Below are 109,064 nucleotides of genomic sequence, written 5' to 3' on the forward strand. Positions count from 1 at the left end.
TCTTGCGGAGATTGGTCTCGCGGCGATCGCCCTGCACCCAGAAGAGGACAGGGGTGACGATGCGGGTGGCCTCGGTGAGTTCGGCGTAGCCCTCAAGCTTGTGGGCGACACGATCCAGGGGTTCGGTACCGGTGTCGTACTCCAGGAAGAACTCGATGCGGTGACCGTCCTCGCTCCAGCGAGCGTAGGCGTCCGGGCGCGCAGTCGGAGCCCATTCCTTCGTGCAGCGGTGTTCGGGCCACCAGATGATCACTTCGGCTCCGGGGTGGCGGCGAGCATAGCCGTACAGGCTGGCGGCAATGTCGTTGGTGCCTACGGTGTGCGCCAGTTGCGAGCTGAAGGCGATGCCGGTGACGCGGTCGCGGCGGTAGCCGAAGTTGGCCATGTCGACGCCGTCCTCGGAGGCGAGCACAGCGGCGGCGGTCTCGCCGATGACGTAGTGGTACGGAGCTGTTCCCATGGCGGGCGGGAGGTTGGGCCGGAAGCGCTCCAGGATGCCCATGCGGGTCAGCGTGAGCAGTCGTCGGCGCGCTGCGTCGTCGGTGTCGAAGAACATCTCGCTGACCTGTGGGGAGGTCAGGACGCGGAATTCGTGGATCAGGCGGATGAGTTGGCGGTCGCGATCGGTGAGGCGGACGGCCAGCTCGATAAGCATTTTCGGGGTGTAGCGCGTTGCGGACACGATGATCTCCTTCACGGGGTGTGCCGGTAGTCAGGCCTGCGGGTGGAAGTGACGACCGTGCGGCCGTGTGCTTGTGCGGCAGCTGCTCGGATACGGCGGGCGAGGCCTCGATCGGGTTCGGGCAGAGGGCGTGTGCGCAGCGTGAAGGGCGGCGTCTCTACGGCTCTGACCACGAGGCGAGCGGCGGCTTGGAAGGCATCGAGGTTGGTCAAGTCGTGCGTGGTCAAGTGCGGCGTGAAGTGGTGTTCGACCTCGCGGGCGTCTTCGGGGGACAGCGAGAAATAGATCTTGTTGCGGGCGTCCGAGCTGATTGCCTGGCGTAGGTCGCGAGGCAGCTGGGCCAGATGCTGGTGGGCAAGGGTGAGGGAGATCCGGTAGGCGCGGGCCTCGGCGAGCATGTCAGTGAGGGCGTGCGGCAGGGTGAGGAAGTTGTGGCACTCGTCCACGTAGATCGCAGCGGGGTTGCGGTGGTGGCCGAGTTTGGCGCGGTGGGCGGCGGCCTGCCACACCTGGGCGAGGATCATGGAGCCGAGCAGGCGTGCGGTCTCGTCGCCCAGCACGCCCTTGGGGTGGCGTACGAGCAGGATGCCGCCGTCGAGCACGGTGTCCAGGTCGAACGTGGAGGTGGCCGAGCCGATGACGTCGCGGACGAACGGGCGGAGCAGGAAAGCACGCAGTTTGTTCATGATCGGCGCGGTGACGTGAGCCTGTGCCTGCTCTGATAGGGCGCCATACCATGACCAGAAGCCGCGCAACAGCGGATCGCGGATTGTGGCGATCATTCGGTGGCGAGAGGTCTCGTTGGATAGCAACTCGGGGATGTCGGCGAGAGTGCCACCGCTGCGGGCCAGGGTGAGGGTGCAGCCACGCAGGATGTCGTCGGTGCGTGGCCCCCAGTAGTCGGCATAGATCTGACGGAAGACGCCAACGAGGTTGTCCACGCCCATGACCAGGTCCGAACCGGCGAGAACGTTGAGAGAGGGGCGAGGGTGGCGGTCGTCGGGATCGATCAATACGACCTTGCCGGCCGCTTCCTCGGGAATGAGTCCGAGAAGGTCCCGGACCAGGTCACCCTTAGCTTCGATGACTACGGTGCCGCGGCCGGCTTCGACATCGGCGAGGATCATTTGGGCCAGCAGGGTGGATTTTCCGGTGCCGTTGGGGCCGAGCACGTGGACGTGGTGGAAGGAGTCAGGGACACGCAGAGCGACCGGTCGCTCTTGTCCGGTATCGGAGAAGCCCAGCACTTTCCCGGTTCTGGAGATGGCCGGTGACGGCGGCACGGCGTTGGCGCCGGCGCGTTGGAGACCCGGCACGACTGAGTCCAGGGGCAAGTGGGCGAGAGCCGCGAGCTCGGGTACCGAGAGCAGGTAACCGCGCCCCAGCCGACGGCTGGCCAGATGCCGCGTGGGTCGGTACATACGCCGTCTCCCCAGCCGGTTATGGCCGCTGAACAGGGCGAACGCGGCAGCGATGGCGTGCGCGCGGCCGACCACTCCGTTGTGTCGGACGGTCTGCAGTTGCTTGGTGTCGGCGGGATCGGCCTGTACCGCGTAGCGGACGGCGACCTCGTAGCGGGAATGGTGTGACTTGTCGCGGATGGCGCGCGCTTCAGCGGACTCTTCCAGCCGGGTGACTTGGTCGTGAGCGTAGTTGCGCAGGTGGTGGGGATGAAGGCGGGTGTGCAGCGGGCCGGGCGTAAGGAAGTCGAGCAGGCCACTGAGCAGCTTGTGTGGACCGCTGCGCGCGAGACGGCCGAGGCGGCGTCCGGTCGCTGGACGGGCGAGGATTTGGACGGTTGCGTGCTGCCAAGGCGGCATGCCGACCGCGGCGCCGATTATGGCTCGCAGCGGGTCCGTGGTGTGGTGGTGCCGGATCGGCAAGCGTTCGGTACGGGCGAGCGCGAGCTGTCCACCGCTGGCTTGGCCGGTGAGCGGGACGGGCGCGCTTGCGCTGTGGATTGCTGTACGGGCGGAGGGCCAGGCCGCTTCTATGGCGCGCTCGACCAGGTATTGCGGTACGGCACCGGGCACCCACAACTGGATCTGGACTCCGGCGTTGCTGAAGAGGTACTCGAAGGTGAGGTGCGGCTGGCCGAACAGGACCCTCTTCCACGCGGGTCGCAAGAGCCCGATGAGGTTGTCCCACAGGGCCTCTGCGCCTGGCATAGCAGCGACGGGTGGAGCGAGAATCTCCACGCATCGCGCGCCTTTGGCCAAGGGCCGGTGACGTAGCCGCACAAGCGTAAACCGCACGGAAGCGAGCACGATCACGCTGCCGAGAGCCACGGCGGCGAGCTGCCAGACGTGGCCGGCGAACCAGGACAGGATGGCTTCGAGGAAGGCTGCGGGGTCTGTGAAGAGGTCGTGAATCACAGTTCGGCCTCCTCGTCGTCGAGATTGGCCAACTCCTGTGGGCTGGACGTGGCAAGATCATGTTCACGCTGGCTGGAGATCACGCGCAGCGGGCAGCGTTGTCCGCCGGGCCCAGCGGTAAGGAGCCCGGTCCCCTTCTCGGCAGACAGCAGCAGCTGGCGCTCGCCGTCGGAGAGGTGGAAGGCTTCGGCGACCTTGTCGATGGCCTGGGGCGCTTGGCGGAGGAGGATCTGCGTGGTGGAGTTGGCAATGATCGCTTGGCCGTTCTCCGAGGCGAGCAGGTCGGCGGAATCTTGAGTGACCACACTTAGCCCGGCCCAGTGCTTCCTGGCAGCTTTCGCCATCCTCAGCAGGAAGGCGGCGCCCTCGGGATCCTTCATCAGGAGCCAGGCTTCGTCGACGACCACGAGACGGGGGCGTCGTTGCCGCGGGTTGGAGACGCGCCACCAAATGGCATCCAGCGTGAGCAGGGTGCCGACCGATTTGAGCTCTTCGGGCAGGTCTCGAAGTGAGAAGACAATCAGGTGGGAGTCGGGCCGGGTGGTGGTCGGACCGGCGAAGAGCTGACGGTGACTGCCGGTCACGTACGGGGCGAGCCCGGCGGCCAACTCTTTGGCCTTGGGGTCTCTGTCCTTGCTCAGCGCTGTGGACAGGTCTTTGAGCAGGGGCGGGCGGCTGCTCCATGTGCGTGGCTCCGCAGTGATCCCGGCTTGCCGGTAGGCGGCCAAGATGCCGCGGTCGAGGGCGGCCTTGCTGGCCTTGTCGAGTGGCTCACCCAGCATGACCGCGACGAGTGTGTGCAGGAACAGCGCCCTGCGCGTCAGCGGATCGCTGTCGCGCTGGTTGAGGGGTGGCAAGTCGAAGGGATTGAGCCTGACCTTCGCCGCGCCGAGATGGATATATGCGCCGCCGACCGCTTTGGCCAGGCGGGCGTACTCGTCCTCGGGATCGATGACGGCGACCTCGACGCCTACATAGAGGGAGCGGAGAGCTTCCAGCTTGGCCAGGTAGCTCTTGCCCGCGCCGGATCGGGCCAAGATGACGGAGTTGTGGTTGTCCTGGGCGAAGCGGTCCCAAGCGACGAGGGACGCAGAAGAGAGGTTGGCCCCGTACAGCACGGCGGTGGAGCCGAGTTCTGTGGTCAGGTCGGGGCTGGTGAAGGGGAAGGCGGTGGCCAGGGCGGGGGTATCGAAGGTACGGCGCATGGTCAGGTTGTCGTAGGCCAGAGGCAGACTCGACACCCAGCCCTGGAGTTGGCGGAAGGCCACTTGGCGAGCATCGAGCAGCAGTGAGGCTGCCAGTGCGCGGACCTGGGCGCAGGCGTCGTCGAGTTCCTCCTGCGTGGAGGCGTGGACGGTGAGGTAGATAGAGGCGCGAAACAGCTTGGCCTGACCGCGTGCGATTCTGGAGGCCAGGTCCTGAGCGTCTTCGGCCGCGGCTTCCATGCCCGGATCCAGCAATCGTCCGTGCTGGTCGTCGGCGCGCAGCCCGGATTCGAACCTGGCGAGTTGCTTGCGCAGCCGGTCGCTTGCGACGAGGGAGGGGACGGGTTCGATGTGGAGGGAGACATCCAGCCGTCCGGGGTAGGTGAGCAGAGGTTCCAGCCAGCCGGGCGCCACGTCGCGCGGGTAGCCCGTGATGGCCAGGGTGGCGCACATACCGTTAGCGATTTCGAGGTTGCGGGGTCGGGCGTGGACCATGTCGGGTCCGAGGCCGGAGGTGGCGGAGGCCGTCCGGCGACGCGATGGGAATTTCACCGTGCTTCCCTCCTCGTGATGGTCTCGTCGGGCAAGGCAAGCCCCTCGCGCCGCAGCGGCGGCGCCGAGGGGTCGAAGCAGACGCTCAGCAGCGTGTTCACGTCACCGGCGTCGAGCTGGCGAACGGTCAGTCCGCACGCACTCAACAGCCGGGCCGCCTCGACCATCCGACGGAGTGTTCGCGCAGCGGCGGCGTTCCTGCCGTTGGGCCTCATCAAGGGTTCGCGGATGATGAGGAGGATCTGGCGGCGAAGTAGGTCGTGACGGACGGAAAGATCCGTGAGAAACGCTGCATGCTCGCGAGCGGCCAGGCCCAGGGCGGGGTGGGGCAGGAGACGGGCGTGCTCCTCCAATGCGATGATCGCTTCGGACAAGTGGACTCGTTCGGCGCGGACGAGAATCTGCGCCGGACCAGACAGGGCGTTCAGCCATCGACCGAACACCGCGACCAGGGCCTCCTGCTCTTCGGGGGTCCGCAGGGCGAAACTGACAGTGGAGACTTCCGCGACTGCCGCCACGCCGTCCGGGCCCAGGTCGATCATGCCGTCCTGGAGAACTCCCTTGGCGGGCAGCTTGAGGAGGGTCGGGACCGGTCCTGGCCGTGCGGAGATCCAGGCTGGAGTGGCGGGGATCCCCTCGGCGGTGCTGATGAGGCTCTTGGGGGAACGCTGGTAGCGCATGGCTGCCAGCAGGTAACGGTCCAGGGAGATGCCGTCGTGCTGTCCGACGGCCAGCAGGAAGCCCCCGACAGCAATTGGAAGAGCTAGCGCGGCGAATGCGACCAGCGGGAGGTGCTCGCCGAAGGTCAAATAGCCCGCGTAGAGCAGCGCGCCCGCGCCGCCGAGGATGGCCACCTGCCGGGCGGTGAAGCTCCCAATGATCTTGTCTGCTTGCTCCACGTTGGCGGGGATGCGTACCGGTTCGATCCAGCTCACGAACGTCCACCTCGCCCGTCTTGTCCGCCGCGCCTGCGAGCGGCACGGCTCGGCCGGCTGGACGCGGTTGGCAGCGGTGCCGACCGATGATCGGGCGGGACCCATGCGGTGTGCGACGCTGACGGAGGTGTTCTTGGTGGCGTGGCTACGGGTGAGGTCGGGCCATCGGGGGGCGTCCAGCGTTGGCTGGGATTCGACCAGCGCTGATGCGCCTGCGCGGAGCTAGGCGCTCCCCATGCGACAGGCGCGCGTGTGTCAGGCGGGGTCCACCGCCGCCGCGGTGCCTGCCACCGTGGTTGCGGCTGTGCCGCCTGGGTGCCGGCAGCTGGGGCGGCAGCCTGAACGCCACGCCGGGCAGCGGCGGCGGCCGTGCCGGCAGCAACGCTCGCCGCGGCACCCACCGGTCCCCCGGCTGAACCGGCGATGGCCTTGCCGACGATCGCACGTCCTGCCGCTTTACCGACCGAGCTCTTGCCGCCCTTGCCCAAGCGCAGGGCGCTCAAGATAGGGGAGGTGAGTTTGTAGGTCAGGGCGTACTTGACGATCCTGGTCACCAGGAAGCCTCGGCCGCCCAGGTCGGCGAAAACGCGCCGGGTCACCCATGACGGGATACGCACCAAGATGACCAGCAGGCACAGGGCGAGCAGCAGGTTGACGAGTTGGCCGGTGGGCGCGATGCCGAGCAGCAGGCGGCCGTCCTGGTTGAAGAAGATCCGCACGGCCATGACCAGCGTGAGCGACTGGCCGACCTGGATGATCAACAGGCCGCCGAAACAGCGCCACCAGAAGCGAGCGATCCCGTCGGTATGGGGAAGCGCGTGGCAAGCGAGCGCGAGGGGAGCGGCGACCACGAGCAGCAGCACCAGCGTGGCGCGCATGATGAAGGTGAGCAGCAGCAGGATGAGCAGGATGACGGCGACCAGCGCGAGCAGGTTGTAGAAGATCTGGCCCTGGGTCGGTGGGATGATCAAGTAGCGGATGGAGGCCTGCGCGCGGGACGCGTCGAAGTCCTGACCAAGCAGCGCACGCGACAAGGCGTTGGCAACCTCGATGACCTTGCCACAGAGCAGGAAGCTGGCATTGGTTAAGAGGACTGCCAGGGCCAGGCGCGGCAGGACTTCCCTGACCGCGTAGCGCGTCTGGAGCGTCTGGTGGCTCATGGCCACGATGGCGCCGATCGTGGCAAGGATGAGGAAGCTGGAGTTGGCCATGGCCACACAGACTTTCCACAGGTCGGCGACCCTGCCGCTGGACGTGACGTCCGGGGTGGCCAGCAGCGTGGCGCCCAAGAGGTTCAGCAGTGGCTTGATCGCGGAAGCCACCAGGCCAGCGAACCAGGAGTTGATCTGGTCGGCGATCCAGCCGCCAATGCCCGCGCTGCCCCCAGTTCCGCCCAAGGGGGAATCGCCCCACGGCAGCGGATTGGTCGGAATACTCGGCGTCGGGCTCGGGGAGGGGGTCGGCGTGAACATGGCTCTCACCCGCCGCCCACGACGCGCTGGAGCACGTTGACGAACAGCGGCGCGAGGACCGCCAGCCCGTACCCCAAGGCGGCGGCCTTGAGCGCGGTCTTGGCCTTGGCCACCTCGCCCGGATCGCCGCCCGCAATCAGATACCGCAACCCGCCGATGGTCAGCATCAGCGTCGCCAACGCAGCGAGCAGACCGATCAGCCAGTTCCGCAGGTTGGTGAAGACCGCGTTCAAGTCCGAGGGCGGCGCGGGGGTTGCCGCAAGTGCCGCACCGGCCGCCACCGCGAGAACGACCCCTGCCACGACTACGACTGCCACGACCAGGAGTGCCATCCTGCAGAATCGGCGCCTGCGGAAATTGCCACGCGGCTGCTTCCAGTGCGCGGTGGCAGGTTGCCGCGGGGTGATGGAGAGGGTCCGCGCGGAGCCAGTGGGGCAGCCCCAACCTCCCTTCTGCTCGCTGCTGACAGGCTGCGAATCTGAGGCGATCCGACTCCGCGCGGACGTTTCCGGAATCACCTCCTCACTCCTTCTAGGGAGCCTGGAAGTGATCGTTAGGGACAGCGCCGACTCGACTTCCCCCGCCAGCACCGCGTCGATCAACAAGGGCTCGGCGCGCTGGCGGCGCTTCTTGGCCCCTTCGGTACTCAGCCCGAGCAGTGCGGCGGCTTCCGCCAGGGTGCGCTTCTCCAGCCGGGTCAGTGCGATCAGCTCGGCGTCCAGGTCGCTGACGACGCCCTTGGCGACCGCGTCGGCGAGAACGAGGTCCGGGTGCCCGTAGGGCGTTGGCGGCTCGGCCGACTCATGGAGCGGGAAGCTACGCGAGGCGTCTGACTCGGCGAGCTCTCGTGCTCGCTGGCCGGCACGCTTCGCGGCGTCCCTCATCCGAGGAAGGATGTTCGGCAGATCAACGTCGATGGTGCGGAGGGCCTCGATGAACCGGGCGAGCACCTCGGTGTCGATGTCGGTCGAGTCGCCCGCGACGTAGCCACGGCAGATCCGCCCCGAAACTGCCCGGAGCGCCGGTACGGCAACGCCGACCGCTCCCACCAGCCACTGGGCCCCCTCGTGCCGCGCCCGCGTGACCAAATGGCGCCAGACCACATCACGCGTGGCATTGGACACCTCGCGGGAGCTGAGCAGGTTCCGCAACTCGGTGAGCAATATCGAGCGCTGCGGCAGCTCGTGCCCGAGCACAGTGCCGTCCACGGCCAGGCCACCAGGCTCGCAGGCAACCAAGCGGAAGACGCGGTCAGCAACATCGAGCGGTGAGGGATCTGTACCAATCATGTCGTGCAGCGCGGTAGACATCGGCTTGCTCCGTTGCGAGAGGAAATGCGTTCTCGCATCCCGATGTACGCGCCACCTCTGGCACCCCTCTGGCTCCCCGAATCGGCGACCTTGGGCGCCAGAGACAACCTGTTGACGACCTTGACCTCGGCTTGTCCGCCAATGGTCCGCCCAAGGTCACTGCCGTGGGTGGAAAGGGTTCGCCAAAGCTGCGCCCATGCCCTGCCAGAGGCGCGTGCTCAACTGATAGGCGCGGATCTGAGGACCGCCCTACCTGGCGATGGACACGTCCATAGTCATCACCCGTGGGGGTGAATCACCCCCGACGGCCATCCAGCCCACCACAGCGCCGTGCACCGGGAGCCCATCCCGCCCGTGGACATCGGGACGGTCGGCGTTGCCTAGCAAAAGGTCCAGCACCCAGCCGCCGCTCTCCCGGGCTTCAGCGTGCGCACGGGTCACAAATCCCCTGTTCAGGGCCTATGTCACAGGTCGTGCAATGCGTGGCTGCATGACTGGCTCCCGCAAGCACGCATCACGAGAGCAGCCCGTCGACGTGAGTCACAGCTCGTCTCCGCTTCCTCCACAGAACGCTTACTCCTCTTCAGAAGGGAATGCTGATCATGACGTCGCATCGCCGTACACGCCGCTTCGCGATCGTGGCAGGAGCCGCTGCTGCATGTCTGCTGGCGATCTCTCCAGCCGCTCACGCGGGCGCCCGAGCCTGGTCTGACGGCTACGGAAACGTCGGCCACGGAGAGATCGTCTTCGACCGGAAAGAGATCGTGGTCTGTGACTCCCGCAACGACACCGATCGCGTCGGCGTCGAATACGAGGTCGCCTACGGCCCCTTCCGTAGAACCGCGCTCCTCCAGGCCGGCCCCAGACGAGGCTGCAAGATTGACAACGTCCTGCTGGGCACCATCACCTCGGCGAAATTCTGCTACGGCGGCGACGTGAGCTCCGGCCCGGGCAGCTATCGCCACTGCAACAACACCGCACGGTTCTGACAGCCCACTCCCCAGAGACACGTCCCACAGTGGGTCGAAAAGATCTTCGATCCAGACCACGTCTTCCACGGCCTCGCCCCTCAGCGTCGGGCGAGGCCGTCCCATATCGTCACCATCATCGATGACGCCATCATGGACGCCACGCTGGGCAGCACCGAGGTCAGCACGGCTGTGATGCCGTCCCCTTTTCCGGGTGCCCTGCCCTGCCGGGGATGCGAACCCGCCGTTGCGCGGAAGAGCGGAAGATCCTCATGCAGCAACCCAACAACCTCGGCCACGCCGCCCTGAACCTCGACGCGATCATCAAGTGGTCCACGATCGTCGTCGTTCTTCTCCTGGCGGCCATTGCCGCGATCGTCTCCTACCGCCACGCACACGAGCTTGTCTCCGCGTACGGCGAGACAGGGATCACGGCGGCGCTCGTCCCGCTCACTGTCGATGGGCTCGTCTACGCCTCCTCCATGGTTTTGCTGCAGGCGGCCCGGCTGGCCCGGCCCGCGCCACTCCTGGCGCGCCTCCTCCTGGCTGTCGGCATCCTGGCCACCCTCGGCGCGAACGTGGCGCACGGCTGGGGAACCGGCCTCATCGGTGCGATTGTCAGCGCCTGGCCCGCAGTGGCTCTGGTCGGCTCATACGAACTACTGATGTGGCTCCTGCGAGCCGACGCCCGGCCCGCCACGGACCGGGCGGAGCCGGATGTGGACCAAGAAGCGCTCGCCGTCTACCGCGCGAGCATAGAGTCCGGAGAGCCCCTCTCACAGCGCGAACTCGCCCGGCGGTTCGGCCGCTCCCGACGGTGGGCCGCCGGAATCGCCGAGCAGGCAAACGAAACCGGCAGCGAAAACAGCGAAGATCGTACCGCAACCAGCGCCTAACACGACACAACCTTGCAACGAGGGGCCCAGCATCGCGTGGCGACGCAGGCGAGCTGGATCACGCACTGACGGCGTAGTGCGAGGTGATCTCGATGCCGATGAAGGAGCGGCCCTCGGCGAGGGCGGCCACACCGGTGGAGCCGGAGCCAGCGCACGGGTCCAGAACGGTTCCGCCAGCCGGGCAGATGCGTACGAGCTGCCGCAGGACCTCGACCGGTTTCTGCATGATGTGGTGGCGTTGGTGGCCACGGGGCTGGGAACCCTCGACCAGGCCGGGCAGATAGATCGGGGTGTCGTGGCGGAACGGGGCGCCGTGACTGCCCCACAGGATGTACTCGCACTCGCGACGGAAGCCATCACGTACGGGCCGGGCGATCGGCTTATGCCACGGGATGACGCCGCGCCAGGTCCAGCCGGCGGCCTGCAGCGCATCGCTCGTGGCGGGAGTCTGGCGCCAGTCGCAGAACACCAGGCAGGAGGCGCCAGATCGGGCGGTGCGCAGGCCCTAGGCGAGGACCAGGGTGAGCCAGTAGGTGTAGCCGCGTTGGTCGCGGTTATCTCCGACGAAGTCAGCCAAGTCGTGCGCCGCGTCACTGCGTATGTACTTGTCACGGGCGCTCTGCAAGGCTCGTTCGTTGCCGGTTCGTCCGCCGCTGTTGTACGGCGGGTCGGCCAGCAGCAGATCCACGAAGCGCTCGGGGATGGCGAGTACGTCGCCGTGGTAGATGGTCCAGGACAAACGAGGTCTCCCCTTCGGGTCGCATACACCGCGAGCGGGTGAGCGAGTCGAGACGAGGGTGGAAACCCAGGGGTCCTGGCCCCAGCTACCCCCCGGTTGAGCCGGGACCAGGAGTCTTTGCGTTCTCGCATCCCGATATACGCCCCACCTCTGGCAACCCTCCGGCTATCCGGATCGGCGACCTTGGGCGCCAGAGCCGCTCCGTAAATGACCTTGACCTCGGCCCATCCGCCAGAAGAACGCCCAAGGTCACCGCTGTAGGCGCGCATACCCCGCCAGAGGTGAGTGCTCCACTGATAGGCGCGGATCTGAGGCCCGCCCCTCACTCGGCGATGAACACGCCCACCACCATCACCGGCGAAGGTGAATCGCCTCCGACCACCATCCAACCGACCACCACGCCAAGGACCGTTCCCGCGTGTTCCGGCTACGGCTGGCTGGACCTTGGGATCATGGCCACCACCGTTCACCGTTGGGAAGCCGTATCTGGACGTCATGCCCCCAACCGTTTCATTGAATGGACAATGAGGCTGCCCAACGGATGGGTCAGCGCCGTCTCCGGCCTGCCCCACACCGCCCAATCGCGCGCCGTCGGCAACGGAGTCGTCCCCCGGCAGACCGCGCCTGCCCTCACTATCCTCGACGAGACGCTCGGCGGAGGAGGCCCGCGATGGAGACCTTGACGGTCGCGGACCTGGAACACCTACCACCGACCGTCGACCTCATGACAGCTGCCAAGGCCCTCGGTATCGGCCGTACAAAGGCTTACGCACTCGCGAAGGCAGACAACTTTCCTGTCCACCTCATACGCGTCGGAGACCAGTACCGTGTCTCCACGATGGACCTCATCAGAATTCTTCAAGGTCCCAGGGCCGCTGCGGAGGCACCGAACCCCCCTTGAAGCGATCACCTACGATAGCGCCCGGGACGCACGTGCTCCCGGGCGTCGTCATGTGCACGATCAGCAGATGTTCAAGGGACGAAAACCGGTGAGCGAAAAGCCGGTAAAGGTCAGCGGCGGGCTCCGGTACGGGCGGCGAGCACGTCGGTGACCCCGAGGATCGCGGCAGTGACGGCGGCCCGCCCTGGCGGCCCCCTTCTCCACCGCCCGCATGCTCGCCCATGACCAGCGAGGCGAGCTACCCTACATCGTCCAGCGCGTACGGCGACGGGCCGAGCCTGAGCCAGGCCAGGCCGTCCAGCAGGCCGGGCCGTACGCCGACGATGAAGCCTGCATCGCCTCGGCACGGGAGTCGCGACGGCGATGGCAGCCATCCATGGCGTCGTCCACCGGGACCTGAAGATGGACAACGTGCTGCTGCGCCCGGACGGGCCACGAGTGATCGACTTCGGCATAGCCCACTACTGGACGGCACCGCGGCTACCGCATCGGGCTGGTCGGCACTCCGGCCTCCATGTCGCCTGAGCGTTTCACCGGCAACCGGGCCGGTCCGCAGGTCGATGCCTACGCCTGGGGCGCGATCATGGTCTTCGCCGCCACCGATAACCCGCCCTTCCGCGTCACCGAGCCGGAAGGCGTCTTCGCCCACCTCAACCGCGAGCCCCGGCTGGACGTAGTACCCGAACCGCTCAGTGCGCTCGCCGCCAGACCCCGAGCAAAGGACCCGGCCCAGCGCTCCTCGCCCCGGGCAACTGCTCATGGCGCTCATAGAGGCCGACGCCCCCCGCGCGGGGCAGCCTGGCGGCCCACGGGGCTGTCTTGTTCCGCAGTAGTGGATCGCCCGCCGCTCACCGGCCGGGCATCGGCACCACCCCCGAGCTGATACAACTCCTCCAGCGGGTGACGGGGTACTGACGAGCTGACGGAGTTGCCGGCCCGGCATGACGGAAGGACCCGCAAGTGATCCCCGAACCACACCGGATGAAGGGCGGCGCACCACTGCTCGGCGCGCTGCCCGGGGAGAGCGGCCATCGGCCCGTACGGCGCCGAACTGCGCGATGCTGGAGATGTGGAGATTGAGGTCCTGGTGATGCCGGACTGCCCCCACCAGCAGCTCGCCGCCGAGCAGCTGCTGCAGGCGCTGGGCGAGACTGGGCTGAGCACCACCGGCTTCACCACCCGGGTGATCGCCGACCAGGCCGAGGCCGAGCGGACGGCCTTCACCGGCTCCCCGACGATCCTGATCGACGGCCGCGACCCGTTCGCCGAACCCGGCGCCGCCCCGTCGCTGTCCTGCCGGATCTACCGCACCCCCGACGGCCCGGCCGGAGCACCCGGCCTCGACCAGCTCCGGCAGGCCCTCCGAGCAGCCGCTGACACGGGCACCAGGGCATAACCCGGATCACCGTCGGGAAGCTCCGGCGGAGTGCTCACACCCACGAACAGTTCGCCGCCCCCCGTAACCGCATGACTTGAAGGTCAAGTTGTCTTGGCCTTCTTAACCGGGAGGATGAACGGTAGAAAGGCGATCTGGCGAGCGCGGGGGACGGGCACGCGGAACACTTTCGGTGATCTTTCGGGGGCCCTGCTACTTTGCTCCGATCCCCACCGTCCAGGACGTGATCGACACGCCGGACGGCAAGATAGAACTCATGCCCGCCATTCCGGAGTCGACCAAGACCTCCCTGGCCCAGCGACTGCGCCAGCGCGCCCGCGACCGCTGGCCCCAACTGGCAGGACTACACGTCCGCTACCACGGCCAGTTCGCCTACGTCGAAGGTGAACTGACCGACGGAGACCAGCTGCCCCTCATCCGGCTCCGCTACGGCGGATCGGCCTCCATCTGGGGATTCGGGCTCTACCTCGCCAGCAGCGGCAAGTACGAAAACCAGATCCTGCCCACCGGCATGTCCGCCGGCACACCCCAAGAAGCCCTCGACTGCGCCTGCGATCTCTATGGTGCCCTGCTGTCAATCCAGCTGGGGTGTCGGTCGTGGTTGCCGCATCCGCAGCGTCCCCGCGTGCAAGGGCCGCCGAAGATGGGCTCGCCTCCATGGCGAGGCGGGCCGGCCGTTGGCGCCGGCACGTACTCGTCGGCGAGCCGGCCACGTCAGGCCACGGGGTTTACAACGCATGATTGGCCAGAGGCAACTGCAGCCACGACGGCGTGATGAAAGCCAGACGACAGGGCTCACCGCCAGGATGGTGGTGTGTCAGACCAAGGGCGGCGCTGGGTGGGCACGCCATGTCCCGGCTGAGCCGTCGCACCATTGTCAGAGCAGCGGTGCGCCGTACCACGTTGCAGCGGGGAAGGGGGACCAGATGACGCAGGTGATTCCTGGTTGGAAGGATTGGATCGACCGGCCGGAGGTAGACCGGGTGGTCGAGGCTCTGACTTCGGGGGAGAGCGGGGTTGTGGTGGTGGCCCCGGATCTGGAAGGGGTCGGAGGGCTGGGCGTTACCGCCGTGGCGGCGGCTGCCCTGCACCGTACAGAGGTGATCGAGCACTTCCACGAGGGTGTCTGCTGGGCCCGCGTGGGCGACGCGCGTACGGAGCACTGGGCCGACGACGTGTTGAAGGCCGCAGATGGCATGTGGGGTAAGGACGACGAACCCTTCCTCCAGTCTGACTTGATCGAAATCCACGCGGCCCTTCACGACGAGGAAGCGGCACGCGAATTGATGGACGATATGTTCGCCCCGGGACCTCGATTGATGGCGGTCGACGGGCTGCCTGATGGTGGCCTGCTGTTGCCCTTGGCATACATTGTGCGGGGCTGCGTGTGGCTGGCCATGGTGGACAGCGCAGGTGAGGCGCCGCCGGTAGCGGACGTGGTGCGCGTCGGCCCGATGTCATTGGCCGAGGGCGTGGCGCTGTTGCGCCGTGACCTGCCCTCGCTGGATGAGGGAACGGCAGTGCGGCTGGCGGAGTTGACCGGCGGCTGGTCGTTGGCGCTGACGCTGGCCCACTCGATGATCCTGAGCCAGGTGGTGACAGGGGAATCGGCCAACGTCGCAGCCACGCAAGTCGCCGAACGGCTGCCGCGCAGCCTCGACCTCGCCGACCGCGCCTCAAGAGAGGCCTTGATCGGTGCGCTAGTGGATCACTCGCTCAATTGGCTACCCCTGGTGGATCCGGGAGCCTCCGAGCGGTTTCTGGAGCTGGGCCTGTTCGCCGAGGAGAAGCCGATTCCGGTCGGCGTGGCGGCGATGATGTGGGGAGTCGTGGGCATGACGGGCGACGAGATCGGCGCGCTCATCGCGCGGTTGGAAGCGCTGTCGCTGCTGGAGCGGCGCACCGATGAGGCGGTTCTGGAACTCGCTCCTGCCGTCATGGCATACGTACGCGATCGCCTCGGCCCCGAAGGGCTCGACCATGCCCGGCGGAGATTGATCGATGCTGACCCGGACGACATCCTGGAGGGGTGGGCTGTCTTGCCCGGCACCAGGGAGTGGGTGGTGCGTAACCTGCCCGACCACTACCTGGCCGCTGGCGAGATGGAGCTGCTGGCGGGGCTGGTGTGCGACGTGTCATGGATCGCCGATCGGACGATCCTTTCCGGCGTCGAAGGGGTCGTGGAGGATCTGTCCAAGGTGGGCACCGGGCAGGCCGAGTTGCTCATCCGTACCATTGCCGCCTCTGCACACCTGCTTGAATCCGCGCGAGAGACGGGTCTGAGCCTGCTGCCCACCCTGGCCTGCCGTCTGCATGCAGTGCCAGGGAAAGCAGAGGAGGCTCACACAAGGTTGCGGGAGATGGGCAGGCCATGGTTGGAATCGCGCTGGACACCGCCGGACCTACCCCACCCCGCGCTCCTTCGCACCCTGCACAGCCGCACCGATGAGATGACCGACGTCACGATCGCGCCCGACGGCACCTGGCTGGCCGGCGCGAATGCGGACGGGCGGGTACTGTGCTGGCGCGTGGACGGTGCGCGGCTGGGGAGTCTGCTCGGCCACGAGTCCATCGTCACCTCAGTCGACATCGCGGCTGACGGAGCCTGGCTGGCGAGCGCGGCCTGGGATGGGACCGTACGTCTGTGGGATGTCGACGGGACACCGCGTGCCGTACTGTCAGATCACCCCGGCGTCGTGCAGGCCGTCGCCATCGCACCCGACGGCAGTTGGCTCGCCTCGGCGGGTGAGGGGTTCCTCCGGTTCTGGAACTCCGACGGGACGCTGCGTGCCGCGGTCTCGGGGCGGGACGCTTCTTACGAGCGCGTCGCGATCGCCCCCGACAGCTCGTGGCTGGCGGCCGTCGGGTTCGACGTCGCCGAGTTCTGGAACGCCAACGGGACACTCAAGGCCATCCTCGGCAAGCGCCACGTCGGCGCGGGTGCACTTGCCTTCGCTCCCGGGGGGCAGTGGCTGGCGCTGATTGCCAGGGACGGCAAGATCCAGCTGCTCAACCCGGACGGCACCATGCGCGCCTCGCTCGACGACGTGATCTACAGCTGCAATTCTGGTTTAGCCGTCGCGCCCGATGGCCGGTGGCTGGCCGTATCGGACTTCGACGACGTGATCCTCGCGGACGTGGACGGCTCGACCCGCGCCCGCCTCCCCGGACGCAGCGCTGACGTCGTTGCCGCCATCGCAATCGCGCCCGGCGGTAGTTGGCTGGCCTCGGCTGGCAACGATCGTACGATCCGGATCTGGGACACGAACCCAGCTGCGACAGGAGGTAGCAAAGAGCGGAGCGGCACGCGCGAGCTGGAAGCCGTCGCCATCGCACCGGACGGCTCGTGGCTGGCCACGGCCGGGCTAGACGGCCTCATCTTCTGGGACGCCGACGGCAGCCTGCGCTCCAAGGGCCAGCAGGCGTGGATGTGCAGTGTGGACATCGCCGCCGACGGCGGGACCCTGCTCACCGGCGGCGGGAGCGACGGTACGGTGCGGCTGCACGAGACCGATGGCACGGTACGCCGCAGCGACGTCGTGCCAGGCGCATCCGATATTCGTGCGGCGGCGATCGCGCCGGATGGCACGTGGATGGCGATCGGCTACCAGGACCGAGTGAGGATCATGGCAGCGGAGGGCAGGAGGTCCAAGACCCTCAAGCGTCTGGGCGACGAGGTCAATGCCGTCGCCATCGCACCTGACTCATGCTGGCTCGCCGTGGCGGCGGGTCAGCACCTGCAGCGGTGGAGCACCAAAGGCCGCAAGCTCGGTCCCGTCGCGGAAACCTGCGGCCCTATCTCGGGGGTGGCGATCGCCCCCGACGGGCAGTCCCTGGCCGCAGTCACGACCTTGGGCTCAGTTGAGCTGTTCGACCTGGACGGTGGCGTGCTGATAGGGCAGTTCAGGGCGGACGAGTGGGTGAGGGGCGTCGCATTCTCCCCCGACGGTGCCTGGTTGGCTACGACGGCGGAGAACGGATGTCTTCGGGTGTGGGACGTCGGCACGCTCAGCTGTGTCGCTGTCATCGTCGTAGACGGCGCCTTGCGCGACTGCGCATGGTTTCCCGACGGCTCGGGGTTGTGTGCGGTAGGCAATCCCGGCTTGTTCGGTTTCACCTTCCACCGGTAAGGCCGATCGCTTACTACCCGAGCGGCTCCGGTCGCTCCAGGCGTTGTATGTCGGAGGATGCACATTTCCATCCCTGGGAGTGAAGCAGGCCGCCGACGAGGTGCCGTGGATCGGGTCCTATTCCGACGACCCCGCCCCGAGTGAAGTTGACCGCCGGCGAGGTGCCCTTGGCCGGGTGCTTTTTCGTTGGTCTCTTCCCGAACGGTGCGTGCGAGCTTTCCCGGACGAACGGGGCTCGGCCTGTTCTGGTGGCGCTCTTCGAAATTGGCTCTGGCGATCTTTGTGTGATGGCGTCACAGGCGGTGGTGGAGACTCCTGCCCGTGACTGATCGCAATCGTGTAACTGGCCGCGTATAGGCGCGGTCGGCCGGTGAGGATCTTGTTCAACCAAGAACGTGATCATCATTTGAGCGGTCGCGAGGTTCATTGTGCCCTGTGCGCAGCATGCGGTGGTGGGCGATGCCTGCTGCCTGAGGATGTTCTTACCCCATCTGGCGGAACGACGGGCCCATGGCGCGATCGCTGAGGTGCACCACTTCGGCACCAAGGGCTATCACTGGGTGTTGGATGCGGACATCGAAGCGTGCTTCGACAACATCGCGCACTCCGCCCTCATGGAGCGGATGCGTCGACGAGTCGGTGATAAGCGGGTTCTCTCCCTGGTCAAGGCTTTTCTGAAGGCGGGCATCATGTCCGTCGATGGCCAGACCAGGGACACGAACACCGGCCCGGGCTGGGCGGGTAGCACCCGGCGGGCGTGCTCGGTGAACGCCGCCGACACGATCGGCCAGGACACCCTGTGATCCCGCGCCGATTGGATCAAGCGGAGAATGACACGTTCATCGCTTCGATAGCGCCCGAACGGGTAGCCGAGGTGCTCGTGGGTGAGCGGGTCCTGCTGGTGGAGGCTCCAGATGCGAAGCCCGCCGAGCGTGAGGCTATCCAGGAGGCACTCATACAGGCTGGCGCCGACTACGCAGGGCAGGTCACGCTTACGAACGCGTACCTTGACCAACAGCGCCTCGACAAGCTCGACATGCTGGTCAACGGGCTCATGCCGGACGACATGACCATCGATCCCGCAGCGACCACTTATGAGAAGGGCGCCATGCTGCTCAGCGCCACGCTATTGACCAGCGACCCCGACCAAGCGGGGACCCGCAACGAGGAAACCCTCACGGTTCTTGACGAATTCGAGCGAGCCGGGCTGCTCAGCATCGACGGGGAGCCGGGCAAGCGCGCGACGATCGCCGTCATGATCGCTCCTGAGAATCCGTTCGAAGGTGAGAATGCCGAGGCGCAGGCCAGCGCCCCTGGTCTCGCTGGCAGCCAGGCTCGATGCGGCGAGCCGAGGCACTGTACTCGCTGGCGGCAGTACCTCCACCGTTCCCGGCGGCCTCATCGCCACCTTGCGCGACAAGAACCAGACCGACGAGCACGTCACAACCGTCGACACCGCCGATACTCCTTTAGGGCGCATTACGGTCGTCTACGCCCTGCGAGAGCAACTGAGTGGGCGGGCTGGTCAATACGGCACGGGCGCCGGAGCCTCGTCATTCCCGCTCCCGACGTCACTCTCGACTCCATCGCCTCGCCGGTAAGGGGATTGGCCTGGCCCATTCGCTTTCTCGTCGGAGGCTCGGTTTGGGTCCTGACGTGCCTGCGAGATGTGTCCATGTCCTGGCGCGCGGCTCCGTAGTAAAGCGGTAAAGCGTGGCCAGCCGCCGCTCTGTTGCCGGCGACTCGATTGAGTCGGCGCCAACCCTTGCCAAGCTGGGCGAGCATGTGGCCATCAACCGTACCATCGCCGAACTGCGCCGATTATGAGGTGTGAGTCCAGGCACTGGCACTTCGCGAGCCCGAACCGGAGCAAGGAGGCGCTCAAGCTGGAGGAGGCCGTGCACGAACGGCTCCCGCAGCGGGACCTGCTCGACATTCTCACCCGCACCGCCTACCAGACAGGCTGGACTCGGCACCTCGGCCCGGCCTCGGGCTCTGACCCGAAGATCAAGGAAGCGCTCGGCCGGACGCGCGTACTGCGGCAATTGACCATTTACCTGGGTCAAGCATTACCGGGCGATCATCTGCGACCACCGACCCGGGGGAAGGACTCCGAGCACATGGTCAGCCCCGCGGACTGGGACAGGTGCATCTCCATGCACCGCTTCACCGTGGCTGGTGGCTATCCTCACCCCAACCTGGGCGGGGGATCCAACGGGCGAACGGACCGGCATCGGGACTGCCCGCGGCGCTGACGCGTCGTGCTCGCCCTCGCCGCCCAGACGGCACCGCTGATGGAGACCGTCTTCCGCGCGTGCGTCGCCGAGGGGCGGGCCAAAGCGCGCACGATCCCGCCTACAACCTGAGCGTGGGCACGATCGCCGCACAGCAGCGGGGCGCCGCCACAATGCTGTTCGCGGAGTCGTGTGCACGATCCGCCTTGTTCAAGGAAACGAAAATCCAAGATCAAGGCGATGACATTGGGTATCTGTTCGGACTGATCCATGTCACCTGGTCGCGGCCGTTCCCACTAACGAATGGCTAACAAACGATCAAAAGGCCGCCTCCCGATCTTCGGAAGACGACCTCTGAACTGCTGAAACTCTGTGGGGCTACCAGGACTTGAACCTGGGACCTCTTCCTTATCAGATAAGTCAGCCAAGATCTCTGACCTGCACGATCTACAAACGCCCTGGTAGACACGATATCTGAAGCAGTTTCGCTTCTTTTCGATTCATTTCAGCGTCTCCCAACCAAGATCGTGTCTCCCAAATTTCTCCCAAGGCCTCCCCGGGGAGAGTCCGCGAGGATCCGCGACTTACACGGGTGGCGGCACGTCGATGGTGTATTCAAACGTGAACGCGTCGCCTGGCACGACCGAATCGAGTAGCTCCACGGCTCGACCGTCAGCGCCGTACGCGACGCGCAGCGTACGGGCGACCGGTACGCCGGGCGGAATCCTCAACAGGGCGGACTCGTTGGGAGTCGGCATCCGGATGGACACTCGCTCAACGAACTGGGCGATGCGGCCGCCTATGACGTCCTCGTAATAGCCGGCCACGCCACCCTTGATACGCCGTGGCTCCCCCACAGGAGTGCCGGAGAAGAGGTCCGCCGGATAGTACCCGTCGCTGAGCTGCATCGGCTCGCCATCGATGGTGACCCCACGGCGACGTACGATCACGGCTTGACCCGCGGGCAGCCGGAGCGCGGCGGCCACGTCGTCACTGGCCGGTTCCTCATGGACCTCGAGCAGCCTCTGCTCAACCTTGAATCCTTGGTCGGCCAACTCTGAGTTGAGGTTCGAAATGCCGCCGTCTCGGCGCGCCCGCCACTGGCTTCCGGTGGAAACCATAATGATCGTCGGCCGTTTGCGGACGTGAGTCTTGGCGCCTTGCGAGCTGACGACGTGGCCTTCGGCGCGGAGGAGCGCGATCGCTTTCCGGACAGTCGTCCGGGTGGTGCGATAGCGGCCGGCGAGTTCGTTCTCTGATGGCAGCGGGTCACCTGCGGTCAGACGTCCGTCGAGGATCTCCTCTCGGAGGTCGTCGGCGATCCGTCGGAATGGTGGCACCATCGGCGCACTCCTCATGTATGCCTGGCCTTACTCGCTGTACGCCCAGCCGGACCACCGGTCGACCGTAGTCACGATCACGGGTCCTTCGGGGGTGTGCTGGCGGTACTGCTCGTATTTGGTTGAGAGCGCTCGGATGGCGGCTTCCCGTTCTGTGCCATCGTCATGGATGGCTGCATTGCCGTCGGCGCGCGCCCACCACAGGCGTGTCCAGTCGTCTTCGTAGTGGTCAACCAGCAGGCTGACCTTGGGATTCTCTCGGATGTTGCGCAGTCGTCGCAGGTTCATTGTGGTCTTCGGCTTGTGATCAATGGCGATCACGATCTGTTCGTCCAACATGGCGAACGTCACGGGCACGAGGTGTGGAGCTCCGCTTGCCGCAGCCGTGGCCAGGCGGGCGATGCGTTCGTTGGCGAACAGCGTTCTGGCTCGATGCGCATCCATACCTCATTCTCCACGGAACAGCTTGCATATCCATGTGACCCAAGTCTAGGGTCAAACATGCATATCCAAGTTGTAGTCATGGGAGGTGGACGCCATGGCCCACCCTGCGGATACCTCAGCCCTCAGTAGGCCGCTTCACCTCTTCCGCGCTGGCCGAGGCATCATGCCAACGAGCTCACTCACGGTCCGCGGGCCACTCATTACGAGGGCGGACATAGGTCCCACGACCCGAAATGGGATTGATCCAGCCTTCCTCGGTGAGGATCCCCAACACCTTGCGGATCGTCCCACGACTGACCGCGAATTCTTGATCAAGCTGATTGATCGACGGAATGGGTGTCCTCTCCCTGTAGACACCCGTCTCGATTCGCTTGCGCAGCGTCTCGTAGAGCTGGACCCACATCAGCCGATCCTCGTCGAACTCGATCATCACGTGCGTGACGCTAAGGCGTCATGGCAGTGCATGCCCTGGCGGGACTTGCCGATGCAGGCATCGGCAGGCATATGCATGCTATGGCAGGCAGTGACACGGAGTATTCGAAACTTGCACGCCTTTACGAGCCCTCCACCGCCGGGAAGGACCCGCGATGCTGCACCCCGTGTATCAGCAGTCGCTGCCACCGACCACGTCCAGCCCCGCGATCGTCGGAAGCTGGGCGCGCAGCGTGGCCGAGGCCGAACAGCCCACCCTCGCCGAGCGCATCCACAAGACGGCGCAGACCCTCGTCCACCATGTCATACGGGACATCTCGCCACACCGTCGACTGCACGCGGAGCTTGAGCTGACTGACACCGGTCTGCGGCTCACGGTCCGCGTGCCAGGGCACGCTGCCCACGTCGGCAGTCTGGAGTGCTTCGAAATGTCAGGGGAGCTGACCAGCTTCGGGTGCAGTGGCAGCCCCGCTGGGCGCGAGGCCTGGGCCGAGCTCCGGATCGAAACGGCAGCTGTGGCGTGATGGCCAGTGGCGAAGAGCGCACGCAGGACCAGCTGGCCAAGGACGGCCGTCGGCTGAGACTGCTGGCGCAGCTGTACCCGGGCTACCGGCTGAACCGGCACGTCGACCGGCATGGCCGAGTGTGGTGGTGGGCCGTCCGGCTGTCCATGACTGACGAGCTGCGGGCGGCAGGCGTCCATCAATCCCTCGGGCGCACCAGCTTCGACGACCTGCAGGCGGCGCTGGTGCAGCAGGACTGGATCACGCATATGCGCCAGGACTGGACAGGGCCCGAGCGCGGCCGTTCATGAACTCCCGGCGCGTCGCCTGCGAATGGCGGCGCGTCGGGCGGGTGGCCCTGCCAGCGGGAGGGCCCTTGGCGGGGCCACCCCATCGACCAGGGCGGTGCGGGAGCCCCTACACCCATTCCCCCGCACCGCCCGTCCCCCACGTTCGCCGGCGGCCGCGCCTCCCACGCTCCTCGGCCGCTGCGGTGTAGCGTGCCCCGATTCCAAACGAGACAGGGCTCCCGGCCGGTACGCCGAGAGCCCTTGCGATCGATCCCCCTTCCCCAGGAGACCGACCATGCATGACCCTACGAGCGCGGCCGCGGCCGCGCCAACCCGCCGCGCCCACCAGGCCGACCCGATCGAGCGCGTCGGCGTGGCGGTGGTCGCGGTCGCCGCGGCGGTACTCAGCTTCTCCGCGCTGGCCGGCCTCGGCGGGTACGCCGGATTCGGCACCGTCGCCGTCTTCGCGTGGGACGCGCCGCTCAGCCCGCTGATCCCGCTGTGCATCGACGTCTACGGTGCCACGGCCGTGCGCATCGCCAGCAGGCGCTGCTACAGCGACGAGACGCGACGCCAGGCCCTGATTCACGCCATGGCCGCCATCGTGGTCGGCGTGATCGGTAACGGGACTTACCACTTGTTAGAGACGCACGTCCTTGTACTCGGCGACCTCCGATGGCTGCTCGTGATCGCGGTCAGCGTCGTCCCGCCCGTGGCGCTGGGCGCCATGCTGCACCTGATGGCGCTCACCGCACGCGACCGCCAGGACGCCGACCAGGTGCACGAGGCGGCCGCCGTACCCGCGACCGAACCCACCGAGGTACGTGACGCACCCGCGCAAGTACGTGAACCTGGTGACGTACCCACAGCCGCCGGTGCCCCGCCGGCGCCGACCTCGGCGGCCGCGCCGCCGCCGTTGCTCGAGCTCGGCCCCGCCCACGAGGAGCACCAGTGGTACCCGGCGCGACATGCGCAGACGCTGCCCGCACCCGAGCCGGAACCGGCGCCGGAACCCGGTCAGGTACGCCTGCCCCAGCTGGACCCGGCGCTACGGCCCGTCGTACTCCAGGCGGTCGAGACGTTCGCGCCCGACGGCGAGCTCGACCGCGTGCCGACCATCCGAGAGGTTAAGGAGGCGCTCAACGTCGGCCAGCCGAAGGCGACCCGAGTACGCGCGTACCTGAGCGAGCTCGTCGCCAGCTGACCGTGAACCCCCGGCTGTATCCGTATGAACCCGTCGCTGATCAACCCGAGAGGAGCATGTGCCCGAGATGCAAATAGCAAAGATGATCATCATGTATTTGGAGGGGCAGGCGATCCGGACGTCCGGCTTCGCCATGGAGGAGTCCGACCGGGACGCCCTGCTGGCGCAGGCCCAGGCCGCGGACGCCACAAGAGCGGACGGCACGCAGGTGCGGATCGTCTACGGACGACTGGAGGAGCTACACGTGCTGCTCGGCCGGGAGGACCTCGACAGCCTCCTGGAGAGGTGCATGACGGCCGAAGTGCGGATCATGCAGAGGAGCGCGTGATGAGCACCGACCACGCCTACGAGGTCGACCACGACGACTACGAGCGGCTCATGGGCCCGCCCCAGGAGGAGCCGGACGAGGAGCCGCCGCTGTCCCTCGAGGAGATCCAAGCCGCCTACGACGAGTGCGGGGGCAAGATCTGGGAGCTCGGGCCGAGCGCCCGCACCGTGGCGGTCGGCCTGCTGCAGCTGATCACCGAGGCACGCGCGGCACGGGCCGAGCTCGAGCGCATGCGGGCCGGCACCCGGCATGAGTACACCGTGACCGACGGCGCGCCGCCGGCCGACGACGCCGAACTGGTGACCGCCGAGCAGGCCGACGCCGTTCTGGCCAACACGGCCACCGCCCAGACGGTGTGGATCCGCGGCGTGCACGCCGAGCCGTGGCAGCAGCTCTCCAAAGAGCCGCCGTTCTAGGCCGCGAGACGACGAAGAGCCCCACCCGGTCCAGGACCGGGTGGGGCTCTTCGTCTGTGCTGGTCGGAGGGCTACAGGACTGTTCCGCTGACGAGCGCTGCAGGCGGTCGTACCGTGAAGGTATGGCCAAGGGCGAGGACGACGACGAAGCTCCGCCGATCTGCGGCACCTGCCTGGGAGCCGGCGGGGAGTGGATGGAGCAGAACGGCAAGAGAGGCCAGCAACGCGTGTGGGTGCCCTGCAGCTCGTGCGGCGGGACAGGCCGAAGGTGACCGATCCCATCACCTGCCCCGAATGCGAGGGCAAGCGCGGGCAGCAGCTCGGGCCGCTCTTCCTGGCGTGCCTGTTCTGCGGCGGCCGCGGCTGGGTCGGCGCCGACAACGAACCGGCCGAAGCGTGCCAGAAGCCGCCCCCGCCGCCGCCGACTGCCACCGACCACAAGGTGTGGACCGACCCCTACATCGCCGCGGCGTTCCCGTGCCGGATGTGTTTCGGGTCCAAGCAGGTGACCCACGTCGACGAGGACTCCGGCGTGCTGATGACGTCGACGTGCCCCTGCTCGGTTGAGCCTGCGCCGGGGGCGTGACAACGCGAAAGAGCCCCCGCCCGGTCCGCTTCCGTGAGGACCGGGCGGGGGCGTTTCTTTGGGGTGGTCGGAGGGACAGGGGCCAGCTCTTCAGGCTGCTGGCGCCCGCCGGTTCTGCGGCCAGAGGCCGGGACCGGACATCCCATCCCCTGCGCGTCCCCCCTGTGCGGGAGTACTCGAAGCTCGCGGTGATCTTACACAGTGGTGCTGCAGGATGCTGCCGGCGATGACAGGGTGTCGGGTCTGCGCCGTGGCGGCCAGTACCGCGGGCTGGTCCGCCACGGGTGACGCTGCAGACGTCACTGCTCGCCTGGCCAGCTCCGCAACCCGGTCCGCGGGGCGAGCGGTCCCAGGCTATCGCTCGACGTGCCCCTGCACGACGAGTGGCCGCCCGCGGTCGTCCCGGGGGTCCGCGACGGGCGTGACGCGCCTCTGGCTGCTGAACCACACCCACGCGAAGAGCGCCGCGTCGAACAGCTGCTCGACGCCCGCCTCGCTCAGCTCCCACTCCGGCGGGATCCAGCCGAGCGCGATGCCGAGCCGGACCAGTCCCATGAGGACCAGGGCAAGCGCGCCCCGCACCATCAGCGGGTATCGCACGGTGAACGGAGTCTTGGGGATGGGATGCATATGCCCCTCCTTAAGGGACGCGCCTCATTCGAGGGCGAAAATGAGGAACCTGCAGCACATCGCCGCAGGTGAGGCTCAGGCCTAGTCGACCAGCGTGAAGTCGAGGTAGTACGACGTGCCCGGCTCGAACGACACGTTCGGGTTGTCCACCTGGATGCGCAGTTCGCCTGAGGGCGTGTACTTCGCGTATCGCCGGTCCTCGGGCACGTCCGCGTCGTACTCGGCGCTGAACCGGAAAGTGCGTGTTCCGGGCTGCGAGTACGTTTCGACGCTCGTGCAGCGGAACTTGGCCCGTACGGTCATGTGTCCCTCCATAGGGGTTGAGGTTGCGGTCTCGCCGCGGGGTGGGGTGGCCCGTGCCGTCCGGAGGAGGTACAGCCGGACCAAGTTGTCGATCATGTGATCGGGGCGGTCCAGGCGGCGCGCCAGGTCCGCTCGTCGACCTCGCCGGTGGGCGTGAGGCCCTTCGAATCCCGTTGGAACGCGGTGCAGACCTCTTCGTCGGCGCCGCTATACCAGCCGTCGACGTCGAGTTTCCAGCCGCGCTTGCGCATCTGCCGCTGCCACATCCGGACGTCGTCGCCCTTGGTGGTGGGCGGCCAGGACAGCGGCCGCTTCCAGTCGGGGACGTCGACGTCGTCGCGGCCGTCGTCCTTGCCGCCCAGCTCGTCCTTCACGAGGCCGAGCAGCACGTCCCAGGGGAAACTGGTTCCGGGGTCGGTGTGGTCGGTGCGCCGGTAGACAGCGCTGATGTCGGCATGGCTGGTGATGCCTCGCTTGCCGGCGCGCAGCTCGGCGCGGGTCAGTTTCCGCACCGGGATCTTGTGAGCGCGGCACCAGCCGGCGATGACGCCGGCGGCCTGGCCGAGCATGGCGTTGCCGTAGGCGTCCAGCCACTCCTTCCGGCTCTGGCGGGCGAAACCGGCCAACTCCAGCTGTAGCCCGTCGCTGTTGCCCCCGGGCGCGGCCCAGGCAGTGTCTTGGTCCCGGACGCATCTGACCACGCTGTCGGCGTCGACGCAGGCGTGCGCGCTGGCCTGCCGGTTCATGGTCGCGAACATGCGCGCGCACTCCTCGGCCGTGGTAGCCCGCTCCACCCATTCCATGGAGTGCACGACGATCAACCTGATCGGAGAGATGCGGCCGCGGTGGAACCAGCGGGCCTGGACGAGTCTCACAGGGTCCTCCTGATGGGTTAGCCGCGGGCGATGGCGATGCCGACGACGGCGACGATCACGCTGATAACGGCGACGATCACGCTGACCACGCCGATGATCTGGCGCCGGCTTTCAGCGAGCTGGGGCCGGGTCACCCCGTCACGCTCGACCGCGTCGACGCGCTTCTCCAGCGCCTCGGTCGCGGCCGCCGCGGACGCCCGGTCTGCTTCAACCCGCCGGGAAAGCTCCTCGACCTTCCAGTCGGAATGATCGGCCCGCTGCAGCAGCAACGCGACCTGGCCCTTGATCTCGGCCAGCCCCACCGCGGTGATCTCGGACAGCTTGGCCAGGGCCAGGTGAAGGTCGCCGGGTGGCTGCTGGTCGGTCACGGACACCTCATCTCGTGCGAGGTGGCCGGATCCGGCCACGTGGTCAACCGGTCAGCTGTCCCGGGCGTCTCACTAGTCCCCGTAGACGCTGGAGGCAGCGGTGAGCCATCCCGTGTACGACGAGCCGCGGACGCAGCGCTCGAAGAGGCCGGCGGGCAGAGACCGGACGATTGCGCTGGTCGCGGTCATGGTCGCCGTGGTGGCCACGCTCGTGGCCGTGGTCCTGGCGGTGCTGCTCGTCGCCCGGCCCACTGCGACGCCGAGCTCCGCGGCCGCGGCCGCCACGTCGCCGGCCGGGAAGCCGAGCGCGGCGCCGAGCGCGGCGGCCAGCCCGTCGCCCAAGCCGGTGCAGCCCCGTACCCAAGCGGCCGTGCGGAAGGTCGCCGAGCAGGCGTTCGACGCCTACGGGGCCGGCGAGTACGGCGAGTTCTGGGACATGTGGACAAGCCAGGCCAAGAAGGTGGTCTCCCGCAAGGATTACGTGCGCCGCTTCCGGCTGTGCCCGTCGGCCGCGCAGGGTCTGCGCTGGCAGATCCAGAAGGTGACCATCTCCGGTGCGCGGGCGAGCGTCCGCGCGGTCCGGTCGATCCTCGTGCAGACCTACACGTTCGCCTACCAGGGCGGCCGGTGGCGGTTCCAGCCGTCGGCGGAGATGCTGCAGCCGTACCGGACGAAGACGATCGATCAGATCGTGCGGGAGGAGCGGGCGGCAGGCGGCTGCGCCTAGCGGAGGGGCGTCAGCCCATGAGGTCGACCAACTGAAAGTTGGCCAGCATCGAGTTGACCGCGAACACCAGAGCGTTGAGGATGTCCCGCTCGACGGTGCCGTAGGTGTCGTCGGCGGTGCCGGTGACGTCGTTGACGTGGCCGGCCTTCGGGATCGGCACCAGCTGCACCTCGACGGCGTTGCCGCCGCCGCGGAAGGTTAGGCGGCCGCCTTTCACGTACACCTTGCCGTCCGTCGCGGGCAGCCCGGACGTGTCGGGTGCTGCCATTCCTCGCAGGATCACCCCGAGGGACAGCTCTGTGATGGGGTCGCGGAGACCGGCCCGCGCCTCTAGCGCCTCCACGCGCTTCTCCAGCTCGCGGTGGAGCCGGTTGGAGTCGGTAGGGAGGGGATCGAATCGGTTGGTCATTCGGCGGCCTCCTGGGCGGTGATCAGCGTGGCGAGGTCTTTGCCTTGGCGGCGTCGGGCGGGCCGGATTTGCCAGCCGATCAGTCGCTGACTGAGGTTGAAGGACGCCGCGCCCTGCGCGGTGATCGGGTAGCGGGGGTTGTTGAGGATGAACCGCACGTACTCGCCGAGCGAGGTGGGGCCGAGCGTCGAGCCCTTGCCCAAGATGACGTCGGCGGAGAACACGCGGGCCGCGCCAGCGGCGCGGGCCGCCCAGTACTGCGCGTACTGGTTGATCGTCGTCTGATCCGTGGACTGGGTCGGGTGTTGCAGGCGACGGTCGTAGATGGGATGGCCAGCCGCGATGTGCGGAGTCGTGATGAGCGTGGACCGGACCGGGGTGCCGGCGACGGATCCGTCCCCGGCCGGGGTGCCGCCGATGATGGCCCACCGGGTGCCGCCGCGCATCGCGGATCGTTCCTCGCGCCAGCCGGTGATATCCCCAGCGGTGCCTTGCCTGGCCTGAGTGAACACGTGCACGACGTTGGGGAAGTCGAGCTTGGGTGCGCCGAACTCCAGATTCCGGAAGATCGCGCCGCCGGAGACGCGGTTGTTGACCACATACTCGAACCCGACCTCGGAGCGGGCGAAGTTCTGGAGGAGATCGCCGAACCGGTCGTCGATCTTCCCTTCGAGGTTCCTGTTCACACCGGACGCGCCTGCCTGCAACGCGAGGCCGATGTTGGAGGCCGGGGTGGACTGCATCTCCAGGATGAGCTGCCGGGCGGCGTCCAGCTGGTCGCCGCCGGCGAAGAACGGCGCGGTGAGACATACCTGGTGCGGGTAGCCGTCCAGGGTGCAGCCCTGCAGGTTCATGACGACGCCGCCGCGCTCCGATTGCTCGGTGACCGTGGTGTGCAGCCAGTAGATGGGGTAGAGCACCCCGTCGCGCCACGGGTGCACCACGAGCCTGCCCGGGCCGCCTGTCAGGTCGTCGATGTCGCGCGGGAAGATCTCGTTGTAGCGGGCGGCGATCTTCGGGTTCGGCATCGGCAGCTGGGCGGAGAACTGGCCTGGTTCCCCGATGCGGCAGTCCAGGGACGGATCACGCGGGTAGATGTCGCCGTAGTAGGAGCCGGTCAGCGCGTCGTGCACCGTGTACCGCCACCGCGTCACACCCCGGGCCGGCGTGAACGCCGGGAATGACGGCGGGGTCGGCGTCTCGTGCTCAGGCCCGGACGCGACCAGGACGGTGAACCCGGACCCGGCCTGCAGGGACGCGCCGCCGCCGACGATGTGGGCGACCGTGCCGAGGGCGGCCGTGGAGGTGATAGGCCGCCACACCACCGCGCCGGACACGCTGGTGCCGGATTGGACGTCGCCCAGCTCCGTGAACCCGACCGGCTGCGACCAGTTGATCGTGACGGAGGTGGAGGGGAGGCCGGCGGCGAACCGGAACTCGATCCCGCTGGGCGTGGCCGGGACCGCGCCGGGGGTGACAACGGCTGGCCCGGTTGTGACGCCGGTCGGCACGATTTGGGGCGGGGTGGTGGCGGCGCCCTGCATCGGTACGAGGATGACGGCGGCGCGCGAGGTCGCCCCCTGGTCGACGTTGTAGACGCTGGGCTCGGTGCCGGTCGCCTGTGGCCTCCACCACACGTCCAGGGCCTGCATGGTGCCGGGCAGGTTCTGGATGCGGCCGATCCGCTGCCAGGTGCCGCCGCCCGTGATCGCCACCGGCAACGGCCCCGTGCTCACCAGGAACGCGAGCAGCCCGTTCTTGGAGGTGAGCCCGGCCGGGACCGGAACCGTGAACGGGCCCTGGCCGGCCGCCGTACGTACGGAGGCGGTTACGGGGGTGGCGGGCATGAGCTCACCCCCTCAGGGTCATTGCCAGGCGTGCTCCCACAAGGCGACCGCGGCCGGTGCGGTCCCTGTCGAGGTCTCGTACGTGATCGCGCTGACCCCCGGGCCGAGCACGAAGTCCGGCACGCCGATGCTCGCGCCGGTGAGATGGCTCATCTGCGAGACGCCATCGATGAGCGCGTTCCCGGCGAATACGTCGATCTCGAGCTGCTTGCCCGCGGCGACGGTGAGATTGAATTGGATCACCCTGACGTCCTGGCTGCCGTCCGGGAGGGTTCCGACGATTTCGAGGAGCGGTGTGGTGGCCGGGCCGGGGCAGCGGAACCGGACACGCGGGGTGGGCGTGTTGCCGAAGTTCGTGACCTCGATCGTTTGGCCGTCGCCGATGGTGGCGTTGCCGAGCGCCCGCGAGTAGAGGCGGGGATCGGCGCATTTGAACTGTGCGAGCAGCTTGTCGGTGTACCCGATCCGGTACCGGATATCGATCGGGCCTGGCGTGCGTTTGATCACCACCCCGTACGCGATGTATATCTGATCCGCAATCTGCATCGCGATCGGCACCTGCTCGTCAGCGATCGGCTTCGGCAGGTTCTGCCGCCAGGCTTCCATCACTTCACGCATCTGGTCCTTGGGGACGCTGACCTTGCCGGAGAAGATGATGTTCCTGGGCAACGAGTATTTCTCGCCAGGCATCGCGCCGTCGCTGTTGGGGTTTTCAACGTCGCCGTCGTCGAGGTCGGGCATGTCGATGTCGGCACCGATGAGCTCGTTCAGCCGGTACACGGTTCCGCTCCCGATCCGGAACCCGTTGTAGGAGAGTTGGCCGGGTCCGTCGAGGTCGTCGCCAGGATTCACCGGAACCGTCACCGTGAACGCAGGCAGCGTCCACGGGGCGATGATCGGGTCGGGGGTGACCGCGACGTTCTTGTTCGTCGTCACCGTCGGCGTGAGCACGGACCAGACGGCCGGGATTTGGTCGGGCTGCACGTTCGTCGGCGGTGAGTCGCCGACGAAAACGTCCGGCGTTGGTAGCCCCCAGCTCGCCAGGATCGCCCCAGGTTGCGTGTTCAACCCGAGGGAGATGCCCGGGGCCGGCAGCGACCACGGCGCGGCCAGCACGCCTGGCTCGACGGTGACGGGCACCGACTGGTGCGGCATCACGGTCACGGGTGCGCCGTACCCGATCGGCGCGCTGGAGGCGGCCACCGTGGTGCCGTTGATCGACGTCTGGTTCGACCCGTTGCCGGTCCAGTCCAGCACGGTCTGAGCGATGTCGGACTGGTCGAGCACCCACATGGCCTGCGGCGCGGCCGAGATCCACGCAGTCAGCGAGTGGGCGAGGTTCTCGATCTCGCCGTCGGTGAGGACGCGGTTCCAGACGCCGGCGGCTGCGATGTCGGAGTCGGATGAGCTACCAATCGTCATCGACGTGACGGACGGGCCGAAGTCGTCGTTGGTGCCGGTGCCAGCCTGGTGCGTCCACGTGCCCGTGCTGTACACGTATTTGTGCATGCGTGCGGCGACGCCGTTGCCGGCCGCTTTGGTGGCGGCCACCAGCACCCAGCCGTCGGCCGAGGTGACGGTGAACTGGGATTCGGTCGCGGTTGTCTGCGAGCGCAACCTCAGGAGGTTCGTGGAGGTGGTCACGGCGAGTTCGGCGACGCGGACCGCCGTCGCGAACATGCTTAATGTGGTGGAGATGACGGTGCCGTTGCGGCGTATCACCGCCACATAGGTGCCTGCCGTGGTCTGCCCCGACAAGGCGCCCGTGTTGACGTTGACAGAGCTGCTGGCGGAGGCGAAAGTGCGCGCCACAGGTCACCCCCTACGCGGTCTGGTACTCCAAGGTGACGGCGACGACTTCGATCTTGGTGGCGTCGACCGTGTCGGCAGCGTTGCCCGCGTCCCGAGCCAGATAGACCACTACGAAGTCACCCGCGGCCACGCTGTCGGCGTTGGTGAGCGTGATGGAGATCTCGAACAGCCGCCGCGCGGACGCCGGGACCGCAGTGGCCGCGCTGGTGTTGGCGGCGGCGAAACCCTTGGTGTTGACGTCGATCGCGTCCGCCGGGGTGACCGCCGCCAGGCGCGCCTCGAACACCGTGTTCCCTGCGGTGGCCGCCGTCTTGCACTGCACCTTCAGGACGGGTGCGGACCCGTAGTCGGCGGGCATCCGGAACGACCACATCACCTGCTCGCGCGTGCTGAAGTCGAACGCGAACTGCATCAGATACGGGGTCGGCGCCGCCGCCGAGCTTTTCACGCGCTGGATCGCCGGGGCGGCGTTGGACGCCGACCCGTCCGGCAGGGTGGCGGCGGCGGTCGCCAGGGGGATGGTTCCGGTAGCCACGACGTCCTCCTACGGGCTGCAGTCGAGCACGGCGATCCCGGACGCGTGCCACGTGATCAGGAAAGTGCCGTCTTGCGTCTCCTTGGGCGCCCCGAACCACACCGCGAGAAACGCCCGGTTGGACTTGAGCGGCCAGTACTGCAACGCGCCCTCGGCGATGATCGTCGAGTTGTTGAGCTGCACGTTTTCGGCGTCGAACACCATCGACCCAGACGCGGCAGTCAGCGTGGTGAGGGTGAGCGTGGGGCCGCCCGCCGTGTACCCCGCCCCGCTGGATTCGCCCGCGTTCCACGGGGCGACACCATAGGCCGTGTCGGTGGTGAAGTTCGGCGTGACCGCCGAACCCCACAGTGCGAGCTTGCCGTCCTCTGCGCCGAGATCGATCGCGAGGTTGGTGACGTCCCATTGGTCAACGTGGGTGGCCACGAACAAACCGGATGCGCTCCAAGCCATGCAAGCCTCCTACGACACCGAGACGTGGGTGTGGTTGATCTCGGCGTATCCGGCCATGTTGAACATCTTGAGTGCTGGGTCCGAACCCCAAATGCCGAAAAGCAATTGCAGGCTGGTGTTGGGCCAATAGGCGCTGTAGTGAGCGGTCCCCACCGCGCTGGCGCCCACGCCGACCGCAAACTGTGGAAGTCCGGGGAAGTTGAAGGTGAACGTGCGCGACACGCTGCCGAGGTTGTAGCAGCGGATCTGATTGATCGTGAAAGCTCTAGCCAGGCTGGTTTCCACCTCGGCGAGTACCGCCCAGCCGCCGGGACCGTATTGCGCGGTGATCTCATACAGAACAGATGGCATCAGGCACCTCCAGGTCGCATGGCGCGGCCCCTACCGCGCACAGGTTGAACGTGAACAACTGCGTCACCGGGCTCCGGTGGCGGCCCCGACTGCATCGCTTCGAGTTCGGCGATGAGCGGTCCCCAGTCGGCTTCAAGGCGTTCAATCTCGCGCTCGATCGCGGCCCGCAGGCCAGCGTCGAGGTCGCGGGTGAGGTCCTGGCGCAGCTGCTTGATGCGGGCGACGGCGCGGATCCAGCCGCGGACCTTCCGCATCTGCTCCATCGCCGCCCGCCGCGCCACGCTGTTCTCTGGCGACGGGTCCTCCGCGTAGGCGTCCTTCGCTGCGGCCAGGGCCTCCTGCTCGCCGGCGCACGCCTCCAGCAGCTCCGCCTCCGCCCGCAGCTCGCGGGCCATCCTCCTCGAGGTCACTGCGAGATCGCCCCCTTCGCGGTGATGAGCGGTGCCTGGATGTGGACGTCCTGATGGTCGCCCGTGTCGGAGGTGCGGTTGCGGGTGGTGGCGATGCACCCGGACTCGGTCACCTCGGTCACGGTGCGCACGATGCGGCCCGCCTGGTCGCGGCGTTCGCGGCGGACCGGCCGGGACCGGCCCGTCGCCACCTGAATGGTTTTGATCTTCTCGGCGAACGACAGTCCGCCATCGTTTCCGGGCACGCGAAAACCGCCTTTCGATGAGGAGTAGTGCTAGATGATGGCGAGGACCTGGTAGCCCATCTCCGTCGCCAGCGCGGGCACGTCCGCCTTCTCCTGGATGGTGGAGCCGGACATGTCGACCTGGATCGTCACGCCGCCGGACGTGCCGGGCGTGGTGCTGTCAGATCTGGCCCGGCTGCCGGCGGAGCGGGCGACCGCCTGCTGGCGAGCGTCGGTGCCGCTGATCGCCAGGCCGAACGTGTCGTCGGCCAGGCCTGCGGCAGCCTGGCCGGTCACGCTGGCGGCGACGCCGGCGATGGCGCCCAGGGCCTGCCCGGCGGCGGAGGTGATGCCGAGCGCCAGACCGGCGATGGTCTGCATGCCGATGTCCGCCATCACCTGCGACGGCGATTTGATCTTGAGTTCTTTCTTGATTGCCTTCACCAGCGCCTTGACGATCTTCGTCATTTCGGCGTCCAGCTTCGCCAGACTGTCCTGTAGGCCTTTCAGGTAGCCGGCGCCCGCCTTGGATCCGACGTCGTAGAGGGCGTCCGCGCCGGTCTTGCCCAAGGTCTTCGACAGCTTGTCGATCTGGGCTTGGGCCTTGTTGATGGCCTTGATTTCGCTGCCGGGCGCGCCGACCAGCATCTCGGCCAGGCTGCCGCCACCCTCGACGCCGGCGTCGATGATCTGCCGCAACGTCTCTTTGTTGAGGCCGCGCTTGGCGAGCTCTTTGATGTTGTTGGCGAAGTCCTTGATCTGCTGGGCGCGATCTTTCAATGCGCCGGCGAAGTTGCCCGAGTTGAGCTCCTCCTCCGTCAGGCCGGTGATGGAGGCCCAGTCTTTGGCGTCGCCGGCGATGGTCTTCGCCTTCTCCTTCGCCTCGGCGAGCCTGGCCACCAGGTCCTCGCGCTGCTTGGCGAGGGCGGCGAGGCTGTCGTTGCCTTTCGTCACGAACGCGATCAGGTGATCGGCTACGTCGGGCTTGGACCCGAACGCGGCCTTGATCTTCTCCACCATGCGCTTGACGACGTCGACGGCCTTGCCCTGCTCGGCTGTAAGCCCTTGGATGAGGCCTTGGACGGTCCAGCGGCCGATCTGGTCGAAAACGCGGCTGGGGGAGCCCGTGTCGACACCCTGCTTACCCGTGACGGTGCCGATGATCTGGTCCGCCAGGCCCTTCGCCGCGGCGGCGAGTTCGCCGGCCTTGGCCTGGATGCCGTTGATGAGACCTGCGACGACGTCCTTGCCGGCCTGGAGCAGCAGGGTGCCGAGGTTGCCGAGCGCCGTCTTGACCCTGCCCGGGAGCCCCTTGAACCACGTGATGACCTTGGCGGCGCCGTCTTGCACGGCCTTTCCCGCCTGTGCCATCGCCTGATCGAATTTGGCCCTCATCTCTTTGGCCAGTTCGGCGATGGCGACCCCGACCGCATAAAGGAGGGCAGCCGCCAAACTGGCCATAATGGTGGGGATGGCGAGGACGGCGACTCCGACCGCGAGCGCCAGTCCGGCTGCGATTTTCGGCCCCCACTCCTTGAGCCAGTTGATGAGCTTTTCGCCGTTCCCGATCCATTGCCGGATCTTGTCGGGCAGCCCCTTCGCCCACTCGGCTATCTTGTGGCCGAGCTGCTCCAAAGCGGGTGGAATCTTCGGCGCCGTTTCCTTGATCCATGCGAGCAGGGATTCGCCCAGGACGGCGGCCTTTCCCGCGATCCAGCCAGGAAGGTCAGAAAGCCATTTCCCGATACTTTCGCCGACCTGGCCGAGCCAGGTGACGACCTGCTGCGCGGCCCCCCGGAGCAGCTCGCCGACTCTGCCCCAGTCGCCGTTGATGATGGCGCCGATGAGTTCGCCGATTCCGGCGATGAACGGCTGAATGTAGGTGGTGTAAGCCTGCTTGAGGAATGAGAAGACGCCGTCGACGATTTCGCGGAATTTGGCGGATTCCTGGTATGCGGTGTAGAGGGCGGTGCCGAGCAGGATGAGCCCGGTGATGATCAGGCCGATCGGGTTGCCCGCGATCGCGGCGCCGATGGCCCGGATCGCGACGACCAGGAGCTTGCTGGCGCCGATCATCGACTTGATCGCGGGGACCGCCTTGCGGATGCCGCCGGCCAGAGCGGCCACGCCGGTGACGACGGGGCCGAGCTTGCTGGCGATGGCGCCGGCCACCACGGTGAAGGCCAGCGCCTGGGCGGCCGCCGACTGCACCGGCGCCGGCAGCGAGCTGAACCAGCCCACCACCGCGCCGAGCGGGCCGACCAGCAGGCCGAGGATCGGGCCGAGCGCGGCCGCGGCCTGGGACAGGAAGGTGAACACCTGCCCGATCTGCTCTTGGCCTTGGGCCGATTGGGCCCAGGCGGCGAACCGGGCGGTCAGCTGCTGGATGGTACTCAGCAGGCCGCCGCCTTCGGTGTTGGCGCCCTTGAAGAAGCCGGCTAGGCCGACGCCGATGTTCTTGCCGATCCGGCCGAGCGTCGCCAGGGTGTCGCCGGCCCGCTGGACGATGCCGGCCATCTGCTCGGCGCCGTCCTTCGACTTCAGGAACGCCGCGGCGCTCTTGACCCCTTCGACGGCCCAGCCGGCCATCCGCTGCACCAGCGGCAAGCCCAGGTTCGACAGCCGCAACACGACGGCGATGAGCGGTTCGACGCCGCGCTTGAGGATGGTGGCGGTCTTGGCGGTGCCGGTGAACACCTGGGCGAGCTGGCCGCGGAAGAACGGAGTCGCGGCCACCCGCAGCGCTTCGCGGCCCATGCCGTTGATCGCGCCGGCGACACGGACCATGCCTGCCTTCGCGGTCGGCAGCACCGCGGCGGCGGCCGTCTTCAGCGGCCCGACCAGCCGGTCGAACAGCTTGTCCTGCACCGCGGCGCGCAGCGGGTCGAACGCCTTCGCCTTCAGCGAGGCGGTCTCCTTGACGAAAGCGGCGGCCGCCGGCGACAGCTCCTTGAGCGCCTCCTGCAGCTTCTTGCTGTCGCCCTCGGCGACGGCCGACATGGCCTCGCCGACGCCGGCCATACCGACCTTGAGGGTGAGCGCGGCGGCCTTGGCGGTGGCCATCGCCGCGGGCAGCGCCAGGATCGCGCCTGCCGCCGGCACGAGCGCGGCGGTCAGCTGGACGGCCTGGCCGCCCAGGATGGCCAGGCCGCCGGCCTTGGCGACGCTGTTGAGCTTGGCCGCCCGGGACACCAGCGAGTCGAGCCCGGCCAGGCCGCGGTTGACACCGGACTTGAACGCCTTGGTGTCCATGCCCAGCTTGACCAGCAGGGTCTTGAGGGTGGCCATCGGCTCACCCCCTCGGGCAGGTCGCTATTCAGGTGTGCGCTGGGCGGTCAGGTCGGTCCCGCCGAGCCCGGCGTTGATCTGCCGGATCCGGTCGTAGATCTCCTCCGGCGTCTGCGCCGGTTTGTCGAACCAGGACGGCAGGAACTTCGACAGTGGCAGCGGCCGCCGTTTGCCGCGCTGGGAGTTGACGACCCAGGAGCCGATCATCGCCGTGTGGATGTCGTCGCGGACCGGGCCGAGCGGCCCGGCGATCTTCTCGTAGACCATCCATTCGGTCAGCTCGCGCGAGGTGATGCGGGCCAGCAGCTCGCCGACGGTCATGTGCAGGTGGGAGGCCAGCCTGAAGTAGAAGCGCCGCTCGGGGCGGCGCCTCATTCCCCCTCGAGTTCCTCCATGTCCGCATCGGTCAGCCCGGACAGCCGCTGGGCGACCTCGAACACGCGCGACAGCGCGGCCGCCGACTTGCGGCCCAGGGCGGAGATGTCCTCGCGGGAGAACAGCAGCTGGCCGCGCTCGTCGATGATGCACAGCTGCACCAGCTTGGCGCGCGGGTTCTCGCGGATCTGGTTCTTCTTGTCCAGCAGCGAGGTCTCCCACCGGTCGCGTTCGTTGCCCTGCAGGCCGCGCACCCGCACGGTGCCGCCCCACTCCGGCACCGGCACGTCCTCGAACTGGCGGTCGTCGACGCCCAGGATCTGCTCGCGCGTCAGGTACACCGGCGCCGCCGCGGCGGCGGCGGTCGGGGTGTCGGTTCTGGACGTGGTCATCAGGCAGATGCTCCGATCAGGACGATGTCGTAGGTGACGGGGGTGCCGGGGCCGCTGTTGGCGACCTGCAGCAGGTCGCCGGTGCCGGCGGTGACCGTGTAGCCGATGGCGTCGACGTCGCTGGTGGCCAGCAGCAGCGTGGTGCCGGGGCGGACGACGAACTTGTCGGTGGGGTCTGCGACGAAGGTGGCGAAGGCGTTGGTGACCGCGCCGCCCACCACCACGTTGTTGACGTTGGCCGCGGCCGCGCGGATGAGCAGCAGCTTGATCCGGGCGAAGGTGAGGCTGACGCCGAGCGGGTCGGTCAGCCCGCCGGCCAGGTCCAGGCTTTCGCTGCCGGAGGCGGCCAGGGTGCGCCGGCCCTGGAAGGTGCGGTCGGCCTGGGCTGCGCCGGTGCCGTCATCCAGCTCGACGATCTGGCGCAGCGACAGCGGCACGCTGGCCGAGGCCAGGGCCTGGGCGCTGGTCAGCGTCGCGGCCAGGTTCAGCACCATCTTGGTGGTCAAAGACATGGCGTTCCGCCCTTCAGCTCAGGACCGGCTTGCCGGTCACCTTGAAGGTGAGCTCGGCGGCCAGCTTGTCGTCGTGCGGACCCTCCGGGGAGAACCCGGTCATCACCGCGGCGAAGTCCCACTGGGCGGCGGTGATCGTCGGCCAGACGAGGCGGTAGTTGCGCGGCAGCTCGTCGTCGAAGTCGGCGACCAGCACGTCGTGCTCGCGCGGGTCGTAGTTGACCTCGATGCTGACTTCGCCGCCGTCCTTCAGGCCGCCGATGAACTCCCGCCACGCACCCGGGCTGGAATGGTCGGTGACGTCGTAGGTTTCGCGTTCGATCTCCGGGCCGCCCACGTTGGTGACGTTGGCGATCGCGGTGAAGACCGGGCTGCCGGCCATGTCGCTGCGCTGCAGCTGGCAGCCGAACCCGTCCACTCCGGACATGGACTCTCCTATCTGTGCTGCTGATCGGGGCTGGCTATCGGGCCCAGCCATCGGGGCCGAGCTATCGGGGCTCGGTGACCCAGACGCGAAAGCGCGCCTGGCCCTGTCGGATGTTCGGGTCGGCCACCCGCCGCACCCCGGCGCTCTGCTGGGGGGCGGGCTGGCGGGCGATACTGATCAGCTCCCAGCCGGCGACGTCCAGCTGCACCCGGTGCAGCACCCGGTCGACGTTGGTGAGGACCTGGCCGATCTGGCCGAACCCCCGGTAGGCGGACCAGATGTTGAGGGTGACCATCAGCTCGAACCCACGCCGGTCGTGCGTCGAGTCGTCCTTCTCGGTGATCTCGGCGAACACGATGTACGGCTTGTCCTTGGCTTCGGGCACCTCGTCGTAGACGCCGTCGATCAGTCCCATCAGCGGCGCGTCCGCGGTGAGGCGGGCGTAGATGGCCTGCTGCACCGGCCAGATGGCGCTCACGAGGGCAGATGCCGATCCAGCGCCGCCCGGGTCAGCTCCGGCAGCCGGTCGTTGCCGTCCTCGGCCGCGGGCTCCAGGAACGGGTCAGCGGTGATCGACTCGGTGCCGCGCTCGATGAAGTCGCCGTAGTAGCCGTCCGGCTCGAACACACCGACGGTGGCGTCCATCCGCTTGCGCGACACCTTCTTGTCGATGTGCACGCCCAGGAACCCGGTGTCGACGGCGACGTGATCGACGGCGTGGCCCTGCACATGGGCGGCCCACTCGGCCGCCACGTCGGCGCCGGCCTCGTCGACGTCGTGGAACAGGCGGTACAGCTGCCGGCGGACCGCGGCCGCGTCTACGTCGATCTTCACAGCCCCTCCTCCTCGCTCTGCCGCAGCCGGCAGTCGGCGCGCAGGTAGATCGGCTGCGACGGCGGGTAGACGGCCAGCACCTCGAACATGCGGCCGCCGCCCACCACGTCGAGCAGCTCGTCGCCGCGGCGTACGTCCGCGCGCGGCCCCAGGTACACCGGGTAGGTGAGGTCGGCGCCGTGCTGGTCGGCCTCCTCCCGCTCCACGCTTGATGTGGGCTGGGAGACGCGGCCGCGGACGGTGCCGAGCGGCAGCCACGTGGTGGACTGGCCGCCGCCGCTGTCGCGGACGGTGACCGGCCGCCGGTGCGTCAGGCTCACGTTCAGCAGGTGGTCGATCATGTGCGGGCCCGGTAGATGGACAGGGTGCGCAACTCGCCGGTGGTCGGCAGCATGCCGGGGGTGGCCCACTTGGCCGCCCAGTCGCCCAGCCGCTCCGACTCCTTGCCGGCCCCGTTCTCCCACCCGGCCCGGGCCAGGCGCAGGCACATCGCCTTCACCCCGTCCGGGATCGGGTCGTAGCCGGCGGTGTAGGTGACGTCGACGGCCTGCTCGCGGCACGGCCAGCAGCCGCGGATGCGGCGCAGCCTGCCGTAGGACGTCCACCGGTAGTCGACGCCGTGCACCAGGTCGGTCTCGCTATCGTCGTCCTCGAGGACCGTGACCGTGGCCACCGCGGTGACGGGCCAGCGCGGCAGCAGCAGCCGGTGCCGGCCGGACCCGTCGAGGGTCACGGTGTCGGTGGCCATTGTCAGCGACTGGCCGGTCTCGTCGTCGATGACGCCGGTGGCCAGCTGCAGCAGCAGCTCGGCGCGCGCGGTCTCGGCCGCGTCCAGGCCGGCGTCGCCGCGGCCCATGAGCACGCCGAGCTCGGCCGCCTCGGCGTACGGCATCGACTACTCCGCCGGCTTGTCCGGGCCGCCCTGGCCCTCGCCGCCGCCGGCGTTGTCCGGCGTCTGTACGGGGTCCTTGGCGGTCTTCGCCGGTGCCTTGGCGGGCGTCTTCGCCGGCGCCTTGGCCGGCGTCTTGGGCTCCTGGCCTGCCTTGGGCGGCTGCGGCACCGGCCGGGTACGCACCTGCTCGCCGTCGGCCGGCACGTCGACCGGCACGGCGTAGCCGCCCTCGATCAGCGCCTCGGCCTCCTCGTTGGGGAACAGGGCGATCTCGCCCGCTTGCACGCTGCGCTCGGCGCTGGCGTACAGCGTCATCATCTTGATCTTCATGGGTTCCTCTCAGGGTGACCGGGCCCGGGCCGGTACGGGGGGACCGGCCCGGGCACCGGAGCTCGGGGCGGGGTCAGGCCGGGTAACGGCGGGGCTTGCCGCGCACCACCACGGCGCCGAACACGCCGCCTGAGGTGGAGCCGGAGGTGGTGACGCTGACCCGCAGGTAGCGCCGTGCGCCCTTGTAGCCGAACTTGAACGCCGTGTTGTCGTCGGCGGCCACGACGGTCGGCAGGTTGCCGATCCGCTCGTCCGCGGCCACCGCGGTCCAGTTGCTGTTGTCCGCGGAGTCCTCGATCGTGATGGCGTGCGAGCCATCGGTGATGGTTCCCGTGGTGACGATGATCGCGGCCGCGTTGACGTTCGCCAGGTCCACGCCGGTGCCGTTGACGGTCGCGTTCGCCGTCCGGCTGGCCGGAGGTAGCGAGGTGACCGCGGAGATGTCGTTGACGATGTCGAACCGGGACATGGAACCCTCTCAGTTGGTCTTGATGCGGACGAAGGCCTCTTCCAGGACCGGCATGCCGTCGGTCTCCAGGCGGCCGATAAAGCCGACCTGGTTGGCCGTGGCGTACAGCTCGACGAGGCGCTGCACCTCCATGTCGAGGGCGTCGACGATCCAGTAGAAGCTGAAGTCGGCGATCATGCCGACGTACAGGCCGGTCGTGAACGTGTTGGGCACCCACTCCGACACCACGTAGGGGACGTCGAGGATGCTGTCGGGCCGGTCGGAGGCGAGCCCGGCCTGCCAGATGTAGACGCCGTTGAGGTCCTTGAGCTTGCGGATGCGCCGGATCGCGTCGCGGTGCCACAGCCAGCGCGCCCGCGCCCAGTACTGGGGCTTGAGGGTGTACTTGGCGTCGATGAGGCCGTCGGCGGTGACGTCGGTCGCCGAGCCGGTCTGGACGTCGCGGGCGGTGGAGATGCCCTGGGTGGAGGCGGTGAACAGGCCGAGCGGCTTCTTGTTGCCGTCGCCGGTCATGAACGCCTTCTCCTGGGTGACCGAGAACTTGTAGGCCATCCGGTCGCGGACGATCTGCTCAGGGTTGTGGTTGGAGCGGCGCAGCAGCGTGCGACTGATCTTGACCTGCTTGGCGACCGGGTTGGGCGACAGCTCGCGGCCGCCGAACCGCAGCGCGTCGTCCAGGCTGCCGGTGGCCAGCTCGGTGGTCCAGTCGGCGTCGGCCAGGTCGGTGTCCAGGGTGGGCACGCCGAGCCCTTCGCCCTCGGTGAGAGCCATGACGGTGGCCAGGGCGCGCAGCGGCACGTCGTCGTCGACGGCCTGCAGCATCTCGGTGACCCACTGGACGGGCGGCACGAGGTAGCCGCCCTCGGGGTCGGTGCCCATGTTCAGCGCGCGGGCGTGCTCCTCGGTCAGGCCGGCGCGGCCGTCGCGGCAGTAGGTGCGCCAGGCGCGCATCCGCCGCTCGTCCTCGCTGCCGGTGCCGGGCCCGTTCGGCTCGTTCTTGGGCGGGTTGTCGCCGGCGATGCGCTTCTCCAGCTCGCGCGCCTTCTCCTCCCGCGCGATCGTGGTCTCCAGCTTGTCGGCCTGCTCCATGAGCCGGTCGAACTCGGCCTCTTCCTCGCCGGTGATGGACCGGCTGGCCGCCTGGGCGGTGTCGAGGATGTCGCGCGCCTGCTTGGCCAGCTTGGCGCGTTCCTGCTTGAGGGCGTTGACGTCCACCCTTGCCTCCAGTTCGTTTTCGGGCAGCCGCCAGCGCAGGGCCCTGATGGTCCTGGGGCGGAGGTCGTTTGGGTTAGAGCGATGCTTCGAGGGCGCGCAGCCGGCGCGCCCGGTCGGCGGCCGCCGATGCATCCAGGCGGGGCCCAGGCGGCGGGGTGGGTAGCAGCGCCTGCAGCGAGTCGATCGCCTGCCGGACGGTGTGCTCGTCGACTGCGCCGCCAGCGGAGCCGCGGCCGCCGGCGATGCCGAGGGCGCGGGCGAGCGCGAACTGGCCGGCCCGGTCGGGGTCGGCGATCGCGTCGGGGTCGAGCGGCAGCGGCACGACGCTGATCTCGTACAGCTCCCACCGCTCGGGCACGCCGGCCTCGTCGATGTTGTAGGCGCCGAACCCGATCGAGACGGCGTTGAGGAAGCGGCCGCGGATCTTCCGGTCCACGGTGCGGGCGAAATCGTCCTCCAGGTCGAAGGTCAGCTCGGCGCGCAGCTGCTCGCCGTCGACCCGGACGTTCTCCGACCGGCCGATCGGGAGCGACTCCCGCCCCCAGTATTCGTGGTCGTACATGACGACCGGGTTGGCCTGGTAGCGGGTCAGGTCGACGCCGGACATCTGCAGGTCCAGTCCGTCGCCCTTGACGCCGGCGTTCGCGGCGACGAACGGGATGGGGCCCTCTCCGGTGGCCCGGGCCAGGTCGGTGTAGCCCCGAAGGTGCACGGTCTTCATGATCACTCCTTCTCAGGCGGGCACGATCTGGCAGTCGCAGCCGGGGTGCAGCGGCGGGTGGTGGATGTCGCGGCTGATCTGCAGCTTCTCGGCCAGGCCGAGCTCGCTGCCCTTGGCCGCGAACGGCTGCTCGATGTCGGTGGTGGCGCCGTCCATCGCGTCGCAGAACGGGCAGTCGTCGGAGCCGAAGGTGACCCACTTGACCGCGCGGATGCCGGCCGCCCGCCACACCTCGCGCGCGGCCGCGTTGGGTAGCTGGTTGCCCTGCCAGCGGGCGATGCGATCCGGCCGCTCGCTCACCCACCGGGCCAGCCGCTCGAGCACCGCGGCCGCGGCGTCGGCGCCGGAGGCGGCGGCGGTCAGCTGGCCGAGCTCGGAGGCGATGCGGTAGCCGACGTGGCTGGCCACGTACTGCTGCACCCACGCCGCCAGGTCGATGGGCTCGTCGTGGCCGACGTCGGCGGCCGCGTCGCCGGCGATCGCCGCGGCGAACTCGGTGATGATCGGCAGCCACGCCGCCATGGTGCGTTCGGTGACCAGCCCGCGGTACAGCTCCTCGAGCGCGGCCAGGAACTCCGCGGGTGAGGCGCCGTCGGCCAGATGCTCGTCGGCCAGGGCGGTCACCCGGTCCTGCTCGAACTTGGCCAGCTTCAGGTCGGCCTCGGCGATCAGGGCGGCGTACTGCTCGGCGATGCGCTGGCGGGCGGCGATCCCGCGGCCGCGCCAGCCGTACCCGCGCGGGTCGCCCTCGGGGTCGTCCTCCGGCTCCGGAGCCGGAGGCGGTGGCGGCCCGGGCGCCGGTTTGGGGGCGGGCTTGGTCTGGTCGGCCTTGATCTCGGCCGGGGTCTTGGCCGCCACCATGTTGAGCGGCACCAGGTACACCTCGCCGCGGCCGTCGGGCAGCGGGTTCTGGTTCTCCATCTCCCGCACATCATCGGCCGAGGCCCAGCCCCAGTTGCGGGCGATCGCGTACGCCTCGTACCGGGACTTGATGTCGCCCCGCAGCAGCGCGTCGACCAGGTGCTCAGCGAAGAACCGGCCGCGCTCGGCCGAGGTGAGCGCGCGGGTCAGGATCGCCTGCTCCCACCGCACCAGCCAGATCCGCAGGGCCGACGTTACGTAGTCGAGCGCCTGGTGCTCGATGTTGGAGTAGGTGGCGTGTTCCAGGTCGCCGACCTTGTGCGGCGGCAGCCGCAGCCAGCGCGCCATGTCGGTGACGCCGAACTTTCTGGTCTGCAGGAACTGCGCGTCCTCCGGCGGCAGGCCGATCGTCTCCCAGTCCATGCCCTCCTCGAGGATCGCGACCCGCTGGGCGTTGTCCAGGCCGCGGTGCATCTCGTTCCAGCCCTCGCGCAACCGCTTGGACGCGCCGTCGCCGAGCGTGCCCGGGTGCTTGAGCACACCGGCCGGCTGGGCCGAGTTGCCGAAGAAGCTGGCACCATATGCCTCGGCCGCCAGGCCCAGGCCGATGGACTTGCGGGCCAGCCCGATCAGGCTGTAGCCCTCGATGCCGTTGCCGCCCAGGCCGTGCACGTGCAGCACCTCATCCGGGTGCAGCATCACGTAGATGCCGTTGACGTCGTCGGTGTAGCGGTACATGAGCGTCATCCGGCCGGCGCCGGTTCGGGTGATCTCCGGCTTGGTGCGGTCGGGCCGCAGCGGCCACAGCTCGACGACGTCGCCGGCGCCGTTGCGGACGATGTTGGCGTAGCCGCCGCGCCAGGTCATCGCGTGCCCCTGCAGCGTCTCCCGCAGCGCGACCGAGCTCATGTACGGGTTGGGCTGGTCGTGCAGCACCGCGTACAGAGGATGGTCGGTGGCGCGCCGCTTGCCCCGGGCCAGCCGCTCGTAAGTGATCAGAGGCAGCGAGGCGAGGTCCTCGGAGATGACCCGGACGCCGGCGAAGAACGGGCTGTAGTGCAGCGCGGTCTCCTCATTCACGTACACCCCGGCGGAGGCCTGGCCGTCGCCGGCCCACCAGCCGTTGACCAGGGACGTCTCCGGCCGGGACGGGTCGAACGAGGGATGCTTGGTGGCGCGCAGCACAGACCGGATCAGACCCACGCTCAGCCTCCCGTCCGTCGCATGACCAGCAGCTCGGTCCCGAACACGAAGACCAGGCCCAGGACGCCATGCACGATCAGCGCCACGCCGAACCCGAAGACGATACACAGGCCGAAGAACAGCGCGAAGGTGGCCACGATGGCGATCGCGTCCATGCCGTCGAGCTGGGCGGCGAACTCGCGCAGCCGCTTCATGGCGCCCCTTTCACAGCACGGTCAGACCGCGCGTCTGGTAGATGCTCTCGGCGGGCGCTCGGCGGCGGCCGTCGATCGCGTACAGCAGGGTCACCATGCCGTCGATGCGGGCGCCGGCCTTGTCGCGGTCGGGCTTGACCGGCCGGTACCGGTCGGGGTCATCCGACGGGCTTTTCGCCTGCAGGTTGTCGGCCATCCACCGGGCGACCGGATCACTGCCGTGAGAGAACTCGCCGTCGTGCTTCTTCAGCAGCCGGGCCAGCTCCTTCATCGGGTCGGTCATCCGCTCGTAGGTGGTGTTGCTCTCGTACATCACCAGCCCGGTGCGCTTGACGATCTCCTGCCGGACGGGCTCGCCGCACCACTTGTCGTAGGTGATGTCGACGATGCGCATCCGCTCGTGGTCCTCGGCGATGGCGTCGTAGATCGCGTCGTAGTCGATCGTGTCGCCCTCGGTCAGGCTCACCCACCCGTCGTCGACCCATTCGGAGAACAGGCCGCCGGTGTGCTCGTCGAGGATCGGCGCCATCGATTCGGGCAGCCAGTGCCGCCACCGCACCCAGCCGTTGTCGGCCATCAGGCAGAAGCTCGTCAGGTCCAGCTTGGAGGACAGGTCCAGGCCGCCCCAGCAGCGGCGCCCCTCCAACTTGGGCAGCACCCAATCCGGCGTCGGCGCGACCTCACCGACGCAGGCGTCCCACAGGTCCATGGAGATGTAGCGGGTGACCTGCTGCACACGCACGTTCAGCTGAAACTGCAGGAAGCCGTTCTCCTTCAGCTTGCTGCCCCGGGCGTCCATCGCCTGCCGGCGCATCGCCTCGCGCGACTTGAAGTCGTCCAGCGCCGGGTTCGGCCACTTCCAGTTGCGCTCGTCATACGGGTCGAGGCTGACCGGCAGATCAGGATGCCCGGCGTACAGCCGGCGCAGACGCTCCAGCTGCTCGGCGGTGCGCGGGAACTTGCGCACGAAGCTGAAGACGTGCGGCGCCCGGGCCGGATCCTCCTGCACCCGCTCAGCATCGTCGATCATCACCGCGCCGAAGCTGGCCGAGTCGTTCGTCTCGGTGGTCGTGGTGAACATCAGCTCCTGCTCGCGGGCGCCCGCCGCGGTGGTCATCGCCTGCCACAGCGAGCCGTCCGGCTGGCTGAGCACCTCGTCGAGGTTGAAGCCGTGCGGGTTGTGGCCGAGCTCCTTGTCCGCGTCGGCGGTGATGACCTCGTAGTGGCTGTTGCTCTTCTCGTCGACCAGGCGCTGGGCGTCTTTGAGGAACTTCAGCCGCCGGGCCAGCGGCGTGGACAGCTGCACCATGCGCACGGCCGGCTCGAACACCTTGCGCGCCTGGATCTTGTCGGCGGCCGCGGAGTACACCTCGGCGAACTCCTCGTCGTCGCCGACCAGGAGGTAGAGCTGGATCGCCGCGGCGATCTCGGACTTGCCGTTTTTGCGGGCGACGACGATGTGCGCGATGCGGTAGCGGCGCACGTACCGCTCCCACTCGGCCGACCAGACGACCTCGCCGAACAGCGGCCGGGCGATCTCGTGCTCCTGCCAGAAACGCAGGATGAACGGCTTGCGCCGGTGCGGGCCCTTGGTGAAGACCAGCAGGTCGCTACAGAACAGCACGAACCGGTCGGCGCGCGGCTCGCAGTAGTGCGCGCCCTTCTTGCTGCAGGTCTTGCCGCGCAGCGTGAACCCGCATACCGGGCCCTTGCGGTCGGCGGGCCGCCAGTGCTTGTCGTGGTTCGGCGGCCGCCGCTCAGGTGAGGAGGTCCTCCGTCGGGTCACGGTGCCCGCCTCCCCCGACCTTCAGCTGGGAGCGGTCGCTGGGCGTCAGCCCGAACCGGGCGCCGTATCGCTGGACCTGTGCGTCGGCCTCGTTGAGCACCAGCGTCCAGGGTGACTTCTGCAGCCGGTAGCCGGCGACGTTCCCGAGCATGTCCATGATCGGGATCCGGTTGACCTCCCCGTGGGCGCGCAGTTCCTTCACCGCGCGCCGGCGCCGGTCCGCCGCGTCGCAGAAGATCGCGAATGCCTCGACATCCCAGGCGGTCAGAACGCCCTTGCTCTGCAGATCGGGCGCGTACTGCCGCCAGATCGAACGGGCGCTGGCGGCCAACCAGGTCGGGATCTTGATCTCGACTTCCGCCGGCACCGGCTCGTCAGTGTTGATCCGGTCCTTGCGATCGCCGTGCAGGTACCGAATGTTCGTCGGTTTGGGCGCCGGGCCTCGCTTACCCACCGTCACCACCCCCTCAAGATCATCCCCGAAAACGGGTCCCGAAACCTGTCACGCTCTCCGTGGGCTCCCCCCCGCGCGTTCGCCCACCCTCCCCATCATGATCAACACCCCCCTCCCCCGGGGACGATCATGTCAAGTGGTCACGCTATGTCACTTCACCTTGAGTAGGCCGTACGCACGACAGGCCAAGGCGTGCCGAAAGCCCAGCGCTGACGGGGATGCCACGGCCCAGACCGACAGGTGCGCATCGAGTCGCTCGCCACACCGTGTGCAGTAGAAGGCGTGGCCGAGCATGCGGCGCGCGAGAGCGTGCAGACGTTGTCTCATGCGTCCATGCTGACAGCAACGTCAGGGCCTGGGGGTGCGCTCGTTGCCGAACCCACCGTCATGCTTGACGGTCTTGCGTGAGTGGCAGCTACGGCACAGGGCCTGCAGGTTCCACTCCTCGTTGTTGGTCTTGTCCCCGTCGATGTGGTCGACGTGCTCCGAAGGGTTGCCACATCGAGGTGTCTCGCACCAGGGCCGCTCGCGTCGGATGCGCACGGAGATGGCACGCCATCTGCGGTCGTAGCCCTGGGCATGGGAGGAGGGCCTGGCCCTGGCCTTGCCTCGCCTGACGGGGTAGCGGTGGGTAGCGCATCGCCCATCGAAGACGGCATCCGCGGGACAGCCTGCTGCCGTGCACCTGCGTGGCGCGCGCGTGGGCATAGCCGCCTCCACTCCGGCCGATCACCGGACAGGGGCGCCCCCGGGCGGTTACGTTCGAGGGTTGGATCGGGGGTCCCCCACGTCAGCCAGGAGAAGGTATGAGCGACGAGTTACGACCGGACATCCAGGCCGCTGCCAGCCTGATGAGGAACAAGATGGGCGCCAAGCGGGAGATCCGCCGCCTGGTGGAGTACCTGTGGGAGGGCGAGCAGGTACAGCTCATGTCGGCCGGCCAGTACGGCCAGGGCACAGGGCTGGTGGCGCTCACGGATCGGCGACTGCTGTTCGTCAAGGACGGCATCATGTCGAAGTCCACGGAGGACTTCCCTCTGGAAAAGATCTCCAGCGTGGAGTGGAGCTCCGGGATGCTGTTGGGGTCGCTGACCGTGTTCGCGTCGGGGAACAAGGCCGAGATCACGAGCATGGACAAGCAGGACGGCAAGCAGCTGGGCGACAGGCTGCGCGAGCGTCTGGCATCCGGCCGGCCGAGCGGCGCTGCACCAGCTCCGGCTCCGTCAGGGGGCGACGTCTACGACCAGCTCCGCAAGCTGGGCGAGTTACGCGACGCCGGCGTCCTCACCCAGGCGGAGTTCGAGGAGAAGAAGACAGCACTGATGCGCCAGCTCTAAGGCCGGGGAACGGGCGGCAGAGCCGGGGCACCTTACTCTGCCGCCCTTGGATCCCCCACGCCCGCAGCTCTCGCCTTCTGCGGGGCTCTGACATGCGAAAACCCGGCATGCTGGCCGGGTTTGGGCATACGTCTTCTACCGCGGAATTAAGCCAGATAAATCGTTGATCGTCAACTGTTGAGGGGTGATGGCGGGCAGATGACACCCAGGAGAAGCCCGGCGGTGACCGCGGTGATGGCAGCGTGGGCACGCATGATGGCGGCCTGGTCGTACTCCGGGACGGGCCGCCCGCGACCGCCGGCACGCTGCCCGATGGGCTCGTAGGCAAACGCGTGGATCATGGACTTGACGCGGTCCTCGTCCATGCGCGGGTCGAGCTCCTCGGCCGCCTCACGTACGGTCCACCCGGCACTCATGCCAGATCCCGGTGCCGTGTGATGCGGCCGTCCCGCCATACGATCATGCCGTCCCCCGTCATCTCAGATCGCTGCAGGGTGCCACGTGGGAGTTTGCCATCGTGGTCCTTGCACCCGTCCCTATTGATGCACCAAATGGCGTTGTCGTGCACGACGACACGCAGGCTGAAAGTGCCGCAATACGGGCACGGCGGCCTGCGCTTGCCCGGGCGGACAGGCAGCAGCTGGGGCCGCTCCTCCTCGCCGATGACCTGGCGGGCGGTGCGGATCCATCGGCTGATGATGCGGGCCGCCCGGCGCGCGTCCTGTTCCGGTACGCCGTAGGCGAGGTTGCAGATGGAGCGCAGCGCCGCGGTGGTGTTGGCGTCGCTACCGCCGCGGCGTTGACCGAGACGCCCCGCGACGTCGCGCCGCAGCGAGGCCTCCAGCTTCCGCGCCTCCTGCGCGATGGAGTACAGCAGCGGACCCGCGTCCGGGTTCCACGGCGCCGACGAGGTGGCCTTGTGGTGGGACATGGTGCCCGTCGACGGCGAGCCGCCGGTTTCGGGCACCATGTCCCACAGCTCCGCCAGCAGTGGCATGAGCTCGTCGACGAGGACACCGACCTCGGTTGCAGCTGCGGTCACCCAGTCACCGTGTCATCGATCGGGACCAGAGCGGTGACGACCAGGTTGACCGGGCGGCCGGCTCCCTCGAGGTCGGCTCCCCACTCGTCGTGGCAGCGGATGGCATCGTCTCTGGTGTCGTGGATGTCGACGTGTGAGGGCAGCCAGGGCCCGCCGTAGGAGTCGTATTCGACCACGACGTAGCCGATGGCCTTGGTCACCGGGTCCTCCTGCTGGTGTCGCGCAGCTCGGCCAGCTCGCGCTCGTGCCAGCCCTGGCGCAGGCACAGGTACGCGGTGGCCAGCGCCCAAGTGGCGGCGACCCAGTCGCCAGTGAGCGCTTGGGCGACGGCGGCGACGCCGGCGGCGAGCCCGACGATGAAGGTCAAGCAGCCGGACAGGTCCGGTGCCTTCGGAGTGGGCATGATCATGTTGTCACCTGCGGTAGGTCGATCTCGGCCTGGCCCGGGATGTGGCCAGGGTCGCGGACGACGATGGTCATGGGGACGATCAGCCGGCGGGCGGCGCGGGCGCGCTTGCGGTGGCAGCGGCCGCCGAGGAGCCGGCCGAACCTGCGGCGCAGCGCGGCCTGCGACCAGATGCGCCGGCCGCAGTCTTCGCACCGCGGCACATACCGGGGGCGCCACCGAGGCGGCGCCGGCAGTTCCCAGATCGCCAGCTGCGCGCTCATACGTGAAGGGCTCTCAATCTCGCGTGGTGCTCATCGGCGCCGGGCAGGCGGGAGTCGAAGGTGTGCCCGCACTCGTAGACCACGTAGAGCCGCTGCACCTCCCTGGAGATGCCGCGGCGGTCGATCTGGTCCCAGCAGGTCCCGTCGATCGGGCACAGGCGCCAGCACTCATCCTTGTGCCAGCGTTCGCAGGTCGAGCACGGCTGTCCTGCTTGGCGTAGCAGCTCGCACATGCTCTCCACCAGGGCCTCCGCCTGCACGGCCCGCCTATGCCATTGGCGTGCCTCGCGCTCGGCATCCTCGGCGCGCTGCTGGTAGTCGTCAGCCACGCTTCCTCCGCTTCACCCGCCGGGGATTGCTCTTCGGTCGAGGCGGGGCGGTGCGTTCGCAGCCGCGTACCCAGCGCGGGCCGACACGCCGCCACCGGCATTGGCCGGCGGCCCGGGCCTGTTCGGCGGTCCACCGGGTGCCGTCGAGCAGCGTGCCGTTGAAGGCGACGGCGCCGTCGTCGGACAGGGCGACGAGCTTCTTGCAGTGGTTGCACATGGCGCCGGTGAGCAGCTGGCGGGCGAGCGCCTCGGCGGCCTCGATCGGGCCGCGGTGGTTCTCCTCGGTGATGCGGGCGCCGCGGTATTGGGCGTGGGCGTACCAGCCCGCGGCTTCGATGGGCACGTCGTCGTGCAGGTAGCCGATCTCGAAGCCCTGGGCGCCTGTGCGGCCGATGAGGTCGACTGCGGCGGCCAGGGCGTCATCGTCCATGTTCAGTCTCACGGGTCCTGCCTCTCCACGATGGCGGCGTCGGGAATGTAGTCGCCGCGGCGTCGGACCACCGGGTTGTTGTGGCTCTCACAGACGCGCTCCCACTCGCCGGTGCTGGCGTACCACCTCCAGCCGGTGGACGGCCGCAGCTCATAGATGCAGCGCAGCTGCGGCGCGGGCTGCGGCGGCAGCGGGCGGGGCCGGCTACTCCGAGCCATCGGATGCCTCCAGCGGTACGAGGGCCCAGCGGTAACCGAGCTGGTGCGCCCACCGGTCCAGGGTGCGGGCGTCGGTGCGGCCCCAGCCCCGCTCGAACCGGCTGACGTGGTCCTGGCTGCGGCCGATGAGACCGGCGAGCAGCTCCTGGGTAATGCCGAGCTCCTCGCGGGCCTCGCGCACGACCCCGGCCAGCCCGGCCGGGGCGGACGTGACGTATGTCGGCTTAGGCACCGGCCACCACCTGCTCGCGCTGGCTGCGGTGCCAGTCCCGGTGCCCACGCGCCTCGAGGTCGGCCGCCTCGCGGGTGCTGTGTGCTCCGCCGCGCCATCGACCGCTGTCGAACACGGCTGTGCAGTTCTGCGTTCGGCAGGCGGCCTGGTGGCGGGCGCCGTTCACGAACTCGATCGCGACGATGATCCGCGAGTCAGCCACCGGCCACCGCCTTGTCGAGGTCGGCGAGCAGCTGACCGATCAGGTCAGCGCGGGCGCCGGCGATCCCCGCGCTCGGGCTGTCTGCGGTGTCGCGGGTGTAGAGGGCTTCCTGCTGCCGTCCGGCCCAGATCTGGCGGAGTGCGGCGAGGTGGCCCACGAGCTTGGCGCGAGCGCCAGCGCCGAGCTGCTCGGCGAGCGCTCGGGCGCGGGCCGCCTCGTGCTCGGCGGCGAGCCGCAGCAGCTCGCCGAGCTCGACGCCGGCGAGGCTCGCCTGCTCGGGCAGCAGGTTCGCGACGCATTGGCCGTCGACGGTGTCCGGGCAGCGGCGAGCGTCCATGGTCTTGTCCGGGCTCTTGAGGTAGGGGCAGTTGAGCAGCAGGAACGGGCGGGTGTCGAGGTCGGGGTACAGCCGGTAGTCGCCGAGCTCGGCGATCTGCTCGCGCAACAGCTCGGGCACTTGGTCCGGCTCGGTGACGGTGTGGCGACGGTCGTGGTTGATCGCAGCCATGACGAGTGTGCCGAGGTCAGCGCTGGCACGGTAGCGGCCGTGGAGCAGCTTGCTCACACACTCGTGCGGGCACTCCAGCACCAGGTAGGGGTCCTCGCCGCCGTACACGCGGGTGGCGGTCACCCGGTAGGCGGCCGGGCCGAGCGCGCCGGCGCGGCGCTCGGTGGTGGTGTCGGTCATCGGGGCATCCATCGGGGGTAGCGCCGGGCGGGTGCCCGGCGGCGGGTACGGGGGCGGCCGCCCGCCGGCAGTCCGGGGATGGGCTGCTGGACGGTGCGGCGCGGGCAGGTGGCGATGTGCGGGCGGTAGCGGTGCTCCCACGGGTCGAGCGGCCGGGCGTCGGCGCCGTCGAGGGAGCGGGATCGCCACCGGCCGGGGGCGTCGCGGTACACGGCTTGGTTGCCGATCTCGTGGGGCTCGGCGTCGACGGGCATGCGGCGGCCGTGCTCGGTCGTGGTCATGAGCACCAGCTGGCCGCAGCCGGCGGGGCAGAGCTCGAGCTCATGGCGGGTCGGGATCACGGGTGCCTCCAGCGCCCAGGCCTGATCGGTAGGCCAACGGTGTTGACGTATCTCCATGATCGCTGCCGATTTGGTCTTCCGGTATGGCATTTGTGCCGGTCAACCGATGAGAGGTCGCCGCGTGGGCCTCAGCGATGGCCTCGCTGACGCGCAGGAGCAAGCCCGGGTCGATGCGCCCCGCGCGCCGGGCCACGCGCAGCAGCAGCGTGGCGTCCTCGATCAGCAGCGCGACCCGGCCGACGTGGCTCATGACGCGCTGCAGGTCCTCGCTCAGGATCAGCGCGTGGTCGACCGCGCCCGGTTCGACGGCGCGGCCCGGCGCGATGGCGTCGGCCAGCTCGTGCGCGAAGCCGGGCGGCCGCTGGTCGGCCGCGCGCTGGCGGCGGCAGTCCGTGCACATCCGTGGATCGGCTGCCCCGTGCGGGCAGGGCCGTGTCACGCGGGCCGCCGCTCGGCGTACAGGGCATGAGCCCTGATCACGAGGTCGCGCCGCGGGGTGTGCTCGCCGAGCTCGCGCCGCGCCAGGCTCACCCACGTGTGGCCGAACTCGGGCAGCTTGGACAGCTCGGCGATCGCCGCGGCGTAGGCCTCGGCCGGGTCGATCTCGCGCAGAGCGCTCAGCGGCAGCACTCTCGGCGGCGGAAGATCACTCTTGGCCGAAGGCTCGCGGCGCTCGGCCGTCTCCCCTTCCACCTCAGCGCCGTACGGAGGGTCATGTGCGTCTGGTAGGTGATTGGGAGGTCTATGTGTAGGTGGCACGGTGCTGCACCGGGTGTTGTCAGGGGCAGCACCGGGTGTTTCGAGGGGCAGCACCGGGTGTTCTTCGCCGGGCAGGGCCATATCGGCGGCCGCCGGAACCTCCTCCGGCGGGTTATCCACAGGCTCATCGCCCGGTGCTGCACCGGGTGATCCGTCCGTGGGGGCGGCCGCGGGCTTGGTTCGGGGGGCGCGCATCGGCGGCGGTTCGACTCCCTCGGGGACGATCAGCTCGTGCTCGTCGGGGTCGAGCATGGCCACGCGCTCGGCGATGTCGTGGGGGATGTCCAGCTGGTACTCGTCGGACAGGCCGCCGCGGCGGCCGGCCTTGGAGCCCTCGAAGACGCGCCGGAACAGGCCCAGCTCGCGGAGCCGCGTCAGGCAGCGCCGTACGGTCTCCGGGTCAAGTCGGCATACCCGGGCCAGGCGCTGAAGGCCGGGCCGGATCCGGCTGCCGTCGGGGTTGCCGTACGTGCACGCCATCATGGCGACGTGCTGGACGACGTTGCTGCCGATCCGCTTCTTGCCGGCGCCGAAGCCGAGCTCGGCGCGGCGCAGGATCCGCACCCACTCCCAGAAGATGAGCTCACCCGTCGCCGCTGCCACCACTGTCATGATCGTTACCTCCTTGCTTGGTCTCGTGAGTGGTCGGGGACGGGCTGGTATGTCGGCGCAGCCACGCCTCCGCCGCGCGGCGGGTGTATGGGCTGGCGAGGCCGTAGGACATCCGCCAGAGCGTCCTGGGGTCGATCTGGAGCTGCACGGCGACCTGCCAGCGGCACAGGTGGAGCTCGCGCCGGCGCGCCTCGAGGGCCGCGTGCAGCGCGAGGATTTCGCGGGCGGTCATGGCGTCAGGCCGAGCGCGACCGCGACTACGCCCATCGCGACGAGGGCTACGCCGGGGGCGCCGGTGATGAGTGCCTTGTACCAGCGCCGGTCGAGCATGGCGCGCTCGCCGGCGGCGCACAGCGCGCCGCCGGCGAGCACGAGCAGGATCGGGACGAAGATCGCCACCGCTACCCCGCGGCGGTGTCGGGCTCGTCGGCGGGCAGGGACTCGTGCCAGCGGCGCAGCGCCTCGAGTCCGCCGGGCCCGGTGCCGATCGCCACCGCCACGGTGTAGGCCGGGTAGATGCGGCCCAGGCGCCTCTGCTCCTCCTCCGGGAGGCGCGTCATCAAGACGATCAGGTCGTGGACCCACTCCTCGGGCCGGTCGGCGTCGCTGCGGTAGTCCAGGTCGAGCACCCAGCGGACCTGGCCGGCGATTCGCCGGTCGATCGCGTTGATGGAGGCCGGGGCGTCCTCCAGTCGGGAGATGACGTCGTAGGCGGCATCGCGCGGCAGGATGAGCAGCCCGTACACGTTCTCGTGCTTGGGGCTGCCCGGGGGCGTGGCGGCGTAGACCTCGATGACCTCTTCAGGCCCGGCCGGGGGCTTGTCCGGGTTGGCCAGGCGGGCCCGTACGGGGCTGAGGGCGGGCGGCAGGCAGGCTGCGGCCATATATGTCGAACTCATGTTCTTTTCCGGGTGTGTGAGCGGGTGCCGCCGTGGCGGTCGCCGCGGCGGTGGTGGGTCGGTGTCGGAAAGGGAGTGCGCTCGCCGGTCGGCGGGCGCGGCAGGGAGGGCCTGCCGCGACCGGTGCGCCCGCTGGCCGGGGAAGTGGCCAGCGGGCACGGTCGAGGCTGCTACGCCCAGGACGTCAAGGTCTGATAGGTCGAGCTCCACAGCTCGCGCCAACTACTGCGGAGCCGGTTCCACCAGCGGACGCCGGCGGGCACCTGGCGGCGGCCCGCCCGGTGGCCGGAGGCGCGGGGTTGGCGGCGGCGTGCCATCAGGACGCCGCCGCGGCGGGAGGGTCCGGCACCACCTGCCCCTGTGGGCCGGAGGCCTCGGGCGGGTCGGTGCGGGCGTGTGCGCCCGGGCGGCGCGGCTCGGCCGGTCCGGCGTCCGGGCCGTTCAGGATCGCGATGATGTCCGGGGGAGGGGGCGCGACGGCGCGACGGGCCGCGGCCGCGGCGGTGTACGGGCGAGGCTCGGCGCGTTGCTCCGCCAATTCGGCAGATTCGGCGAGCTGGCCGCGGTAGCGGGCGTCGGCCTCGGCCTCGTCCAGGCGGCGCAGCATCTGCCGGGCGACCGTGCCGAGATCGATCAGCTCCTGCCGGGATTCGGCCCACCACGGGCAGCCGCCGAGCAGGATCGAGGCCGCGTACGTGCCGTCCGCGCGGCGGTGGACGGCGCCCGGCTGGGGCCGTCCCAGCGGGATGGAGGTTTCAAGCAGGCTCATGCTGGTCCAGGTCCTTCACAGGGGTCTCGAGGGAAAGAGGGGTTTGGGGGGCGCGCAGCACGATCCGGTCCCCGGGGCACGGCGACTGGTAGACGAGCTGGCCGCCCTCGGTGCGCAGGCCGAGCTGCCATCTCGTGCCGTTCTCGACCAGGGCGTTCTCGACCACGCGTAGCGGGCGGCCGCGCGCCCAGCGCGGGTGCCGGATCGTGATGCCGGCAGTCACCTCGCGCACGCGTATGGCGTCGCGGGCGAAGGCCTCGGCCGCCTCCCGACTCACCTCGTGCCGACCGGTCGGGCCGAGCCTGCCGTCGAGCAGACCATTGGTGATGAGGACGCTGACCAGACGGCAGTGCATGCCCCACAGGCGGGCCAGCCGCGCCGTGCTGAGCAGGTCGGGCCAGCTGGGCGGCGGCGGCCGGAACGCGTCATTGCGGGGATCGCGCGCCGTCACCGGCCCTCACCGCCCTCAACGGGCACCAGCGCCATGGAGGCCTTCCGGTCGTACGGCGCCGCCTTGTAGAAGATCGAGAACCGATCGCGGCCACGCTCGTCGACCAGGTACGAGCCGCGCGGGTCCCGCTCCTCCAGGCGCCGGGTCCAGCCCGGCGGCAGGGTCGCGTGGCGGAACAGCGGGTCACCGTCGACGACGTCGCCCAACTCGAACCCGAGCGCGGCCAGGTCCTCATCGGTGCCGCCGTACAGCTCGGTCGGGATCACAGAGGAGTGCAGCAGCTGCTGGCCGCCCGCCGCCTCCAGCTCCTCGACGCCGGCGGCCAGGAGCAGGAGCGCGTCGGCCGGATCGCCGAGATTCCAGTTGGTCGGGCTGCTCACCGGCCCTCACCGCCCGGCGGCTCCTGCAGCTCGGTCCCGAGCGCGGCAGCCTGGTGGGGGACGAACACGCCATCGACCCACTTGCCGAGCTGGCGCAGCTCGTTCCAGTAGTAGTGATGTCCCTGGTGGTGCCAGAGCTCGGGCGGCGTCGCCTTCAGCCACCGGCGGATGATCTCGCGGCCGATCCGCTCGGTCAGCTGCCCGGCGTCCTTGTCCATGGAATCGGCCGGGTTCGCCTGTGCGATGTGCCACAGCGTGGCCAGATAGGAGTCCGCGGTCTCGTGGAGCCGAATGGTGTCGATCTCGAATGCCACGGTGATCTTCGTCATCCCCTGCCTCCCTCGCGCTGCTCGCGCGCCGTGGCGGCCGCGCTAAGGAAGGCGACGACGACCTCGTGGGGCCGCGCCTGCGACCAGCGGCGCACCGCTTCCAGATCCCCGGCGCCGAGGAGCTCGGCGATTACCGCCAGGACCGCGCCACTGAGCTGCTCGACGTGATCGCTACGGTCGGTGTGCTCGCCGGCCGCCTGGGCGATCGCGGCGAACACGTCGACGTGTCCGTACGGCTGCTGGTCGATCAGGTCGGAGGCGCGGCGCATCACCGCGGTCACCGCAGCCGGCGACACCGGAGTGTCGCCGGCCGCCGACGCCTCAGGCCCGGGCGGGGTGACGGACTCCTCGTACGTGGCACCCGCGGCGCGAGCGGCCCGGGCCTGCTCGCCGGTGACATACCCGGTCGCCGGGTTCTCGGCCAGGCGCTCGCGCAGGAAGCTGACCTCCTGGCCGATCCCCCAGTGCGGCTTTCCGTCGACCAGTCGCTCGATCATGAGCATGGCGTGCGTCTGCCGGGCCAGCAGTACCTGGTCACGCACCTCGTCTCCGCCGACGGTGGCGGCGTGGGGGATGTCGAGCGCCTCCCGAACCGCGCGCAGCGCGTCGAGCAGCTGCTCGGCCTCGGCCGCCGCCTCCTTGTAAGCAGCGATGACCGACAGCGTCTCGTCGGCGCCGACGCGGCCGGGTTCCCCGTAGGAGAGCTCACGCTCGATGTGCACGCGCATGGCTTCGATCTGGTCGGCACTGATCTTCTTGACGATCACCGGCCACCGCCCGTGGCCGGCGGGACGATGCTGATGGTGCACATCGCTCGGTCGCCGATCTCCAGCCATGTGGTGACCAGCGATCGCACGTCGGGCGAGAGGCGGCGGGTCCAGTCGAAGTCCTGGACGGCCGTCGCGAGAGCGTTGCGCTGGTCAGGGCTGGCGGAACTGATCGGCGGGTCAGTAGAGTTGATCACGAGAGCTCGTTTCATTTGCCGTGTCAGGGGTCTCCCGGGTCAGCGCCTGGGAGGCCCTTCGGTTTTGTCGTGGGAGTCCGGTACGGTGACCGGCTCGGGCATGACGGCCTCGACGTAGACCCGGAACAGGCCGGCCCCCTTGGGGCGGGCCGGGATCTGCGGCGAGACGGACTGAAGGGTGTAGAGCACCCTGAGCGCTCGAACCGCGATGCGGAGCTCGGTCGGGGTGCCGATGAGGCGGATCTGCATCAGGGCTCTCAGAACGGCTCGGCCGCGGCCGCGGTGGGCAGCGCCGGCAGCGCGGCGCCGTCCGGCCCGAACGCGGTCAGCGGCCCATTCGTCCAGTCGGGCGGCTCCCCGCCGGCGCCGAGGCCGTCGCAGAGAGCGGCCCAGATCGCCCACGCCTCCTCCTGCGACAGGTCCAGGACGGGGGCGGTGTTCATGCCGAGCACCATGTCGAGCCGGCGCGAGACCTTGATCTTGACCGGGTCGCCAGAGCCCCCGAGCTCGACGACCACGCACGTGCGGCGGGGCGTGGTGATGCGGTAGGTGCGCGGCCGCTCATCGATGCGGCGGGCCGGCGAGTCCTGCTTGGGCAGGGGCATGGAGATCTCCATGACGAGGGGTCAGCGGGTGGAGGTCGCGTAGCGGCTGCCGGGCCGCACCTTGAACGGTGCGACGGTGCCGCGCTGCGCCGGGGGAGCGGGAACGGTGCTGCGGGCTGCAGGCGCCGAGGCCTTCGCCTCCTCGCCGCCGGCCGTCTCGCAGTAGGCGACCGCGGCCGCGATCTGCGCCACGGTCCAGCGGATCTTGCGGCGGATGCGTGTGTACTTGACCTGGCCCGACCTGGCGAGGGCATCGAACGTGGCCTTGGTCAGCCCGCCATCCTCGCCACCGCTGACAAGCTCGGCCGCCTGCGCGCTGCTGTAGAGCCGGAACTCGGAAATGTCGTCGGGCGTGGCGTTCACTGGAGCTCGGGCCCTTCCAGATGCATCGGCTCCTCAACAGCCATCAGGTCTTCGATGGCGCAGTCCAGGGCAGTTGCCAGACGCTTGAGAACGTCAGCGCCCGGGGAGCGCTTGCCGTTCTCGATAAGCGACACGTGGGCCTCGCTGAGCTCCGCCAGGTCAGCCAGGGTCTTCTGCTTGAGCCCTGCCGCGATGCGCCGAAGCCGCACCGCTCGGGGGTTGTGTATGAGAGGCCGTTGCCTCACGTTAGAGGGCATGGGTAGCAAAGTAGCGCTAAGACTAGTGAAGTACAAGATAGATAGGCTCTTTTTGCCTCCTATCTCGTCTCAAGTTGATCTGGAGACCCTGCTACCAGCACGATTAGCTGTACTTTGCTGTACTTGACTGGAGGGTTCGGGGACATGACGGGCGACCTGCCGAAGCCAACCAAGGAAGGTGCTCTCATTCGACGGGTGCGAGAGAGCATTCGGCCGCGACTATCCGTACCCGCCGCTGCCAAGCGGGCCGGAATCAGTGATGTGACGTGGGGAAATGTCGAGCGAGGCTACAAGTCAGGCGGCCGCGGAAAACCGCCAGTCCCAGTGCGAGGCTCGAAGCAGCTGATCGCACACATGGCTTACGAGATCGGCATCAAGCCGGGCGATCTTGAAGAGATAGACAGAGCCGATGCCGCCGAAGTTCTCCGAGAGATGCAAGGACCAGAGCTTGATGTGACCGAGATCAAGGTCGATCGCGGCACGATGCTGGTAGGCGTGCCGCCAACGCTGCCGGACGAGGATCGGGAGTTCGTGAAGCAGCAGGCCGAGGAGCTGGCGGCCATGCTGGACCGGCGCCGGCGAGAGTCAGGCAAGTAGCGATCACAAAGGACGTCAACGGTGGGCGTTTCGAGTAATCCGTGACACTGCCTGCCATAGCATGTATGTGCATGTTGAGACCTGCTCATACTAGCTATGGCCGTATATCCGAATAGCTATGCTTCCCTATCCTTTAGTCCCATTCTGTCCCGTATGCCGGAAATCGGTTATCGCACGCTCTGTAACTACTCTCCGTGCAGTGACACACTCCTCTGGCGCGTCTCTCATCTGCGTTTGCCTCAGACGCTCATGACGTCCCAGCAGCAGCAACGGCCACGGGGGCCCTTCGATGACTCTTGTGCAGTACCTCGCTATCAACCGACTCCTGATTCCGGCCGGCACGATCGCCGCTTACATACGGGACGGGCTCGTCGACGTGGTGGTCCCTCAAGGAGAGATCTCTCCCCGACTCGTCGCGGCGCTCACCGCCTTCAGCAGCACGCTCGCTTGTGTGCTCACGCCCAGGAACGCTCCAACGGTGGAGCCGTGGTGCCCCATCGTGATCGACCGGCGCGTCGACGCAGACCCGGAGAAGATCATCCCGGAGATCACCCCCGCCGGGCTCATCGTGCCCGTACCGGACCAGCTCATCACGGCGCAGCTGGCCCAGCACATTGGGCGGATGGGCACCGACCTGTCGCGCTACTTCGACGCCCCCAGTTGGCTGCGGAACGGAGAGCCGCCACCATCGGTAGTGGCGAGGGGAGTGTGAGGTGGCGTACACCGAGATCCGCAACGGGGTCATCCGCGTCAGGTACAAGCTGGCGAACGGCAAGTACAGCGGCGGCATCAGCACAAACCCGGAGACGGGCGAACCCTGGGCGGACGAGGACGAGGCGCGCCAGTGGGGCCGGGACGAAGAGGTCCTGATCCGGCGCGGCATCCGCAAGGCCGAGGAGGAAGCCGCCCTGCCTCCCACGTTCGAGCAGTTCGCGTGGGCCTGGTACCGAGGGCTCCGACTCCAGCCGTCCACCATGGCGAAGTATCGCTCGCTGCTGCAGAGCCACCTGCTTCACCGGTTCGGTGACCGTCTGATGCAGGTGGAGGACTGGCCGAGCGAGGAGATCGACCCGTGGGAGATGGACATGATCCGGGTGGGCTACAAGCGGTCGACGGCGGCCGGCGCCCGCAACCTCTTGGAGAACATCCTCAATGCGGCCGTCCCGCGCTATCTGGACTTCAACCCCGTGGTGCGCCGCCGCGGGACGGGGATGAAGGGCCTGCGGCGGGTCGAGGCGGCCAAGGCGGCCGCGAAGGTGTGGCCGAGCCCGTTGCAGGCGCTGTTGGTCGCCGAGCGGTGTGCACTCCTGGCGAAGCACGACGACGTGTTCCTCATGCTGATCACAAAGGCCTGGTCCGGGCTGCGATGGTCGGAGGTGCTGGCGTTGCAGCCGGGCAAGCTTCTGGTCAAGGGACAGCTGCTCGACATCAACCGCAAGCTGTATGAGCTGAAGGGGTTCTATCTCAACCATCCGAAGGACGGCAGCGTCCGCCAGCTCGACGCGCCGCCGTTCCTGTGGGCGATGCTCGTCGACCAAGCCGCGGTCGCACAGGCCTGCCACTGCACACCGCGGGACGAGACGGAACTGCCGCCCGTTGACGGCGGAGAGGTCGTGGAGTGGTGCCCGGGACAGCGCTACCTCTTCCTGAGCCCGGAAGGGTCCCACTTTCAGAGGGGGAACTTCGGGACGACCATCATGCGGCCGGCGGCCGACGGCATGTACCCGGCGCGGAAGGGAGCGCGGGCCCGGGAGGCGCGGCCCGTGCTCGCCGACGCCGCGGTGTACGGGCTGAAGCCGGTGCGCGGCCGCCGCCAGGCCCTCGACGGCGAGCAGCACTGGCCCGGGCGGCCGGTGATGTGGCAATGGCCGAAGGCGGTAAAGGACGAGGTGTTCGTGCCGCCCACGGGTCGCGGGATCCCGGACTGGGAGAGGTGGCCGGAGCGGGAGAGGCCGCACCTGGTGACGTGGCGGCCGCTGCTGCCCGGGCTCACCCCGCACGGGTTCCGGCACGCGCACCAGACGTGGATGGACGACGCCGGCATCAAGAAGGCATTGAAGGTCGAGCGGATGGGCCACGAGGACAACTCGATGCAGGGGCGGTACGGGCACCCGACCGAGCAGATGCGCGTCGAGCTCGTCGACATGCTGCAGGCGTTGTGGGAGAACGCGGTCGCCGAGCGGTTCAAGATCTACCCGTACTCCGCCATCCCCCTGCTGGACGCGGAGCTCGCGAAGTGGCGGGAGGGGACAGTGACCAAGGTCGTCTCCCAGATTTCTCCCACGATGCGAAAAAGAGCCGCCTCGTGATCGAGAACGGCTCTGTTTCTGCTGGTTATCTGGGTGGGGCTACCAGGACTTGAACCTGGGACCTCTTCCTTATCAGGGAAGCGCTCTAACCGTCTGAGCTATAGCCCCGCGCACCGAACGCTACCGCATCCGCAGATCAGAGGCGAACCGGTTATTCGGACGAGGAAAAGCTTACCGCCTCCGGCATGCTGCTCGCGCCGTCCTCATCCCGAGCACAGCGCGAACAGCATGCCCCATGGCGGTTCTACTCGGCCTCGCTGAAGGTCACCTCAACGCCCCCGACCAGGTCAGAGGAGATGTTGTAGATGACCGCCCCGAGCGTGGAAAGAGCCGTGATCAGGACCACGTTCACGGCCCCGATCAGCGCGGTGTATCCGAGGATCCGCACCGGCTCGAACCAGGAGGCGATGTCGATCGGGATCGAGCTCTGCCCCTGCTCGCCCTGGCCCAGCTGGTTGACCAGGTCCACGATCGAGTCGAAAACCCCCAGCGCGGACAGCACGCCGTACAGGACGGCCACTGCCACGAACAGCACCACGAAGCACACCAGGGAGACCACGAAGCTGAACTTCATGGCCGACCATGGCTCGACGCGGCGCAGGACCAGATGGGCCTTGCGGGGCAGCCGGCCCGCGCCGGCGTTCGAAGACTTCTTCTTCGGCAGCTCGAGCGCGGGCGGGGCCTCGGTGGCCAGCGATGGCCGGATGCGTACGGTGTCGTTGCCCTCCGTCTGAGGCACAGGCGCAGGAGGATGGGGCGCGGGCGCGGAGGCAGGAGCATGCGACCGCTGCTGCCGCGCGTCCTCCTTGGGCGGGACAGGCTTGCCCTGCGCGGGCGAGGTGATTTCCTGTCCTTCGTCGACTGGGTTGAAAATCTCGGTCTCTGCGGGCTTGTTTGGTTGCTGTCCGTTACCCGAAGCCGCCTTTGTCCTGGCGGCACCACCACCCTGGGCGCTCATGGACTACTCTCCTCCCCCGTCTTCCTCAGTTTCCACCGAAGTCTCCAACGACTCCGCGTTCCGGGCGAGGGCCACCACGCTGTCGCCTTCCGCGAGATTCATCAATCGCACTCCCATGGTCTGGCGGCCGGACTGCTTGATCTCGCCGGCACTCGTCCGGATCACCCCGCCGGCGGACGTGATCGCGAAGACCTCGTCCTCTGGGTTGACCATGACGGCTCCGACCAGCTTGCCACGGGAACTCACGATTTTTGCCGTCAGCACCCCTCTACCGCCACGGCCCTGAACTGGATACTGCTCCACTGGCGTCCGTTTTGCGTACCCGCCTTCGGTGGCGATAAGCACATCTTGACCGTCGGCCATCCGATTCATGGACAGAAGTTCGTCACCTTCGAGGAACCTCATTCCGATGACACCGCTGGTCGCCCGGCCCATGGGGCGAAGCGCCTCGTCGGAGGCGGTGAACCTGATCGACTGGGCTCCTCTGGAGACCAGCAGCAGGTCGTCTTCCTCGGAGACCAGGCGGGCTCCGATGACCTCGTCGTCCTCCCGCAGGTTGATCGCGATCAGACCGCCGGACCTGGGGGAGTCGTATTCGGACAGGCGGGTCTTCTTGACCAGGCCGCTGCGGGTGGCCAGGACGAGATAGGGGGCGACGTCGTAGTCGCGTAGGTCGAGAACCTCCATAACTGTTTCGTCGGGCTGCATGGCAAGAAGGTTCGCCAAATGCATGCCTCGGGCGTCACGCGCGCCTTCAGGAAGCTCGTACGCCTTGACGCGGTAAACCCGGCCCTTGTTGGTGAAGAAGAGCAACCAGTGATGCGTCGTGGTGACGAAGAAGTGGTCGACGATGTCGTCCTGACGCAGCTGCGCACCGCGTACGCCCTTGCCGCCGCGCTTCTGGGCGCGGTAGAGGTCGGTCCTGGTGCGCTTGGCGTAGCCGCCTCTGGTGATCGTGACGACGATCTCGTCCTCGGCGATGAGGTCCTCGATCGACATGTCGCCGTCGTAGGCGATGATCTCGGTCTTGCGCTCGTCGCCGTAGCGGCCGACGACCTCGGCGAGCTCGTCGTTGATGATCTCCCGCTGGCGGGCCTCGCTGGCCAGGATCGCGTTGTACTCGGCGATCTGCGTCATCAACGACTCAAACTCGTCCTGGATCGCCTGGCGCTCCAGGGCGGCGAGCTTGCGCAGCTGCATGTCGAGGATGGCCTGCGCCTGCACCTCGTCGATCTCCAGCAGAGCCATGAGGCCCTGCTGGGCGTGCGCGGCGGACTCCGAGGCCCGGATCAAGGCGATGACCTCGTCGAGCCGCTCCAGGGCCTTCAGCAGGCCGCGCAGGATGTGCGCCCGCTCCTCGGCCTTGCGCAGCAGATAGCGGGTCCTGCGGACGATGACCTCGACCTGGTGCGCCACGTAGTGGCGGATGAACTGGTCGAGGCGCAGCGTCCGCGGTACGCCGTCGACCAGCGCCAGCATGTTGGCGCCGAAGGTGTCCTGCAGCTGGGTGTGCTTGTAGAGGTTGTTGAGGACGACCTTGGCGACCGCGTCCCGCTTGAGGACGATGACGAGGCGCTGGCCGACCCGCGAGGAGCTCTCGTCGCGTACGTCCGCGATGCCGCTGAGCTTGCCCTCACGCACCAGCTCGGCGATCTTCAGGGCGAGGTTGTCGGGGTTGACCTGGTAGGGCAGCTCGGTGACGACCAGGGCCTGCCGGCCCTTGTCCTCCTCGACCTCGACCACGGCGCGCATGGTGATCGAGCCGCGCCCGGTGCGGTAGGCGTCCTCGATCCCGCGCCGGCCGACGATCAGAGCCTTCGTGGGGAAGTCCGGCCCCTTGACCAGCTTGATCGACGCTTCGAGCAGCTCCTCGTCATTGGCCTCGGGGTTTTCGAGGTACCACTTGACCGCCGCGGCCACCTCGCGCAGGTTGTGTGGCGGGATGTTGGTCGCCATGCCGACGGCGATGCCGCCCGAGCCGTTGACCAGCAGCTGCGGGAAACGCGCCGGCAGGACGTCGGGCTCCTGCGACTTGCCGTCGTAGTTGGGGCGGAAGTCGACGGTCTCCTTGTCGATGTCCCGCAGCATCTCCATGGCGATGGGCGCGAGCTTGCACTCGGTGTATCGCATGGCGGCCGCCGGGTCGTTGCCCGGCGAGCCGAAGTTGCCCTGCCCGTCGACCAGCGGATAACGCAGTGACCACGGCTGCGCCAGGCGGACCAGCGCATCGTAGATCGAGGTGTCGCCATGCGGGTGGTAGGTGCCCATCACGTCGCCGACGACGCGGGCGCACTTGAAGTAGCCGCGGTCGGGACGGTAGCCGCCGTCGTACATGGCGTAGAGCACCCGCCGGTGCACCGGCTTCAAGCCGTCGCGTACGTCCGGCAGCGCCCTGGACACGATGACGGACATCGCGTAGTCCATGTAACTGCGCTGCATCTCGGACTGGATGTCCACCGGCTCGATGCGGTCAGCCGGGGGAGTGGTGTTCACGTCCGTCACGGGTAAAGGTCCTTCTTAAACGTCGAGGAAACGCACGTCGCGGGCGTTGCGGATGATGAAGTCGCGCCGGGCTTCCACGTCTTCGCCCATGAGCACGCTGAACAGGTCGTCGGCCTGCGCCGCGTCGTCGAGCGTGACCTGGCGCAGCAGCCGGGTCGCCGGGTTCATCGTGGTCTCCCAGAGCTGGCCGGCGTTCATCTCGCCCAGACCCTTGAAGCGTTGTACGTTGTCGCGCGGCCGCGGGTCCGGCTTGCCGTTGGCGATGCCGTCGGCGATGACCGCGTCGCGCTCGGGGTCGGAGTAGGCGTATGAGGCGTCCTCGCCCTTGCGGTCCCACTTGATCTTGTAGAGCGGCGGGCACGACAGGTAGACGTGACCGGCCTCGATCAGTGGCCTCATGAACCTGAACAGCAGCGTCAGCAGCAGCGTGTTGATGTGCTGGCCGTCGACGTCGGCGTCGGCCATGAGGATGACCTTGTGGTAGCGCAGCCTGGCGATGTCGAACTCGTCGTGCACGCCGGTGCCCAGCGCCGTGATCAGCGCTTGGACCTCGTTGTTCTTCAGGACCTTGTCGATCCGGGCCTTCTCGACATTGAGGATCTTGCCGCGGATCGGGAGGATCGCCTGGAAACGCGAGTCGCGGCCGCCCTTGGCGGAGCCGCCGGCCGAGTCGCCCTCGACGATGAACAGCTCGCACTTCTCCGGGTCGTTCCACTGGCAGTCGGCCAGCTTGCCCGGCAGGCCACTGCCGGACTCCAGCAGTGACTTGCGCCTGGTCAGGTCGCGGGCCTGGCGGGCGGCGATGCGGGCGCGCGAGGCCTGCAGCGACTTGTAGATGATGTCCTTGGCCTCGCCGGGGTTGCGCTCGAACCAGTCGCGCAGGTGGTCATTGCAGGCCTTCTGCACGAACGACTTGGCCTCGGTGTTGCCCAGCTTGGTCTTGGTCTGGCCCTCGAACTGCGGGTCGGACAGCTTGACCGAGATGATCGCGGTCAGCCCCTCGCGGACGTCCTCACCGGAGAGGTTGTCGTCCTTGCCCTCCTTGAGGAACTTCTGCTCGCGCGCGTAGCGGTTGACGATCGTCGTCAGCGCCGCGCGGAAGCCCTCCTCGTGGGTGCCGCCCTCCGCGGTGTTGATCGTGTTGGCGAAGGTGTAGACCGACTCCGAGTAGGAGTTGTTCCACTGCATGGCGATCTCGACCGCGATGCCGTCGCCCTCCTCCTCGAAGGAAATGATCGACGCGTGCGCCGGCTCCTTCTTGGTGTTGAGGTGCTTGACGAAGTCGGCCAGACCGCCCTCGTAGTGGTATTCGACCGTGGTGGGCGCGCCGTTGACGTGGTCGGGACGCTCGTCGGTCAGCCTGATCTTCAGGCCCTTGTTGAGGAAGGCCGTCTCCTGGAAGCGCCGCGAGAGCGTCTCATAGTTCCACGTCGTGGTCTCGAAGACGTCCTCGTCCGGCCAGAACGTGATCGTGGTGCCGGTCTCGTCGGTCCCCTCGCCCTTGGCCAGCGGCGCGACGGGCTTGGAGTGCTCGTAGCGCTGGCGCCAGTAGTGGCCGTTCTGCTTGACCTCGACATCCATGGCGGTGGACAGCGCGTTGACGACGGCCGAGCCGACGCCGTGCAGGCCGCCGGAGACCGCGTAGGACTGGCTGTCGAACTTGCCGCCCGCGTGCAGCGTGGTCAGCACGACCTCGACGGCGGAGCGCTTCTCCACCGGGTGGATGCCCGTGGGGATGCCGCGGCCGTCATCGACCACGCGCACGCCGTTGTCGGCCCGCAACGTGATGTCGATGGTGGTGGCATAACCGGCCAGCGCCTCGTCCACCGCGTTGTCCACGATCTCGTAGACGAGGTGGTGCAGGCCGCGCTCCCCGGTGGAGCCGATATACATACCCGGTCGCTTGCGAACCGCCTCAAGTCCTTCGAGTACGGTGATTGAGCTAGCGTCGTAGGACAACTGCGAAATCCTCCTGCCGCGGACACGCGGCGGGGGAGGCCATCAAATCGCAAAGCTGCCCCTGCCGTGCCCGTCACCGTCGTGAGTGCCCCGATGCGCGGTCACCCAGGGGAGTCGGCTTGCTGCCGGGGTGACACGCAAGCGGACGTGTCCGGAATCCTTTTTTATTCTACCGCCTCCGGAGGCCTGAGGTGGCAATGAACGCGCCTGTGATGCCCGCTAGCTTGATTTGCCCCCGGGCCAGCATCCCCCCTCCGGAAAGGGGGCTTATCGCGTCTGCGGCTTTCTGATCGCCCCCGGCGCCCAACCGCAGGGGCTGGACGCTGCTATCCGTAGGTGTCCCTTGGGCCTCTGCTTCCGGTCACCCGCAATCCACCTGAAGGTCGGGGCGCGTTCTGCGGCGCCCTGACCTTGACTTTCGTCACCGTGCCGTCGCCCAGCTCCTCGTTGAGCCTGCGTACGAGGGTGCGGGCGAGCAGCCGCACCTGCGTGGCCCAGGCGGTCGAGTCGGCCGCGATCAGCACCTCGCCGTCCTCGAAGGACTCGGGCTTGGTGTGCGCGGCCAGGTCAGGGCCCACGATGTCGGCCCAGCGGCCGAACACGCCGCCGACCGCCGCCGACCGCTCCCAGCCGCGAGCGGCCAGCAGATCCGCGATCGCACGTCCGAAAAGTTGTGGATCGCCGCTGTCCCTGCGCGGCCCCTTCCGCCTCGGCTCACGCCGGGGGAGCTGGCCGCGCTTGGCCGCGTCCGCCTTGGCCTGGGCGAGCTTCTCCCTGGCCATGGCCACGCCCTTGGCCGTGGGGTTTTCCTCATCGGACACGGGTCACGCTCCCCTCCGCGACGTCGAATCTGGCTCCGGTCAGCTCAGGTGGCACGTCATCCGGTACGGCGGCCGTGATGAGCACCTGCTCGGCGGGCGCGACGATCTCGGCCAGCCGCCGCCTGCGCTGGCTGTCGAGCTCGGCGAACACATCGTCGAGTATCAGCACGGGATCGCCGCCGTCGGCCCGCAGCAGGTCGTAGGCGGCCAGCCGCAGCGCCAGCGCGAACGACCAGGACTCGCCGTGGCTGGCGTAGCCCCGGGCCGGCAGGTCGCCCAGGCCGAGGATCAGGTCGTCGCGGTGCGGGCCGACGAGGGTGACGCCGCGTTCCAGCTCCGACTGGCGGACCTCTATTAGCCGCTCCCGCAGCCGTTCTTCAAGGGTTTTCCCCAAGTCTGTGGATAACGTCTGTGTATCGAAAGATCCGCGCTCACCGGCGATTTCACCCTCCGGACCCCCCTCATCGGCATCCCCACCTGTGGACAACGTGCTCCGGTACGCGAGCGTCGCCGGGGCGCTCGCCGGGGCCAGTGCCGCGTACGCGCCCGCCACCAGCGGCCGCAGCGCCTCGATGAGCTCCAGCCGTGCCCGCAGCAGCTCGGCGCCGTGCTTGGCGAGGTGGGCGTCCCACACCTCCAGCGTGCTCAGCACGTCGCCCGCCCCCGCGGCGGCGAACGCGGTGTCGCTCTCCTTGCGCCGGGCGCTCCTGCTGCCCCTGCGGGCCTGCGCGGCCGCACGCAGCAGGGCGCCGCGCTGCTTCAGCACCCGGTCGTAGTCGGCGCGGACACCGGCGAACCTGGGGGCCCTGGCCACCAGCAGGTCGTCGAGGAAACGGCGGCGCTCGGAGGGGTCTCCCTTGGACAGCACCAGGTCCTCCGGCGCGAACAGCACCGTGCGCAACAGGCCGACGACGTCGCGAGCCCTGGACACGGGGGAGCGGTTGAGCCGCGCGCGGTTGGCCCGGCCCGGGTTGATCTCCAGCTCGATGAGCGCCCGCCGGTCGTCCCTGTGGACGGCGCAGCGAATGATCGCCCGCTCGGCACCCCTGCGCACCAGGGGCGCGTCGCTCGCCACCCGGTGGCTGGAGTGCGTCGCGACGTAGCCGAGGGCCTCGACCAGGTTGGTCTTGCCCTGGCCGTTGGGCCCCACGAAGGCCGTGGCGCCCGGCTCCAGGCCGAGCTCCACGGAGGCGTAGGACCGGAAGTCGGTCAGCGACAGGTGGGCGACGTGCACCCCAAGAAGGTTAGTGCGCCCCGCCCATCACCGGGGTCACGGCACGCTTGCTATCGGTCGGTCTCGCGGGGCGGCGTCACGTCCGCGCCCGGTGCGTCGGCGCCTTTGCCCGTGCTGCCCTCGGTCGAGGTGATGGCGTGGCCGCCGAACTGGTTGCGCAGCGCCGCGACCACCTTCATCGAGGGGGAGTCGTCCTGGCGCGAGGCGAACCTGGCGTAGAGCGCGGCGGTGATGACCGGCAGCGGGACCGCGTGGTCCACAGCCGCCTGCACCGTCCACCGGCCCTCGCCGGAGTCCTGTGCATAACCGCGCAGCTGGTCCAGGTGCTCGTCGTCGTCCAGTGCCCGCACCAGCAGGTCGAGCAGCCACGAGCGGATCACGGTGCCGGTGCGCCAGCTCTTGAAGGAGCCCTTGACGTCCTTGACGACGTCGGAGGCCTCCAGCAGCTCCCAGCCCTCCGCGAAGGCCTGCATCATGCCGTATTCGATGCCGTTGTGGACCATCTTCGCGAAGTGCCCGGCGCCGACCTCGCCGGCGTGGACGAAGCCGTCCTCGCCCTGGGGCTTGAGCGTCTCGAAGATCGGCATCAGCCGGTCGACGTTGGCCTGGTCGCCGCCGCACATGAGCGCGTAGCCGTTCTTCAGTCCCCAGACGCCGCCGCTGACACCGCAGTCGACGAAGCCGATGCCCTTCTCGGCCAGCTCGGCGGCGTGCTTCTGGTCGTCCCCATAGTGGGAGTTTCCGCCGTCGACGACGATGTCGCCCTCATCGAGCACCTCGCCGAGGTCGTCGATCGTGGACTGGGTGGGTTTGCCCGCGGGGACCATGACCCAGACCACGCGCGGCGCCTGCAGGCGCTCGACCAGGTCTTTCAGACTGGTCACGTCGCTGACCGACGGATCGCGGTCGTAGCCGACGACCTCGTGACCGCCGCGGCGCAGCCGTTCGGCCATATTGCCGCCCATCTTGCCCAGTCCGACCATGCCGATCTGCATGTTGTCCTACCCCCTTGTCAGGCTTCCATCATCCCCGATGACAGGTTCAGCCTGACAGGCGGATGGGCATGATCAGATAACGGTAGTCGGTGGCGGCGCCGTCCTCCACAGGCTTGCCACCGGTGAGGATAGCGGGCTTCGTCGATGTGGTCATCTGGAGCCTGGCCACGTCCGAGTCGATGGCGCCCAGGCCTTCCAGCAGAAACTGGTGGTTGAAGGCGATGTTCATCTCCTCGCCCTCGTAATCCACAGGCAGGGCCTCGACGGCCTGCGCCTCGTCGCCGCTGCCCGCCTCGAGCACGACCTCCCCGCTCTTGAACGCCAGCCGCACCGGCGTGTTGCGCTCGGCGACCAGGGCCACACGCTTGACCGCCTCCACGAACGGGCCTGTGGACAAGTCGGCGCGCGCGGAGAACTCGGTGGGCAGCAGCGACCGGTATTTGGGGAACTCAGGGTCGAGCAGCCGCGTGGTGGTCCGCCGGCCCGCGCTGGAGAAACCGATCATGCCTTCGCCGGTGCCGCCCGCGGAGCTGAGCGCGATCTCGACCTCCGCGCCGGTGCTGCCGAGGGCCTTGGCCGTGTCGGCGAGCGTCTTGCCGGGGATCATCGCGATGGCCGCGAAGTCGGGCTGGCCCGGCTGCCACTTCAGCTCGCGTACGGCCAGGCGGTAGCGGTCGGTCGCGGCGAGGGTCACGGTGTCGCCCTCGATCTCCATGCGCACGCCTGTGAGCATCGGCAGCGTGTCGTCCCGGCCGGCGGCGACGGCGACCTGGCCGACGGCGGAGGCGAACACGTCACTGCCGACCCGGCCCGCGGCCGGCGGCATGGCCGGGAGCGACGGGTAGTCCTCCACCGGCATGGTCAGCAAAGTGAATCGAGCGCTGCCGCAGGTGACGACCGCCTTGGCGCCGTCCACCACGAAGTCCACAGGCTGTGCGGGAAGGGCGCGGGTGATCTCGGCGAGCAGCTTGCCCGAGACCAGCACGACTCCAGGTTCCCCGGTGTGGAGTTCGAGCGTCACCTCAGCGGAGACCTCGTAGTCGAATCCGGACAGCTTCAATTGCTGCTCGTCGGTGACCTCCAGGCGCATGCCGGCGAGAACGGGCACCGACGGGCGCGCCGGGAGGCTGCGTGCCGTCCATGCCACCGCCTCAGCGAGGACGTCTCGCTCGATTCGGAACATCACGGTGATCAGCCTCCTGGTTCGTCGTTGATTCAAGGATCTCAAGGATCCACCCTCCCGCGCTCGCGCTCCGGGAGAAGCCCAACTATGGGTCTTTGAGTTCTTAGTTAGAGATAGAAGAGGTCATCACACTAGGGGCTGTGGGAACTGTGGACAACCAGCGTTGTGGCTGGTCAGCGGCACTTTATTCATCCACTGCGGTTGTGGGTGGAGCCTGGGGGAAACTTCGGCGCCTGGGGACGGCGAAATTTTGCCCACAGCTCTTCCCCAGATCATGGTCCGTTCATCCACGGGGGAAGCGGGGTTATCCACGAGGTTTCCACAGCTTATCCACGGGGTAATCGGGGGCCTTCTGGAGTCCCAGATCGGCTGTTCACAGGCCGTCCACAAGTTATCCACGAGTCGTCCCCAGATCTGGGGGAGATGTCCCCACCATTGTCCCCAGCCCCTGTGGGCGGATTTTTCACGCCATCGCCGGGCGTACGGCCGCGTCCTTTCGGCGTTTTCGCTGCTCCACAGTGTTTTCCACAGGCTGTGCATGACTATCAAGATCCACGCTGTGTCTGCTTGATCCGCATTGTCAGCTCGTTGACCTGGTTGTACATCGACCGGCGCTCGGCGATGAGCGACCGGATCTTGCGTTCCGCGTGCATCACAGTGGTGTGGTCGCGGCCGCCGAACTGCTGACCGATCTTCGGCAGCGACAACTCGGTCAGCTCGCGCGCCAGGTACATCGCGATCTGCCGGGCGGTCACGAGCGCGCGGCTGCGCGAGGTGCCGCACAGGTCGTCGATGCTGATGCCGAAGTAGTCGGCGGTCTCGGCCATGATCGCCGCGATGGTGATCTCGGTGTCGGACTCCGAGGTGATCAGATCCTTCAGCACCACCTCGGCGAGCTGCAGGTCTACGCCCTGCCTGTTGAGGCTGGCGAACGCGGTCACCCTGATCAGCGCGCCCTCGAGCTCGCGGATGTTGGTGGAGATCCGGCTGGCGATGTACTCCAGCACCTCGGGCGGCGCGGCCAGGCCCTCCTGGATCGCCTTCTTCCTGAGGATGGCGATCCGGGTCTCCAGCTCGGGCGGCTGGACGTCGGTGATCAGGCCCCACTCGAACCGGTTACGCAGCCGGTCCTCCAGCGTGATCAGCTGCTTGGGGGCGCGGTCGCTGGAGATGACGATCTGCTTGTTGGCGTTGTGCAGCGTGTTGAAGGTGTGGAAGAACTCCTCCTGCGTCTGCTCCTTGCCCTCCAGGAACTGGATGTCGTCCACGAGCAGGATGTCGATCGCCCGGTAGCGGCCGCGGAACCCGTCGGCCTTGTGGTCGCGGATGCTGTTGATGAAGTCGTTGGTGAACTCCTCGGAGCTCACGTATCTGACCCGTGCGCCGTCGTACAGGCTTTGGGCGTAATGCCCGATCGCGTGGAGCAGGTGCGTCTTCCCCAGGCCCGAGTCGCCATAAATGAAGAGCGGGTTGTACGCCTTCGCCGGCGATTCGGCGACGGCCACCGCCGCCGCGTGGGCGAACCTATTGCTGGCTCCGATGACGAATGTCTCGAATGTGTACTTTTGGTTGAGCCGGGCGGGTTCGCTGGGCTTATTGCTCTTGGCCTCCCACCGGTTCGGCGCCGGTTCCGGGGCTTTCTCCACAGGCGGTTGTGCCTGTTCAAAAGCGAACCCAGGCTGTGGATAGTCGGTGGATATCTGCGTCGGCTCCGGCTGTGGAGAATAGAACTGCGGGGGCTCAGAAGCCGGGTTGTGCTGGGGTTGCGCGGCCTGTGAATAACGCAGCTGACTCTCCACACCTTGGGGATAACTGTGAGTCACAGGCTGTTGATGGGGGTCGCCCGAAGGCTGCTCCGGCGCGGTCGTGTCGATCATCACGGCCAGCCGCATGGTCCGGCCCAGCTCTTGGGACAGCGCGTGCGCCACGAGCGGGCGCAGCTTGCCCTCGATGAGGTCCTTGAGGAAGTCGTTGGGGACGCCGAGCACGATCGTGTCGTTGGCCAGAGCGATCGGCCGGACCATGGACAGCCAGGTACGCTGCTGGATCGGCACGTTTTCGTTGAGGAAGTTGCCCAGGGCCCTCGCCCATACCGTGCCGAGGTCGACACCGTTCACAGTGTGATTCCCCTCCTTCCTCTCGCGGCCCCCCGCGATCGTTTATCCACATGGCGCGGGCCGCCCGGTCACTGAGCGGCCCTTCGTCCACAGCGTGGCGGCCGGGCTTCGTACCCAGCCCCTCCACAGGATCTCCACAGGATCTCCACAGCTGTGCACAGGGTTTCTGCGGGTCCGGAAGGGCCGACAGTAGCCCTGTGCACAGCTGTGTTCAAGACGTTGTCCACAGCGTAGTGGCACCCAGGTGCACATACTGTGGACGCCGCCGGGCGGTGGAAAACGGGGCTGTGGATCCGTGGATAACCGTTCCGGTTTGACCTGGGGCGGCCTTCGCCCGTAACGTACGACGGTCGGCTTGTCACGCGACGGCTATTTCGCGTGCCCTCGCATTCCTGACAGGCCATCCATGTGTGTTAAGCGTCCCTGGGGCGCACCATCAAGCCTGGAGCCCACCCGTGAGCAAGCGTACTTTCCAGCCGAACAACCGTCGCCGCGCGAAGACCCACGGCTTCCGGCTGCGGATGCGCACCCGGGCCGGTCGCGCCATCCTCGCCGCTCGCCGCCGCAAGGGCCGCGAGAAGCTGTCGGCCTGACCGTTCCGCGTCCGCCTGACGAGAGATCCGTCACATCGACTGCCGCCCGGGCCTTGATCGGGCACGACAGTAGGGGGGCAGTCCCACGAGCAGGTTTCTCGTCCGACCAGCTGGCCCGCCGGTGAATCTCGCCGGCGGGCGATAGGCGTATACGGTGCTGTCCCGGCAATCCCGCATGCGGCGCGGGGAGGATTTCGAGGCGGCGGTCCGGCGCGGCAAGCGCGCGGGTCGCCCGACTCTGGTGGTGCATCTCGGCACGTCCGGGGAAGAGTCACCTCTGGTGGGTTTCGTGGTGAGCAAGGCCGTCGGCGGCGCCGTTACCCGAAACAAGGTCAAGCGACGGCTCCGACACCTGATGCGGGACCGTCTGCACCGGCTGCCGCGAGGTAGCCTGCTTGTGGTACGCGCCAATCCACCGGCCGCGTCCGCGCGATTCGAGCAACTGGCCGCCGAGCTCGATTCCGCGCTGGATCGTTTGCTCAGGCGGCGCGAGTCCTCGACGGGTGGACAGAGATGACGGAGCAGGCGCAAGAGGCGCCGAGCGAGGCGCCGAGCCTCGCCGCACGGGTGCTGATCATCCCGATCCGGTTCTATCGGGCGTTCATCAGCCCGATGCTCGGTCCGCGCTGCCGGTTCTACCCGTCATGCAGTGCATACGGACTCGAGGCGATTGCCGTGCACGGAGCGGTGCGCGGCATTTGGCTGACTGTCCGGCGCATCGGGCGGTGCCACCCATTCCATCCCGGAGGTATTGACCCGGTGCCCCCACGCCCGGTCCGGTCTCACGAAACGCAAGGGAGATAGCTCGGTGGAGCTGTCCTGGCTGAGCTGGCTGTATGAAGCCGTAGCCCAAGTCATCATCTGGATCCATACTGGTTACAGCACGGTCCTCAACCCGGACAGCGGGCTGACCTGGTCGTTGACGATCATCACGCTGACCGTGTTCATGCGGGTCCTGATCTTCCCGCTCTTCCTGAAGCAGATGCGCTCGTCGCGGAAGATGCAGGAACTCGCCCCCAAGGTGCAGGAGATCCGCAAGCGCTACAAGAACGACAAGCAGCGCATGAACCAAGAGGTCATGGCGCTCTACCAGGGCGCCGGGGCCAACCCGCTCGGCGGCTGCCTGCCCATCGTCGCGCAGTTCCCCATCTTCATCTCCATGTTCACCGTGCTGCAGGCGATGGCCAACGGCCGCCCGGTGTACGGCATGAGCCAGGAACTGGTGGACAGCGCACGGTCGGCGCACATCTTCGGCGCGCCGTTGCCGGCCAACTTCTTCATGTCCTCGGCCGACATCGCGGGCTTCGAAGCGGGCGTCGTCCAGACCAAGGTTGTCCTGGGGATCTTCGTCGCGATCAGCTCGCTGACGACGTTCCTCACCGTCCGGCAGAGCGTTACCCGCTCCATGGCGCAGATGCCGGACAACCCCATGGCGCAGCAGCAGAAGATCCTGATGTACATCTCTCCGCTGTTCGCCTTCTTCAGCCTGAACTTCCCGCTCGGTCTGATCATGTACTGGGTCACCACCAACGTCTGGACGCTTGGCCAGCAGCACTGGTTCTACAGTCGGCACCCGATGCCCGAGTTCGACGCCAAGGGCAACGTGATCCCCGCCCCGCCGAAGCAGGGGCTGATCGCCAAGCTCCGCAAGACCCCGCCGCCGGAAGAGCAGGCGCCTCCGCCCCCGCCGGAGCCTAAGATCATCAGGCAGCAGCCGAGCCGCCAGCCCCGCAGCAAGCGCACCGGCAGCAAGAAGTCTTGAACACGAAGGAGAGGCCGGCCATGACCGAGGCCGAGGAGAAGAAGGCTCCTGATCTTGCCGCACTCGAGCAAGAGGGCGAGATCGCTGCCGACTACGTCGAGGGGCTTCTCGACATCGCCGACATCGACGGCGACATTGACATGGACGTCGAGGGCGACCGCGCCCTGGTCTCCGTGGTCGGGCTCAAGAGCTCGGAGCTGGTGGGACCCGGGGGGGAGGTCCTGGAGGCTCTGCAGGAGCTGACCCGCCTGGCCGTGCACCGGCAGACGGGGGAGCGCTCACGGTTGATGCTCGACGTCGCCGGCTATCGCGAGCGGCGGCGTGCGGAGCTCACCAAGCTCGGCACCGAGGTCGCCGGGCAGGTCAGGGAGAGTGGCGAGCCGAAGGCGTTGCAGCCGATGACGCCCTTCGAGCGCAAGATCGTCCACGACGCGGTCGCGGACGCCGGGCTCCGCAGCGAGTCCGAGGGTGAGGAGCCCCACCGGTACGTGGTGGTCCTGCCTGCCTGAGTGTCATCCGATGCGGCCGTCTGCCCCGCCTTCGTGCGCGGTGGGCGGCCGTTTTCCTTTTATCCTTGTACGTGGTGCGAACGGCTGATATCAGCCGGTATTTGCGCCTATATGCCTATATAAACACTGCCGGGAATTCCGAGGGCTCGACGCGGTGGCGGTGTGCTTGAGGGTCACCTTTGGGCCAGCCCGCTAGTCTTCCTTTGTGATCGCCCCTCTAGCCTTGGGTAGGGACCGACTTCGAACCTTGGGGCATGCCCCTGGCTTCAGCTTCCGACCTATCCTCGCCCCTCCTCGTCAGTGCGTTCACTCCCGGCTACGACCTAGCACCAAGAAAGGGCCATCAACCAGTGAGCGATGAGCTTCCGGCGCCGCCGGACATAGCGCGGGACGTCTTCGCCGGGGAGGCTTGGGATCGCGCGAACGCGTTCGCCGAGCTGCTGGCGGGTCCTGGCGTGGTCCGCGGGTTGCTGGGCCCGCGGGAGGTGCCGCGGATCTGGGATCGCCACCTGCTCAACTGCGCGGTGGTCGCCGAGGTCGTTCGGCCGGATGTGCGCCTGGTGGACATCGGGTCGGGCGCAGGGTTGCCCGGGCTCGTCCTGGCGATCGTCCGGCCGGATATCACGGTCACGCTGCTGGAGCCGCTGCTACGCCGTACCGTGTTCCTGGAGGAATGCGTCGATGCCCTGAAGCTCGGCAACGTCGAGGTGGTGCGGGGGCGGGCGGAGGAGCTGGCGGGCAAGCGCGTGTTCGACGTCGCGAGCGCACGTGCCGTGGCGCCGCTCGACCGGCTCCTGAAGTGGGCGATGCCGCTGCTCTGCGAGGGCGGCGAGCTGATCGCTATGAAGGGGGAGCGGGCCGCCGGTGAGCTGGCCGAGGCGGAGGAGCAATTGCGGGCCAGCGGGGCCCGAACGGCTGAGCTTGTGACCGTCGGGCGCGGTAAGGTCGAGCCGCCTGCAACATTGGTTCGGGTGGTAGCGGGTCGCCCGCCGGAGCAAGCAAGGCGGCGACGAAGGAGGTGACGGTTGTGCCAGTCGCGTCATGCGGTCTTGGATGGCCGGGCAACCGTTCTTCGGAGAGTGCAACCGGGGTTGGCTGGCCCGAAATGGGCGTGTCGCGACAGCAAATTCCCGGCACCGGCATACCACTGGTTGAAAGGATGGCGATCGTGACCCAGACCCCCCTGAACCCCGGTGATTCGCCGTTGGTACGAGAGGCGCTCAGCTCAGTGGTTTCACGTGAAACATCTGCAACCCCGATGGCCGCTGCCCAGGCAGGCGAGACCCCAGGCGATGGCGACGGCACCTGGCCGCGCCCTCACAAGTGCCGCGTGATCGCGGTCGCCAACCAGAAGGGTGGCGTAGGCAAGACCACGACGTCGGTGAACATCGCCGCCGCCCTGTCCATGCACGGCCAGCGGGTCCTCGTGGTGGACCTGGACCCGCAGGGCAACGCCTCCACGGCACTGGCCACCGAGCATCGGGGTGACGTGCCGGACGTCTACCAGGTTCTGGTCGACGACCTGCCCATGGCGGACATCGTCAAGCAGGTCCCCGACATGCCGAACCTCTACTGCGCTCCGGCCACCATTGACCTGGCGGGAGCCGAGATCGAGCTGGTGTCCCTGGTCGCGCGTGAGGCCCGCCTCCGCCGGGCGCTGGGGGCCTACGACGCGATCGACCTGGACTACATCGTCATTGACTGCCCGCCATCGCTCGGCCTGCTGACGGTCAACGCGCTGGTGGCCGCGGACGAGGTCATGATCCCTATCCAGTGCGAGTACTACGCGCTGGAGGGCCTCGGTCAGCTCCTCAGGAACGTGGATCTCATCAAGGCTCACCTGAACCCGACACTTCGGTTGTCGACCATTGTCCTGACGATGTACGACGGGCGTACCCGACTGGCGTCGCAGGTGGCGGACGAAGTGCGGGCCCACTTCGGTGACACGGTGCTCAACGCGGTCATCCCACGGAGCGTCCGCCTGTCGGAGGCACCCAGCTATGGGCAGTCGGTCATGACGTACGATCCGGGGTCGAGTGGCGCGATGGCGTACATGGACGCCGCCCGGGAGATCGCGCACCGCGCCACCGTAGCCTGACGATCACCTCAGGATCGTTTCCTCTCATCCCGATGTCCTTCGGCGGCGCGGGCCGTATGGTCCGGCCCCGGGTCCCTTCGGTTGCGCTTTGATCGGGGAGCGGCGTCTTCTCCGCCGAACCGCGTCTGCGAGCACTGCGTGCGGGACCGTTGTCGGTGCGGGCGCAAAGCCCGGTGCGCCTCGCCAGCGTCGGACTGCGCGTGCCTCAACTCCGGCTCCCCGCGCGGGCCAAGGGTGGCGGTGGGCTCTGGGGGACAGTCACTCGTTGGGCAGGTATGTGACCGTGTCGGTGCAAATCCAATAGGACGGAGTGTGGCGAGGGGGCGCTCCGTCGGGCGCGCACCGGTAACCTCTCCTGGAGTGACCGGAATCGGCCGGGTGGTGAGGAGACGCAGTGAGTCAGCAGCGGCGGGGATTGGGCAAGGGACTCGGGGCGCTCATCCCGACCGGACCTATCGTTGACAGCACGGGGTCGGCGCCGGCGTCGGGCAACGGATCGCCGGCCGAGACCGGCCCCAAGCCGATTGCCGGAGCGTACTTCAAGGAGGTCGCCCTCAAGGCGATCGTTCCCAACCCTCGCCAGCCACGTGAGATCTTCGACGAGGAGCGACTCGAGGAACTGGCCGCCTCCATCCGCGAAGTCGGTCTGCTACAGCCGATCGTGGTCCGGTCGGTTGGCGGTGGTCAGTATGAGCTGATCATGGGGGAGCGGCGCTGGCGTGCGTGCCAGCAGGCCGGTCTGGACCCGATTCCGGCCATTGTCCGCAACACACAGGACACTGATCTCCTGCGGGACGCTCTTATCGAGAACCTTCAGCGCGAGCAGCTGAACGCGCTCGAAGAGGCGGCCGCGTACCAGCAACTGCTCGACGACTTTCAGGCGACGCACGAGCAGTTGGCGCAGAGGGTAGGGCGCTCGCGCTCTCACATCACCAACACCTTGCGCCTGCTGAACCTGCCGCCTGAAGTGCAGCGCACGGTGGCCGCCGGCATCATCAGCGCCGGCCACGCCCGGGCCCTCCTTGGCCTCGACTCGGCCGAGGAGCAGATTCAGTTGGCCAAGCGAATCGTGGCGGAGCTGCTTTCGGTGCGGGCCGTGGAGGAGATCGTCTCCATGGGTAGCGCCAAGGCTGCCCAGAAGGCGCCTCGCGAGCGGCAGTCGGCCAAACCCACGGCGCCCGGCCTGACCCATCTGGCCGACCGCCTCTCGGATCACTTCGAGACCAAGGTCAAGGTCGACTTGGGACGCCGGAAGGGCCGGATCGTCGTGGAGTTCGCGACGATCGATGACCTGGAGCGCATCATCGGCACCATGGCGCCAGAGGCGGTCCGCGCTATGCGGGAGGGCTAGCGCCCTATGGGTTAGGGGGAGCGCCGACTTTGTCTCACGGTTTCACGTGAAACAACCAGGCTCCTTGCCCGCGCTGCGCCCACCCCAACGCGAAGTCGGCCGACCTCTGTTGGAACCGGCTCGGTGGAGTTACTCGCCGGGCAGGCGGACATACTCCGTTTCAGTCGACGCTCCGGCCCGCTCGCTTGGCGGCTACTCGGCTGGGTCGATGTTTCACGTGAAACGCGCCGGGGTGCGAGCAGGCTGCGATCAACGACTGTATCCACGCCTCTACTCTGCGCCTCTCCCCGCTTCACGCGCTGCGCGCCAGCGCCTTTGGCCACTAGCCAAGTGCTGGGCAGTCCGCGCCGCGCCATTCGCCACGCGGTGCGCGCCCGCCATTCGCCACGCGCCGACGTCCGCCCTCGCTCGCGTCTTGACTCGCGCCCATACGCTCCGCCCGCGCGCTCCACCGCGCGATCAAGTCTGCGCCCGCGCCACGCTCCAGGCTCCCGCGCCACGAGGCACGAGGCATGCGCCGCGCGCCGGCGTGCGCCCGCGCGTTCCACCGCGCGGTCAAGCCTGCGCCATGCATCATGCGCCATGCTCCACGCTTCATACGCTACGCGCCGCATGCGGCGCCGCTCCACGCGTCGGCGTGCGCCCTCGCTCGCGTCCTGCCCCGCGCCCATACGCTCCCGCCCGCGCGCTCCACCGCGCGATCAAGTCTGCGCCCGCGCCACGCTCCAGGCTCCCGCGCCACGAGGCACGAGGCATGCGCCGCGCGTCAGCGTCCACCCTCGCATGCGTCTTGCCCCGCGCCCATACGCTCCGGCCTGCGCGTTCAGCCGCGCGATCAAGTCTGCGCCCGCGCCACGCGCCCGTGCACGCGCCACGCGCCCGTGCACGCGCCACGCGCCCGTGCACGCGCCACGCGCCCGTGCCACGCGCCCACGTCACGAGGCATGCGCCGCGCGTCGGCATCTGCCCTCGCTCGCGTCTTGCCCCGCGCCCATAAGCGCGCGCTCAACCCCTGCGCCGCCTGCGCCAAGCGCGACGTGCCACGCGCCCATACGCGCGCGCCTGCGCGTTCCGCCGTGCGATCAAGTCTGCGCCGCCGTCTGCGCCAAGCGCCACGCGCCCGTGCCATACGCCCGCCTCGCCTGCCTCTGGCCCCGGGCCATGCGTGCGCCGCCGCCCACGCCAGGCGTCGCGCGCCCATGCCCACGGCCATGCCGTGCGCCCCCGTGCCCACGCCACCCGCCGCGCGTCCGCCTCCCCGCGTCTGGCCCCGGGCCGCACGCGCGCGTCCGCGCGTTCCGCCGTGCGCTCAAGCGTGCGCCGCCGCCTGCGCCTCTGCCAGGGCATGCGTTTGGGCGGTGCGATGTCAATGTCCCGCTTGTGCCGCGCGATGCCGCCGCAGCGGCGCGTGCCTGCGCCCGCGCCATGCCTGCGCCACCCATGCCCGTGCCTGATTCGGAGCCGCGTCAGTGCCCACCCCACCCCCGACCGTCCTGACCCTGCGCCGCGGGTGCGGCGTGCCGGCGGCCCGCGCTTGAGCGGGTACTTGGGCGTGCCGTGTGCTCGCGGCGTGCGGCCGGGACGTCGCCATCTTCGGGTGCTCGCTGTTTCACGTGAAACAGAGGAGCGGTCGGCGGGGAGCCTGGGAAGGGCAGGGGGAGTGCGGCGTGGGTGCGATGGGGGTTAGGGAGACCGCCGTGGGAGTACGACGTGTTTCACGTGAAACGGAGGTCCGAGGAAACGTGCGGTCTACAGAGAGGCGGCGGCCTTGCGGATGTCGTCGAGGAAGTCGTCTACGTGTTCAGGCGCCGTGTCGAAGGCGGTCATCCAGCGGACGACTCCCGTCGCCTCGTCCCAAGGATGGAAGAGGTAGCGGCGGCGGAGAGTCGCTGTGATGGCGGGTGGGAGGGTGGCGAAGACGGCATTGGACTGGACCGGCTGAGCCAGGGACACGCCGGGGATGTCCGCGATGCCGTCAGCCAAACGCATGGCCATCTGATTGGCGTGTGCGGCGTTCCGGCGCCACAGGTCGTCCGTCAGGAGGGCGGAGAGTTGTGCTGAGATGAAGCGCATCTTCGAGGCCAGCTGAAGCGATTGCCGTCGCAGGAAGGGGACGGCGTCGGCCAGTGATGGATCGAGGACCACGACGGCCTCCGCGGCGAGGGCGCCGTTCTTGGTGCCGCCGAAGCTGAACACATCCACTCCGGCGTCTGTCGTGATGGTCTTCAAGTCGCAGCCGAAGTAGGCCGCGGCATTGGCGAGCCTGGCGCCGTCCACATGAAGCCGTAGGCCTACCGCGTGCGTGGCCTCGGCGAGGTCGGCGATCTCTTCGGGGGAGTAGCACGTGCCGAGCTCTGTGGCTTGAGAGATGGAGACCACCGCTGGCTGCGATTCGTGGGGGTTGCCGATCCCGGACAGCCGGGATTTGATGTCGGCGGGTTGAAGCTTGCCGTGTTCGGTGGGGACCGTCATCAGCTTCACGCCGAGCAGGCGCTCTGCCGCCCCGGCTTCATGGGTGGCGATGTGGGCGCTGTCGGGACAGATGATCGCGTCGTAGCGGCCGAGCATGAGCGCCAACCCGACCATGTTGGCGCCTGCTCCGTTGAGAACCGCAAAGCCTTTCGCGCCTGGGCCGAACGACTCTTTGATCCTTTCCTCGAAATCCGAGGTCCATTGGTCGCCTCCATAGGCGGGCGCGTCGCCGTGGTTCGCCGCAGCCATGGCTTCGAGGATGTCGGGGTGCACGCCTGCGTGGTTGTCGCTGGCGAAACTCTTTGGGTACGTCGAATCGATCAGCACATCGTAAGGCTACGACCCGTGGCTTGCCTGGTGGCTCGCTGGCCGGCGATCCGCAGGCTCACGGTCTCGGTGTCTCGGCCAGGAAGGGAGGAGTGGCTGAGCAGCTTCTGTGACTGCGCGTGGTGTGCTGGGTGATGTCAGGTACGGGAGCGGGCGGCGGCGTTCTGGAGGAGGGTGCGGCACAGATCCCCCAGATCCTGGCCGGCGGCCTCAGCGGACATCGGCAGGAGTGAGGTCTCCGTCATTCCGGGAGCCACGTTGACCTCGAGGAAATGGGGAACACCCGCGGCGTCGACGATCAGGTCCGTGCGGGAGATGTCACGTAGGCCCAGAGCGGTGTGGGCGGTGACGGCGGTTTCCGCGCACGCCGCAGCCGCCGGGGCAGGGAGCCGGGCCGGGGCGAAGAACTCGGTGTGCCCAGCCGTGTAGCGGGCCGCGTAGTCGTACACCCCCTCGTCCGGGACGATCTCCACGGCCGGCAGCGCCACGGGGCCGTTGCCGAGGTCCACCACCGAGACCGCCACTTCCACGCCTTCCACGTAACGCTCGATCAGAGCAGTGTCGCCGTAGGCGAAACAGCCGACCATGGCGGCGGGGAGCTCTTCTGCTGTGCGGACGATCGACGCGCCCAGTGCCGAGCCGCCCCGGGCCGGCTTGACGAACAAGGGCAGACCGAGTCGCTCGACGATGCGGCCCAACACCACCGTGGCACCCAGGTCGTGGAACGTCTCCTTGGGGAGGGTGACGGACTCCGGCGTGCGAAGGCCGACGGAGCGGACGACGGCTTTGGCGGTGGGCTTGTCGAAGGCCACTCGGCAGGCGTCCGGATCGGCGCCGACGTACGGCACATTGAGGAGCTCCAGGACGGAACGGATCGCGCCGTCCTCGCCCGCGCCCCCGTGCAGGGTCACGAACACCGCGTCCGGAGGGTCGGCGAGGATCGATGGCACGAGGGATGCGTCGGTGTCCCGGGTCTCCACGTCGATGCCTGCCGCGCGCAGCACCTCACTGACTCGGCGACCCGAGCGCAGAGACACCTCCCGCTCATAGGAGAGGCCTCCGGCCAGCACGAGCACGTGGCCCAGATCGCTCATCACATCTCCTCTGCTGATCGAACGCTGTCCAACCGTACCGGCGTCGGGGGCGAATGGTGTACGTGAGGTGCTTCTCCCCGCGAGTCTGCCCATGCTCGTGGGATTTCCGTGCACAAGGAACTCACGTAGTCGCCGTTCTCGTCGGTCCCTTCTTATCCGTCCTATCTGGCAGTTGATGCCGGGCGATGAGTAAGGCGACCGCGCCGAGAGGGGGCGGTTGCCTCCGCTCGGCGCCGTGCGTGTGATTGGGCAGGCCTCATTGCGGCATGCATGAACTTGTCCCCCACGGGGGGCCGGATGCGCTGCTGCAGCGGCAGAAGAGGGTTGGTGACGAGCGGGCCGGTGCCGGAATGAGGACTGGTGTTGGGATGAGCGTCACCGCGACGCGCGGCCCATGCGTCCTCGGGCTATACGGCCCGGGCGAAGCCGTCTCGACCGAAACGGCTTCGCCCGGGATGCGAGGCGAGACCAAGTGGGCTGAGTGACCGAGCTCGCCCGCGACTCGCCGACACCGGGGAGGCGTCGTCTCAGCCCAATCCGCTGTCATCACGGTCCAGCGGCACTGTGCCGGCGAGTGGGCGGTTACTAGGCCAGGTCCGGGCCGGGAGTGTCCACGCCGGGGTGTTCGCGCACCGAGCCGGTCCCGAACGTGTCCCGCAGTTGCATCTCCTGCTCGATCACCCCGGCGAGCCGCCGCACCCCTTCCCGGATGCGGTCCGGCTCGGGGAAGCAGTAGGACAGGCGCATGTGCCGCGCCCCGCTGCCGTCCGAGAAGAACCCGGTCCCGGGAACGAACGCCACGCGCTCGGCCACGGCCCGCGGCAGGATGGCCTTCGAGTCGAGCCCTTCCGGCAGGGTGGCCCAGACGAAGAAGCCGCCGGCGGGGCGGGTCCAGGTGACCTCGGGTGGCATCAAGGCGTCGAGGGCGTCCACAAGTGCATCACGGCGCTCGCGGTAGAGCTCCTTGAACGACTTGATCTGCTCCCGCCATGGCTGCGTGGCCAGGTATTGACCCACGGCCAGCTGCGTGAAGGAGGAGTGCGACAGCACGGCCGACTCCATGGCGAGCACGAGCTTGTCGCGAATGGCGTGCGGGGCCAGTGCCCAGCCGACCCGGAAGCCGGGGGCGAGCGTCTTGGAGAACGACCCCAAATAGACCACGCCGTCGGGATTGTCGGCCCGAAGGGCGCGCATGGGCTCTCCGTCGAAGCCGAGCAGCCCGTACGGATTGTCCTCGATGATCAGCACCCCGGCCCGCTGGCAGATGTCGAGCACCTGCTGCCGGCGGGCGAGGTTGAGCGTGACGCCGGCGGGGTTCTGGAAGGTCGGGATCGTGTAGAGGAACTTGATGGGCGCGCCCGCGGTCTCCAGCGCGTAGATCGTCTGGGCCAGCGATTCGGGCACGATGCCCTGATCGTCCATGGCAACGTGGACCACTTTGGCCTGGTAGGCGGCGAATGTGCCCAACGCTCCGACGTACGACGGGCCCTCAGCGAGCACCACGTCGCCCGGGTCGATGAAGATGCGGGTCATCAGATCAAGCGCTTGCTGCGACCCCACGGTGACGACCACGTCGTTCGCCCCGGCCTGAATCCCCTCCAGCCGCATGACCTCGCAGATCTGCTCGCGCAGGTGCGGGTCGCCCTGGCCGGAGCCATATTGCAGCGCGACCGGGCCATGCCTGGTCACGAGGTCGGAGACCAGCTCACCGACCATGTCGAGGGGGAGGGCCGTGACGTACGGCATGCCGCCCGCGAGCGAGACCACCTCGGGCCTCGACGCGACGGCGAAAAGAGCTCGGATCTCGGAGGCGACCATCCCGGTAGCTCGCGCGGCGTACCGATCGACGTAGGCGTCGATGCGCGACCCTTGGGTCGCGGGTGTCTGACCGTGATCCAGCTCTTCTGTCACGGCCCACCTCCTAGGTGTCATACGGGGCGGAAATACCAGATTACGCCAGACGGACATGTCGCACGTGACCGGGCTCAACCGTCGTGGTGTCCGCTGGTGGCATCTTCACTCGGCTACGATGCCAGGTGTGGACGCGGTTTTCGCGCGCTTTTCCGGGTCAACGATAGGGGCGGTAGTTGTCGCGCCGACTGGTCAACATAACCCTGGACAATCTTGAAGATTTGCCGCGGCGCTGCCGACGGTGCGTGTTCTGGGAGCTCGATCCCGTCAGCGGGGACCGCGCGGTGGACTCGGGCGACCCAGGGCTGGAGAAGGAAGCCTGGATCTCCGCCACGCTGCTGGAGTGGGGGAGCTGCGGGAAAATCGCCTATGTCGACGGCGTGCCCGCGGGGTTCGTGCTGTACAGCCCGCCGCTCTACAGCCCGCGTTCGGTGGCCTTTCCCACCTCGCCGGTCAGCGCCGACGCCGTGTTGCTGATGACGGCTCACATCATTCCCGAGTTCTCGGGCGGCGGGCTCGGGCGGATGCTGATCCAGGGTGTGGCCAAAGACCTGACGCGGCGCGGGGTCAAAGCCATAGAAGCTTTCGGGGACCTCAAGTGGGAAGAGCCTAGTTGTGTAGTTCCTGCGGATTACTTGCTTTCTGTGGGGTTTAAGACGGTTCGTCCGCATTTGCGATTCCCAAGGCTCCGCCTGGAGCTCAAGACCGCTGTCTCGTGGCGTGAGGACGTCGAGGTGGCTCTGGAGCGGCTCCTGGGCTCCATGAGCCCGGAACGCGCGCTGCGCCCCGTCTGAGCGCCGCTCAGCCCCACACGCTGCCGTTCAGCCCCGTACGCCCCCGTTCAGCCCGTACGTCGCCGCCCCGGCCGTGCCCGAGCCGTACGCGAGAGCCCCCCGCGAATACCACCGCGGGGGGCTCTGCCTGGCGAAGCGCGCCGTAACGGGCGCACTAGATGATGCCGTCGAGCTCGCGAAGCAGCATGGCCTTCGGCTTGGCGCCGATGATCTGCTTCACGACCTCCCCACCCTTGTAGACGTTCAGCGTGGGAATCTGGAGCACGCCGTATTGGCGCGGAACCTCAGGGTTCTCGTCGATGTTGAGCTTGACGATCTCCAGCTTGTCGCCGTGCTCGTTGGCGATCTCCTGCAAGATGGGCGCGACCTGACGGCACGGGCCACACCACTCGGCCCAGAAGTCGACCAGCACAGGCTTGTCGCTCTTGAGGACCTCTGCTTCGAAAGTGGCGTCGGTGACAGCCTTCACGGTGCGCTCCTTACTTCTCGTTGTCGGCTAGCCAGCGCTCGGAGTCGAGCGAGGCCGCACAGCCGGTGCCGGCCGCGGTGATGGCCTGGCGGTAGGTGTGGTCGACGACGTCACCCGCGGCGAAGACGCCGGGGATGTTGGTCGCGGTGGTCGGGGAGGCCACCTTGATGTAGCCGTCTTCGTCGAGGTCGATCTGGCCCTTGACGAGGTCGGTGCGCGGGTCGTGGCCGATGGCGAGGAACAGCGCGTCGGTGGCGAGCTCGCACTCCTCGCCGTTCTTGACGTTGCGCAGCTTCACCGCCTCGACCTTGGTGTCACCGAGCACGTCGACGACCTCGGAGTCCCAGATGAAGCGGATCTTCTCGTTCGCGAGCGCCCGGTCCTGCATGATCTTGCTGGCCCGCAGGGTGTCGCGGCGGTGCACCACGGTCACCATGCGCCCGAACCGGGTCAGGAACGTGGCCTCCTCCATCGCCGTGTCGCCACCACCGACGACCACGATGTCCTTGTTACGGAAGAAGAAGCCGTCACAGGTGGCACACCAGGACACACCATGACCGGACAGGCGCTTCTCGTTCGTCAGGCCCAGCTCGCGATAACCGGAGCCCATGGCCAGGATGACGGACTTGGCGTAGTAGGTGTCAGTGTGGGTCTTGACGACCTTGGGGTTGGCCTCCAGGTCCACTTCGACGACGTCGTCGGCGACCAGCTCGGCGCCGAACCGCTCAGCCTGCTTACGCAGGTTGTCCATCAGGTCGGGGCCCATGATGCCGTCGGGGAACCCAGGAAAGTTCTCCACGTCGGTGGTGTTCATGAGCGCGCCGCCCGCGGTGACGGAGCCCTCGAAGATCAGCGGCTTGAGCTCGGCGCGCGCGGAGTAGACGGCCGCGGTGTAGCCAGCTGGGCCGGATCCAATGATGATCACGTTACGAACGTCGCTCAACGCTCCACGCCTTCCTCGTCTGCTGTTGCACCGGCGTCAACAGATCCTAGGCCGCCGTGATTCCCTGCCCTACCCACGACGCCCTGGCGAAACGGAAGTCCTTCGCCGGCGTGGCCCTCGTAGGGCCACCTGACCTGCGGCAACAGCGTGGGGCGGTACTCTACCGCAAACAAAAGAGCCCGCCGAAGCGGGCTCTTTCGCGGATGTCTCCTACCAGCGGCCCATGGTGGGCTTGCGCAGGTTCTTGCAGTAGAACGGGTCGACGATGTCGATGCGGATCTTCTTGGCCGGCTTGTTCTTCCATGAGGCGAAGATGAGGGCCTCTTGCCCGTTGTACTGCCCCTGGTCGACCGCGAAGACGTCGAGCTTGCTCCGGCTGCTGACCTTGCTCGCGCACTTGGCGACCTGGTCGGCGCTGGCACCGTCGCCGCCCAGCACCGTGGCGAAGCCGAAGAGACTCTCCAGTGGCTGCCGCAACACGTTGTCGCTGTAGTTGTAGCCGCTGTCGGTCACGGTGTACGCCCTGGGCTTCTCCGGGCTCTTGGTCTCCTCCTTGCTCTGCGCGAGGGGCGGGGGCGCGCTCGTGCCGCCGCCTCCGCCGGAGGCGAGCAGACCTGCCGAGACCGCGGCCGTGCCCACCACAGCGGCGGCCGCCGCGGCCGCGACCGCGGGCAACGCCCACCGGCGCCGCCTGACGGGTCTTGACTTGGCCGGAACGATGATGCCGTCGTCGGAGACCACTCCCAAGCGCACAGGCTCGGGCTCGGGGGCCTCGACCGGCCGCTCCCACGGGGCGTCCCGCATGAGCTCGTCCCAGTCAGGTGTTTCCACGAGGCCGACGCCTCCGCGCCGAGACTCGGACTCAGCCGCCAGGGCCTTGTCGATGCGCAGTGCGACACCCATCGGCATGGCCGGTGTGGGGGTCGCCGCGAGCACCTCGCGAACCGCCGCCAGATCGGCCAGTAGCTCCCCACAGGGGTCGCAGACCGCGAGATGCTCGCGGACCTGGCGCGCCTTGGCGACGTCCAGGAGACCCTCGGCCAAATCGGCCAGGGTGTCCAGATCGTAGTGCGTATCACCCGTCACGAAGTTCTGCTCCCTTCGCGGATGAGACGCGATTGAGGTCCGATCGGTTCCGCAGATGGGAAAGAATTGGGGCAAGTTTCGCGCGCCCTCGGGCGCACCGGCTCTTCACCGTGCCGCTGGGCACCTCGAGCACCTGAGCTGCGTCTTCGACCGAATAGCCCATCATGTCGACGAGCACCAGTGCCGCACGCTGGTCGGCGGGCAGGAGTTTCAGCGCGGCCGAAACCTCCATCGAGACCTCGCGCTCGACGGTCTGGTCAGGCAGGGGCGACTCGCGCTCGGCGGCCTCGATGAGCTCGTCGTCGGCCACCGGCCGGACGGACTTGCGGCGCATCCTGTCGAGACAGGCGTTGACCACGATGCGGTGCAGCCAGGTGGTGACGGCTGCCTCGCCGCGAAACGTGGCGGCTTTGCGATAGGCGGAGACGAAGGCGTCCTGCACGGCGTCGGCGGCCTCGTCAGGGTCACCGAGCGTCCGCAGGGCGACCGCCCACATGCGATCGCGGTGCCTTTTGACGATTTCGCTGAAGGCGTGAGGATCCCCGTTGATGTGCGCGGTCAGCAGCTCGGCGTCAGTGACCGCCGGCCGATCCGCTGCTGAGGGTGTCTCGGGTGGGGAGTTCACAAGAGAGATTCCTGATTATGCCGATCCGGGAGAGTGCACCACTACTTCATAGATGGTGCCATGAAACTTGCCTGCATCCGCCGGAACACGCGTAAACCAGATCAAAACGTACTGCCCGCTTGCCGCCTGACCAGGGGTCAGTGTGGTCTTGCCTGCCGCGTCCTTCTCGGTCGCCACCGTCTTCAGAGAGCCGAGATCGGGCGAGTCGCCGACCTTGAGCTCGACGGTCGCGCCGGGCGTATCGGCCAGCGTAGCCACCACGTCGCTGATCTGAACGGACTTGCCCATGTCAAGCAGCAGGCCTACACCCTTCTTGAGGTTGCCCAGCTCCGCGCTGGTGTAGCCCTCGGTCTCCCAGAAGGTGCTGGGCTTGCCGTCGATGGCCAGCCCGGCCTTGTCCGACTTCTCGTCGTTGTCGCCGAGCGGGTCGAAGCCCTGGGCCTTCCCTGGCTCGACGGCCTGGACAGGGGTCGAAGCCGTGGCCGTGGTGGTCGGGGTGGCGCTCTTGGCCTCGGGGCCGGTCGGGCTGCCCAGGCTGCGGCCGATCGTCCAGGCGCCGACGCCGACCGCGGCGATGACGAGCAGCACCACCAGCGTCATCAACACCCTGTTGAGGGTGCTTCCGCCGCCGGACGGCCGCTGCGGCCGAGGGCCGGTGGGCCGCGACTGGGGGACGTGGAGGTGCTGGCGGTGGGCGATGTCCAGGCCCTCGGTGTGCGAGGCGGAGGCCACCGCGGGTGTCGAGGGGTAGGCGATCGGGATCGGCATGGGCCTGGCCACGTCGGCCAGTGCCTCGGCGACCTCGGCCGGGCTGGACAGTGCGCCCTGGCCCTTGCGGGACTCGGGCAGGCACGCCCGCACCGTCACCGCGTCGAGGTAGCCCGGCACGCCGGCGGTGACCTGGCGGGGCGTGCAGAAGTGGCCGTCGGTCATGGGAGCGGCAGGCAGCCCGCCCTCTTCCTCGTCGCCCGGCCAGTGGCCGGTCAGGCCGGCGTAAAGCAGCCGGCCCAGCCCTTCGGCGTCGTCGAGCGCCGGCTGGTCGGTGGTCAGCCCGTACATGGCCGCGTCGACGGCGACGCCGAGCACCTTGACCGTGTTTCCGGTCGTCCACACCAGGTGCGAGGGACGCAGGCACAGGTGGTAGAGCTTTGCCTTGTGGGCGTGCGCGAGCGCCTCGGCGGCCTCGGCGACCAGCCCGGCAGCGCGCTCGGGCTCCATCGGGCCGGAGGCCAGCAGGTCAGTGAGGGTCTCGCCGGTGACCCACTCGCTCACGACATAGGCGTGCTTGTCGTCTTCGGCCGCGTCGAAGACCTGGGTCAGGCGCGGGTCGGTGAGCCGGCTCGCGGCGCGGGCGGCCGTGACGACCTCGTGCACGCGGGGGAAGTCCGGCGAGAAGGTGTGCACGGCCACCGGACGGGCCAGGATCTCGTCAATGGCCTTCCACAACGTGGCTCCGTCGGACTCGCTGACGCGGTCCTCGAGCCGGAAGCGCTCGGCGAGGCGGGTGCCGGGTTCGACGGCCGACGTGCTCACAGGCTCACTCCACTTGGCCGATCGGGCGTGCTCATGGTTCGACTCACCTGCGTGGTCGTGTCCCACGAAGGCACGCTATGCCGGGTGGATCCGCCCACGCCCCTCCTGCTTCCATTCGCGCGTGTCGGCCTCCATCGTAGTGCCGAGTTTCTTTACCGACCTACCCGTCTCGCGACCATCCCAACGATCGAGTTGACCTCTGGTATGCGCATTCTGTGCGCCACGCCGAGGTACAGCACCAGCCCGAGGCCTCCGCCGACGGCCAGAACGATCAGCGAATTGACGAAACCGAGACCGCCGAACACCTGCGTGACCACCCAGACCGCGGCCAGCGCCAGCACGGCCGTGGGCAGCGAGGCGAGATACATCCTGGTCAGAGCCATGCCGACGGTCCACCCGCCGAGCCCCTGCACCCGGCGGCCGGCCAGCCACCAGGCCAGAACCGCACCCAGCCCGTACGCGATCGCATACGCCAGAGCCAGCCCCATCACCGCGTACTCGGCCGGCAGCAGCACGTAGAAGACCACCATCAGCCCCGCGTTAACCGCCGTCGTGCCCGCCCCGACGAAGACCGGCGTCCGGGTGTCGCCGAAACTGTAGAAGACCCGCAGCAGCAGCTGGAACACCGAGAACGGCACCAGCGCGAGGCCGTAGACCTGCAGCACGTTGCCGATGTAAACCGCGTCGGCCACGGTGTTGGCCCCATGGCCGTAAATCGGCACGGTGATCGCCGGGCCGAGCACCATGAGCAGCAGCGACACCGGCACCATCATCGCGCAGACGAGCCGCACACTCGCCCCGAACTCGCTGCGCACGTCGTCGAAGCGGCCCTCCCCGACGGCCCGGCTCATCCGGGGCAGCATGGCCGTGATCACCGAGACGCCGATGACGCCGTACGGCAGCTGGAACAGCTGGAACGCCAGCGTGTAGGGGCTGATGCCGTGACCCGGCACCGCCACGCCGGCCTGGCTCGACAGGTTGACGGTCAGCAGGAAGCCCAGCTGGGTCACGATCACATAACCGATCGTCCAGATCCCGGCCTTGGCCATCTCGCCGAGCCGGGCGTTCCACACGTCGAAGCGCGGCACGAACGAGAATCCGGCCCGGCGCAACGCGACGATCAGCACGGCCGCCTGCGCCACGATGCCGGCCGTGGTGCCCAGGCCGAGCAGCGCCAGATCCCCGTCGCTCACCCGCTCGATGTCGCCCTTGGACGAGCTCACCACGGCGTAGGCCAGGAACACGCAGATGACGACGAGGTTGTTGACCACCGGCGCCCACATGGGAGCGCCGTAGCGGTCGCGGGTGTTGAGTATGGCGCCCGCCACCGCGCCCACCCCGAAGAAGGCCAGCTGCGGCAGGATGAAACGGGCCAGCGTGACCGCGACCTCGAACCTCGCGCTGCCCGGCGCCCAGTCGGTGTAGAGATCGATGAGCAGCGGCGCGGCGAACACCGCGAGCACCGCGACGCCCACGAGCGTGACCGTGGCCACGGTCAGCAGCCGCTGCTCGTAGGCCTGGCCGCCGTCGGGGTCGTGCTGCTGCGCCCGGATGATCATCGGCACGATGACGCTGCTCAGCACCCCCAGAAGCAGCAGGTCGAGGATGCTGTAAGGGATCGCGTACGCCGCGTTGTAGGAGTCGCCCAGAGCCGCCGTGCCGATGGCGTACGCGAGCACCATGGTCCGTACGAACCCGGTGACCCGGGACACCATCGTGCCCGCCGCCATGATGGCGCTGGCACGCAACATGCGGCTCATACGGTCTCACTTTCCCGGTTCCTGGAGGCCCGCGCGCTCTTGCGCTCCGACCTGCGCCGCACCACGCGCGTCACCACGGCGGCGAGCATCACGGTGAGCGCCGCGCCCACGATGACCGAGGCGACGCCGGTGTAGCCGGTGGTGCGGATGGTCAGCCGCTGCGGTTCGCCATAAGCCTTGCCGTCGGCGGTCTTGAGCTGGACCGTCACGGTCGTGTCGCCGCTGGAGCCACTGGTGGCGGTCATCGGCACCTGAACCGTGCCGCTCTGCCCGACGTCGATGGTCAGGGGCTCCTCTTGCTTGAAGTTGACCTGCAGCAGCTTCTCGTTGTCGGACTTGACGTCGATGTACAGGGCGATGTTGGCGCCCAGGGAGTTGCGCACGCTGATGGGGACGACGCCGTTGCTGCCGGCCAGCGTCTTAGGCCGGTCGGGCCGCGCATCGACGATCTCGACCTTGTTCATCCGCTCAGTGACGGCCGTGTTCACCCGGTTGGTCACCGAGCGACCCATGCGCGTGCTGTTGCGCCAGGCCGACGAGGTCAGCCTGAGCACCGCCGCGTCGAAGCTCGACTGCGTCCTCGTCGTCGTGATCAGAGCCGTGAGCTGCGCCTTCGACGCGACTTCCTTGACCGGCCCCAGGTATTTGCCGCTCAGCTCTTCCTTGCGCGCCTCATCGGTGTAGGTCAGGCCGGCGCGCGGGACCGACGCCTTGCCCGGCTTGATGGACTCCAGCGAGGTCAGCTGAAGCCACGGCAGCCGCTTTGCGGCATTGATCAGGCTGGTGACGAGCGTCGGGTTGGGATCCCAGCGTCGCGACGGGGCCACGACCAGCGACCTCGGCTGGGTCTGGCCGGCCTCTGCGGAGATCATCGCGGTCTCGGCGATGAGGCGCTGGGTGCTGAGCAGCACGGACGTGGGGGCCGTCGGCTCGAACAGGCGGCTCAGCTCGGCGTCCGCGACCAGCGCGGTGACCGGGCCGTCCACCGAGTCGAGCGTCGTGGCGGCGTCGGGTGTGAACGTGACCGGCGGCTGCGGCGGCAGGTTGGTCGAGTTGAGCAGGACCGTGCGCACCTTGTCGTCGCTGACCGAGAGCAGGTCGAGCGCGTCGGGGTCGAGCAATCCGGCGGCCGGCCAGTTGACGGTGGTCTTCACGTCGTCGCGGTTGAGCAACGCCTTCGCCTTCTGCCCGCCCAGCTGGATCGCCCTGTTGGGCAGGTCGTCCAGCCCCTGGTGCGCGAGCGCGGCCACGTCGGGATCCGCGTAGGGGACCGCGACCACGGGGGAGGCGGCCAGCGAGGTGCGCATGGACGTCAGCCACTGCCCGGCTTCGGCGTTGGCCGGCTTGCGCTCCGCGCCGTCCTTGGTCCTGACCCGGTAGTTTCTCGTCATCATGTCCAGGTCGTCGAGCAGCGCGGGGTCGACGAACCACGTGACGCTGCTGGGCGCGGACTGGGCGATGGTCGCCAGGTCGGCCAGCCGCCCCTTGCCGGTGATCGACTGGCTCAGCTTGTCGTCGACGAACAGGGCCTCCCCGTTCGCCCCCGCCGCCGGGTCGACGTCGGTCGCCCGGTGCGGCTGGTCGATGACGGGCAGCGCGATGGCCAGCTTGTTGCGCGGCGGCTTCGGCACCGTGGGCGGCGCGTAGGTGAGGAAGGTCCGCTGGGCCGCCAGCGGCACCAGGTTCTGTGACACGTCCACCGCGATCGGGTAGACGCCGAACGTCCGCATCCCCATCTGGATGGGCGTCGCCGTGAACTCCCAGCGCGCCTGCTGGCCGGGCGCGAGCGGCGGGATGTCCCTGGCCGAGGAACTGGACGCCGCCATGCTCGCCAGGGTCGCGGTCGTCTGATCGGCCTGGTACGTCGTCATCGAGACACGGTTGGTGAATTTCTGTGCCGAGTAGCGCAGCCGCACACGCAATGCCGACTGCGGCGCGCCGGTGTCGTTGCGCACCGTGCCGGTGAACTTGATCACATCGGTCATGTTCTTCGGAACGTCCGGAGAGATCGACGTGATCGTCACGGCGAACGGAAGCCTGCTCACGATCGCGGCAGCCGTGCTCGGCGCCGCGGCCACCATAGGGCCGAGCAACGCGGCGGACAGCACGGCGAGCAGCGTGGTCTTACGGATCACGCGGATGCCCGAGCTGGAGGACGACGACGCACGCCCGCAATGCTACGGGTTCAGTGCCGCCGCGCGACCGCCTCACGTGATCCTCTGGGGCGTGTGCTGCACAGGTCGACCGTCTTGCCTGGCAGAAGGGTCAGCAGGTCGAGCGCGCGAATGGCGAGGGCGGTGTGGCGTTCGCCAGTGGCGGAGAAGACGGGCTCGGTGTCGGCGCGTAGCCGGTCGTCGATGAGCATCGGCAGCGACTCCGGCAGCAGCAGCGGGCAGACCAGCCCGTGGGCGTAGTCGGTGGCCGCGTTGACGACGTGGGCCGGGGCCGGCCGCACCTGGCGCATGCCCAGCAGTCCGCCTACGGCTCCTGGACGTGGGGGAGTCGCGACCGAGGAGGCGACCGCGACGACGGCCTCGCTGCCGACCCTGGTGGCGACCTCGAAAACCGTGACCATCAGGCACCTCTCGGGCGCGGCGGAGAGCGTCTCGGGTAGTTCGTCCGCGCAAGTCATGGGGCGCGGAAGGCGTACGATCTCATGATGGACCTGGTGTGCGAGGAGCCAGCGGTGGATCGCGAGGGCGTCCTTCATATAGACCTCCTAGCCTCAGCCTCGTTGCCATGGCCCCCGACGGTCCCTTGACCGACGGTAACCCGGACCCGGTGTGGCTCGGGGGATATGTTCCGGAAGTTCAGACCGACAAAGGACCCGACCCGGTTTGTCCGACTCAACTTTGACCGAAAGCCAGCAGCGGGCCATGACCGACCTGTTCCGCAAGATCGCCCCGGTGGCCGACGAGCTCGGCCGCCTTTTCGCTGCGAAGGGCCACGAGCTGGCCCTCGTGGGCGGTCCCGTGCGCGACCTCCTGCTCGGCCGCAGCGGCAACGATCTCGACCTGACCACTGACGCCCGCCCCGAGCAGGTGCTGGAGATCATCAGGGCCTGGGCCGACGCGGTGTGGACGATCGGCATCGACTTCGGCACGGTCGGCCTGCGCAAGGGCAACTGGCTGCTCGAGATCACCACCTACCGCAGCGAGGCCTACGACCCGAAGTCGCGCAAGCCCGAGGTCATGTACGGCGAGACGCTGGAGACCGATCTGGAGCGGCGCGACTTCGCGGTCAACGCCATGGCGGTGCGGCTGCCGGGACACGAGTTCGTCGACCCATACGGCGGGCTCGGCGACCTGGCGGCCAGATTGCTGCGCACCCCCGGCACCCCCGAGCAGTCGTTCGGTGACGACCCGCTGCGCATGCTGCGTGCTGCCAGGTTCGCCTCGCAGCTCGGGTTCGCCGTGGACGCGCAGGCGGTGGCCGCCATGACCGCGATGGCCGAGCGCATCGAGATCGTCTCCGCCGAGCGCATCCGCGACGAGCTCGACAAGCTCGTCTGTGGCGCCAACCCGCGGGAGGGCCTGCGACTGCTGGTGGAGACCGGACTGGCCGCGCACGTGCTGCCCGAGCTGCCCAAGCTGCGCCTGGAGATCGACGAGCACCACCGGCACAAGGACGTCTACGAGCACTCGCTGACCGTGCTCGACCAGGCCATCGCGCAGGAGGAGGACGGCAAGCCGGACCGGATCCTGCGCTGGGCGGCGCTCCTGCACGACATCGGCAAGCCGAAGACCCGCCGTCATGAGGCGGGCGGGCGGGTGTCGTTCCACCACCACGAGGTGGTCGGCGCCCAGCTGACCAAGAAGCGCATGAGCGAGCTGAAATTCCCCAAGGACGTGGTGTCCGACGTCGCCCGGCTGGTCGAGCTGCACCTGCGCTTTCACGGCTACGGGACGGGCGAGTGGACCGACAGCGCCGTGCGCCGCTACGTACGCGACGCCGGGCACCTGCTGGACCGGCTGCACAAGCTGACCAGGGCCGACTGCACCACGCGCAACAAGCGCAAGGCCGCCGCGCTGTCGCGGACCTACGACCACCTCGAGGAGCGCATCGCCAGGCTCGCCGAGGAGGAAGAGCTGGCCAAGATCAGGCCCGAGCTCGACGGCAACGAGATCCAGCGCATCCTGGGCATCGGGCCCGGGCCGGTGGTGGGGCAGGCATACAAGTTCCTGCTCGAGCTCAGGCTCGACAAGGGCATGATCGGCAAGGAGGCGGCTACCGAGGCCCTGCAGGAGTGGGCGCGGGCGAACGCCGCGGGCGCGTGATCATCCGGTAGGCCATCGCCGCGATCTGGTAGCCGATCGCGGCGATCGCGACGGCGAGGTAGGACTTGCCGTTCGCGGGCAGGATCATCGCCGACAGGCCCGCGGCGAGGACGTACATGCCGTTGAACAGCATGTCGTAGATCGAGAACGCGCGGCCCAGGTAGATGTCCTCGACATCGCGCTGGACCGTGGTGTCGGCGCAGATCTTGACGCTCTGCCCGGCCACGCCCAGCACGAACCCCGCGATCGGCAGCCCCCACTCCTGGAACGGCAGCACCAGCGCCGCCGTCAGCACGCCGGCCGCCGACAGCGCGATCGGCACCCAGCGCTCGATCGTGAACCGCTCGGTCGCGTACGGGGTGATGATCACGGCCAGCAAGTAGCCGGCGCCGGAGGTGGCCACGACCAGGCTGACCCCCTCCAGTGCGGCGTCGGGGTCGCCGTCGTAGAAGTAGTAGCGGTAGAGGATGATGCCCAGCGCGGTCGCCATGCCGTAGAAGAAGCGGTGCGCGGCCATCGCGCCTATGGTGGCGGCCGCGACGCGATGAGTGACCAGGTGCTTCGCGCCGTCCACGAGGCCGGCGACCACATGGCGCACCGCCTCGCGCGCCTGCGGCCTGCTGGGGTCGGACTCCGGCCCGAGCAGGCGGCGGTCCATCGTCCGCGCGACCAGCGCGCTCAGCCCGAACACCACGCCCGAGATGATCAGGAGCAGCGCCACGCCCTGGTCGTCGCCACTGAAGACCTTCCGCAGCAGGTAACCGACCCCAAAGCCCAGGAACGTCACCACAGTGCCCGACGTGGGCACGATGGCGTTGGCCGCCATGAGCCGGTCGATGGGCACCACGTGCGGCAGCGAGGCGCCGAGTGAGGCCAGGAAGAACCGGTTGACGCCGAGAACTGCCAGCGCCGCCCCGTAGAACGCGGCGTCGGGCACGTCGGCCGCCACGAGCCCGGCGGCGACCAGCAGCAGTGCGCCGCGCACGAACGGCGCCACCACCAGGATCTGCCGACGCGACCAGCGGTCGATGAACACGCCGACGAACGGGCCGAGGATGCTGTACGGCAACAGCAACACCGCCAGGCCCGCGGCCACCTGGAGCGCGGTCGTCTGGCTCTCAGGGCTGAAGAAGGCGAAGCCGGTCACGCCGAACTGGAAGATCCCGTCCGAGAACTGGGAGACCAGTCGCGTGCCGAACAACCTTCTGAAATCCCTGCCGCGGAGCACCACGCGAAGGTCGGCGACGAATGACACGCCGCCAGCCTAGCCAAGCGGCCGTCCTAGGATGAGGCTGCGTGGGTTCCAAGTGGTCGTCATGATCTCGTACGCTTCATAGCGTGACGATCGAGGAACACGTCGTGCTGGTCGACCGTGACGGCCGCGCGCTCGGCACCGCGCCCAAGACGTCGGTGCACGGCCGCGAGACGCCGCTCCATCTGGCGTTCTCCAGCTACGTTTTCGATCATGAAGGTCGCGTGCTGCTCACCAGGCGTGCCGATCACAAACTCACGTGGCCCGGGGTCTGGACCAACAGCTGCTGCGGTCACCCGCTGCCCGGGGAGGCGCTGGAGTGGGCCGTCGTGCGCCGGCTCTCCTATGAGCTCGGGCTCGCGGCCGAGCGGGTGGATCTGCTGCTGCCCGCCTTCGCCTACCGGGCCGTCATGGCCAACGGCATCGTCGAGCACGAACTCTGCCCGGTCTATCGCGTCATGGTCGACGGTCCCGTCGCGCCGAACCCGGAGGAGGTGGGGGAGGCGCGGTGGATGCCGTGGAAGGAGTTCGCCGAGGGGGTCCTGAGCGGGCTGCTGGCGATCTCGCCTTGGTGCCGGGAGCAGGTGCCGCTGCTGATGGAGCTCGGCTCCGACCCGCTGACCTGGCAACCCGCCTCGCCGGCCGATCTTCCCTTGGCGGCCCGCCTCTAGCCGGGTCCCACGCCCCTGGCCTGCCCGCCGAGTTCCCGGCTCTCCCCTCAGGACCCGCGCCACTCGACAGCGCGCCGGCCCTATGCGTGAGGCGTGTCCATCCGCAGGGATGCACCTGAGCGAAGGTGCGCCAGGAAACAGGCGTGGACCGGGAAACGCAAGGCGCCGCCCCCGAGCGTGGGCGCGGCGCCGTGGACAGGGTGGTCAGCGGATCAGCGCTCGACCTCACCCCGGATGAACTTCTCGACGTAGTCCCGAGCCTCATCGTCGGAGAACTGCTGGGGCGGCGACTTCATGAAGTACGACGACGCCGACAGGATTGGCCCGCCGATGCCCCGGTCCAGGGCGATCTTGGCGGCCCGGACGGCGTCGATGATGATGCCGGCCGAATTGGGCGAGTCCCAAACCTCCAGCTTGTACTCGAGATTGAGCGGAGTGTCGCCGAACGACCGCCCCTCGAGCCGCACGTACGCCCACTTGCGGTCGTCCAGCCACGGCACGTGGTCCGACGGCCCGATGTGCACGTCGGCCTTGCCCATCTCGTGCGGGATCTGCGAGGTGACCGACTGCGTCTTGGAGATCTTCTTGGACTGGAGCCGCTTGCGCTCCAGCATGTTCATGAAGTCCATGTTGCCGCCGAAGTTGAGCTGGTAGGTGCGCAGCAGCTCAACGCCACGGTCCTCGAACAGCTTGGCCAGCACGCGGTGCGTGATCGTGGCGCCGACCTGCGACTTGATGTCGTCGCCGACGATCGGCACCCCGGCCTCGGTGAACTTCTCCGCCCACTCCGGGTCGGAGGCGATGAAGACCGGCAGCGCGTTCACGAACGCCACACCCGCGTCGATGGCGCACTGCGCGTAGAAACGGTCCGCCTCCTCCGAGCCCACGGGAAGGTAGGAGACCAGGACGTCGACCTGGGCCTCCCGGAGCACCTGGACCACATCGACCGGCGCCTCGTCGGACTCCTCAATGATCTCCTGGTAGAACTCACCCAGGCCGTCGAAGGTATGACCGCGCTGGACGGTCACCCCCAGCGGCGGCACATCCGTGATCTTGATCGTGTTGTTCTCGCTGGCGACGATCGCCTCGGACAGATCCCGTCCGACCTTCTTGGCGTCAACGTCGAACGCCGCGACGAACTCGACGTCGCCGACGTGGTAGTCGCCGAACTTCACGTGCATCAGGCCCGGGACCCGTACGTCCGGGTCGGCGTCCCTGTAGTAGTGAACGCCCTGGACCAGCGACGACGCGCAGTTGCCGACACCGACAATGGCCACGCGAACCGAACCCATCGCACTCGCTCCCTTACTCATCAGTTGACGTGGTATCTCTTTCGGGCCTCTCCTCAGAGGAGGCCCGACGCTCCGTTGCGATCAGCTCGTTCAGCCAGCGCACCTCGCGCTCGACCGACTCGAGCCCATGACGCTGCAGCTCGAGCGTGTAACTGTCGAGGCGCTCCCTGGTGCGCGCCAGCGCCGTCCGCACGGCGTCGAGCCGCTCCTCAAGCCGGCTACGGCGGCCTTCGAGTATGCGCAAACGCACCTCAGCCTCGGTGTGCCGGAAGAACGCGAAGTGCACACCGAAGCTCTCGTCCTCCCACGCGGAAGGCCCGGCCTGCGTCAGCATCTCCTGCAGCCGTTCCTTGCCCTCCGCGGTCAGCTTGTAAACGATCTTTGATCTGCCCCCGACGATCGTGGCGGGAGCAGGTTGCTCCTCCGCGATGAGCCCCTGGGCCAGAAGCGATCGAAGACAAGGGTAGAGCGAGCCGTAGGAGAACGCGCGGAACATCCCCAGCAGGGCGTTGAGCCGTTTGCGCAGCTCATAGCCATGGAGGGGAGTCTCGTGCAGCGACCCGAGCACGGCCAGTTCCAAGACCCTGCCCTGTCCGCCGGCCATGGGGAACCGCCCTCCTCTCGCGTCGATGTATCGAGCCGATACATCTCCAGGATACGTCTCCTCGCTATATCGCTGCAATCTGCTGATTTGCCGAGTCGTTGGGACGATCCGCAGAAACGCCGTAGTCTGACGCTCATGTGGTCACAGCGAAGGGTGGTGGATTACGGCCTCGCAAAAAGGGCGGTGGTCCGCTCCTTCCGCGCCGGGCGTACCTCGCGCGGCGACCTCTGTGACGCACAGCCCTACCTCCTTCGCGCGGCGCGCCACTTCGGCGAGCCAACCGAACGCCTCTGCCCGGTCTGCGAGAGGGAGAACGTCACCAACGTGACCTATGTCTACGGGGATGCGCTCGGGCGGCATGCCGGACAGGCAAAGGTCGCATCGGAACTCGTCGCCATGGCTCATGATTACGATGAGTTCCGGGTGTACGTCGTCGAGGTCTGCCAAGGTTGTTCCTGGAACCACCTGACGGTTTCGTACGTCCTCGGCAACGGACCGCCTGACCTCAACGGCCAAGCGTGAAGATCGAGGGCGGCGAGGAACCTCACGCCCAACCGCCGTTTTTGTTCCGACGACAGTGCGAGGACGTGTGAGTAACAGCATGAATGAGGGGACGGCTCGCCCAGGAAGGCGCCGTCGGTCCAGCTCATCCCGTTCTGTGCCCCAGGGTTCTCCACCGCAAACTGGCGAATCCCCCGGGGGTCCCGGCCAGGCGCAGCGTCGTCCGGAAGCCGCCTTCGAGCAGACGGGCGCCATGGCCGCGCAGCCGTACGACGGCCCGCCGCCCCGGCGTGAGGACCCCCCGCCCCAGCGCGGTGAGCAGCCGCCGCCGCCCCGCTCGCGTTCGCGTGCCCGTCAGGACACGCACACGGTGAGTAACCAGGACACCATGGTCGCCGAGGGTCCCCGGCGCTCGCGCAGGAGAGCAGCGCAGAGCGGGCCACCGGAGCCGCCCGGCCCCCCGGGGCCGCCGAAGAAGACCCGCGGTGGCGGGGGCTGGCGCAGGTTCGTGCCCAGCTGGAAGGTCATCGTGGCCGGCGTCGTGGTGATCATGGCCGGCCTCTTCGGCATGATCATGGTGGCGTACGCCAACACCGAGGTGCCCACCGGCACCCAGGACGCGGCGACCGCGCAGCAGAGCACGATTTATTACAGCGACGGCAAAAAAGAGATCGCCCGGCTCGGCATGAAGCGTGAGAGCGTCAAGCTCCACCAGATGTCGCAGACCGTCAGGGACGCGACGATCGCCATCGAGAACCAGACCTTCTATGAAGACTCCGGCATCTCGATCCCCGGCATGGTCCGTTCCCTGTGGATGACCGCGACCGGCCAGCAGCTCCAGGGCGCCTCGACCATCACCCAGCAGATGGCCCGCAACTACTTCGACGGCCTCAGCCAGGAAGTGTCGATCAAGCGTAAGGTCAACGAGATCTTCGTGGCCGTCAAGCTCGACGACACCATGTCGAAGGACGAGATCCTTCAGACCTATCTGAACACGGTCAACTTCGGCCGGGCCTACGGCGTCCAGGCCGCCGCGAGGGCGTACTTCGGCAAGGAAGTCACCGCCGCGAAGCTGACCCCCGAGCAGAGCGCCTACCTGGCCGCGCGTATCCAGCAGCCGAACTGGCAGGCCGACGAGCCCGCGCTCAGGGCCCGCTTCAAGAACGTCATCGACAACATGGCCGAGCTCTGGCCCGACAAGTACGGCCAGCTCAAGCAGACCGCTCAGTTCCCGAAGACGACGAAGTACAAGGACAGCAACGTGCTGGGCGGCCTCAAGGGCTACATGGTGGAGGAGGTCCTGAGGGAGCTGGAGCCCCGCGGCCTCACCTCCGACGAGATCGAGAGCGGCGGCTACAAGATCGTCACCACCTTCGACAAGGATCTCATGCTGGCGGCGAAGGAGGCCGTCACGACCACGATGCGGGGGATGAACAAGGAGTTCCACGCCGGACTGGCCGCGGTGGACCCGAGGAACGGCCGCGTAGTGGCGTTCTACGGCGGCTCCGACTACGTCACCGACCCGTGGAACGAGCCCTTCGAGTCCAAGAAGCAGGCGGCATCCGCGTTCAAGCCGTACGTGCTGGCCGCCTGGCTGCAGGCCGGCTTCTCGCTCAAGAGCTACGTTCCGGGCAGCGAGACGGTGCCGGAGAAGATCCCCGGCTTCGAGCGCGGCATCAGGAACAGCCACAACGTGGGCCGCGCCGTCGACGTGGTCAAGGCCACCGCCGACTCGGTCAACACCGCGTTCGTCTCCATGGCCTACGCCCTGCCCAACAAGATCGACGACCTGAAGAACCTCGTCGAGGCGGCCGGGTTCAACCAGAAGGACATGGAAAAGGACATCGCGGACCACCAGTATCAGTTCGCCATCGGTAGCGCCCCGGTGACCCCGGTCGAGCAGGCCGCCGGCTACGCGATCTTCGCCAACGGCGGCAAGTACACCCGCTATCACGTAGTCAAGGAAGTCAGGGACCCCACCGGCCGGGTCGGCTGGCGCGAGCAGGCGGTCAGCAAGCGGGTCATCGACCCCGGCGTCGCGGCCGACGCCACGGTGGCCATGCAGGCGGTCCTCCAGAGAGGCACCGCGAGGGGTCAGGGCCTGGGCAGCCGCCCGGCGGCCGGCAAGACCGGGACGAACAACGACGAGAACGGCGCCTGGTTCGTCGGTTACACGCCTCAATACTCCACCGCGGTCGGCTTCTACCGCGAGGAGTGCAGGACCAAGACCGGCAAGGTGGTCGAGCCCCAGCACAACAACTGCCCGTGGTACCGGGGCAAGGATCCGGCCAAGGAGAAGAAGTACACGCCGGCCAATCCGTACACCACGCCCTACGAGGTGTCCCTGGAGTTCGAGGGCGCCGGTCCGCCCACCGCCGCGTGGCGGAAGTTCATGATGCTCGCGCACGAGGGCAAGCCGATCGAGCAGTTCCCGCAGAAGGCCGAGATCGGCACACCCGAGAACATCGTGCCGAGCCCGACGCCCACGCCGACGCCCAGCGCCGACGACGATCCGTTCACCGATGATGACCCGTTCGCCGACGACCCGGGCAACAGCGACAACGGTTGCCTCTTCCCTCCGTGCGGCAACACCGACAACGGAGACGGGCCCCCTGTCGACGACGGCACCACTGACGACGGGTTCCCGCAGGGCGGCGAGGACGGAGGCGGATTGGGCGGCGGCATGGCGCCGGCCCCGCGGCCCTCTGGCCGGATAGAGGGTCAGTGACGAGCACTGAGGCACGCGTCCCGCTGCTGGCGCGTGCCGTGCCGTACCTTCCCCTGGGCGTGATCGCGGCCCTGGGGGCGACGCTCGCGTATGTGGTGCGGCTGCCGTGCCGCACCGGGGGCTGGAACGACCAGGTCACGACATACACGAACTTCTGCTACACCGACATCTACCCTCTCTACTTCGACCGGCAACTGGCCACCGAGAACCCGTATTTCGCCCATGTCGCCTTCGACAAGCAGGTCGAGTACCCGGTGGTGCTGGGCGAGGTCATGCAGGTGATCAGCTGGATCGCCCGGGCTCTGGAGGTCGACAGGGTCGCGCAGGCGGTCAGGTTCTACGACCTGACGGTGATCCTGCTCGGCATGTGCCTCGTGGCGGGCGTGCTGCTGATGGCGGCGGTGGCCGGGCCGACACGACGGTGGGACGCGCTCTGGTACGCGATCTCGCCGGCCGTGGTCCTGGCCGCGTACATCAACTGGGACCTCGTCGCGGGCGCACTGTCGATGGGCATGCTGCTGGCCTGGGCGCGGCGCCGGCAGGTGCTGGCCGGAGTGCTGCTGGGGCTGGCGATCGCGACGAAGTTCTACCCGCTCATGTTCGTGGGCGCGTTGTTCCTGCTCACGTGGCGTACCGGGCGATGGCGGCCGTTCCTTGTCACGATGGCCTCGGCGGTGGGCGCGTGGATCGTGGTCAACGCGCCGTTCATGATCTTCGCTTGGGAGGGGTGGCGTCGGTTCTACGTCTTCTCCCAGGAGCGCGGGATCGACTGGGGCTCGCCGTGGTTGTTCTTCCAGAACAAGGGCTGGCCCATCCTCGGTGAGTGGGACGTCAGCACGCTCGGCATGTTGTCGCTGGCCCTCCTGTGCCTGGGCATCGCCGTGCTGACGCTGGCCGCGCCGCGCCGGCCGCGGCTGGCGCAGATCTGCTTCCTGGCGCTGGCCGCCTTCATGATGACGAACAAGGTGTGGTCGCCGCAGTTCGTGCTCTGGCTGGTGCCGTTCGCCGTGCTGGCCAGGCCCAACTGGAAGCCGCTCGCGCTCTGGCAGCTGGCCGAGGTCTGGTACTTCGCCGCCATCTGGCTCTACCTGCTGTCCCAGCCGCCGCTGGACCGGGACGACCTGGGCATCGGTGACGACACGTACTTCACGGCCGTCTGGGGTCGCATCATCACCATCGGGATCATGATGGCGTTCGTGGTGCGGGACATCCTGCGGCCGGACAAGGACGTGGTGAGGCAGGCCGACATCGACGACCAAGGGGGCGGTGTCTTCGACGACGCGCCTGATCGGTTCACGCTGGCGTCCGCCGTACGATGATCACCCGCTCGGCCCGCCGGGACGCGTTGCTGCTCTGGTTCGGCTCGCGGGCGGGACTGCTGATCGCGACGTTGTTCGGCGTGACGCTGGGCGAATACCTGGATAAGTGGCGCAAGTGGGATGCCGGGCTGTTCATCACGATCGCCCAGTACGGCTACGACGGCGAGCCCGGCAGGCCGCCGGACGAAGGGTTGCCGGCGTTCTTCCCCGGTCTGCCCGCGGTGCTGCGGCTGGTGCACTTCGTGGTGCCGGACTGGGCGGCGGCCGGGCTGCTGGTCTCGCTGGTCGCGGGCGCGGTGGCCATGGTGGCGCTGGCCAGGCTGGCCGAGTTCGAGGGCGCGAACGGGTGGATGGCGGTGCTGGCGCTGCTGGCCTTCCCCATGGCGGTGTTCCTGGTCGCGGGCTACAGCGAGGCGCTCTTCCTGGCCTTCGCCATTCCCGCGTGGCTGGCCGCCAGGCAGGGACACTGGGCGCAGGCCGTGCTGCTCGCGGCGGGCGCTTCGTGCGTGCGGATCACGGGATTGTTCCTGGCGCTCGCGCTCGTCGTGGAGTTCGTCGTGAGCCGTGAGTCGCCGCGGCAGGCCGGCTGGCTGGTCGTGCCGTTCCTGCCGCTGACGGCGTACTCGTATTACCACTACAGCAGGTCGGGTGACTGGCTGGCGTGGAAGCACGCGCAGGAGTCCGGCTGGGGGCGCGAGTTCGAGTGGCCGTGGGAGGCGTGGCAGACGACATGGCGTTCGGCGATGGGGACCGACGACTTCGCGGTGGCCTTCCGTATGGAGATCGCCGGAGCCGTGGTGGCCGTGGGGGTGCTGGTGTGGCTGCTCATGCTGCGTCGGTGGAGCGAGCTGGCCTATACGGGGGCGCAGGCCGCGGCGCTGATGACCTCGGCGTACTACCTGTCGATCCCGCGTTCGCTGGTGTTGTGGTTCCCGCTGTGGGTGCTGGTCGCCAAGGTCGGGACGAGGAAGACGTGGGTGCTCGCGCTCTACGGGCTGATCTCGGGGCCGCTCATGATCGTGAACACCGCCCGGTTCCTCAGTGGGGCGTGGGCGGGCTGATATGTATACCCGCTTCTTCGTCTCGGTAATCCAGGGAAGTTATCCACAGGCTGTGTGTATTGCCTAGAGGTTTTTCCTCAGGAACGCGATGTCGTCAGCCTGGCCGACGGCGGGCGTCTCGACCACGATCGGCGCCCTGGCCGCCCGGCAGACCGCCAGGATCAGCTCGGAGTCGATCTTCCCCTGGCCCAGGTTGGCGTGGCGGTCAGCGCCTGAGTCGAAGTCGTCGCGCGAGTCGTTGCAGTGGACCAGATCGATGCGGCCGGTGATGGCCTTGACCCGGTCGACGAGGTCGATCAGCTCCTCGCCGCCCGCGTGGGCGTGGCAGGTGTCGAGGCAGAAGCCCACGTCGAAGCCGTCGAGCGCGTCCCAGAGCCGGGCGATGCGCTCCAGCTTGCGCGCCATCGCGTTGCCGCCGCCCGCGGTGTTCTCGATCAGGACGGGGATCGGGCACTCCATGCGCTCGAACACCTTGCGCCAGTTGTCGAACCCCTTCTGCGGGTCGTCGTTCTTGTTGACGTGGCCGCCGTGCACGATCAGCGCCTTGGCGCCGAGTCCGGCAGCCGCCTGCAGGTGCTGCTCCAGCAGCTTGCGGCTGGGGATCCTGATGCGGTTGTTGGTGGTCGCCACGTTGATCAGATAAGGCGCGTGGATGTAGATGTCCACGCCCTCGACCGGCTTGGCGGGCAGCACGGGCTTGTCGTATCCCTGGGGGTCGCCGAGGAAGAACTGCACCACCTCGGCCCCGACCGCCTCGGCGTGAGCGGCGGGGTCGTCCTGATCGACATGAGCTCCGATGCGCACCATGCCCCCGAGCTTAACCGGAGCGGCGTGCCTGGGGCGGAGAGCGGTGAGCCTGGGGGGAGAGCGGCAGCTTGCGTGACCAGCGGAGCCCCGTGCGAGCGCGACAGTGGGCGCGTTTGCTCCGACAGCGTCAGGGCAGTCGCAGAGCGCCCCCTACCCGAGGAGAAACGATATGGCAGGCTGGCGCTGGCGGGCGCTGATCTTATTCATTTACGTGGCGATCGGGATCTACGTGGCCTGGGTCTACGACTACATCACGGTCGGGCTGCTGAGGGACCTCGCGGAGGCGTTGCTCGCGGTGTTCCTCTGGTTCCTGGTCCTGCTCGGCATAGATCTGCACATCGGCTGAACGACAGAGGAGAACGGCCCCGGAATTCCCAGGGAACCGGGGCCGTCCCTCGTCAGTGGGGGAGGAATCCGCCGTGGGCGATGCCGAGCGCGG

129 protein-coding genes and 1 tRNA gene (2 of these 130 only partly in view) are annotated in these 109,064 nt (G+C 68.3%); 37 read left to right on the plus strand and 93 right to left on the minus strand.

All coding sequences use genetic code 11. The features are described from left to right. The 6 genes from OHA25_RS08300 to OHA25_RS08325 form a co-directional block, all read right to left on the minus strand. A protein-coding gene (locus OHA25_RS08300; protein ID WP_327586997.1) for a replication-relaxation family protein crosses the window boundary here: on the minus strand, positions 1-697 show its 5' portion. It extends 212 nt beyond the left edge of the window; 697 of the gene's 909 nt are visible here — the first part of the coding sequence; it begins with the start codon at positions 695-697; its stop codon lies off the left edge, out of view. Next, positions 694-3,057, minus strand: coding sequence for a type IV secretory system conjugative DNA transfer family protein (locus OHA25_RS08305; RefSeq protein WP_327586998.1), 2,364 nt, complete (start codon positions 3,055-3,057; stop codon positions 694-696). Before OHA25_RS08305 ends, OHA25_RS08300 begins: the two co-directional genes overlap by 4 nt. Then, entirely contained in the window at positions 3,054-4,715 is a 1,662-nt protein-coding gene (locus OHA25_RS08310) for a VirB4 family type IV secretion system protein (protein WP_327586999.1), read from the minus strand. The genes OHA25_RS08305 and OHA25_RS08310 overlap by 4 nt, the downstream gene beginning before the upstream one ends. 95 nt (positions 4,716-4,810) lie before the next feature. Then, on the minus strand, positions 4,811-5,749 hold the full coding sequence (locus tag OHA25_RS08315; RefSeq protein ID WP_327587000.1) for a PrgI family protein: 939 nt from the start codon (positions 5,747-5,749) through the stop codon (positions 4,811-4,813). Beyond that, on the minus strand, positions 5,746-7,221 hold the full coding sequence (locus OHA25_RS08320) for a conjugal transfer protein TrbL family protein (RefSeq protein ID WP_327587001.1): 1,476 nt from the start codon (positions 7,219-7,221) through the stop codon (positions 5,746-5,748). Before OHA25_RS08320 ends, OHA25_RS08315 begins: the two co-directional genes overlap by 4 nt. 5 nt (positions 7,222-7,226) lie before the next feature. Further along, positions 7,227-8,531, minus strand: coding sequence for a hypothetical protein (locus OHA25_RS08325; RefSeq protein WP_327587002.1), 1,305 nt, complete (start codon positions 8,529-8,531; stop codon positions 7,227-7,229). A 593-nt stretch (positions 8,532-9,124) separates the two neighbouring features. Here OHA25_RS08325 and OHA25_RS08330 point away from each other — a divergent pair. Next, entirely contained in the window at positions 9,125-9,520 is a 396-nt protein-coding gene (locus OHA25_RS08330; RefSeq protein WP_327587003.1) for a hypothetical protein, read from the plus strand. Between the two features lie 251 nt (positions 9,521-9,771). After that, the gene (locus OHA25_RS08335) at positions 9,772-10,395 is read left to right on the plus strand and encodes a DUF2637 domain-containing protein (RefSeq protein WP_327587004.1); all 624 of its coding nucleotides are present in this window, start codon (positions 9,772-9,774) and stop codon (positions 10,393-10,395) included. Positions 10,396-10,453: 58 nt separating this feature from the next. Here OHA25_RS08335 and OHA25_RS08340 read toward each other — a convergent pair whose 3' ends face one another. Together OHA25_RS08340 and OHA25_RS08345 are read right to left on the minus strand one after the other, a co-directional pair. Then, the gene (locus OHA25_RS08340; protein ID WP_327587005.1) at positions 10,454-10,864 is read right to left on the minus strand and encodes a DNA-methyltransferase; all 411 of its coding nucleotides are present in this window, start codon (positions 10,862-10,864) and stop codon (positions 10,454-10,456) included. A 36-nt stretch (positions 10,865-10,900) separates the two neighbouring features. Continuing rightward, entirely contained in the window at positions 10,901-11,134 is a 234-nt protein-coding gene (locus OHA25_RS08345; protein ID WP_327587006.1) for a hypothetical protein, read from the minus strand. 670 nt (positions 11,135-11,804) lie between these two features. On the opposite strand from OHA25_RS08345, the gene OHA25_RS08350 reads away from it, so the two are divergent. The 8 genes from OHA25_RS08350 (at position 11,805) to OHA25_RS08385 (ending at position 19,816) form a co-directional block, all read left to right on the plus strand. Further along, entirely contained in the window at positions 11,805-12,035 is a 231-nt protein-coding gene (locus tag OHA25_RS08350) for a DNA-binding protein (protein WP_327587007.1), read from the plus strand. Positions 12,036-12,365: 330 nt separating this feature from the next. Further along, entirely contained in the window at positions 12,366-12,560 is a 195-nt protein-coding gene (locus OHA25_RS08355; RefSeq protein ID WP_442942177.1) for a protein kinase domain-containing protein, read from the plus strand. Between the two features lie 544 nt (positions 12,561-13,104). Then, complete coding sequence (locus OHA25_RS08360) at positions 13,105-13,431, plus strand: thioredoxin family protein (RefSeq protein ID WP_327587009.1); 327 nt, start codon at positions 13,105-13,107, stop codon at positions 13,429-13,431. A 223-nt stretch (positions 13,432-13,654) separates the two neighbouring features. Continuing rightward, positions 13,655-14,206 (plus strand): hypothetical protein, encoded by a 552-nt coding sequence (locus OHA25_RS08365; protein WP_327587010.1) that lies wholly within the window; start codon positions 13,655-13,657, stop codon positions 14,204-14,206. 151 nt (positions 14,207-14,357) lie between these two features. Next, entirely contained in the window at positions 14,358-17,561 is a 3,204-nt protein-coding gene (locus OHA25_RS08370) for a hypothetical protein (RefSeq protein WP_327587011.1), read from the plus strand. 452 nt (positions 17,562-18,013) lie between these two features. After that, a complete protein-coding gene (locus OHA25_RS08375; protein WP_327587012.1) occupies positions 18,014-18,364 on the plus strand; it encodes a hypothetical protein in 351 nt (116 codons plus the stop codon). Further along, positions 18,361-19,260: a copper transporter gene (locus OHA25_RS08380; protein ID WP_327587013.1), complete on the plus strand. Its 900-nt coding sequence runs from the start codon at positions 18,361-18,363 to the stop codon at positions 19,258-19,260. Before OHA25_RS08375 ends, OHA25_RS08380 begins: the two co-directional genes overlap by 4 nt. Positions 19,261-19,384: 124 nt before the next feature. Further along, complete coding sequence (locus OHA25_RS08385) at positions 19,385-19,816, plus strand: hypothetical protein (RefSeq protein ID WP_327587014.1); 432 nt, start codon at positions 19,385-19,387, stop codon at positions 19,814-19,816. A 563-nt stretch (positions 19,817-20,379) separates the two neighbouring features. Here the strand turns inward: OHA25_RS08385 and OHA25_RS08390 are convergent. The 3 genes from OHA25_RS08390 to OHA25_RS08400 form a co-directional block, all read right to left on the minus strand. Then, the gene (locus tag OHA25_RS08390) at positions 20,380-21,138 is read right to left on the minus strand and encodes a GntR family transcriptional regulator (protein WP_327587015.1); all 759 of its coding nucleotides are present in this window, start codon (positions 21,136-21,138) and stop codon (positions 20,380-20,382) included. Positions 21,139-21,165: 27 nt separating this feature from the next. Then, positions 21,166-21,579 (minus strand): TIGR03668 family PPOX class F420-dependent oxidoreductase, encoded by a 414-nt coding sequence (locus OHA25_RS08395; protein WP_327587016.1) that lies wholly within the window; start codon positions 21,577-21,579, stop codon positions 21,166-21,168. Positions 21,580-21,754: 175 nt separating this feature from the next. After that, the gene (locus OHA25_RS08400) at positions 21,755-22,009 is read right to left on the minus strand and encodes a GntR family transcriptional regulator (protein ID WP_327590947.1); all 255 of its coding nucleotides are present in this window, start codon (positions 22,007-22,009) and stop codon (positions 21,755-21,757) included. A gap of 157 nt (positions 22,010-22,166) precedes the next feature. On the opposite strand from OHA25_RS08400, the gene OHA25_RS08405 reads away from it, so the two are divergent. From OHA25_RS08405 to OHA25_RS08430, 6 genes are all read left to right on the plus strand, one after another. Then, the gene (locus OHA25_RS08405; RefSeq protein ID WP_327587017.1) at positions 22,167-22,535 is read left to right on the plus strand and encodes a hypothetical protein; all 369 of its coding nucleotides are present in this window, start codon (positions 22,167-22,169) and stop codon (positions 22,533-22,535) included. Further along, positions 22,535-22,825 (plus strand): hypothetical protein, encoded by a 291-nt coding sequence (locus OHA25_RS08410; protein WP_327587018.1) that lies wholly within the window; start codon positions 22,535-22,537, stop codon positions 22,823-22,825. Before OHA25_RS08405 ends, OHA25_RS08410 begins: the two co-directional genes overlap by 1 nt. Before the next feature lie 274 nt (positions 22,826-23,099). Continuing rightward, positions 23,100-24,008 carry a hypothetical protein gene (locus tag OHA25_RS08415; RefSeq protein WP_327587019.1) on the plus strand — a complete coding sequence of 303 codons (909 nt, stop codon included), beginning with the start codon at positions 23,100-23,102 and terminating at the stop codon, positions 24,006-24,008. Between the two features lie 82 nt (positions 24,009-24,090). Then, a complete protein-coding gene (locus OHA25_RS08420; RefSeq protein ID WP_327587020.1) occupies positions 24,091-24,336 on the plus strand; it encodes a hypothetical protein in 246 nt (81 codons plus the stop codon). Further along, complete coding sequence (locus tag OHA25_RS08425) at positions 24,336-24,752, plus strand: hypothetical protein (protein WP_327587021.1); 417 nt, start codon at positions 24,336-24,338, stop codon at positions 24,750-24,752. Before OHA25_RS08420 ends, OHA25_RS08425 begins: the two co-directional genes overlap by 1 nt. A 268-nt stretch (positions 24,753-25,020) precedes the next feature. Then, entirely contained in the window at positions 25,021-25,338 is a 318-nt protein-coding gene (locus tag OHA25_RS08430; protein WP_327587022.1) for a hypothetical protein, read from the plus strand. A 354-nt stretch (positions 25,339-25,692) separates the two neighbouring features. Here OHA25_RS08430 and OHA25_RS08435 read toward each other — a convergent pair whose 3' ends face one another. From OHA25_RS08435 to OHA25_RS08450, 4 genes are all read right to left on the minus strand, one after another. Continuing rightward, positions 25,693-25,968, minus strand: coding sequence for a hypothetical protein (locus OHA25_RS08435; protein WP_327587023.1), 276 nt, complete (start codon positions 25,966-25,968; stop codon positions 25,693-25,695). An 81-nt stretch (positions 25,969-26,049) separates the two neighbouring features. Beyond that, entirely contained in the window at positions 26,050-26,271 is a 222-nt protein-coding gene (locus tag OHA25_RS08440; protein ID WP_327587024.1) for a hypothetical protein, read from the minus strand. A 92-nt stretch (positions 26,272-26,363) separates the two neighbouring features. Continuing rightward, positions 26,364-27,146: a peptidoglycan recognition protein family protein gene (locus OHA25_RS08445; RefSeq protein ID WP_327587025.1), complete on the minus strand. Its 783-nt coding sequence runs from the start codon at positions 27,144-27,146 to the stop codon at positions 26,364-26,366. Between the two features lie 17 nt (positions 27,147-27,163). Then, positions 27,164-27,514, minus strand: coding sequence for a hypothetical protein (locus OHA25_RS08450; protein WP_327587026.1), 351 nt, complete (start codon positions 27,512-27,514; stop codon positions 27,164-27,166). Positions 27,515-27,614: 100 nt separating this feature from the next. Between OHA25_RS08450 and OHA25_RS08455 the strand changes: the two genes are divergently transcribed. Next, positions 27,615-28,241, plus strand: coding sequence for a hypothetical protein (locus tag OHA25_RS08455; protein ID WP_327587027.1), 627 nt, complete (start codon positions 27,615-27,617; stop codon positions 28,239-28,241). A 10-nt stretch (positions 28,242-28,251) separates the two neighbouring features. Here OHA25_RS08455 and OHA25_RS08460 read toward each other — a convergent pair whose 3' ends face one another. The 26 genes from OHA25_RS08460 to OHA25_RS08585 form a co-directional block, all read right to left on the minus strand. After that, the gene (locus OHA25_RS08460) at positions 28,252-28,650 is read right to left on the minus strand and encodes a hypothetical protein (RefSeq protein ID WP_327587028.1); all 399 of its coding nucleotides are present in this window, start codon (positions 28,648-28,650) and stop codon (positions 28,252-28,254) included. Continuing rightward, the gene (locus OHA25_RS08465) at positions 28,647-30,497 is read right to left on the minus strand and encodes a hypothetical protein (RefSeq protein ID WP_327587029.1); all 1,851 of its coding nucleotides are present in this window, start codon (positions 30,495-30,497) and stop codon (positions 28,647-28,649) included. The genes OHA25_RS08460 and OHA25_RS08465 overlap by 4 nt, the downstream gene beginning before the upstream one ends. Before the next feature lie 18 nt (positions 30,498-30,515). After that, positions 30,516-32,309 carry a hypothetical protein gene (locus OHA25_RS08470; RefSeq protein WP_327587030.1) on the minus strand — a complete coding sequence of 598 codons (1,794 nt, stop codon included), beginning with the start codon at positions 32,307-32,309 and terminating at the stop codon, positions 30,516-30,518. Positions 32,310-32,319: 10 nt separating this feature from the next. Further along, positions 32,320-32,844, minus strand: a complete 525-nt coding sequence (locus tag OHA25_RS08475) for a hypothetical protein (protein ID WP_327587031.1) — start codon at positions 32,842-32,844, stop codon at positions 32,320-32,322. A 9-nt stretch (positions 32,845-32,853) separates the two neighbouring features. Beyond that, positions 32,854-33,297: a hypothetical protein gene (locus OHA25_RS08480; RefSeq protein ID WP_327587032.1), complete on the minus strand. Its 444-nt coding sequence runs from the start codon at positions 33,295-33,297 to the stop codon at positions 32,854-32,856. 9 nt (positions 33,298-33,306) lie between these two features. After that, positions 33,307-33,648, minus strand: a complete 342-nt coding sequence (locus OHA25_RS08485; RefSeq protein WP_327587033.1) for a hypothetical protein — start codon at positions 33,646-33,648, stop codon at positions 33,307-33,309. Next, on the minus strand, positions 33,648-34,058 hold the full coding sequence (locus OHA25_RS08490) for a hypothetical protein (RefSeq protein ID WP_327587034.1): 411 nt from the start codon (positions 34,056-34,058) through the stop codon (positions 33,648-33,650). Before OHA25_RS08490 ends, OHA25_RS08485 begins: the two co-directional genes overlap by 1 nt. Beyond that, on the minus strand, positions 34,055-34,303 hold the full coding sequence (locus tag OHA25_RS08495) for a hypothetical protein (RefSeq protein ID WP_327587035.1): 249 nt from the start codon (positions 34,301-34,303) through the stop codon (positions 34,055-34,057). The genes OHA25_RS08490 and OHA25_RS08495 overlap by 4 nt, the downstream gene beginning before the upstream one ends. Positions 34,304-34,333: 30 nt before the next feature. Further along, positions 34,334-37,570: a hypothetical protein gene (locus tag OHA25_RS08500; protein WP_327587036.1), complete on the minus strand. Its 3,237-nt coding sequence runs from the start codon at positions 37,568-37,570 to the stop codon at positions 34,334-34,336. Between the two features lie 24 nt (positions 37,571-37,594). Further along, positions 37,595-37,945 carry a phage tail assembly protein T gene (locus tag OHA25_RS08505; RefSeq protein ID WP_327587037.1) on the minus strand — a complete coding sequence of 117 codons (351 nt, stop codon included), beginning with the start codon at positions 37,943-37,945 and terminating at the stop codon, positions 37,595-37,597. Beyond that, complete coding sequence (locus tag OHA25_RS08510) at positions 37,942-38,337, minus strand: hypothetical protein (protein ID WP_327587038.1); 396 nt, start codon at positions 38,335-38,337, stop codon at positions 37,942-37,944. Before OHA25_RS08510 ends, OHA25_RS08505 begins: the two co-directional genes overlap by 4 nt. After that, the gene (locus OHA25_RS08515; protein ID WP_327587039.1) at positions 38,337-38,849 is read right to left on the minus strand and encodes a hypothetical protein; all 513 of its coding nucleotides are present in this window, start codon (positions 38,847-38,849) and stop codon (positions 38,337-38,339) included. Before OHA25_RS08515 ends, OHA25_RS08510 begins: the two co-directional genes overlap by 1 nt. Positions 38,850-38,862: 13 nt before the next feature. Beyond that, the gene (locus OHA25_RS08520; protein ID WP_327587040.1) at positions 38,863-39,276 is read right to left on the minus strand and encodes a phage tail tube protein; all 414 of its coding nucleotides are present in this window, start codon (positions 39,274-39,276) and stop codon (positions 38,863-38,865) included. Positions 39,277-39,337: 61 nt separating this feature from the next. Continuing rightward, complete coding sequence (locus tag OHA25_RS08525) at positions 39,338-39,754, minus strand: DUF3168 domain-containing protein (protein WP_327587041.1); 417 nt, start codon at positions 39,752-39,754, stop codon at positions 39,338-39,340. Then, positions 39,751-40,110 carry a hypothetical protein gene (locus tag OHA25_RS08530; RefSeq protein WP_327587042.1) on the minus strand — a complete coding sequence of 120 codons (360 nt, stop codon included), beginning with the start codon at positions 40,108-40,110 and terminating at the stop codon, positions 39,751-39,753. The genes OHA25_RS08525 and OHA25_RS08530 overlap by 4 nt, the downstream gene beginning before the upstream one ends. Next, positions 40,107-40,451, minus strand: a complete 345-nt coding sequence (locus OHA25_RS08535; protein ID WP_327587043.1) for a head-tail adaptor protein — start codon at positions 40,449-40,451, stop codon at positions 40,107-40,109. Before OHA25_RS08535 ends, OHA25_RS08530 begins: the two co-directional genes overlap by 4 nt. Continuing rightward, on the minus strand, positions 40,448-41,002 hold the full coding sequence (locus OHA25_RS08540) for a hypothetical protein (RefSeq protein WP_327587044.1): 555 nt from the start codon (positions 41,000-41,002) through the stop codon (positions 40,448-40,450). Before OHA25_RS08540 ends, OHA25_RS08535 begins: the two co-directional genes overlap by 4 nt. 3 nt (positions 41,003-41,005) lie before the next feature. After that, complete coding sequence (locus tag OHA25_RS08545; RefSeq protein WP_327587045.1) at positions 41,006-41,332, minus strand: hypothetical protein; 327 nt, start codon at positions 41,330-41,332, stop codon at positions 41,006-41,008. A 73-nt stretch (positions 41,333-41,405) separates the two neighbouring features. Continuing rightward, a complete protein-coding gene (locus OHA25_RS08550) occupies positions 41,406-41,801 on the minus strand; it encodes a hypothetical protein (protein ID WP_327587046.1) in 396 nt (131 codons plus the stop codon). Between the two features lie 9 nt (positions 41,802-41,810). After that, positions 41,811-43,016 carry a phage major capsid protein gene (locus OHA25_RS08555; protein ID WP_327587047.1) on the minus strand — a complete coding sequence of 402 codons (1,206 nt, stop codon included), beginning with the start codon at positions 43,014-43,016 and terminating at the stop codon, positions 41,811-41,813. A gap of 73 nt (positions 43,017-43,089) precedes the next feature. Next, the gene (locus tag OHA25_RS08560) at positions 43,090-43,737 is read right to left on the minus strand and encodes an HK97 family phage prohead protease (RefSeq protein WP_327587048.1); all 648 of its coding nucleotides are present in this window, start codon (positions 43,735-43,737) and stop codon (positions 43,090-43,092) included. A 12-nt stretch (positions 43,738-43,749) separates the two neighbouring features. Continuing rightward, positions 43,750-45,801 (minus strand): phage portal protein, encoded by a 2,052-nt coding sequence (locus OHA25_RS08565; RefSeq protein ID WP_327587049.1) that lies wholly within the window; start codon positions 45,799-45,801, stop codon positions 43,750-43,752. Positions 45,802-45,803: 2 nt separating this feature from the next. After that, positions 45,804-45,995: a hypothetical protein gene (locus OHA25_RS08570; RefSeq protein ID WP_327587050.1), complete on the minus strand. Its 192-nt coding sequence runs from the start codon at positions 45,993-45,995 to the stop codon at positions 45,804-45,806. 10 nt (positions 45,996-46,005) lie between these two features. Further along, complete coding sequence (locus OHA25_RS08575) at positions 46,006-47,781, minus strand: terminase large subunit (RefSeq protein WP_327587051.1); 1,776 nt, start codon at positions 47,779-47,781, stop codon at positions 46,006-46,008. Next, on the minus strand, positions 47,753-48,235 hold the full coding sequence (locus tag OHA25_RS08580; protein ID WP_327587052.1) for a phage terminase small subunit P27 family: 483 nt from the start codon (positions 48,233-48,235) through the stop codon (positions 47,753-47,755). The genes OHA25_RS08575 and OHA25_RS08580 overlap by 29 nt, the downstream gene beginning before the upstream one ends. 348 nt (positions 48,236-48,583) lie before the next feature. Then, the gene (locus OHA25_RS08585) at positions 48,584-48,778 is read right to left on the minus strand and encodes an HNH endonuclease signature motif containing protein (protein ID WP_327587053.1); all 195 of its coding nucleotides are present in this window, start codon (positions 48,776-48,778) and stop codon (positions 48,584-48,586) included. A gap of 263 nt (positions 48,779-49,041) precedes the next feature. On the opposite strand from OHA25_RS08585, the gene OHA25_RS08590 reads away from it, so the two are divergent. Further along, the gene (locus OHA25_RS08590; protein ID WP_327587054.1) at positions 49,042-49,572 is read left to right on the plus strand and encodes a PH domain-containing protein; all 531 of its coding nucleotides are present in this window, start codon (positions 49,042-49,044) and stop codon (positions 49,570-49,572) included. Between the two features lie 170 nt (positions 49,573-49,742). Here the strand turns inward: OHA25_RS08590 and OHA25_RS08595 are convergent, their stop codons facing one another. From OHA25_RS08595 to OHA25_RS08725, 27 genes are all read right to left on the minus strand, one after another. Continuing rightward, the gene (locus tag OHA25_RS08595) at positions 49,743-49,988 is read right to left on the minus strand and encodes a hypothetical protein (protein WP_327587055.1); all 246 of its coding nucleotides are present in this window, start codon (positions 49,986-49,988) and stop codon (positions 49,743-49,745) included. Then, complete coding sequence (locus OHA25_RS08600) at positions 49,985-50,614, minus strand: hypothetical protein (RefSeq protein WP_327587056.1); 630 nt, start codon at positions 50,612-50,614, stop codon at positions 49,985-49,987. Before OHA25_RS08600 ends, OHA25_RS08595 begins: the two co-directional genes overlap by 4 nt. Continuing rightward, positions 50,611-50,814 carry a hypothetical protein gene (locus OHA25_RS08605; protein ID WP_327587057.1) on the minus strand — a complete coding sequence of 68 codons (204 nt, stop codon included), beginning with the start codon at positions 50,812-50,814 and terminating at the stop codon, positions 50,611-50,613. Before OHA25_RS08605 ends, OHA25_RS08600 begins: the two co-directional genes overlap by 4 nt. Next, positions 50,811-51,023: a hypothetical protein gene (locus OHA25_RS08610; RefSeq protein WP_327587058.1), complete on the minus strand. Its 213-nt coding sequence runs from the start codon at positions 51,021-51,023 to the stop codon at positions 50,811-50,813. Before OHA25_RS08610 ends, OHA25_RS08605 begins: the two co-directional genes overlap by 4 nt. Further along, complete coding sequence (locus OHA25_RS08615) at positions 51,020-51,283, minus strand: hypothetical protein (RefSeq protein WP_327587059.1); 264 nt, start codon at positions 51,281-51,283, stop codon at positions 51,020-51,022. Before OHA25_RS08615 ends, OHA25_RS08610 begins: the two co-directional genes overlap by 4 nt. Further along, positions 51,280-51,612: a hypothetical protein gene (locus tag OHA25_RS08620; RefSeq protein WP_327587060.1), complete on the minus strand. Its 333-nt coding sequence runs from the start codon at positions 51,610-51,612 to the stop codon at positions 51,280-51,282. The genes OHA25_RS08615 and OHA25_RS08620 overlap by 4 nt, the downstream gene beginning before the upstream one ends. Next, a complete protein-coding gene (locus OHA25_RS08625; protein WP_327587061.1) occupies positions 51,605-52,054 on the minus strand; it encodes a hypothetical protein in 450 nt (149 codons plus the stop codon). The genes OHA25_RS08620 and OHA25_RS08625 overlap by 8 nt, the downstream gene beginning before the upstream one ends. Beyond that, positions 52,051-52,260 (minus strand): hypothetical protein, encoded by a 210-nt coding sequence (locus OHA25_RS08630; protein WP_327587062.1) that lies wholly within the window; start codon positions 52,258-52,260, stop codon positions 52,051-52,053. Before OHA25_RS08630 ends, OHA25_RS08625 begins: the two co-directional genes overlap by 4 nt. Then, positions 52,247-52,492 carry a helix-turn-helix domain-containing protein gene (locus OHA25_RS08635; RefSeq protein ID WP_327587063.1) on the minus strand — a complete coding sequence of 82 codons (246 nt, stop codon included), beginning with the start codon at positions 52,490-52,492 and terminating at the stop codon, positions 52,247-52,249. Before OHA25_RS08635 ends, OHA25_RS08630 begins: the two co-directional genes overlap by 14 nt. Beyond that, a complete protein-coding gene (locus OHA25_RS08640; protein ID WP_327587064.1) occupies positions 52,485-52,694 on the minus strand; it encodes a hypothetical protein in 210 nt (69 codons plus the stop codon). The genes OHA25_RS08635 and OHA25_RS08640 overlap by 8 nt, the downstream gene beginning before the upstream one ends. Further along, positions 52,687-53,382 carry a hypothetical protein gene (locus OHA25_RS08645; RefSeq protein ID WP_327587065.1) on the minus strand — a complete coding sequence of 232 codons (696 nt, stop codon included), beginning with the start codon at positions 53,380-53,382 and terminating at the stop codon, positions 52,687-52,689. Before OHA25_RS08645 ends, OHA25_RS08640 begins: the two co-directional genes overlap by 8 nt. Next, positions 53,379-53,723, minus strand: a complete 345-nt coding sequence (locus OHA25_RS08650; RefSeq protein WP_327587066.1) for a hypothetical protein — start codon at positions 53,721-53,723, stop codon at positions 53,379-53,381. Before OHA25_RS08650 ends, OHA25_RS08645 begins: the two co-directional genes overlap by 4 nt. Further along, a complete protein-coding gene (locus tag OHA25_RS08655; protein ID WP_327587067.1) occupies positions 53,704-54,123 on the minus strand; it encodes a hypothetical protein in 420 nt (139 codons plus the stop codon). The genes OHA25_RS08650 and OHA25_RS08655 overlap by 20 nt, the downstream gene beginning before the upstream one ends. A 35-nt stretch (positions 54,124-54,158) precedes the next feature. Next, positions 54,159-55,094 carry a hypothetical protein gene (locus OHA25_RS08660; RefSeq protein WP_327587068.1) on the minus strand — a complete coding sequence of 312 codons (936 nt, stop codon included), beginning with the start codon at positions 55,092-55,094 and terminating at the stop codon, positions 54,159-54,161. Next, on the minus strand, positions 55,066-55,326 hold the full coding sequence (locus OHA25_RS08665) for a hypothetical protein (protein ID WP_327587069.1): 261 nt from the start codon (positions 55,324-55,326) through the stop codon (positions 55,066-55,068). Before OHA25_RS08665 ends, OHA25_RS08660 begins: the two co-directional genes overlap by 29 nt. Continuing rightward, positions 55,323-55,493 carry a hypothetical protein gene (locus tag OHA25_RS08670; protein WP_327587070.1) on the minus strand — a complete coding sequence of 57 codons (171 nt, stop codon included), beginning with the start codon at positions 55,491-55,493 and terminating at the stop codon, positions 55,323-55,325. Before OHA25_RS08670 ends, OHA25_RS08665 begins: the two co-directional genes overlap by 4 nt. 2 nt (positions 55,494-55,495) lie before the next feature. Further along, positions 55,496-55,993, minus strand: coding sequence for a hypothetical protein (locus OHA25_RS08675; protein WP_327587071.1), 498 nt, complete (start codon positions 55,991-55,993; stop codon positions 55,496-55,498). A gap of 316 nt (positions 55,994-56,309) precedes the next feature. Then, positions 56,310-56,762, minus strand: coding sequence for a hypothetical protein (locus OHA25_RS08680; RefSeq protein WP_327587072.1), 453 nt, complete (start codon positions 56,760-56,762; stop codon positions 56,310-56,312). Continuing rightward, the gene (locus OHA25_RS08685; protein ID WP_327587073.1) at positions 56,749-57,213 is read right to left on the minus strand and encodes a hypothetical protein; all 465 of its coding nucleotides are present in this window, start codon (positions 57,211-57,213) and stop codon (positions 56,749-56,751) included. The genes OHA25_RS08680 and OHA25_RS08685 overlap by 14 nt, the downstream gene beginning before the upstream one ends. After that, positions 57,210-57,593, minus strand: coding sequence for a hypothetical protein (locus OHA25_RS08690; protein WP_327587074.1), 384 nt, complete (start codon positions 57,591-57,593; stop codon positions 57,210-57,212). The genes OHA25_RS08685 and OHA25_RS08690 overlap by 4 nt, the downstream gene beginning before the upstream one ends. Next, positions 57,590-57,922: a hypothetical protein gene (locus OHA25_RS08695; protein WP_327587075.1), complete on the minus strand. Its 333-nt coding sequence runs from the start codon at positions 57,920-57,922 to the stop codon at positions 57,590-57,592. Before OHA25_RS08695 ends, OHA25_RS08690 begins: the two co-directional genes overlap by 4 nt. Continuing rightward, complete coding sequence (locus OHA25_RS08700; RefSeq protein ID WP_327587076.1) at positions 57,919-58,689, minus strand: hypothetical protein; 771 nt, start codon at positions 58,687-58,689, stop codon at positions 57,919-57,921. Before OHA25_RS08700 ends, OHA25_RS08695 begins: the two co-directional genes overlap by 4 nt. Further along, positions 58,686-58,886 carry a hypothetical protein gene (locus OHA25_RS08705; protein WP_327587077.1) on the minus strand — a complete coding sequence of 67 codons (201 nt, stop codon included), beginning with the start codon at positions 58,884-58,886 and terminating at the stop codon, positions 58,686-58,688. Before OHA25_RS08705 ends, OHA25_RS08700 begins: the two co-directional genes overlap by 4 nt. 39 nt (positions 58,887-58,925) lie before the next feature. Further along, the gene (locus OHA25_RS08710; RefSeq protein WP_327587078.1) at positions 58,926-59,135 is read right to left on the minus strand and encodes a hypothetical protein; all 210 of its coding nucleotides are present in this window, start codon (positions 59,133-59,135) and stop codon (positions 58,926-58,928) included. Positions 59,136-59,143: 8 nt separating this feature from the next. Next, entirely contained in the window at positions 59,144-59,491 is a 348-nt protein-coding gene (locus OHA25_RS08715) for a hypothetical protein (RefSeq protein WP_327587079.1), read from the minus strand. 21 nt (positions 59,492-59,512) lie between these two features. Continuing rightward, on the minus strand, positions 59,513-59,854 hold the full coding sequence (locus OHA25_RS08720; protein WP_327587080.1) for a hypothetical protein: 342 nt from the start codon (positions 59,852-59,854) through the stop codon (positions 59,513-59,515). After that, positions 59,851-60,063: a helix-turn-helix domain-containing protein gene (locus tag OHA25_RS08725; RefSeq protein WP_327587081.1), complete on the minus strand. Its 213-nt coding sequence runs from the start codon at positions 60,061-60,063 to the stop codon at positions 59,851-59,853. The genes OHA25_RS08720 and OHA25_RS08725 overlap by 4 nt, the downstream gene beginning before the upstream one ends. A gap of 402 nt (positions 60,064-60,465) precedes the next feature. On the opposite strand from OHA25_RS08725, the gene OHA25_RS08730 reads away from it, so the two are divergent. The 3 genes from OHA25_RS08730 (at position 60,466) to OHA25_RS08740 (ending at position 63,017) form a co-directional block, all read left to right on the plus strand. Continuing rightward, positions 60,466-60,708 carry a hypothetical protein gene (locus OHA25_RS08730; RefSeq protein ID WP_327587082.1) on the plus strand — a complete coding sequence of 81 codons (243 nt, stop codon included), beginning with the start codon at positions 60,466-60,468 and terminating at the stop codon, positions 60,706-60,708. Positions 60,709-60,997: 289 nt separating this feature from the next. Then, positions 60,998-61,420: a hypothetical protein gene (locus OHA25_RS08735; RefSeq protein ID WP_327587083.1), complete on the plus strand. Its 423-nt coding sequence runs from the start codon at positions 60,998-61,000 to the stop codon at positions 61,418-61,420. A gap of 1 nt (position 61,421) precedes the next feature. Continuing rightward, positions 61,422-63,017: a hypothetical protein gene (locus OHA25_RS08740; RefSeq protein WP_327587084.1), complete on the plus strand. Its 1,596-nt coding sequence runs from the start codon at positions 61,422-61,424 to the stop codon at positions 63,015-63,017. Positions 63,018-63,051: 34 nt separating this feature from the next. Here OHA25_RS08740 and OHA25_RS08745 read toward each other — a convergent pair. The 9 genes from OHA25_RS08745 to dnaA form a co-directional block, all read right to left on the minus strand. After that, positions 63,052-63,125: transfer RNA gene (locus OHA25_RS08745), tRNA-Ile, on the minus strand. Between the two features lie 136 nt (positions 63,126-63,261). Further along, entirely contained in the window at positions 63,262-63,975 is a 714-nt protein-coding gene (locus OHA25_RS08750; protein WP_442942081.1) for a DUF3566 domain-containing protein, read from the minus strand. Positions 63,976-63,978: 3 nt separating this feature from the next. Then, positions 63,979-66,477 carry a DNA gyrase subunit A gene (gyrA, locus tag OHA25_RS08755; protein WP_327587085.1) on the minus strand — a complete coding sequence of 833 codons (2,499 nt, stop codon included), beginning with the start codon at positions 66,475-66,477 and terminating at the stop codon, positions 63,979-63,981. A gap of 15 nt (positions 66,478-66,492) precedes the next feature. Then, entirely contained in the window at positions 66,493-68,436 is a 1,944-nt protein-coding gene (gene gyrB, locus OHA25_RS08760; RefSeq protein ID WP_327587086.1) for a DNA topoisomerase (ATP-hydrolyzing) subunit B, read from the minus strand. A 326-nt stretch (positions 68,437-68,762) separates the two neighbouring features. Beyond that, positions 68,763-69,257, minus strand: coding sequence for a DUF721 domain-containing protein (locus tag OHA25_RS08765; RefSeq protein WP_327587087.1), 495 nt, complete (start codon positions 69,255-69,257; stop codon positions 68,763-68,765). Next, positions 69,247-70,491, minus strand: a complete 1,245-nt coding sequence (gene recF, locus OHA25_RS08770; protein WP_327587088.1) for a DNA replication/repair protein RecF — start codon at positions 70,489-70,491, stop codon at positions 69,247-69,249. The genes OHA25_RS08765 and recF overlap by 11 nt, the downstream gene beginning before the upstream one ends. 50 nt (positions 70,492-70,541) lie before the next feature. Beyond that, the gene (gene gnd, locus OHA25_RS08775; RefSeq protein ID WP_327587089.1) at positions 70,542-71,486 is read right to left on the minus strand and encodes a phosphogluconate dehydrogenase (NAD(+)-dependent, decarboxylating); all 945 of its coding nucleotides are present in this window, start codon (positions 71,484-71,486) and stop codon (positions 70,542-70,544) included. Positions 71,487-71,532: 46 nt separating this feature from the next. Next, on the minus strand, positions 71,533-72,672 hold the full coding sequence (gene dnaN, locus OHA25_RS08780) for a DNA polymerase III subunit beta (RefSeq protein WP_327587090.1): 1,140 nt from the start codon (positions 72,670-72,672) through the stop codon (positions 71,533-71,535). A 542-nt stretch (positions 72,673-73,214) separates the two neighbouring features. Next, a complete protein-coding gene (gene dnaA, locus OHA25_RS08785; RefSeq protein ID WP_442942178.1) occupies positions 73,215-74,747 on the minus strand; it encodes a chromosomal replication initiator protein DnaA in 1,533 nt (510 codons plus the stop codon). A 494-nt stretch (positions 74,748-75,241) separates the two neighbouring features. Between dnaA and rpmH the strand changes: the two genes are divergently transcribed. From rpmH to OHA25_RS08825, 8 genes are all read left to right on the plus strand, one after another. Then, positions 75,242-75,379: a 50S ribosomal protein L34 gene (rpmH, locus tag OHA25_RS08790; RefSeq protein WP_043614899.1), complete on the plus strand. Its 138-nt coding sequence runs from the start codon at positions 75,242-75,244 to the stop codon at positions 75,377-75,379. Between the two features lie 175 nt (positions 75,380-75,554). Further along, a complete protein-coding gene (gene rnpA, locus OHA25_RS08795; RefSeq protein ID WP_442942082.1) occupies positions 75,555-75,896 on the plus strand; it encodes a ribonuclease P protein component in 342 nt (113 codons plus the stop codon). Next, positions 75,893-76,183, plus strand: coding sequence for a membrane protein insertion efficiency factor YidD (yidD, locus tag OHA25_RS08800; protein ID WP_327587092.1), 291 nt, complete (start codon positions 75,893-75,895; stop codon positions 76,181-76,183). The genes rnpA and yidD overlap by 4 nt, the downstream gene beginning before the upstream one ends. A 4-nt stretch (positions 76,184-76,187) precedes the next feature. After that, positions 76,188-77,141, plus strand: coding sequence for a membrane protein insertase YidC (gene yidC / locus OHA25_RS08805; RefSeq protein WP_327587093.1), 954 nt, complete (start codon positions 76,188-76,190; stop codon positions 77,139-77,141). Positions 77,142-77,161: 20 nt separating this feature from the next. After that, positions 77,162-77,650 (plus strand): Jag family protein, encoded by a 489-nt coding sequence (locus tag OHA25_RS08810; RefSeq protein WP_305917578.1) that lies wholly within the window; start codon positions 77,162-77,164, stop codon positions 77,648-77,650. A gap of 350 nt (positions 77,651-78,000) precedes the next feature. Continuing rightward, positions 78,001-78,672, plus strand: coding sequence for a 16S rRNA (guanine(527)-N(7))-methyltransferase RsmG (rsmG, locus tag OHA25_RS08815; protein ID WP_327587094.1), 672 nt, complete (start codon positions 78,001-78,003; stop codon positions 78,670-78,672). A gap of 236 nt (positions 78,673-78,908) precedes the next feature. After that, the gene (locus OHA25_RS08820; RefSeq protein ID WP_327587095.1) at positions 78,909-79,748 is read left to right on the plus strand and encodes a ParA family protein; all 840 of its coding nucleotides are present in this window, start codon (positions 78,909-78,911) and stop codon (positions 79,746-79,748) included. A 394-nt stretch (positions 79,749-80,142) separates the two neighbouring features. Then, positions 80,143-81,099 (plus strand): ParB/RepB/Spo0J family partition protein, encoded by a 957-nt coding sequence (locus tag OHA25_RS08825; RefSeq protein WP_327587096.1) that lies wholly within the window; start codon positions 80,143-80,145, stop codon positions 81,097-81,099. 1,749 nt (positions 81,100-82,848) lie between these two features. Here OHA25_RS08825 and OHA25_RS08830 read toward each other — a convergent pair. The 3 genes from OHA25_RS08830 to OHA25_RS08840 form a co-directional block, all read right to left on the minus strand. Next, positions 82,849-83,898 (minus strand): threonine aldolase family protein, encoded by a 1,050-nt coding sequence (locus OHA25_RS08830; protein ID WP_327587097.1) that lies wholly within the window; start codon positions 83,896-83,898, stop codon positions 82,849-82,851. A 137-nt stretch (positions 83,899-84,035) separates the two neighbouring features. Further along, on the minus strand, positions 84,036-84,992 hold the full coding sequence (locus tag OHA25_RS08835; RefSeq protein WP_327587098.1) for a D-alanine--D-alanine ligase family protein: 957 nt from the start codon (positions 84,990-84,992) through the stop codon (positions 84,036-84,038). Positions 84,993-85,577: 585 nt separating this feature from the next. Continuing rightward, a complete protein-coding gene (locus OHA25_RS08840) occupies positions 85,578-86,903 on the minus strand; it encodes an aminotransferase-like domain-containing protein (protein ID WP_442942084.1) in 1,326 nt (441 codons plus the stop codon). A gap of 176 nt (positions 86,904-87,079) precedes the next feature. Here OHA25_RS08840 and OHA25_RS08845 point away from each other — a divergent pair, with 176 nt between their 5' ends. Next, positions 87,080-87,697 (plus strand): GNAT family N-acetyltransferase, encoded by a 618-nt coding sequence (locus OHA25_RS08845; protein ID WP_305917572.1) that lies wholly within the window; start codon positions 87,080-87,082, stop codon positions 87,695-87,697. A 154-nt stretch (positions 87,698-87,851) separates the two neighbouring features. Here OHA25_RS08845 and trxA read toward each other — a convergent pair whose 3' ends face one another. The 8 genes from trxA to OHA25_RS08885 all read right to left on the minus strand — a co-directional run bounded on the left by trxA (position 87,852) and on the right by OHA25_RS08885 (position 96,823). Further along, positions 87,852-88,166, minus strand: coding sequence for a thioredoxin (gene trxA, locus OHA25_RS08850; RefSeq protein WP_138671814.1), 315 nt, complete (start codon positions 88,164-88,166; stop codon positions 87,852-87,854). Between the two features lie 10 nt (positions 88,167-88,176). Further along, positions 88,177-89,109 (minus strand): thioredoxin-disulfide reductase, encoded by a 933-nt coding sequence (gene trxB / locus OHA25_RS08855; RefSeq protein WP_305917571.1) that lies wholly within the window; start codon positions 89,107-89,109, stop codon positions 88,177-88,179. A gap of 210 nt (positions 89,110-89,319) precedes the next feature. Then, positions 89,320-90,195 (minus strand): anti-sigma factor family protein, encoded by an 876-nt coding sequence (locus OHA25_RS08860; RefSeq protein WP_327587099.1) that lies wholly within the window; start codon positions 90,193-90,195, stop codon positions 89,320-89,322. Beyond that, on the minus strand, positions 90,185-90,820 hold the full coding sequence (sigM, locus tag OHA25_RS08865) for an RNA polymerase sigma factor SigM (protein ID WP_305917569.1): 636 nt from the start codon (positions 90,818-90,820) through the stop codon (positions 90,185-90,187). Before sigM ends, OHA25_RS08860 begins: the two co-directional genes overlap by 11 nt. 15 nt (positions 90,821-90,835) lie before the next feature. Continuing rightward, positions 90,836-92,353 carry a protein kinase family protein gene (locus OHA25_RS08870; RefSeq protein ID WP_327587100.1) on the minus strand — a complete coding sequence of 506 codons (1,518 nt, stop codon included), beginning with the start codon at positions 92,351-92,353 and terminating at the stop codon, positions 90,836-90,838. A 152-nt stretch (positions 92,354-92,505) separates the two neighbouring features. Continuing rightward, the gene (gene murJ / locus OHA25_RS08875) at positions 92,506-94,113 is read right to left on the minus strand and encodes a murein biosynthesis integral membrane protein MurJ (RefSeq protein ID WP_327587101.1); all 1,608 of its coding nucleotides are present in this window, start codon (positions 94,111-94,113) and stop codon (positions 92,506-92,508) included. Further along, a complete protein-coding gene (locus OHA25_RS08880) occupies positions 94,110-96,248 on the minus strand; it encodes a DUF6049 family protein (protein WP_327587102.1) in 2,139 nt (712 codons plus the stop codon). The genes murJ and OHA25_RS08880 overlap by 4 nt, the downstream gene beginning before the upstream one ends. Positions 96,249-96,298: 50 nt before the next feature. After that, entirely contained in the window at positions 96,299-96,823 is a 525-nt protein-coding gene (locus tag OHA25_RS08885; RefSeq protein WP_327587103.1) for an aminoacyl-tRNA deacylase, read from the minus strand. Between the two features lie 166 nt (positions 96,824-96,989). Here OHA25_RS08885 and OHA25_RS08890 point away from each other — a divergent pair, with 166 nt between their 5' ends. Continuing rightward, positions 96,990-98,390: a CCA tRNA nucleotidyltransferase gene (locus OHA25_RS08890; RefSeq protein WP_327587104.1), complete on the plus strand. Its 1,401-nt coding sequence runs from the start codon at positions 96,990-96,992 to the stop codon at positions 98,388-98,390. On the opposite strand, the gene OHA25_RS08895 is transcribed toward OHA25_RS08890, so the two are convergent. Then, complete coding sequence (locus tag OHA25_RS08895) at positions 98,341-99,645, minus strand: MFS transporter (RefSeq protein ID WP_327587105.1); 1,305 nt, start codon at positions 99,643-99,645, stop codon at positions 98,341-98,343. The genes OHA25_RS08890 and OHA25_RS08895 overlap by 50 nt on opposite strands. An 83-nt stretch (positions 99,646-99,728) precedes the next feature. Here OHA25_RS08895 and idi point away from each other — a divergent pair, with 83 nt between their 5' ends. Continuing rightward, positions 99,729-100,313 carry an isopentenyl-diphosphate Delta-isomerase gene (gene idi / locus OHA25_RS08900; RefSeq protein ID WP_327587106.1) on the plus strand — a complete coding sequence of 195 codons (585 nt, stop codon included), beginning with the start codon at positions 99,729-99,731 and terminating at the stop codon, positions 100,311-100,313. A gap of 212 nt (positions 100,314-100,525) precedes the next feature. Here the strand turns inward: idi and OHA25_RS08905 are convergent, their stop codons facing one another. Together OHA25_RS08905 and OHA25_RS08910 are read right to left on the minus strand one after the other, a co-directional pair. Beyond that, a complete protein-coding gene (locus OHA25_RS08905) occupies positions 100,526-101,605 on the minus strand; it encodes an inositol-3-phosphate synthase (RefSeq protein ID WP_305917562.1) in 1,080 nt (359 codons plus the stop codon). A 13-nt stretch (positions 101,606-101,618) separates the two neighbouring features. After that, positions 101,619-102,209 carry a PadR family transcriptional regulator gene (locus OHA25_RS08910; RefSeq protein ID WP_138667899.1) on the minus strand — a complete coding sequence of 197 codons (591 nt, stop codon included), beginning with the start codon at positions 102,207-102,209 and terminating at the stop codon, positions 101,619-101,621. A 135-nt stretch (positions 102,210-102,344) separates the two neighbouring features. On the opposite strand from OHA25_RS08910, the gene OHA25_RS08915 reads away from it, so the two are divergent. The 4 genes from OHA25_RS08915 to OHA25_RS08930 all read left to right on the plus strand — a co-directional run bounded on the left by OHA25_RS08915 (position 102,345) and on the right by OHA25_RS08930 (position 107,818). Continuing rightward, complete coding sequence (locus tag OHA25_RS08915) at positions 102,345-102,731, plus strand: DUF5318 family protein (protein ID WP_305917561.1); 387 nt, start codon at positions 102,345-102,347, stop codon at positions 102,729-102,731. Between the two features lie 232 nt (positions 102,732-102,963). Further along, entirely contained in the window at positions 102,964-105,438 is a 2,475-nt protein-coding gene (locus tag OHA25_RS08920; protein WP_327587107.1) for a transglycosylase domain-containing protein, read from the plus strand. Further along, on the plus strand, positions 105,435-106,757 hold the full coding sequence (locus tag OHA25_RS08925) for a glycosyltransferase family 87 protein (RefSeq protein WP_327587108.1): 1,323 nt from the start codon (positions 105,435-105,437) through the stop codon (positions 106,755-106,757). Before OHA25_RS08920 ends, OHA25_RS08925 begins: the two co-directional genes overlap by 4 nt. Further along, complete coding sequence (locus OHA25_RS08930; protein ID WP_327587109.1) at positions 106,754-107,818, plus strand: mannosyltransferase family protein; 1,065 nt, start codon at positions 106,754-106,756, stop codon at positions 107,816-107,818. The genes OHA25_RS08925 and OHA25_RS08930 overlap by 4 nt, the downstream gene beginning before the upstream one ends. 63 nt (positions 107,819-107,881) lie before the next feature. Here the strand turns inward: OHA25_RS08930 and OHA25_RS08935 are convergent, their stop codons facing one another. Further along, entirely contained in the window at positions 107,882-108,625 is a 744-nt protein-coding gene (locus OHA25_RS08935; RefSeq protein WP_327587110.1) for a deoxyribonuclease IV, read from the minus strand. Between the two features lie 169 nt (positions 108,626-108,794). On the opposite strand from OHA25_RS08935, the gene OHA25_RS08940 reads away from it, so the two are divergent. Beyond that, positions 108,795-108,971, plus strand: a complete 177-nt coding sequence (locus OHA25_RS08940) for a hypothetical protein (protein WP_305917555.1) — start codon at positions 108,795-108,797, stop codon at positions 108,969-108,971. Between the two features lie 52 nt (positions 108,972-109,023). On the opposite strand, the gene OHA25_RS08945 is transcribed toward OHA25_RS08940, so the two are convergent. After that, a protein-coding gene (locus OHA25_RS08945) for a hypothetical protein (protein ID WP_305917554.1) crosses the window boundary here: on the minus strand, positions 109,024-109,064 show its final stretch. 274 nt of this gene lie beyond the right edge of the window; the window shows 41 of its 315 coding nt (coding positions 275-315); its start codon lies off the right edge, out of view; it ends in the stop codon at positions 109,024-109,026.

The organism is Nonomuraea sp. NBC_00507 (genome assembly GCF_036013525.1).
Classification (GTDB): Bacteria; Actinomycetota; Actinomycetes; order Streptosporangiales; family Streptosporangiaceae; genus Nonomuraea.

Excerpts from the sequence above, each read along its gene's own strand:
- OHA25_RS08520 (WP_327587040.1), bottom strand. The coding sequence starts at position 39,276 with ATGTCCGGAGTGGACGGGTTCGGCTGCCAGCTGCAGCGCAGCGACATG.
- OHA25_RS08350 (WP_327587007.1), top strand. The coding sequence starts at position 11,805 with ATGGAGACCTTGACGGTCGCGGACCTGGAACACCTACCACCGACCGTC.
- OHA25_RS08480 (WP_327587032.1), bottom strand. The coding sequence starts at position 33,297 with ATGGCTTGGAGCGCATCCGGTTTGTTCGTGGCCACCCACGTTGACCAA.
- OHA25_RS08615 (WP_327587059.1), bottom strand. The coding sequence starts at position 51,283 with ATGAGCGCGCAGCTGGCGATCTGGGAACTGCCGGCGCCGCCTCGGTGG.
- OHA25_RS08485 (WP_327587033.1), bottom strand. The coding sequence starts at position 33,648 with ATGCCATCTGTTCTGTATGAGATCACCGCGCAATACGGTCCCGGCGGC.
- OHA25_RS08730 (WP_327587082.1), top strand. The coding sequence starts at position 60,466 with ATGGCTTACGAGATCGGCATCAAGCCGGGCGATCTTGAAGAGATAGAC.
- OHA25_RS08510 (WP_327587038.1), bottom strand. The coding sequence starts at position 38,337 with ATGACCACGTCCAGAACCGACACCCCGACCGCCGCCGCCGCGGCGGCG.
- gnd (WP_327587089.1), bottom strand. The coding sequence starts at position 71,486 with ATGCAGATCGGCATGGTCGGACTGGGCAAGATGGGCGGCAATATGGCC.
- murJ (WP_327587101.1), bottom strand. The coding sequence starts at position 94,113 with ATGAGCCGCATGTTGCGTGCCAGCGCCATCATGGCGGCGGGCACGATG.
- OHA25_RS08440 (WP_327587024.1), bottom strand. The coding sequence starts at position 26,271 with ATGACCGTACGGGCCAAGTTCCGCTGCACGAGCGTCGAAACGTACTCG.
- OHA25_RS08810 (WP_305917578.1), top strand. The coding sequence starts at position 77,162 with ATGACCGAGGCCGAGGAGAAGAAGGCTCCTGATCTTGCCGCACTCGAG.
- OHA25_RS08930 (WP_327587109.1), top strand. The coding sequence starts at position 106,754 with ATGATCACCCGCTCGGCCCGCCGGGACGCGTTGCTGCTCTGGTTCGGC.
- OHA25_RS08460 (WP_327587028.1), bottom strand. The coding sequence starts at position 28,650 with ATGACCAACCGATTCGATCCCCTCCCTACCGACTCCAACCGGCTCCAC.
- OHA25_RS08675 (WP_327587071.1), bottom strand. The coding sequence starts at position 55,993 with ATGAGTTCGACATATATGGCCGCAGCCTGCCTGCCGCCCGCCCTCAGC.
- OHA25_RS08935 (WP_327587110.1), bottom strand. The coding sequence starts at position 108,625 with ATGGTGCGCATCGGAGCTCATGTCGATCAGGACGACCCCGCCGCTCAC.
- OHA25_RS08425 (WP_327587021.1), top strand. The coding sequence starts at position 24,336 with ATGAGCACCGACCACGCCTACGAGGTCGACCACGACGACTACGAGCGG.
- OHA25_RS08325 (WP_327587002.1), bottom strand. The coding sequence starts at position 8,531 with ATGTCTACCGCGCTGCACGACATGATTGGTACAGATCCCTCACCGCTC.
- OHA25_RS08385 (WP_327587014.1), top strand. The coding sequence starts at position 19,385 with ATGAGGTGTGAGTCCAGGCACTGGCACTTCGCGAGCCCGAACCGGAGC.
- OHA25_RS08610 (WP_327587058.1), bottom strand. The coding sequence starts at position 51,023 with ATGATCATGCCCACTCCGAAGGCACCGGACCTGTCCGGCTGCTTGACC.
- OHA25_RS08540 (WP_327587044.1), bottom strand. The coding sequence starts at position 41,002 with ATGCCGTACGCCGAGGCGGCCGAGCTCGGCGTGCTCATGGGCCGCGGC.
- OHA25_RS08545 (WP_327587045.1), bottom strand. The coding sequence starts at position 41,332 with ATGAAGATCAAGATGATGACGCTGTACGCCAGCGCCGAGCGCAGCGTG.
- OHA25_RS08395 (WP_327587016.1), bottom strand. The coding sequence starts at position 21,579 with ATGGATGCGCATCGAGCCAGAACGCTGTTCGCCAACGAACGCATCGCC.
- OHA25_RS08910 (WP_138667899.1), bottom strand. The coding sequence starts at position 102,209 with ATGGCCGGCGGACAGGGCAGGGTCTTGGAACTGGCCGTGCTCGGGTCG.
- rnpA (WP_442942082.1), top strand. The coding sequence starts at position 75,555 with ATGCGGCGCGGGGAGGATTTCGAGGCGGCGGTCCGGCGCGGCAAGCGC.
- OHA25_RS08680 (WP_327587072.1), bottom strand. The coding sequence starts at position 56,762 with ATGAGCCTGCTTGAAACCTCCATCCCGCTGGGACGGCCCCAGCCGGGC.
- OHA25_RS08435 (WP_327587023.1), bottom strand. The coding sequence starts at position 25,968 with ATGCATCCCATCCCCAAGACTCCGTTCACCGTGCGATACCCGCTGATG.
- OHA25_RS08820 (WP_327587095.1), top strand. The coding sequence starts at position 78,909 with ATGGCCGCTGCCCAGGCAGGCGAGACCCCAGGCGATGGCGACGGCACC.
- OHA25_RS08550 (WP_327587046.1), bottom strand. The coding sequence starts at position 41,801 with ATGTCCCGGTTCGACATCGTCAACGACATCTCCGCGGTCACCTCGCTA.
- OHA25_RS08630 (WP_327587062.1), bottom strand. The coding sequence starts at position 52,260 with ATGGCTCGGAGTAGCCGGCCCCGCCCGCTGCCGCCGCAGCCCGCGCCG.
- OHA25_RS08645 (WP_327587065.1), bottom strand. The coding sequence starts at position 53,382 with ATGACCGACACCACCACCGAGCGCCGCGCCGGCGCGCTCGGCCCGGCC.
- yidD (WP_327587092.1), top strand. The coding sequence starts at position 75,893 with ATGACGGAGCAGGCGCAAGAGGCGCCGAGCGAGGCGCCGAGCCTCGCC.
- OHA25_RS08715 (WP_327587079.1), bottom strand. The coding sequence starts at position 59,491 with ATGCCCCTGCCCAAGCAGGACTCGCCGGCCCGCCGCATCGATGAGCGG.
- OHA25_RS08835 (WP_327587098.1), bottom strand. The coding sequence starts at position 84,992 with ATGAGCGATCTGGGCCACGTGCTCGTGCTGGCCGGAGGCCTCTCCTAT.
- OHA25_RS08750 (WP_442942081.1), bottom strand. The coding sequence starts at position 63,975 with ATGAGCGCCCAGGGTGGTGGTGCCGCCAGGACAAAGGCGGCTTCGGGT.
- OHA25_RS08905 (WP_305917562.1), bottom strand. The coding sequence starts at position 101,605 with ATGGGTTCGGTTCGCGTGGCCATTGTCGGTGTCGGCAACTGCGCGTCG.
- OHA25_RS08920 (WP_327587107.1), top strand. The coding sequence starts at position 102,964 with ATGGCCGCGCAGCCGTACGACGGCCCGCCGCCCCGGCGTGAGGACCCC.
- OHA25_RS08390 (WP_327587015.1), bottom strand. The coding sequence starts at position 21,138 with ATGGTGCCACCATTCCGACGGATCGCCGACGACCTCCGAGAGGAGATC.
- OHA25_RS08310 (WP_327586999.1), bottom strand. The coding sequence starts at position 4,715 with ATGTGCGCCACCCTGGCCATCACGGGCTACCCGCGCGACGTGGCGCCC.
- OHA25_RS08735 (WP_327587083.1), top strand. The coding sequence starts at position 60,998 with ATGACTCTTGTGCAGTACCTCGCTATCAACCGACTCCTGATTCCGGCC.
- OHA25_RS08660 (WP_327587068.1), bottom strand. The coding sequence starts at position 55,094 with ATGACAGTGGTGGCAGCGGCGACGGGTGAGCTCATCTTCTGGGAGTGG.
- OHA25_RS08400 (WP_327590947.1), bottom strand. The coding sequence starts at position 22,009 with ATGATCGAGTTCGACGAGGATCGGCTGATGTGGGTCCAGCTCTACGAG.
- OHA25_RS08465 (WP_327587029.1), bottom strand. The coding sequence starts at position 30,497 with ATGCCCGCCACCCCCGTAACCGCCTCCGTACGTACGGCGGCCGGCCAG.
- OHA25_RS08415 (WP_327587019.1), top strand. The coding sequence starts at position 23,100 with ATGCATGACCCTACGAGCGCGGCCGCGGCCGCGCCAACCCGCCGCGCC.
- OHA25_RS08590 (WP_327587054.1), top strand. The coding sequence starts at position 49,042 with ATGAGCGACGAGTTACGACCGGACATCCAGGCCGCTGCCAGCCTGATG.
- OHA25_RS08515 (WP_327587039.1), bottom strand. The coding sequence starts at position 38,849 with ATGTCTTTGACCACCAAGATGGTGCTGAACCTGGCCGCGACGCTGACC.
- OHA25_RS08505 (WP_327587037.1), bottom strand. The coding sequence starts at position 37,945 with ATGAGGCGCCGCCCCGAGCGGCGCTTCTACTTCAGGCTGGCCTCCCAC.
- OHA25_RS08420 (WP_327587020.1), top strand. The coding sequence starts at position 24,091 with ATGATCATCATGTATTTGGAGGGGCAGGCGATCCGGACGTCCGGCTTC.
- OHA25_RS08665 (WP_327587069.1), bottom strand. The coding sequence starts at position 55,326 with ATGACCGCCCGCGAAATCCTCGCGCTGCACGCGGCCCTCGAGGCGCGC.
- OHA25_RS08570 (WP_327587050.1), bottom strand. The coding sequence starts at position 45,995 with ATGAAGCGGCTGCGCGAGTTCGCCGCCCAGCTCGACGGCATGGACGCG.
- OHA25_RS08915 (WP_305917561.1), top strand. The coding sequence starts at position 102,345 with ATGTGGTCACAGCGAAGGGTGGTGGATTACGGCCTCGCAAAAAGGGCG.
- OHA25_RS08370 (WP_327587011.1), top strand. The coding sequence starts at position 14,358 with ATGACGCAGGTGATTCCTGGTTGGAAGGATTGGATCGACCGGCCGGAG.
- OHA25_RS08410 (WP_327587018.1), top strand. The coding sequence starts at position 22,535 with ATGGCCAGTGGCGAAGAGCGCACGCAGGACCAGCTGGCCAAGGACGGC.
- OHA25_RS08595 (WP_327587055.1), bottom strand. The coding sequence starts at position 49,988 with ATGAGTGCCGGGTGGACCGTACGTGAGGCGGCCGAGGAGCTCGACCCG.
- OHA25_RS08695 (WP_327587075.1), bottom strand. The coding sequence starts at position 57,922 with ATGACGAAGATCACCGTGGCATTCGAGATCGACACCATTCGGCTCCAC.
- OHA25_RS08330 (WP_327587003.1), top strand. The coding sequence starts at position 9,125 with ATGCTGATCATGACGTCGCATCGCCGTACACGCCGCTTCGCGATCGTG.
- OHA25_RS08710 (WP_327587078.1), bottom strand. The coding sequence starts at position 59,135 with ATGCAGATCCGCCTCATCGGCACCCCGACCGAGCTCCGCATCGCGGTT.
- OHA25_RS08655 (WP_327587067.1), bottom strand. The coding sequence starts at position 54,123 with ATGTGCACGGACTGCCGCCGCCAGCGCGCGGCCGACCAGCGGCCGCCC.
- OHA25_RS08940 (WP_305917555.1), top strand. The coding sequence starts at position 108,795 with ATGGCAGGCTGGCGCTGGCGGGCGCTGATCTTATTCATTTACGTGGCG.
- OHA25_RS08890 (WP_327587104.1), top strand. The coding sequence starts at position 96,990 with ATGACCGACCTGTTCCGCAAGATCGCCCCGGTGGCCGACGAGCTCGGC.
- OHA25_RS08320 (WP_327587001.1), bottom strand. The coding sequence starts at position 7,221 with ATGTTCACGCCGACCCCCTCCCCGAGCCCGACGCCGAGTATTCCGACC.
- OHA25_RS08405 (WP_327587017.1), top strand. The coding sequence starts at position 22,167 with ATGCTGCACCCCGTGTATCAGCAGTCGCTGCCACCGACCACGTCCAGC.
- OHA25_RS08500 (WP_327587036.1), bottom strand. The coding sequence starts at position 37,570 with ATGGCCACCCTCAAGACCCTGCTGGTCAAGCTGGGCATGGACACCAAG.
- OHA25_RS08535 (WP_327587043.1), bottom strand. The coding sequence starts at position 40,451 with ATGATCGACCACCTGCTGAACGTGAGCCTGACGCACCGGCGGCCGGTC.
- OHA25_RS08560 (WP_327587048.1), bottom strand. The coding sequence starts at position 43,737 with ATGAAGACCGTGCACCTTCGGGGCTACACCGACCTGGCCCGGGCCACC.
- OHA25_RS08335 (WP_327587004.1), top strand. The coding sequence starts at position 9,772 with ATGCAGCAACCCAACAACCTCGGCCACGCCGCCCTGAACCTCGACGCG.
- OHA25_RS08885 (WP_327587103.1), bottom strand. The coding sequence starts at position 96,823 with ATGAAGGACGCCCTCGCGATCCACCGCTGGCTCCTCGCACACCAGGTC.